This window comes from Kitasatospora sp. NBC_00374 (assembly GCF_041434935.1).
GTDB lineage: Bacteria > Actinomycetota > Actinomycetes > Streptomycetales > Streptomycetaceae > Kitasatospora.
The window spans coordinates 3,950,491-4,062,477 of record NZ_CP107964.1 but is presented as its reverse complement, the minus strand read 5'-3'; the positions used below and the strand labels follow the sequence as shown (position 1 = coordinate 4,062,477).

Here is a 111,987-nt window from a genome sequence, read left to right as displayed (position 1 = left end):
GCCGTCGCGGCCCTGCACGCGGAGAGCTGGCGGACGGCCTACGCGGGTCTGGTCCCGGACGAGGCGCTCGGCGACGGGATGCCGGCCGAGCGGCGCGAGCTCTGGCAAATCCGGCTCGGCGCCGACTACGGCGAGCCGGCCAACACCCCGACCCTGCTGGTCGCCGAGGGCCGGGGCGGCGACCTGCTCGGCTTCGCCTACCTGGTCCCGGAGGAGGACGGCCGGGCACTGCTCGACAACCTGCACGTCCGGCCCGGCCGCACGGGCGGCGGCATCGGCCGCAGGCTGCTGCGGGCGGCCCTGGACAGCACCCCCGCGCCGGTCCGGCTGGAGGTGCTGCGGGCCAACGTCCGGGCGGTCGCGTTCTACGAGCGCGAGGGCGGGGTGCGTACGGCGGAGGGCACGGCCGCGTTCCCGGGCGGGTACACGCTGCCCGAGTACGAGTACGGCTGGCCCGCCGCCAGGGTCAGTGGTCGTACACCGTGACCGGCACGCCCTGCTCGGTCAGCCGGGCCCGGACCAGCGGCTCCACCCGCTCCCAGCGCCCGCCGGCCAGCCCGCAGCCGATCCGCGGCATGTGGACGGACGCACCCAGCCGTGCGGCCTGCGGGCCGAGCCGGCCCAGCGCCGCATCGATCGCCTCGTAGCGGACCGGGACCCCCGTCGAGCGGCCGGTCCTGATCCCGCGCTGGCCGACCATGTTCGCCACCCACAGGGCGGGACCGACCTGGACCAGTTGCACCGCGCCCAGGCCGAAGTCGTTCCCGGCGCGCTCGCGGTGCCAGCGACGGTACGCCGCCTCCGGCTCCGGCCAGCGCCTGGACAGCGCGAGCACGAAGCCCTTGCCCCAGCCGCCGAGATCGTTGCAGACGTGCGCGATCACCTTGGGGCCCTTCGCCTGCGGCGCGGTGGCGTCACCGCGCAGGTACGTGATCGACGTGTCCATGGGCGGGAGGCTAGCGGACGCCGCCGACAGGCCGCCGGGGGGTTTTCCGGACTCGCACCCGGCCGTCGCAGCCCGAGCGACCGGGTGCTCAGGCCGTGCGTCGCAGCCGGCGGCGTCCGGCGGTGGCGATCAGCAGGGCCAGTGCGGCCCCGGTGACCGGCACCCAGTAGCCGGTGCCCGGGGCCGTCCGCTCGGCGACCGCGCCGCCGAGGGCGGCCCCGACGGAGATCCCGACCAGGATTCCGGCCACGGCGACCGCCATGCCCTCGTTGAGCTGCCGTCGCGGCAGCAGCTCCTGAACCAGCGTCATGCCGCTCACCATGGTCGGAGCCGTTCCGCACCCGGCCGCCAGCAGGGCCACCGCGAGCACGGCGAGGCCGGCCCCGGTCAGCGCGGCGGCGACCGGCAGGAGCAGCAGCGCGGCCATCGCGGCCACCCCGGCCAGCAGCCGGACGGCCGGCGAACGGCGCGGCCGGACCAGCCCGAACGCCAGCCCGCAGACGCAGGACCCCGCGGCCACCAGGGCCAGGAGCACCCCCGCCAGCGGCTTGTGGCCGAGTGCGTCGGTGTACGCCACGGTGGTGACCTCCAGGGAGCCGAAGACCACGCCGGTCGCCAGGAAGGTCAGGACCAGCACCCGCAGCCCGGCGGAGCGCAGCGGCGCCCGGCCGCCGGCCGGGGCCGGCCGGACCGGTGGTTCGGTGGAGCGCTGGGCGGCGAACAGCAGGACGCCGGTGGTGCACAGGGCGCCGGCGGTCAGCAGTCCGGCCTCGGGGGCTATCCCGGTGCTCAGCAGCATCGCCAGGACCGGGCCCGCCATGAAGCACAGCTCGTCCAGAGCCTGTTCGAGCGAGTTGGCGCGGTGCCGGGCGGTCTCGTCGTCCCGGTACAGGTGGGCCCAGCGGGCGCGGGCCATGCCGCCGATGTTGGGTGCCGTCGCGGCTGCCGCCCAGCAGGCGAAGAGCGTCCAGTCCGGCGCGCCGGTGCGGGCGCAGAACACCAGTCCGAGCAGCGGCGCGACCCCGGCCAGCACGGCCGGTACGGCGACCCGGGCCTGGCCGTGCCGGTCGACCAGCCGGCCGAGCAGCGGCATGCCCACCGCGGCGGCGATCACACCGGTGGCGGAGACGGCGCCGGCCAGCGCGTACGAGCCGCGGCGGTCGGCGATCAGCACCAGGGTGGCGACGCCGGTCATCGCGAACGCGAGCCGGGCGAGCAGTCCGGCCAGGGTGAAGGCGAGGCTGCCGGGGGCGGACAGGACACGGCGGTACGGGGCGAACACGGGGCGGGGCTCCTGATCGGTGCGTGCGGTGCGGTGCGGGGCTCCCAGCCTGTCCGGGGGAGCCGCGGGCGGTCCAACACCTGTTCGCAGCGATTCACGCAGTTCTGTTGTTAATCTCTGCCGCATGCCCCGTGACCTGCACCCCCGCCTGCTGCGCGGCTTCGTCGCGACCGCCGAGACGCTGCACTTCGGCCGGGCCGCCGAGCGACTGCACCTCGCCCAGCAGGCGCTCAGCCGGGACATCCGGAGTCTCGAACGGACGCTCGGGGACGCGCTCTTCCACCGTTCCACCCGCAGCGTCGAGCTGACCGACGCGGGGCGGTCGCTGCTGCCCAAGGCCCGGCGGCTGCTGGCCCTGCACGACGAGATCCTGACCGCTGCGGACACCCGGCCGCTGCTGATCGACGTCAACAGCGAACCGGCCGGCCCCGACCAGGCCGAGGGGCGGGTGCTCGAAGCGGCCCGCCGGGCGCTGCCCGAGCAGGAGCTGCTGGCCCGGTTCCACGGCGGGCTGGCGGCCGCGGCGCGGGATCTGGTGGATCATCGACTGGACGTCTCGTTCGGCCGGTTCGCCGGGCTTCCGGCCGTGCTGCGCGCCCAACTCGCGCATGTGCCCGTCCGGTTGGAACGGATGGCGGTGATCCTGCCGGAGGACCATCCGCTCGCCGCGCTGGCGGAGGTGCCGCTGCGTGCGCTGACGGGCCACCCGGTGGACATCTGCGCGGGCAACCCGGCGACCAGCGAGTGGACCGATCTCGGCCGCCGGCTCCTGGACGCGCACGGCCTGGTGGCCGCACCCGGGCGGGCGCCCGCGGTCGGCCTCCGGGAGTTCGGCCGCTACCTGGCCCGGCACCGCGAACCGGTGCTCTCCACCACCGGCGGCCCGCAGATCCCGGGCGGGGTCACCCGTCCGCTGGTCGAGCCGGTGCCGCTGAGCCTGCTGGGCCTGGTGCACCGGCCGGACCTGCGGCATCCGGGGCTGGCCGCGCTGTGTGCGGCGGTCGCCGAACTCGGTGCCGGGGAAGGCTGGTTGCATCGCCCGCCGGGCAGCTGGCTGCCGGCCGAGGACGCCGCCCTGCTGCCGGGCTGAGGTCCCGGGGGCGATGGCTGGCGGACGGCGGGGGCGGGGTCGCGGGTGTGGCGGCGCCCCCGCCGACGGGTGCGGCGGGGGCGGTGCCGGGACACGGGGCCGAGGTGGCCGGATCAGGCCGCCTTCACGGCGGAGATGTCCAGCGTCAGCTTGACCTTCTCGCCGATCAGCACGCCGCCGGTCTCCAGGGCCGCGTTGTAGGTCAGGCCCCAGGAGGTGCGGTCCACGGTGGTGCCGCCCTCGAAGCCGACCCGGTCGGCGCCGTAGACGTCGGTCGCGGAGCCGGTGAAGTCGAGGTCGAGCACGACCGGGCGGGTGGTGTCCTTGATGGTCAGGTCGCCGTGCATCCGGTACGTGTCGGCGTCGACCATCTCGGCGGCCGTGGAGCGGAACGTGATCTCCGGGTAGGTCTCGGCGGCGAAGAAGTCGCCGGTCCGCAGGTGCTCGTCGCGCTGGGCCTGGTTGGTGTTGACCGAGGCGACCTTGATCACCAGCTCGGCGGTCGAGTTGGCGGGGTGCGTGCCGTCGAGGTGCAGCTTGCCCTCGTACTCGGTGAACTCGCCGCGGACGTTGGTCACCATCGCGTGGCGGACGGCGAAGCCGATCCGGCTGTGCGTCGGGTCGATGCTGTAGTCGCCGGTCAGGTGCGCCAGGTCCGGGCCGGCGGGGGCCTCGGCGACGGCGACGGCGGAGTCGTTCCTGCGGTTGAAGATGCCCATGACTGCTCCTCGGGTCGGAAGCCTATTTTGTTGAGGCTTCAACTTGATGGCTCCACCATAGACCCGATTCGTTCAATGTTCAACCACTCGGTGGGCTCGGTGTCGGCGACTCGTCTCGACCGCTCGCTTCGACCGCTCGCTTCGACCGCTCGCTTCGGCCACTCGCGTGCCGGCCTTCCGGAACGCGGTGCCGCGCGCCGGCTGGCGGCCCTTCCCGGCAGGGCCGCCGGCCGGTCCCGTCAGGCCGCGGAGGTCTCGTCGACCAGCTCGAAAGCGGTCTTCCCGTCGATCGTCTCGCGGATGATGTCCGCGTGGCCGGCATGCCGGGCGCCCTCCTGGATCAGGTGCAGCAGCACCCAGCGGGCCGTGCGGCGGCTGTTCGGCGGGAACCAGGGCGCGACCGGCAGCGGGAAGTCCACCTCCAGGTCGGGCAGCGACCGGACGGCCTTCTCGGTCTCCGCCGCGACCTGCTCGTACGTCTCCAGCCAGGCCGCCAGCGTCTCGCCCTCGGCCAGTCGGTACTCGTCCGCCCAGTTGTTCTCGTCGCGGGCGTTGTCGGTGCCCAGCCCCATCAGGTTGTCGGCGATCCAGAACCGCTCGCAGCGCGCCGCGTGCTTGATCAGCACGGTCAGCGAGAGGGCGCTGACGGACGGGGTGCTCGCCGCCTGCTCCTCGGTCAGGCCGTGCACCGCGCGGCGCAGCCCGCCGCGCTGGGCGGCCAGGAAGGAGAGCAGGGCCTCGCGCTCGTCGGTCTCGGCGTTCACCAGGGTGGGCATGTCGATCGCCTTTCGTCGGCTCCGGAAATCACCGGTCGGCGGGCGGCCCGATCGGCCGCCCCTCGCTCTCGGTGGTACCGACGCTATCGGCGAATGCGGACAGCTTCGGTCCTCGATTCCCGGTCGATCGACGCCCTAAGGTGAAACGGACCGCCCCCGACGGAAGGCCCCGGATGTACGCCCTGCACGCGATCTGGCGCTTCGACGGCCGCCTCGCGCTGTGGGCCGAGGACGCGCACGCCTTCCGTACCGCCCGGGCCGAGTCCGGCAGCCGCGCCCACCCCTACGCCTGCCCCGCCGCCACCGTGGCTCAGCTGCTCGGCGGCATCGCCCCGAGCCTCGGCTGGCTCGCCGACCAGGGTGCCGAACGCTGGACCGGCCTGCGCCTGCCCACCCTCGGCGGCCGGCCCGCGCCCTCCCCGGACCTGCCCGTCGGCGTCACCACCGGCCCGGTCCCACTGGCCGCCTGGCGTGTCCCCGGCCTGCTCTTCGAACCCGCCGAGGCCGCCCAGCTGCTCGGCGGCCTCTACGACCCGCGCTGGGCCGGCGCCACCGCCGAACTGCCCGGCACCGGCCCGGTCGAGGTCGCCTACGGCGCTTCCCTGCGCTGGCTGACCGCCGTCCACGACCTCGCCTGGCGACTGCTCGGCCGGGGCCTGGTGCTGCCCGTGCTCCGGGAGGAGGACGGCGCCGCGTACGCCCGCTGGCAGGCCGCCCCGGACGCCGCCGCCCGCGAGGAGGCCGCCGCCCTCGCGGCCGGCTGCCCGCCGGTCTGCCGCGCCGAGGACCTCCCCGGGGGCGAACCCGGCGGCCGCGCCCTGCTCGACGCCCTGCTCGACACCCTGGTCGACCAGGAGGCCAGAGCCGCCCTCGCGGACACCGGCCCGCCCGCGGGCGAGGGGCCCACCGAGCAGTGGCTGGCCGCCCTCGCCACCACCGACGGACGCCTCGACACCGCCCCGGCCGGACTGCGCGAACGGCTCGCCGCCTGGTACGGCGAGCGCCCCGAGCACCGCCCGCTGCGGCTGTGCCTGCGCCTGTCCGAACCGCTCGGCCCCGCCGACGACGACCCCGACGGCCTGCCCGCGCTCGACGGCTGGCGACTCGACTTCCTGCTCCAACCGGTCGAACGCCCCTCCCTGGTGGTCACCGCCGCCGACCTGTGGACCAGCGGCCCGGCCGCCGCCGCGCTCACCGCCGCGCTCGCCGACCCCGCGCCGGCCACGGGCGGCGCGGCCGGCACCCCGGCGGCCGACCCCGCGGAGCTCTACCGCGCCGAACTCGAACGCGCCGCCCTGCACCGCCCCGAACTGCGGCCCGCCCTGCGCTCCTCCCGGCCGACCGGCCTCGACCTCGACCGCGCCGGAGCCCTCGACTTCCTGCGCGAGGCCGCCCCCGTCCTCGCCGACGCGGGCTTCGGCGTCCTGCTGCCCGCCTGGTGGCAGCGCCGCCCCCGGCTCGGCCTGCTGCTCACCGCCCGAACGCCGACACCCGGAGCCGTCCAGCACCGGGGAAAGATCGACCGGGACGACGTGCTGGACTTCCGGTGGCAGCTCGCCGTCGGCGAACTCGCCCTCACCCGGCAGGAACTCACCGAACTCGCGGCCGCCCAGCAGGGTCTGGTCCGACTCCGTGGCCAGTGGGTGGAGGTCGACGCCGGACAGATCGCCGCCGCCCTGGACTTCCTCACCCGCCACGGCGCCGGCGTCATCGACACCGCCGAACTGCTGCGCCTCGCCCTCGCCGACGCCACCCCGGTGCCCGGGCTGCCGGTGACCGCCGTGCACGCCGACGGCCCGATCGGCGACCTGCTGGCCGGGAAGGCGGCCGTCGCCGCCCCCGCGCCCGCGCTGCCCGCCGACTTCACCGCCGTCCTGCGCCCCTACCAGGAACGCGGACTGGCCTGGCTGGACGCCCTCGCCCGGCTCGGCCTCGGCGCCGTGCTCGCCGACGACATGGGCCTCGGCAAGACCGTGCAGACCCTCGCCCTGCTCGCCGTCGAGAAGGCCCGCGGCGCGACCGGTCCGACCCTGCTGGTCTGCCCGATGTCGCTGGTCGGGAACTGGCAGCGGGAGACCGCCCGGTTCGCCCCCGCGCTGCGGGTGCACGTCCACCACGGCGCGGACCGCGAACTGCCCGACACCACCGCCGACCTGGTCGTCACCACCTACGGGCTGGTCCAGCGCGACCTGGCCGCCCTCCGGCGCACCCACTGGCGGCGGATCGTCGCCGACGAGGCCCAGCACATCAAGAACAGCGGTGCCGGTCAGTCCCGGGCGATCCGTTCGCTGCGCTCCGGCCCGCGGATCGCCCTGACCGGTACCCCGGTGGAGAACCGGCTGGCCGAGCTGCACGCCATCCTGGACTTCGCCAACCCCGGCCTGTTCGGCAGCGCGGAGTCGTTCAAGGAGCGGTTCGCGATCCCGGTCGAGCAGTCCGGAAACCTCGACGCCGCCGCCCGGCTCCAGCGCCTCACCGGCCCCTTCGTGCTCCGCCGGCACAAGAGCGACCCGGCGGTGGCCGCGGACCTGCCCGCCAAGCAGGAGTTCACCGTGCGGTGCAGCCTCACCGCCGAACAGGCCGGCCTCTACCAGGCGGTGGTCGCCGACCTGCTGGCCAGGCTCCAGGGCATCCGCGGCGTCGAGCGCAAGGGCGCGGTCCTGGCCGCGATCGGCCGGCTGAAGCAGGTCTGCAACCACCCCGCCCACCTGCTGCGCGACGGCTCGGCGCTGGCCGGTCGCTCGGGCAAGCTGGAGCGGCTGGAGGCGCTGCTCACCGAGGCCCTCGCCGAGGGGGACCGGGCGCTGGTCTTCACCCAGTACGCCGAGTTCGGCGCCCGGCTGCAGCCCTACCTGGCGGGCCGGCTCGGCCGGGAGGTGCTGTACCTGCACGGCGGCGTCCCCAAGCGGCAGCGCGACGAGCTGGTCGCCCGCTTCCAGTCGCCCGACGGCCCGCCGGTGTTCCTGCTCTCCCTCAAGGCGGGCGGCACCGGGCTCAACCTCACCGCCGCCAACCAGGTGATCCACCTGGACCGCTGGTGGAACCCCGCCGTCGAGGACCAGGCCACCGACCGGGCGTTCCGGATCGGGCAGCACCGCGACGTCCAGGTCCGCCGGCTGGTCTGCGTCGGCACGGTCGAGGAACGGATCGCCGAACTCATCGAGACCAAGCGGACCCTGGCCCGTACGGTGGTCGGCGAGGGCGAGCAGTGGCTGACCGAACTCCCCGCCGAGCAGCTGCGCGACCTGCTGACCCTGTCGGCCGACGCGATCGGAGAGTGACCATGACCGCACCCCGGCCCGGGGACCGGCCGCTGGCCGACTGCCTGGACGACTTCTGGCGGGGCGACTTCGCCCTGCGGGCCCCGGACGACCCACCGGGTGACCGGCCCGGGGCCCAGGCCGGTTCGGCCCCGCACGGCTCGGCCCTCGACGGCTCGGCCCTGGACGGCCTCGGTCCGTCCGGCATCACGCTGCGCGGGCGCGACCTCGCCGACCTGCTCGCGCCCGCCTACCGCAGGTTCACCGGAAGCTGACGCGTCGTCACAGCGGTCGGTCGAGGAACCCCGCGACGATCGACCGGAACTCCTCCGGCTCCTCCACCCACGGGCGGTGGCCCGACTCCGCCATCACCTCGAGCCGGGCTCGCGGATGGCATGCCGCGACCAGCCGGGCCGGCGCCGTCCCGATCAGCCCGTCCCGACCGCCCGCTACGACCAGCACCGGCATCCCGACCGGACGCGGGGCGCCGGCGCTCGCGTAGAACGCCTCGCGCAGCCACGGCGGTGCGGGCGCGAGGCCGGGAGCGAGCGCCGCCCGCCTGGTCCGCTCGGTCCACCGGCCCCAGAAGAACGGGGTGATCCGCCGGGCCAGCTCCGCCGGATCGCCCCCGCCGAGCCGCAGTTCGGCCTCGGCGGCCGCCGCGTCCGGGTACCAGGGCTCGTCCGCCCGGGCCGCCCGCAGGGCCGCGAGCTCCTCCTCGTCCGGCTCCCGCGCGGCGCGCCCGACGGGGGTGACCAGGACCAGCCGCCCGACCCGGTCGGGGTGGTCGGCGGCGTACCGCTGCGCGGTCAGTGAGCCCGCCGAGTGGCCCAGCAGGTCCAGCGCGTCGAGGCCGAGGTGCCGGCGCAGCGCCTCGACGTCCCGGGCCTGCTCGGCGAACGAGCAGCCCGCCCGGTCGGCAGGCGTCTCGGAGCGCCCGGTGGCGCGGGGGTGGAGCAGGACCAGGGTCCGCTGCGCGTCCAGCCCGCCGAGGTCGCCGAGGTACCCGGCGTCCATGCCCGGGCCACCGGGCAGGGCGACCAGTGCGGGGCCGCTGCCGAGGGTGTCGTACCAGAGCCGGGTGCCGTCGTGGGAGCTGAAGATCGCCATGGCTCAGCAGTATTCGCCGGGCCGCTCGGTGCGATCAACCGGAAAAGTTGTCCCCAGGCTGTGGACGGAGCGGGCCGGCCGGACACGCTCACGAGGCCGTACGGCTTTCCGGGTCCTGCCGGTCATACCAGTCATACCGGTCGAGGAGCAGCCGCAGATACTCCTCCAGTCGGCCGGTCAGCAGGGGGCCGGCAAGGCCGGTCCGGCCGGGTTCGCGCCACGGGACGGCCACCTGCTCCGCGTCGGGGGCTAAAGCCGGTGCGTCCAGCAGCCGCCAGTACAGGTGCGCCGACGTCGACCACCCCGGTGATCCGCGGCCGTCCGGCTGGTCCGGCGAACAGCACGTCGCCAGGATGGAAGTCCCGGTGCAGGAGGCAGCCCCGGTGCGCGGGGGATTCGCGGCGGATCAACTCCACGGCGCGGCACCAGAGTTCCGGCCGCGGTGACCCGCTCACCGGTGCGTGCCGGTTCCGGGTCGACCGCGGGCTCGTCAGCCCAGCGGGTGGCCGGTGGTCGCGTCGACGTGGCCGGGCACCGGGTCGTGGCGGTCCCCGACCGTCGGGGTGCCGGTCGGCTCGAACATCAGGATCGAGGCGCCGCCGGCCGACGACGGCCGGTGCTCCACCCCGCGCGGGACCACGAACACCGACCCCGTGGGCAGCACCACCTCCCGCTCGCCGGCCGCCTCGCGCAGGCCGATCCGCAGCTCGCCGTCCAGGACCAGGAAGAACTCGTCGGTGTCGGTGTGGACGTGCCAGATGTGCTCGCCCGCCACCTTCGCGATCCGGACGTCGTAGTCGTTCACCCGGGTGGCGATGCGCGGGCTCCACAGGGCGTCGAAGGAGGCGAGTGCGGTCCGCAGGTCGATCGGTTCGTTCATGCCGTCATCCTGCGCGTGACCGCCCCCGGTCGCGAGTGCTAGAAATCGCACATGACGCAAGAATCCTCGCACCGGGTGGCCGTCATCGTCGACGAGGGCTCGAACCCCTTCGAGCTGGGCGTCGCCACCGAGCTGTTCGGTCTGCGGCGCCCCGAACTCGACCGGCCCTGGTACGGGTTCACCCTCTGTGCGGCCCGACCCGAGGTCGTCATGCACGGCGGGTTCTTCACCCTCTCCGCGGTGGCGGACCTGTCCGCCGTCGACGCCGCCGACACCGTGATCGTGCCCAACCGGCCCGACCCGCAGGTGCCGCCGTCCGCCGCCGTGCTCGATGCGGTCCGGCGCGCCGCCGGCCGCGGCGCCCGGCTGGTGAGCTTCTGCACCGGCACGTTCACCCTGGCCGCGGCCGGTGCGCTGGACGGCCGCCGCGCCACCACCCACTGGCGCTGGGCACAGCGGTTCGCCTCGATGTACCCGCGGGTGCGCCTGGAGCCGGACGTCCTCTTCGTCGACGACGGTGACGTCCTCACCGCCGCGGGCAGCGCGGCCGCCCTCGACCTCGGGCTGCACCTGATCCGGCGCGACCACGGCGCCGAGGTGGCCAACACGGTGAGCCGCCGGCTGGTGTTCGCCGCCCACCGGGACGGCGGGCAGCGTCAGTTCGTCGAACACCCCGTCCCGGCGGTGCCGGACACCTCGCTCGGGCCGCTGCTCGACTGGGCCCGGGAACGGCTCGACCGGCCGCTCACCGTCGCCGAACTCGCGGACCGGGCCGCCGTCAGCGCGGCCACCCTGCACCGCCGGTTCCGCACCGGGCTCGGCACCACACCGCTGGCCTGGCTCACCGCCGAACGGGTCGCCCTCGCCTGTCGGATGATCGAGCAGGGCGAACTGCGGCTGGAACGGGTGGCCCGGCTCAGCGGTCTGGGCAGCACCGCCAACCTGCGGGCCCAGCTCCGCCGCCGCACCGGCCTCAGCCCCAGCGGATACCGGCGCCGCTTCGGTCCGCCGGCCGAGGGGTGAACGGCGACAGGTGGGAACCGTGGAGCGGCCGCCGAGAGGTGGCGCGCCGTTGAGGCGCGTCAGCGGCGGCTGAGCTCCATGATCCAGTTGGTCAGCCAGGTCGCCCCGCCGTCGGTCGAGAAGGCCTGTTCCCAGCGGGCGGAGTCCTCGGTGACGCCCGACCAGACGAACCGGGCCCGGATCGGCCGGCCCGCGTAGGTGTCGTCGCCGTGGAACTCGCCCCGGCCGCCGGTGAACCGGCCCACGACCGGCGGGAACAGCGTGCCCGTGGTGCTGCTGGACCAGTACAGCGACCACTCCTCGCGCTCGCGGTCGTACAGCCGTACGGTGAGCCCGGCGAAGCCCCGGGTCGGGAACTCGATCTCGTCGAAGCTCGCGCCGCCGCCGAAGTGCCGGGAGGCGCGGGTGACGGCCGGGAACTCCTCCCAGCCGCTCGCCCCGTCGAGGAAGTCGGCCAGCCGGCGGTTGGTGACGTCCCAGGTGCCGACGAGGAAGTCGAAGTCGTTCACGCGCGGTCCCCCGTGGTGCCCTCGGGGAGCGAGTCGGCCAGGTATCCGGCCAGGTCAGGGCGGTCGGGCGCGAGCATGTGCCATACCCAGGCATCGCGTTCGTGCAGGATCGGCGGCAGCTCCCAGACGCACCCGATCAGCGAACGGTCAAGCCGTACGAAGCGGGTCGGGTCGCTGTCCGGGCAGCCCAGCACCGGCTGGCCGGCCGCCGCTCCCGCGAAGTGCAGCACGTTGTCCCAGGCCCAGCTGTACACGTTCAGGTACGCCCCGTCGTCCCCGCCGCGGTGCAGCACCACGAACGCGGCCGGCGGCGTGCCGTCCGGCTCGGGCAGCAGTGCGGGCAGCAGCGCGTACGCCGCCCGCTCCACCGCGGGATCGATCCCGGCCGGGTCGGCCGTGACGTGGTAGCGCTTGACGTGGCGGCCGGCCACCTCGATCGGGGAGGGCACCCGCAGCAGTTTCTCGGTGAAAGCCATGGCTGGACCGTAGGGCCGCTTCACTGACACCTTGTGTCAGTGAAGTCCAGCCGACTGCTGTCGATCCTGCTGCTGCTCCAGACCGGGGGGCGGACCACCGCCGCCCGGCTCGCCGAGGAGCTCGGGGTCTCCGTGCGGACCGTCTACCGCGACGTCGAGGCGCTGCACGCGGCCGGCGTCCCGCTCTACGGGGACGCCGGGCACCGGGGCGGCTACCAGCTGCTCGCCGGGTACCGCACCCGCCTCACCGGGCTCAGCGCCGGGGAGGCGGAGGCACTCTTCCTCTCCGGACTGCCCGGGCCCGCCGACGAGCTCGGCCTCGGCCGGGACCTCGCGGCCGCCCAGCTCAAGCTGCGCGCCGCACTCCCGCCCGAGCTGCGTTGCCATGCCGACCGGATGCGGGCCCGCTTCCACCTCGACGCGCCCGGCTGGTACGCGCAGGACGAGGACGTCCCGCACCTGCCCCAGGTCGCCGACGCGGTGTGGCGCGGCCGGGTGCTCGCCGTCCGCTACCGGCGGTGGAAGGAGCCCACCGATGTCGACCGCCGCCTGGAACCGTACGGCCTGGTGCTCAAGGCCGGCCGCTGGTACCTGGTCGCCGGACCGGGGCCGCGCACCTACCGGGTCGACCAGATTCTCGAACTCGCGCTGTGCGAGGAGGAGTCCGATCCCCCTGCCGACTTCGACCTGGCCGCGTACTGGCGGCGCTCGCAGTCCGAGTTCCACGCCGGGCTGCACCGGGGCGAGGCGGTCGTCCGGCTCTCCGAGCGAGGCGCGGCCGGCCTGACGGGCGCCCCGGCCCGGGCTCTGGCCGACACCGGCATCCGCGAACCGGACGGCTGGATCCGCGCGGTCCTCCCGATCGAGTCCCTCGACCACGCCCACGCGGCGTTCCTCGCCATGGGGGCGGACGTCGAGGTCCTCGGGCCGCCGGAACTCCGCGCCCGCCTGGCCGGGACCGTCCGCGCCCTGGCCACCCGCTACGCCGCCGCGCGCTGATTACCGCCGGGGCCCCGCGTTCGACAGGATGGGCGCATGACCGAAATCCACACCCCCCGACTCCTCCTCCGCCGCTGGAACGACTACGACCTCGCCCCGATGGCGGAGATCAACGCGGACCCGGAGGTCATGCGCTGGATCGGCGACGGCTCCGTGTACGACCTCGAACAGACGGCGGAGGCGATCGAGCGCTGGGAGGAGGAGTGGGACGAGGAGGGATTCGGCCTCTTCGCCGTCGAGCTGCTGGGCTCCGGCGAGCTGATCGGATTCGCGGGCCTGTCCGTCCCCGAGTTCCTGCCGGAGATCATGCCCGCCGTGGAGATCGGCTGGCGCCTCGGCCGGCAGTTCTGGGGCCAGGGGTACGCGTCCGAGGCCGCCCACGCCGCCCTGGAGTTCGCACTGGAGGACCGGGGCCTCGACCGGGTCGTCAGCATCACCCGCGCGGGCAACACCGCCGCCGAGAACGTGATGCACAAGCTCGGCATGGAGCTGGAGCTCGCGACCACCCACCCCGAGTACGGGTTCCCGCTCCGCGTCCACGCCATCGACCTCACCCAGTACGCCTGACGGCTGCGCGGCTCAGCCGGCGTACCCGAGCGCCAGGGCGCCGACCACCGGAGCCGCGTACAGCAGCGGGAACGGGATGTGGGCGTACCGGCGGGCGCGGACCACGGTGACGACGGCGCCGGTGAAGTACAGCACCAGGCCGACCCCCGCCACCGCCCCGACGGCCGGCACGAAAAGGCCGACCAGCAGACCCACCGCCCCCGCGGCCTTGGCCGCACCGAGCCGGGGACGCCGTAGTCGGCTATCGGCTGGACGACCCACGGGGCACGCAGGAAGACGGAGCCGGCCGAGAACCCCGCCATGACAGCGGCCAGGACGGTGACGGCGACATCGGTGGGTGACATCAGAAGTGCTCCTGTCGGGTGTTCGCCGGCGCGCTTGTGCCCCGGCCGCGGTCTCGTGTTGCTCACTCCTATGACCCTTGGCGGCGCCCCGATGTGACAGGTGGTCGAAGGCGATCTGCGGCACAGCGGCACCGGGCGACGAGACGTCGCCGCCGCCGCGGTTGCTGTTGCTAGCACCTTGCTTGCAATTGCAAGCGCTCGGGTGCAGACTTCGGACATGGCCTCACTCAACGTCGGCTCGCTCGGCGAGTACATCCGGGAGCAGCGGCGCAACGCGCAGTACTCGCTGCGGCAGCTCGCGGATGCCGCCGGCGTGTCCAACCCGTACCTCAGCCAGATCGAGCGCGGGCTGCGCAAGCCGAGTGCGGAGATCCTTCAGCAGATCGCGAAGGCGCTGCGGATCTCGGCCGAGACGCTGTACGTGCAGGCCGGGATTCTTGAGGAGCGGCACGGGGACGCCCCCGGGCTGCGGGTCGCGATCCTGGCGGACCCGCTGATCAGCGAGCGCCAGAAGCAGGCGCTGCTGGCGGTCTACGAGGCCTTCCTCAAGGAGAACCGCGAGAGTGCCGAGCCGGCCGCGGACAAAGCCGCCGAGACCGGCGGCTGACCGCGCCCGTCCCCACAGACTTTCCACCGGCCCCGCCGGGCCGTCCATGCACACAGGAGGACCGGACATGCCCATCACCGACGAGATCAAGAAGACCCTCACCGACCCGACCCCGCTCTACGCGCTGGCCGGCGCCGGTGACCTCGCCTACGAGAAGCTGCGCGAGGTGCCCGGCCGGGTCGAGGAGCTGGCCTCGGACCGCAAGGCCGCCCAGGAGAAGGCCGCCGCGCGGCTGCAGGAGGCCCAGGCCGCGCTGGCGGGCGCCCAGGCGAAGGTGACCGAGACCGTCAACACCCTGCCGACCGACCTCAAGGGTCTCCAGGAGAAGGCGCAGACCTTCGCGCTCCAGCAGGTCGGCCGGGCCGCCGAGCTCGCGGTCAAGGCCATGGAGGCCTACGAGGAGCTGGCCGTCCGCGGCAAGTCCGTCGTGGAGAAGGGCCGCGCCGGTGCGGCCGAGGCCGACGGCCGTCCGGCCGAGGTGACCGAGGTCGTGGTGGACATCGCGGCCGGTGCCACGGCCGAGGAGACCGTCGAGGGCGAGCTGGTGGACGAGGCGGCCGCCGAGCAGAACGCCACCCCGACGAAGAAGCCGGGCCGGGCCCGGAAGTCCGGCACCGACAAGTAGTCACGACCAAGTAGTCACGACCGGCCTGACCGGGTCCGCCCCGGGCCTGACCCGCCGGCCCCTGAGCCCGACCGGCCGATGTGCCTGACGTGCCCGGTGTGCCCGACGTGCCCGAGCGGGCACATCCGGCCGTCCCGGTCCGTTGACACCGGTGAGCCCGGCCCGTCGTGCCACGATGGAGGGGGCCGCCGGCGTCGGCCGTACCCGGGCGAGGCCCGAGCCGATCCGGCAGTGAGGAGACCCGCAGTGCAGCAGATTCTGCTCTTCGACGTCCTGAACCCGTTCTGGTGGCTTGCCGTCGCGATCATCGGCTTCAAGCTGTTCGCTCTGGTCGACGCCGCGACCAGGCGCGAGGACGCGTACCGGGCCGCAGGCAAGAAGACCAAGCCGTTCTGGCTGGTCGTGCTCGGCCTGTCGCTCGGTCTCGACCTGCTGCTCGGCGCCAACGTCATCACCGGCTTCCTCACCCTGATCGGGCTGGTGGCATCGATCGTGTACATGGTCGACGTCCGGCCCGCGATCAAGGAGCTGACGGACGGTCGGGGCGGTGGCCGACGGAACACCGGCCCGTACGGCCCCTGGTAACACCCCCGGTAGCACCCGAAAGGGGCGGGCCGAACACGGGACGGACGAGCGAGACGCCCGGACTCGGGACACCGGATCACGAGTCACACGGAGGGCGGCAGCCGACAGGCTGCCGCCCTCCGCGCCGTCCCGAGGCCCGAGTGAGGCGCGGGTTCGGCTCGGCCGCGGCAGTCGCGCTCAGCCCATGATCACCGGGATCGGGTTGCGTTCCAGCAGCAGCACCGCGACGTCGTCGGTCAGCGCCCCGCCATTGAGCTCCTCGACCTCGGCGATGGCGCTGTCGACCAGGCGGCCCCGGCTCAGACCGGCCGCCTGGTGGTCGGCGACCAGGTCGATCAGGCCGTCCTGACCGAGCCTGCGCGAGCCGGCGCCGACCCGACCCTCGACCAGGCCGTCGGTGTAGAGCAGCAGCCGCCAACCCGGCTGCAGCTCCAACTCCTGGGCGGGCCACACCGACTCGCCGTCGGTGCAGGGCAGGAGGCCGAGCGCCGGACCGGCCTGGTCGGCCGGAAGCAACGCGGGCCGCTGCCCCGGGCCGAGCAGCAGCGGCGCGGGGTGCCCGGCCAGGAACAGCCGGGCGCGGTCGCCGGGCTCCGGCCGCTCGGCCCGGTCCGGGTCGGCCTCGGCGTGTACCGGGGGAGACAGGACCAGCATGCAGAGGGTCGCGAAGATCTCGTCGCTGCGCCGCTCGTGTTCCAGGACGTGCTGCAGGGTGGTGAGCAGGGCCTGCCCCGTGAGACCGGCGAAGACCAGCGTCCGCCACGCTATCCGCAGCGCGACGCCCAGGGCGGCTTCGTCCGGGCCGTGGCCGCAGACGTCGCCGATCACCACGTGGACGGTGCCGTCGTCCGTCCGGACCGCGTCGTAGAAGTCCCCGCCGAGCAGGGCCCGCCGGCGGCCCGGCCGGTAGCGGCGGGTGAAGGCCAGCCCGGCGCCGTCGAGCAGCGGGGTGGGGAGCAGGTGACGCTGCAGGCGGGCGTTCTCCTGGCCTCGGAGTTCGGCCTCCACCAGACGGCGCTGGGACTCGTCGGCCCGCTTGCGTTCGACGGCGTAGCGCACGGCCCGCGCCAGCAGCGGCCCGTCGGTCTCGTGCTTGATCAGGAAGTCCTGGGCGCCCGCGGCCACCGCGGCGGCACCCAGTTCGGCGCCGGCCGCGTCGGTCAGCACCACCACGGCGGTGTGCGGGGCGCGGCGCAGCAGTTCGCGCAGCCCGTCCAGCCCGTCGGGGCCGCCGTCGGAGCCGCTGTCTGGGCCGCCGTCCCCTTCGGTGGGCGCCAGGTGACCCGGGCAGCCCGGGGCGGCCAGGTCGAGCAGGACGCAGGCGAACCCGCCGATGGGCAGCCGCTCGCCGCCCTGGCGCTGGGCTCCGCGGCGGGCTGCCGCGGGCGTCGAGGAGAGCAGCGCCGCGGCCTGCTCGACCCCACGGGCCCAGTGCAGTTGGACGTTGGCCCCGCTCTCGGCCACCAGCGTCCTGATCAGCTCGATGTCGGAGGGGCCGTCCTCGATCACCAGCAGGTGGGCGGGCGCCTCGGCGTTCGCCTCCGTGCGACGGTTCGCCGCGGGGGAGGCGGTGGGGCCACCGGGCGGACGGGAGGAATCCGCGCGGGCCCGGGGGTGCGGTATGGGCGTCCCGGTGCCAGGCTCGGGAACGTGGTCGCGGTACGTGTGCACGGCTGTCGTCCGCTTCCCGGAGCGGCCGATCGCGGGTGCGGTGCCGGCTGCGGAGCCCGGCCGGTGTACGGCGGTGGCGGCGGCGTCATCGGCAGTACCGGCGGCGCCGCCGGTAGCGGACGCCCGCCCGTCTCCCGTTGCGGGCATTGGTCGGTCCTCCCTTTCCCCGACTGGCCAACGGCTGAGGTCCGTGTGCAGTGCCCGCCTGGCACCGCCGGTCGGGGAGCTTCTCGCGACCATAACGTGATCTCCGGGGATTTCTCTGACCGAGCGCCGACGGTGTGGTTATTGCCACGCTCTGGGGTGGTGTCGGGGGTACGGTGTGGGCCCTCGTGTGGGGGCTGACGGGAGGTTCGGTGGGGTGATGCGGATCACGCTGGTGCAGGGTGACATCACGGAGCAGCAGGTGGACGTGGTCGTCAACGCGGCCAACTCCTCGCTGCTGGGCGGTGGTGGAGTGGACGGGGCGATCCACCGCAAGGGCGGACCGGAGATCCTGGCCGACTGCCGCAGGCTGCGTGACTCGCACTACGGCCGGGGCCTGGACGCCGGCCGGGCCGTGGTGACCGGGGCCGGCCGGCTGCCAGCCCGCTGGGTGGTGCACACCGTGGGACCGGTCTACTACCCGGCTGCCTACGAGCAGCGGGCCGAACTGCTGGCCTCCTGTTATCGGGAGTCGCTGCGGCTGGCAGCGGAACTGGGCGCGCGCACGGTGGCTTTTCCGGCGATCTCGACCGGGGTGTACCGGTGGCCGATGGAGGACGCGGCGCGTATCGCCCTCGCGGCGGTGGCTGAGTCTTCGGAGTCTGCTGAGGCGGCCGGGCTGGCCGAGGTGCGGTTCGTGCTCTTCGGTGTGGAGGCGTACGAGATCTTCGAGCGGGTGCAGCGTGAATCGGCGTGAATCGATGTGAATCGATGTGAAGCAGCGAGGAAGCAGAGCAGCGTGAGTCGGTAGCAGCAGAGGAGCCGGCCGCGGCCGACGGCATCTCGACGCCCTGTTCGGCGGCTCGTGCGACTGCCCCCATGGTGGCGTGACGGGGCGTCAACACGCCAGAGGAATTCGATAACTCGTTCGAGTGAATCGCGGACTCGGCACGGCGCCCGCACATCCGCCCACCTGCCCGGTCCCCGGGGTGCCGGGTCCCGGCCCGCTCACCCGGGCCCGCCGACCCCGGCCCGCCCCGGCGGGACCGCGGCCGCGCTACGGGGCCAGCGCCGACCACTCCACCGTGACCTCGCCCTGCCGCCAGCGCCCCCGGGCATCGACCAGCGGCCAGCTGCCGGCCAGGGCCCGGCACGCCGCCACCCACCGCTGGCGCGCGCCGAACGCGCCGTACGGCGCCGCGGCGGCCCACGCCCGGTCGAAGTCCGTCAGGAACGTATGCACGGGCCGCCCCGGCACGTTGTGGTGGATCAAGGCCTTGGGCAGCCGTTCGGCCAGGTCGGAGGGGTGGTCCAGGGTGGCCAGCCGGGCTGCGAAGGTCACCGTCCTGGGGCCCTCGGGGCCGAGCGCCACCCAGACGTGCCGCCGCCCGATCTCGTCGCAGGTGCCCTCGACCAGCAGTCCGTCCGGAGTCAGCCGCCCGCACAGCCGCTCCCAGACCGCGGCCACCTCCCACTCCTCGTACTGCCGTAGCACGTTGGCCGCCCGGATCAGCTCCGCGGAGCCGCCGTCCAGCGGCACCTCGAAGCCGCCGCGCCGGAAGGTGAGCAGCGGAGGATCGGCGTACGGCAGCGCCGCCGCCACGCGTTCGGGCTCGATCTCGATGCCCACCACCCGGGTGTCGGGGCGGACCGCCCGGAGTCGCGTGGACAGCTCGACGGCCGTCCAGGGGGCGGCGCCGTAGCCGAGGTCGACGGCCACCGGTGGCCGGTCGGCGCCGAGGAGCGTCCGGCCGAGGGTGTGGGCGATCCAGCGGTCCATCCGGCGGAGCCGGTTGGTGTTGGTGGTGCCGCGGGTGACCGTCCCGACCGGGCGGGCGGAGCGTGCCCCACGGGCGGCGGGCGAGTCGGACGAGGCGGCCATCCCCGCAGCCTACGCGGCGACCGCCGGGTCGCCGGACCCACCGCCCGCGGGCCCGTCCCCCGCCCGCCGACGGCCCGCGGCCCGCCCACGGGCCGTCGGCGGGGCCGCCTTCGCCACCCCACGGATCCACGGCCGTGCCCCGCCCCCGCCTGCCAAACCCCCGTGCGGCCCCGGCAGGACCCTGCGAAGGCCCGAGCGATCTCGGTGGCCCGGGCGGGAATAGCCGTCACCGATGCCACGGTTGTCACTCTGGACGTGTGCCCGCCCGGAGCCACCGGCCCCGGGCGTTCGCGTGCGACGGAACCGTGCAACGGAGCGCGGCCGCCGCCCACCGGCATGCGCGCCAGCCAGTACCGACCGGGGAGCACGAGGAGGCATCAGCCAGGTGACCCAGCACCCCGCACGGGCCGCGGCCCGACGCGACAGGCTCACGCTGCCGTCGACCCGAAACCGGCTCCAGTCGCTGGTGGGCGGCCGAGCCCGCCGCCCCCGGCGGATCGCGATGCTCAGTGTGCACACCTCCCCGCTGCACCAGCCCGGCACCGGCGACGCGGGCGGTATGAACGTCTACATCGTCGAGCTCGCCAAGCGCCTCGCCGAGCTGAACATCGAGGTCGAGGTCTTCACCCGGGCGGTCAGCTCCGAGGACGCGCCCACCGTCCAGCTCGCCCCCGGTGTGCTGGTCCGGCACGTCACCGCGGGCCCGTACGAGGGCCTGATCAAGGAGGACCTGCCCGCACAGCTGTGCGCCTTCACCCACGGCGTGCTGCGCACCGAGGCCGGCCACCGCCCGGGCCACTACGACCTGGTCCACTCGCACTACTGGCTGTCCGGACAGGTCGGCTGGCTGGCCGCCGAGCGCTGGGGCGTGCCGCTGGTGCACACCATGCACACCATGGCGAAGGTGAAGAACGCGGCGCTCGCCGAGGGCGACACCCCGGAGCCCCCGGCCCGGGTGATCGGTGAGACCCAGGTGGTCGAGGCCGCCGACCGGCTGATCGCCAACACGGCCGAGGAGGCCGCCGAGCTCTCCCACCACTACGGGGCCCGCCCGGCCCAGCTCGCCGTCGTCCACCCCGGGGTCAACCTCGACGTGTTCCGGCCCGCCGGCCCCGACCGGACCCCCGGCGCCCGGGGCCGGCACGAGGCCAGGGCGGCGCTGGGGCTGCCGCAGGACGCTTCGGTGCTGCTCTTCGCCGGCCGGATACAGCCGCTCAAGGCGCCCGACGTGCTGCTGCGCGCCGTCGGCGTGCTCCTGGAGCGCGAGCCGCAGCTGCGCGAGCGGCTGGTGGTGCCGGTCGTCGGCGGCCCCTCGGGCACCGGCCTCGCGCGTCCGGAGAGTCTGCACAAGCTCGCCGCCCAGCTGGGCATCTCGGACGTGGTCCGGTTCTGTCCGCCGGTCGGGCAGGCGCAGCTGGCGGACTGGTACCGGGCGGCCACCGCGCTGGTGATGCCCTCGTACAGCGAGTCCTTCGGCCTGGTCGCCCTAGAGGCGCAGGCCTGCGGCACCCCGGTGGTGGCGGCGGCCGTCGGCGGGCTCCCGGTCGCCGTCCGGGACGGCGTCACCGGCACGCTGGTGGACGGCCACGACCCGCAGGACTGGGCGCGGGCCCTGCGTCCGTACGTCACGGATCCCGAGCTCACGGCCCGGCAGGGGCAGGCCGCGGCCCGGCACGCGGCCGGCTTCGGCTGGGCCACGGCCGCCGCGGCCACGGCCGAGGTGTACTCGGGTGCGCTCGCCCGCCCGGACGTCCGTACCGGCGCGCGGCTGCGCTTCGCCTGACCGCGCGCGACGGCACCCGGGCGCCCGGGCCTGTCCGGCCCGCCCGGGCCTGTCCGGCTGCGCACCGCCTCTACCGCCGAGTAACGTCAGCCCCATGGCAATCCGCACCAAGGACGAGTCGCTCACTCTGCTGCGCACCGCGCTCGACGAGGCCGGCGTGGCCTGGGAACAGGCCGTCACCGACCCGTACACGCTGGTGGCCACCCTTCCGGGCAACCGGAAGCTGTCCACCACCTGCGCGCTGCGGGTCGGTGACCACACGCTGTCGGTCAACGCCTTCGTGGTCCGCCGGCCCGACGAGAACCACGAGGCCGTCTACCGGTGGCTGCTGGAGCGCAACGCCCGGCTGTACGGCGTCGCGTACGCCGTCGACGCGCTCGGCGACGTCTACCTGGCCGGCCGGCTGCCGCTGGAGGCGTTGACCCCGGACGCGGTGGACCGCCTGCTCGGCACCGTCCTGCAGAACGCCGACGAGCCCTTCAACACCCTGCTCGAACTCGGCTTCGCGACCGCGATCCGGCGCGAGTGGGAGTGGCGCACCAAGCGCGGCGAGTCCACCCGCAATCTGGAGGCCTTCGCGCACCTGGCCGCCCCGCCGCGGGCCGCCGACGCGGACGCGGACGCCGGCGACACCGACGCAGCAGCGCCCCGTCCGGAGTGACCCGGCCGGAGTGACGGGGCCCGAGTGACCCGGGCCGCGCCGGCCGGCTAGGACGCGACCGGGATCCTGGCGTCCGTGGGCTCCGCGACCGCCGCCGGCGCCGCCACGGGCTGCCGTCCGACCCGCAGGAACGCGGCGGCGGCCACCGTCCCGCACACGCCGCAGGCCGTCCAGACCACCGTGCTGCCCGCGTGCTGGAGCAGGTAGCCGCCGGCCGCCGGCCCGAGGAAGGACGCCAGCGACCAGGACAGCGAGTGGACGCCCTGGTAGCGTCCGCGGGCCCGGGCCGGGGAGAGCTCGGCGACCAGGCCCATCATGGTCGGCGCGGCCATGATCTCGCCGATCGTCCAGACCGCCACGGTGAAGGCGAAGAAGCCGGCGGACGAGCCGGCCAGCGCGGTCAGTCCGAAGCCCCAGCCGGTCAGCAGCGCACTCGCGACCAGCAGCGCCGTCCGGCTGCGGCCCTCCATGAGCTTGCCCATCGGCAGCTGGAGCAGCACGATCAGCAGCCCGTTCAGGCCGATGACCAGCCCGTACCGGGTGGTCGAGATGCCGGCTCGGCCCATGTCGACCGCCAGGGTGGTGCTGCCCTGCTGGGCGACCAGGGCCAGCAGCAGGTTGACCCCGACCAGAGCCATGAACCGGCCGTCCCGGAACACCGTGCCCAGTCCGATCCGCGGCTCCGCCGGGCCGGCGGCGGAGCCGCGGGCGGCGCCTGCGTGCCCGGCGGTCTCGGGCCGGGTCTCGGGGACACGGACGAACACCACCACGGCGCACATCAGCGTGGAGAGCGCGTCCAGCAGGAAGAGCGCGAGGTAGCCGTGGGTGGCGATCAGCCCGGCGACCGCGGCGGAGACGCCGAAGCCGATGTTGATCGCCCAGTAGTTCAACGAGTACGCCCGGACCCGGTCCTCGGCCGGCACCAGGTCGGCGATCATCGCCGAGACGGCGGGCCGCGAGGCGTTGCCGGCCAGGCCGACCAGGAAGGCGACCGCGGCGATCGCCGCCGGCCCGTCCGCGAAGCCGAGCGCCGCCGTGAAGAGCGCCGTCGCCACCTGTGCCACGACCAGGGTCGGACGCCGCCCGAGCCGGTCCGCGAGCACCCCGCCGCCGAGCGAGGAGATCGCCGAGCCGAGCCCGAACAGGCCCGCCACCATGCCCGCGTACGAGGCCGGGTAGCCGCGCTCGACGGTCAGGTAGAGCGCCAGGTAGGTGACCACGAAACCGCCGAGCCGGTTCACCAGGGTGGAGATCCACAGCCACCAGAAGGCCGGGGGCAGACCGCCCACGGCTTCCGCGAGGGTGGCGCGCAGGCGGGTGGGTGCGGGCAACGGGTACTCCCGGTCGGCAGGCTGCCGACCTGGCGGAACACGGTGAACCGCTCAGCGGGCAGAAGATGTGCAGTAAGTGGCTCTAGTGCAAAGCGCACATTACCCAGCGGCCCTCCGGCCCGACCAGCCGTTTTCGGCCTCCACTAAGCTGTGGGCCATGGCTGACACGACCTACCGACTGATCCTGCTCCGCCACGGCGAGAGCCAGTGGAACCAGAAGAACCTCTTCACCGGCTGGGTCGACGTCGACCTCAACGAGAAGGGTGAGAAGGAGGCCGCGCGCGGCGGCGAGCTGCTCACCGCCGAGGGATACTTCCCCGACGTGGTGCACACGTCCCTGCTCCGGCGCGCCATCCGCACCTCGCAGATCGCCCTGGACAAGGCCGACCGGCACTGGATCCCGGTCCGTCGCAGCTGGCGCCTCAACGAGCGCCACTACGGCGCGCTGCAGGGCAAGGACAAGGCCCAGACCCTGGCCGAGTTCGGCGAGGAGCAGTTCCAGCTCTGGCGCCGCTCGTACGACACCCCGCCGCCCGTGCTCGCCGACGACAACGAGTACTCGCAGGCCGGCGACGCCCGCTACGCCGACATCCCGAGCGAGCTGCGCCCGCGCACCGAGTGCCTCAAGGACGTCGTCGACCGGATGCTGCCCTACTGGTACGACGCGATCGTGCCGGACCTGGCCGCCGGCAAGACCGTGCTGGTCACCGCGCACGGCAACAGCCTGCGCGCGCTGGTCAAGCACCTGGACGGCATCTCGGACGAGGCCATCGCCGGTCTCAACATCCCGACCGGCATCCCGCTCGCCTACGAGCTGGACGCCGACTTCAAGCCGGTCACCCCCGGTGGCCGCTACCTCGACCCGGAGGCCGCCGCCGCCGCCATTGAGGCGGTCAAGAACCAGGGCAAGAAGTAGTAGGTTTTGTGATCATGCCCCCGACCTGCGCATACGGCGCGGGGCGGGGGCATTTTCATGACCTGGGCCCTGTGTGGGACCTTAACGCGGCGGGTCCTGCGGCGGCCGGAGTGCTTGCCCGAGAGCTTGCCGGGCCCGGTCGCGGCTGCTCGGCATGAGGTGCGCGTACACCTTCAGCGTTAGTCCCGGGTCGGAGTGCCCGAGGTACTCGCTGACTGCCTTGATGCTCTCTCCTGCGTCCAACAGAATCGACGCGTAGAAGTGCCTCAGGGCGTGCATGCCGTGCTCCCGCGCGGCGGTGTGCTCCCGGCTCCTGGCTTTCGGGATGACGCCCACGGACGCCAGCGCGGGCTTCCAGTGGTCCTCATTCAGCGAGGTACGCCAGACATGGCCACCGTTGGGCCCAGTGAAGATCAGGCGCTTGGTCACGGGCCGGCCGTTCGCCCGCATCCACGGCAGCGTGATCTCAATGGGCGGGAACCGCTTGATGTGCTCCTTGAGCGCTTCCGCCACAGGATCGGGCAGCGGTACGTCGCGGAGCTTGCCGCCCTTCGGGGGCGCGAAGACGGGCTTGCTCAGGCTGAGCTTGAGCTGCTGCACCACGTGCAGGGTCCCGCTGTCGAAGTCCAGCTCATCCACGGACAGCCCGAGGATCTCCCCTTGTCGCAGGCCGCAGCCGGCGCCCATGTCGACCATGGGTCGGAAGCGTTCGACCATGGCAGCCCGCATGGCGAAGACTCGGTCCGGCTGCCAGGGAACGACACGGCGAAGGCCCATCTCGGGGAGCGTCACCGTGCGCGAGGTGCACGGGTTCCGTCGAAGGTAGCCGTCCTCGACAGCCGCAGAAAGGACAGCGCGGACGTTGGAGAAGATCACACGGGCGTACGCGCCGGACATGCCGGACGCTTCGAGCTGCGTGACGAACTCTCGGATGTGGCTGGGCTGAAAGGACCCCAGGGGCCGTGACCCGATGCGCGGGAAGGCGTGCAGCTTGAGCTGAGACTGCATCGAGGCTCGGGTATTCGGGTCTCCGCTCTGGCTCGCGAGCCAGCCCTCCGCGAACTCCTGAAACGAGGTCCGGGACGCGTTCGGGTCGATGTAATCGCCTCGGGCCACGTCTGCCGTGACCTTGATCAGCCACTGCTCGGCGAGTCGCTTCTGTCCGTCGGGGAAGGACTTGCCCTTGCGCTTGCCGTCAGGGGCGATGTAGCGGGCCCGGTAGCGGAGCCCGGTCCCGTAGCGCTCCGTCTTGACTCGCACGGTCTTGCCGTTGGCGTCGGTGTCGGTCTTGTACCAGCGGTCTTGGATGCTGCCGGCCATCGGAGGTGGAGTCCTTTCTCAGCATGGATCAGGGGTGGCCGGTAAGCGGCCACCCCTGGCGGTGTGAGGAGCTTGGTCAGGCCGCGACGCGGTCGACGTTCTTGCGCTGGGTGACGTAGGCCCCTACTTCGGCGGGGTCGTAGCGCACGTGCTTGCCGACGCGGAAGCCGGGAGGGCCCGTGCGCTTCCTGCGCCACTGGTAGACGGTTTCGCGCGGGACACCGAAGATCTCGGCGATGTCGTCGGGAGTGAGGTACCGGTCAGGCAAGTCACTGCGGAGGGCAGCGCGAGCGTCGGACTGAGCAGGACGGGGTCGGCTCATAGGGGCCTCGGTGTTGAGTCGTGTTGTGTCCGGGGGCTTCTCGGGGTGCGTAGGTGTCCGAGGCGCGGATTTCTGCGTCATCGCGTCATCAGCGTCAATCGGGCCTCTGACCTGCGAATTTGGGCGCCTCGGCGGTTGGGGCGTGCGTCATGGGTGTGTCACGGGCCGTGCCACACCCCCATGACGCGGATGACGCGGGATGACGCAGCGTCCGGCGTCTGCGTCACGGCCGTCGGCGCAGGCCAGGGGCCGTTGCTCGGCCCGCGTGACGCGAGTGACGCAGCGTCTTCCTACTTAGGACAAAGGAAGGGTGTCTGTTGCAGTTGGGGTCGCCTTACAGCGAAAGAGGGAGCCGCTGCGCGGCACGACCCTTGGGCGGCTTCGCCGAACAGCAAGAGGAGCACCCGTGCGCGGGCGCCGGTGCTCCTCTTGCTGTTCGAACGGCGGTGCGGGTCAGAACAGCGGGGCCCGCTCCGGCGGGGGCGCGGGGGCGGGGCGGGTCATTTCGAGGTAGCGGCCCTGACTGGTGCGGCCGGTGTCGATGAGCAGGCCACGGGCGGCGAGGGTGGGTTGGAGGCGCTTGAGCCGGTCGGAGAGGACTTTCCCGGTGGTCGGCCAGCCCTTGGGCACGGACCGCAGTTCATCGCCGCTGTAGAGGCGGCTGAGGCAGTGCAGCCACTCGGTGGAGGTCATGCGCTGCGCCGTGCCCGGCTCGATGGTGTCGGCGTGCCGGAGGACGGTCTGCGCAAGGAGGTCGCCCTCGATCACGTCGTCGTTCAGGTCGTCCAGGCTGGCCCGGTACGCGGCGAGCGCCCCGAGACCGGTCGCCGCATCCAGCTGCGCGCACAGGTGCGCGAAGTCCGCCATCCGCAGATCAGTCGGGGTCTCCACCTCCACAGCCCGGACCTTGACCGTCAGATCGAGCAGCGACCCCAGCACGGCCGGCAGAGCCTCCGCGTACTCCGCCCACAACTGCGCCTCGGTGACCCGGACGCCGGGCCGCTCCAGCCGCAGCGGCAGAAGCCGCTCCGCCAGGTCCGGCCGGATGACGCCCACGTCGATGCCGGTCAGGAGCAGGGGCCGGCGGTAGCCGACGCGGAACACGTCCCCGTCGGTGAACAGGGCGCGCTTGACGCTCTCGGCTCCGGTCACGATGCAGCACATCGCGTCGGACAGGTCCGGGGTCATGTGGGAGAGGTTGTCCAGGGCCGTGACCCATCCGGCCGCCACCGCCGCGATCAGGTTCTCCTCGTCCTTCGGCGCCCGGCGCAGGTCACCGCTCATACCCTCGATGACCCTCACCAGCATCCGGCCCCCGCTGGACTTGCCCGCACCCTGCGGACCGGTGAGAAACGGCGCCGGCACCGGCACGGACGGCCCCAGGCAACCGATCAGCCACGCGATCGCCAGGCACTCGGTCGCCGCGGTGGCGAAGTTGCACAGCCCGAACAGCAGGTCGATGCCCTTGCCATCGGTGTCCTTGACGGGCAGGGGCAGTTCGCCGGTGAGCTGGGTGCGCCGCCAGCACACCTCACGCGGGTCCGGGACGGCGACGTCCCAGCCGGAGGGGTGGATGCGGACGGACTGCCCGTCGGCGCGGCCCAGGTCGAGCCACGTCGCCCCGTCGAACCCGGGGGCCACCCGGATGTGGACCGGCTGCACCTCCTCAGACAGGGCCAGCGCCTCGATCAGGTCCAGCGCCTCCTTCAACGCGGTGCCGTTGAACACGCCGATCCCGTCCTTGAACAGGCCGACCATGAGTTCCTGGCGGTGGCTGCCCGTCGTGCCCTGGGAGCGGATCGGACGGGCCACCGGGTGGCCGTTCTTCTGCGCGTACACGGTCCCGTCGGCGGTACGGAAGTACCGGAAGTGCGCTTGCGCGTAGTCCGCGATGACCTCGCGCGCCGGGGTCTTCTCGTCCTCAGCCACGGCTACAGCCCCAACCGGGTCAGGGCGTTGCTCCACGCGTCGGCACAGTGCCGCAGCGATTCGCCCTTGACCTGCGCGGCGGTGAACAGCCGCGCGGTGTGCGCCTCGGTCAGGCACCCGCACCGGCCATGCGTGGACAGCACCGCCAGGAACGCCCCGAACACGGTCGCGTGCACCGCACTGGACGCCTGGGTGATGCGCTGCTCCGCCATGGCGATGCCACGCTCCAGGTAAGCCGGGCTGCGGTGCGGGCACCTCCCGCCCCGGGCCGGGGCGGGCACGGTGACGGCTGCTGGCCGGACCGGGGCAGGCTCCTTCACAACCAGGGCGCGGATCACGTCCGGCAGGGCGGTGAGGGGGCCGGTGCCGAGACCGAGCCACCGGGCGTAGGCCATCGTGGACTTGATGTCCACGCCGGGCCGCACCGCGTTGGCGGACTGCATGACGCCCTGGTAGAGCCAGTGCTCACCCCTGGCGGTGCGCACGATCCGGGTGGCGGGCAGGTCAGTGTGGGCCCACGCGATGGCGTCCGTGTTGTCGAGGTCCACGACGGTCAGGCCCGCGCCGCCGGGGTGGTAGGCCACCGCCGCCGCCTCACGCCATGCCCGCGCCCACGCCGGGGCGCTGATGACGTGGGGGTCGGTGGTGGCGGCGGCCCAGCCGTGGCAGGGCGCCGGGCAGGTGCAGGGGCCGGGGGTCTTCATGTTCGGTCGGCCGCCGCACGCGTTGTTCGCGCAGGCGGGGCAGTTGCCGAACGGCACCTTCCCGGCTCGCAACGGCAGCACGGGCACGCCGTGCGGTGCCAAAGAGAGAGCGGTGGGCAGGTGCTCTCCCCGAATGTCCATCGGTTGGGTCATGCTGGATGTCTCCAGTTCTCTATGACGGTGCTGGATTGGCGGCGGCCCCGGTTCTTGGCGGAAGGGGGCCGCCGTTGTCGTTGCGAGGTCTTCCGTCCGGTCAGGCGGTGCGGCGGATGGGGAAGTCGATGACGGTGGCGAGCCGGACCGGCGGGGTGGCCTGCGGTGCGGGTGCGGGTGCGGGTGCGGGCTCGCGGGCCGGGGGCGGGGTGGGTCCGTCCTGGTGATCGGTGAGGGCGGCGCGTTCGGCGGCGGAGTCGGCGAGCACGGCCCGCACGCGGGCGGAGTCGGCACGCTGGCCGCGCATGCTGATCGCGTAGGCGGTGGCGCCCGCCGCGCCCGGGCCGAAGATCAGGGCAGCGGCGATCAGGTCGGTGGTGGCGCTCACGGGGTTCCTCCGGTTCGGGCGGCAAAGGCGAGGGCGTCCAGGACAGTGGTTCCGAGGGCGGCCATCCGGTGTTCGATCGCCTGCCAGGAGGCGGCGTCGATGTGCATGAGGGCGGCGAGGGCGGCCGGGCCGTCGTGGTCGGCGGCGGCCGAGAATGCCTCGCGCAGGTGGACGGCGGCGAGCGGCCGGATGTCGGGGGTGGTCACTTGGTGCTGCCGATGGCGGTGATGGCGGCGGCGATCAGGTCGTTGACGGGCCCGGCGAGTCCGGTTGAGGCGAGGGTGAAGCCGAACAGGAACACGGCGAGGGCGGCGCCGACCCCGACGCGCTTGGCGTGGATGAGGGCGCCGGTGATGACGGCGAACAGGAAGGCGGTGGAGACGGAGACGATCACTGCGGTTCTCCTTCGGGGCGTCAGGCCTGGTGGTCGGGGGAGGGGTTAGCGGGTGCCGTTGCGGTAGGTGCGTTGCCAGGCGTTGAGCAGGCGCCGACCGGTGCGGATTCGCAGTCCGGTGGTCTTGCAGCGGCGGCAGGGCTTGCCGCGCTTGGGGCGGCCGTTGCGGTCGGTGGTGAGCTGGTGGCCGATGCCGTGGCAGGTCCGGCAGGTGGCGAACGGCTGGGCCGCACACACCACGACATAACCGAGAGTGACGGCTATGAGGCAGGCGAAAGCGAGCAGCGCGGGGGTCATGAGGGGTCCTCCGGGGCTGTTTTTGGGGTTTTCGCAGGTGGGGCGCTTACCGCTTGTGTGCTGGTGAGCGCCCGGTTGGGGTGCTAGCGGGGGTGCTTGCGCAAGCGGGGTGTGGGTGCTTGCGCAAGCACCTGTGCTGGCTAGCTGGCGGACCGCTTCCGGTTACGATCCGCGATGGCGGTGGTGAGGTCGTCGCGGTCGAATCCGCGTCGGTTGACGACCTTGCCGTCGATGCGGCGGGAGATCTGGCCGGGTTCGATGCCGAGCGGCTTGAGGGCGGAGGTGAGCTGTTCGGGGGCCCATCCGCCGTAGGTGTCGGGCCGCAGGGCGGCGAGGGCGGTGGTGAGGGTTTCGGACCAGACGCGCGGTTCCTTGGGCGGCCAGATGGCGGAGAGGTCGTCCAGCAGCGTGGAGTTGGGCTCGGAGGTCTGCGGGCTCTGGCCGGTGGCGTGGCCGGTGAGGGTGCCGGCCGCCGTGCGCATGGCGTGCGCGCGGCGGGCGATCTTCTCGGTGGCGTCGGCGTCGAGGTAGGCGGTGCGCACCGCGGTCGCGGTGGAGGTGGCGCCGACCAGGTAGCCGAGTCCGGCGTCGGTCTCGGGGCGGAAGGTGGTGGCGCGGACGCCGTTCTTGTACGCGGAGGTGCCGAGGATCATGTCGTTCTCGATCTGACCGGCGACGCGCAGGCAGAACCGGATGGAGACGTTGCCGGAGATCCCGGTGGGCAGGGAGTCCTTGTCGGGGCGCTGGGTGGCGAGCAGCAGGATGACGCCGAACGCGCGGCCGATCTTGATGATGAACTCGGCGTCCTCACCGGCCTGCTTGCCGACGGCGGGGTCGGCGAACAGGTTCTGGCATTCGTCGATGATGCAGGCCAGGGGGTGCAGGCCGATGCCCATGTCGGCGATCTGCCGGGTGACGCGCTTGTCGGGGCACAGGTCGCGCGGGAGCTTCTTGAGCGCGCCGGTGCGGCGCATCACCTCCTTGCGCAGCAGCTTCAGTGACTCGGCGGCGTATTCGATGGACTCGGCGTCGATGCCGGAGACGAACCGGTGGGACACGGCCTCGAACGGGTCGAGGTCGCCGGATCCCTTCAGTTCGTGGGTCCACATCTCGGCGCTCGGGTCGAGCGCCACGCCGCTCGCCAGGACGCGGACGGCGCTGGTCTTGCCCTGGCCGGGCTGGGAGCCGAACAGGACGTTGTGCTGGACGAGCGGGACGTTGATCCAGCGGCCGCGCGGGTCGCGGCCGAACGGGATCGGGTTGAACAGGTCGTGGCGGCCGTCCTTGGCGAGCGGCCACACCACGTTGCCGGTCTTGGACAGGTCCTTGTCGCCGACCCACAGGACAAGGCGTCCCTCGTGCTCGTCGGCGTTGCCCTCCGGCCACACGGTGCCCAGCGGGCGCCGCAGGCCGGACGCGAGACGCTTGCGGCGCTCCATGATGTCCCCGGCCGTGACGCCGTGCGGCAGGTCGACATCCGCGCGCCACCCGGGCCCGTCCCGGGTGATCGGGGCGGGGAACGCGATGGCGCCCTTGCCCATCCCCGCGATGCCGAGCGACATCAGCGCGCGTTCCACGATGTCGCTGGTCAGACGGGGGGTCTTGTTCTTCACCACGGACCGGGAGATCAGCGGTTCGTCGGCCGGCGCCCCCAGCTTGCCGAACGCGGCGACGGCGGCGGCCAGCAGCGCCAGATGCGTCCAGCCCGGCGACATCACCCACAGCACCGACAGCGCCACGGCGCCGATGGCCCCGGCGACGGCGGCGATCAGCCCCCGCAGGCGGACCTTCGCGTCACGCTGCCGGGTGAGCTTCAGGTACAGCTCGGCGTCCTCACGTCGCACCGCGACCCCGCGCATTGGGGCGCCCTGCGCGTCCGACACCCACCGGCTCGCGCGGCCGACGGTGCGGGCGAGGCCGCGCGGCGCGCGCAGCGCCAGCTTGGCCCCGTACCAGGGCAGCCGGATGGCGTGGAACGCGGTGACGTACGCGGCCTGACCTGCGGCCCAGCGAGCCGCGGCTTTGAACTGGGCAGCGTTGGAGGCCCACTTGGGCAGCAGTGGCTCACGCCGCCGCTCGACCGGCACCTTCGACAGGCTCAGGGCGGGGTCGTCCACGTAGACGGACGGCCCGTCCTCGTCGTCGTGGTCGTCGTCGGTGGGCACCAGCTCCACCTGCTCGCCGCCGTCGCTGGGCGGGTCGGTGGGCTTGGGCTGGTGGGGCAGGTAACCGGGGCGAAGCGCCCGGACGTTGGCCAGGTCCGCGACGTCGCCGCCCTGGCTGTCGTTGTCGAGGTCGGCTTCCAGGGCGGCGAACAGGTCCTCGTTGCCGTCCGGGTCGGGGATGTTGGGTCCGTGGTTCACTGGGCGTCCTTCCGCACATCTCAGGTGGGTGGAGAGCCCGGGACGGCCGACATGCCGGCAAGCTGAGCGGCCGTCCCGGGATTGGTGCCAGTGGCGCTGTTCTTCTAGTGGTCAGGTGGTCAGGGCTGCTTCGAGGGCCTTGGCGGCCTCGGCGGGCGTGATGGGCGCGTCCAGGTGGCCGCCGTACAGGGCGCTGGTCCGGCGGATGACGTCGGCGGTGGTGGCGGCCGGGCGGTCGCCGTTCCACGGGCCGTAGGTGATCAGGTCGCTCGCGGCGTGGCGGGCCATCCGGTGACGGCTGGCGGCCCGCCAGGCGGCGCGCCGTGCCGCGTTGCGCTCGGTGCGGCGCTTGTTCGCCTCCCACCGGCCCTGCTGGGTGAGGAACTCGGCGTGGAGCGGGTCGCCGGTCGGGCACAGGCGGTCGTCCTGGCAGGGCGCGCAAGCGCCCGTGTGCTCGGCAGCCTTCTGGAACGCGGCCATGTAGGTGATGAACTGCTGGTCACTCACGGGGTCTCCCTCGGTGGTCGCGGGCGGTTCAGGCGGAGGCGATGACGGCGGCGGCGGTCTCGAAGGCGCATGGGATGCAGGTGCCGTAGCGGGCCGGGAGGACGTACCCGGCGTCGCGCCTGCAGTCGGGGCACATCCGCCGGGCGCGGTTCGCGGCGGCGAGGGCGGCGGCCTTGGCGGGGGTCATCGGGCGGACCGGGGCGGCGAGGTCGATTCGGTACAGGAACGCCAGCGCGTGGCCGCCGAAGCGGGAGCGCCATTGGAGCTGGGCGGCGACCGGCTGACCGCCCGGCCGCAGGCCCCGCTTGCGGAGCTGGCGGAGGGTCGCGTAACCGTCCGGGGCTTGGCGCCACTTGTAGGTCGGGATCGTCCCCGTGCTGCTGGCGGCGGCGGTCACGATGCCTGCTCGCCGTCGGTCTCGGTGCCGTCGACGTCCTCGGCCGGCGCCGTGGTCTCGGGGTCGGGGACGGCGTGCAGGTCCGGCCGGGCGTCCAGTTCGGCGCGTTCGGCCTTGAGAGCGTCGCGCAGCTTCCGGGCCTTGGCGGACGACGTGCGGACCGTTTCCCGGATCCGGTCGGCCACCAGCTCATCGTCCGGCCACCCGGCCGTGACGGTGCGGGCCTCGGTCATCAGCTCGGTCGCCGTCCGACTCGGCCTGGCCGCACGGGCCGACGGCGGCACGCTGCCGGTGGCCCGACGTGGCCGACTCGCCACCGCAGCGACGGCCTTGACCGGCCGGACCGGCTCCGCCACGGGCGCGGGGATGGTCGGCTCGGCGGCGGCGGCGGCGGCGGCGGGGGCCGGGGCGGGCGACTCGTAGACCGACCCGAGCGGGTCCGGGTCGGCAGGTTCGGGCAGGTCAGACACCGACCGATTTACGGCGATCTGGGTGTTTTCTGTCGTTTCGGGCTTGTGATGCAGCACCTTGGCCACCAGGTCCGACCCGAAGGCGATCGAGCCGACCGGCAGCGACGAGGCGAGCAGGACCAGGGCCCAGTGGGCGGGTGCCCAGTCGGCCAGCTTGGCCCGGCCGCCGCCGTGCAGGTCGGGCGCGAGACCGTGCACGTAGTTGAGGACCAGCGAGGCGACCGTGTAGCCGACCAGTACCCGCAGCGCGAACGTGCGGTCGGCCCCGGTGAGGATCAGCACGGCGATCAGGGCCAGCGCCATGAGGCCGTCGATCACCAGCGGGTAGACCGTGGCGGCGGTCGGGTCGGCGCCGATCGCGGTCGCCACGTCCCGCAGCGCGTTCCAGGAGACCCGGAACGCCAGAGCGACAACCGCCAGCAGCGCGGCGACCATCCAGAACTTCGCGGCTCGGCTCACGCCGCCACCCCCAGGACCCCACCGGGGCGGGCGGCGCGGCGGGTGTTGTGGAGCGGCACCGGGGCGGTGTTCATCAGGCGCTCGGCGTAGGCGGCCAGCTCCGGGTCCTCCCGGCGCAGGTCCGCCAGCACCGCCACCGCCACGTCCAAGCGGGCCTGGCGCTCGATCGCCGACTCACCGGGCACACCGGCGAACAGCTCCGAGTCCACGCCCAACGCCAGCTCCGCGAACTCCTCCGAGTTCACGGCATGCTGGCCTGCAACAATCGACTTCACGGGACTACCTCTTCCACACGGGGCGGTGGGCCCGAGGGCCGCCGCGCACTCCTTGGCCGGAGCGCGGCGGCCCGTTTTCATGGGCCCAGACCACTCGTCACGCACGAGTAGCCATGGATCCCGACCCGCCCAACACCGGCGCGGGTCGGTCACCAAAGTGACTCGTTCGTTGATCAGCACACTGTTGAATTCTCAAGGGACGGGCGCTTCCTTCGGGGGGCTTTCACCCCACCCCTCCGGGCGCATTTACGCAGGTCAGAGCAGCCTCAAGAAGGCCCCTCTTTGCCGCTCCCGCATCTCTCGGTCGCGACACACTCAACATAGACAACCTGCCTAGGCAGGTCAAGAGGGTTGGGTTTCTCGCGTGTGTTGGGCATCTGCCTTAGCATGGGTGCATGAGCCTCGACCCGGATGACTCCCGCCCGCCGTATCAGCAGGTCAGCAGCTCTTTGCGGGCCTCGATCCTCACGAAGAAGCCCGGCTTCGAAACCGGCGACAAGCTCCCGTCCGGCCCTGAACTTGCCAAGCACTTCGGCGTGGCACGCGGCACGATCGACAAGGCCCTCGACCTACTCCGGACCGAGGGGCTGATCGTGACCCGACAGGGCAGCGGGTCCTTCGTGCGGGAGCGCACGTCGCGCCCGGTCGGCCTTCGCCCTCACCTCGAAGCAGCCTTCGAGCAGCAGCAGGTGACCCTCGACTTCGCAGGCTTCTCCAGCGAGACGCTCCACAACGCCATGCAGGAACCGCTCGACAAGGTGCGCTCCGGGCGGCTGGCCCCGGAGTCCATCACTGTGCGGCTCCTCCTGCCGGACACGTCCGAGTCCATGGCCGTGCCCGTCCTGGTGGATGGCCTCAAGGACGAAGCCGCGCTCCGGGACCGCGCGCGCAACATCGCGCTGACCAACGCTGGCGGCATCGCCCACTCGGTCGAGATGCTGGCGGAGCTTGGTCTCGTCCAGTCGGCCACGGTTCAGGTGAAGGTGCACCGGGCGTCCAGCCTGTTCAAGCTGTACATCCTGAACCGCTCAGAGGCGTTCTTCGGCTTCTACCCGCTCCGGGAGCGAACGGTGGCCATCGACGGCAACGACTACACGTTCTACGACGTCACCGGCAAGGACACCACGCTCTTCCACCACGCATCCGGCCCGGACGATGCCTCGCTCGGATCGCAGTACGTGCAGCAGGCACAGATGTGGTTCGACAGCGTATGGTCCACGATCGCGTACGAGCGCCAGCCGTGACCGCCGTTCCCCCGTCGCTCGCCGACGTGCTTCGACCCGTGAAACACGTGCTACTCGACTTCGACGGCCCGGTCTGCTCGGTCTTCGCCGGGCTGCCCGCGCCGGAAGTCGCGAGACGCCTTCGTCTGGGCCTGTTCGCCTGCGACGAGCAGGCCCCAGCCGGGGGCGAGACAGAGGCTGACCCGCTCGCCCTGCTTCGCCTGATCGCAGATGCCCGCCCGGACCTGACAGCGGTGGCGGACAGCGTGCTTACGTTTCTTGAGACCGAGGCTGTCCGGGTCGGCCACCCGACCCCAGGCGGCGAATCGGTTCTGCGGGCCTGCGCCAGCTCCGTCCGCGCGGTCTCGGTAGTCAGCAACAACTCGGGCGCGGCGATCGAGGCGTACCTCACCGATCACGGGCTCAACAACTACGTAGCCGGCGTCTTCGGCCGGGCGCCGGGCGATCCGTGGTCCATGAAGCCGAACCCGCGTCTTCTCCTGGAGGCGATGGACGCGGCCGGCAGCAAGCCGGAAGAGTGCATCTTCATCGGCGATGCCGCCAGGGACGTTGAGGCCGGAGACGCGGCGGGAGTGGCCACCATCGGGTACGCCAACAAGCCGGGGAAGGATGCGAAGCTTGCAGCGGCCGGCGCGGTCGCGATTGTGCACTCAATGCAACTGATCGCTGACGCCCTAACCTGAGAAGCCGATGGCTCCCTTCAGGAGGAGCCATCGGCCAAGGTCACCGCCCCGCCAGCGAGCTACTGAAGCGTCGACTCCGGATCGGGCAACTGGAAGCCGCCCTCACGCTCCACGCCCTCCACCCCACTCACGGCTTCCAGCGTCGGGATCAAGTCCTCTGGCGCGGAGCCAGCGACAGCTTCGATGCCTCGCAGGACGGAGTCCACGGTCATACCGGCGCGACGGAGAGCCTCCACCGTCTCGTCGAGCCGACCGGCATCCACCACGACGATGATAGGAACGCGGTTTCTCGCGTTCTGTGCTGGATCCTTGACAGATCTCATCCTGCGCTCCTATCTACGGCGCCCCAGATTCTCATCCCAACGGCACCTGCGCCAGTCCAGCGCCCGCATCAGCGCTGGAAAGGGGCAGCACCCTCGCGTTGGCCCTCAACGCGCTCTTGATCTCTGCGACGGTGGCTTCCGGCCGCTGCTCCCACATTAGGGCCGCTACTCCAGCAACGTGCGGTGTCGCCATGCTTGTTCCATCGAGTCTCTTGTAGCCACCATCCCGCCACGCTGAGTAAACATTCACACCTGGCCCCACCAGGCTGACCTCACCCCCGTTGGGGTGCTGACCTCCGCACGAGAAATCGGCGATACCCAGGTACGGGTCCACGGCTCCCACTGCAACGATCGTGGGGCAGTTCGCTGGGCTGCTGACCGGAGCGGTGTACCCGGGCCGGGTGCTGTAGTTCCCAGCGGCGGCAACGATGAGCGTGCCCTTCTGCATGGCGCGCTGGGCGGCTCGCTCGTAGTGCGGCGAGTACCCCTGGCCGGGAGGAATCGCCCGCGTGAGCGACAGTGAGATAACCCGTACGTCCTTCTCGTTCATGGCCCACTCAATGCCGAAAAGGATCTCCGTATCGGTACCGCGGCCTCGATTGTTCAGCACCTTGCCCGCATATAGGTCGACCCCGGGCGCCACTCCGTACCGATAGGCGTTTGCGCCAGCACTCCCGCCGCAAACCGTTCCGCAGCAGTGGGTGCCGTGTCCGTGCCCGTCTTCGACCTCCTCGCCTGGTACGAAGGACCGTGTCGACCGAACCCGGCCCGAAAGGTCCGCATGGTTCGCTGCCACCCCCGTATCCAGAACCGCGATGCCTACACCGTGCCCTAGCTGCGTGGCCTCGGATGCCAGTACCGCACGAACACCCCAGGTCGATGCTGGTCCATCTTGAATCTGAACCACGTGAGCTGCGGACTCATGGGTAAGGGCCTCCTCGTCAATCGTCAGGCCGATGCCAGCCGCCATGCCGTCGCGGTACCCCCGCAGATAGTCCGTGGTTACCGTGCATGCGTACACCGCGCGCTCCGGTTCAATGGCCAGCCCACTGGTCGACGCAACGGTGCTCTCCAGCGCCACCTGTTGTTCCGGGTCGACGGTGATCACAGCCACGCCCAGATCGTCGAACACTAATGAGCCCTGGTGAGCCAGGACACCCGTGTCACCCGCGTCACCGCCGGTTACGTGTTCCACACCAGCCACGCCCGCTCCTTCTTCGAGCGCTCGCAGGCCTGCTGCCATCTCCTCTTGCTCCAACAGCACGAGGAACCTACCGGTGCGCTCGTCCCGCGGGGTTCTCTCGACCGGCCTCTCAGTCGCCGGCACCTCATATCCATTAGCCATGATCGGGCGCTCCTCTCGCAGCCATAAGCGCCACACCATCGAAGGCCCGCTGGAAGAGCCCCAGCTTGAGACGCACGTGAGAGGCTCCACCGCGTGGTTCCCAAATCAACCGTAGGCACGAACCAGTCCGGTCGCACGCCCGCATGCGGAGCCCGTGCCGTGGTCTCATCCATCACCGTTCAGCCAGGTGCGCCAAGGATCCGCAGGCCCTTCTCATCTGCGGCCGGAACGTCCGCGACCGTTGCTGAACGGTGGATCTCAGACCTCGAAAGCGAGTGTGGCGTAACCCGTTACCCAGGGTTTCAGCTGCCACTTCGGAACGACCCCGTCGAGGGACGCGGCCCTTCTTGCGCCACGGCGAGCGAAGGAGAGGCTGCTCCTCTTGTCTTGAGTGAAGTCCGGGGGCGACGTCGCCGGGCCCTCTCTGGGCCCTCCGAGGGCGACAAGCAACGGCCAACAACGACCGCTGATGACCGCCCGACCGCAGGTCAGCGGGAGTCTGTGTCCCTCTGACCTGGTCAAAAAAACGGGCCCTCCAGACCCAGGGCAAGAAGTAGGGCGAGAAGTAGGCGAAGAAACGATCAGGCCCCTCACCGGCGCGTATCCCGCCGGTGGGGGGCTTCGTCGTGCGCGGGCCGCCACAGGCCCGGCGGGCTCAGTGGCCGCAGCAGCCGCCGCTGACGCCGCCGCACTGGCAGGGGGCGCCGGACTGGCAGCCGCAGCCGCAGCCCGGGCCGCAGCCACAGCCGGCCGCGAGGACGGGCAGCAGGCCGGCGACGGGCGGCTCGGTGATGCTCTTGGGCGGGGTGGTCGGGGTGGCGGTTGCCTTCATGACGCTGGTGCCCTCCTCGTCAGGGCACGTGGCACGTGCCTGCCCTTCGAGTGAACCCGGGCCGTGACGGGGCGTCAACGGGCGCATGGAAGTGGGGGCACACCCATCATGTGCGCCCCCACGTCGGCCCGGTGGTCAGTCGACCTCGGCGGCCGCCTCGGTCGCCGCGACGAACTCGGTGACGTGCTCACCGGTCACCAGGAACACCACGCGCTTGGCCACCGACACCGCGTGGTCGGCGAACCGCTCGTAGTACCGGCCGACCAGGGTGACGTCGACGGCCGTCTCGATGCCGTGCTGCCAGCGGTCGTCCAGCAGGTGCGAGAAGAGCTCGCGGTGCAGCGCGTCGATGGCGTCGTCGTCCCGCTCCAGCTCCAGCGCCTTGTCGACGTCCTTGGTGGCGATGACCTGGCCGGCCTTGGCGACCAGGCGCTGGGCCAGCTGACCCATCTCCAGCACGATCGGGTGCAGGTCGGCGGGCACCGCGGTCTCGGGGTAGCGCAGCCGGGCCACCTTGGCGACGTGACGGGCGAGGTCGCCGCAGCGCTCCAGGTCGGCGCTCATCCGCAGCGAGGTGACCACGATCCGCAGATCGGTGGCGACGGGCTGCTGGCGGGCCAGCAGGTCGATCGCCCGGTTCTCCAGCTCGTGGTGCAGGTCGTTGACCTTGTCGTCGGCGGTGATCACACTCTCCGCCAGGGCCAGGTCCGCGTCGAGCAGCGCCGTGGTGGCCCGGCCCATGGCCGAGCCGACCAGCCGGGCCATCTCGACCAGGCCGTCGCTGATCGAGTCGAGTTCCTCGTGGTACGCGTCGCGCATGCTCTCTCCTCCTGGACGCCGACGCGGGGGTCGATCGGTCCATCAGTAGCTGTGTCGGTGGCGGTGCCGACCGGACGTTCCGGATCGCTCGTACCCTCGGACGGCCCGGAACGGCCGCTGCTGGTGGCGCGAATGGTAGCCGCGTCACCGCCCACACGGGCTTGCATCACCCAGACTGAGCCGTTCGGGCGACCACCCACGGCCGGTCCGGTGAATCGGCGGCAGCTTGAAGGTGAATTCTCGGCAACGTGAGGCCGATGCCTTGATCGCACCCGTACGGGACCCGGTCGGCATGCGCTTACGCTGGCCGTATGGACGTGAATGTGGCCGCCGCCGCAGCCTGCGCCATAGCCGGGCTCGGCGTCGGCCTCACGGCCGCCATCGCCTTCCGTTGGAGTGAGCGCGAGCAGGCGAAGGGCAGTAGGGGCGGCAGGACCAACAGCAGGACGGGCACCGCCGGGCCGCCGGTCCAGGAACCCGCACTACCGCCGGGCGTGGACACCGTGCTCTCGGTGCTCCGCTCGTGCGCGATCGTGCTCGGCGAGGGCGACGAGGTGGTCAAGGCCAGCTCCGCCGCCTATGCGATGGGACTGGTCCGAGGCGGCGCGATGGCCGTCGACCAGATGCTCTCGCTGGCCCGCGCCACCCGCCGGGACGGTGAGATCCGCCAGGTGGAACTGGAGGTGCCCCGCCCCGGCGCGGCCCGAGCGGCCGAGGCGCTGGCGGTCTCCGTCCGGGTCGCCCCGCTCGGCTCCCGGCTGGTCCTCGTGCTGGTCGAGGACCTCACCGAGCGCCGCCGGATCGAGGCGATCCGGCGGGACTTCGTCGCCAACGTCTCGCACGAGCTGAAGACCCCGGTGGGCGCGCTCTCGCTGCTCTCCGAGGCCGTCGCGGACGCCTCCGACGACCCGGAGGCCGTCCAGCGGTTCGCCGGCCGGATGCAGATCGAGGCGACCCGGCTGGCCAGCCTGGTCCAGGAGATCATCGACCTCTCCCGGGTCCAGGACGACCGGCTGCTGCCCGACCCCGAGCCGGTGCCGGTGGACGAGCTGATCGCCGAGGCGATCGACCGCTGCCGGCAGCCCGCCGCCGCCAAGCAGATCCTGATCGCGGCCGGCGGCATCGGCGACCTCTACCTGGACGGCAACCGCGGCCAGCTGGCCGCGGCCCTCGGCAACCTGGTCGAGAACGCCGTCAACTACAGCCCGCCGCGCACCCGCGTCGCCATCGCCACCCGCCGGATCTCCAGCGCCGCCGCGCTGGGCGAGGCGGACGGCGAGCTGATCGAGATCTCGGTGACCGACCAGGGCATCGGCATCTCGGAGAAGGACCGCGAGCGGATCTTCGAACGCTTCTACCGGGTCGACCCCGCCCGCTCCCGGGCCACCGGGGGAACCGGTCTAGGCCTCTCGATCGTCAAGCACGTGGCCGCCTCGCACCGCGGCACCGTGTCGGTCTGGAGCGTCGAGGGCCAGGGTTCGACCTTCACCCTGCGGCTCCCGGCCGGCCAGGCCCCGGACCGCCCGTCATCCATCACCCGTTCCGACGCGACCGCGTCGAACCCCCTTCCTGCCCCGGAGGCCCGATCGTGACCCGAGTACTGGTGGTCGAGGACGAGGAGTCGTTCAGCGACGCCCTCTCGTACATGCTCCGCAAAGAGGGCTTCGAGGTGGCCGTGGCCGCCACCGGCCCGGACGCGCTGGAGCAGTTCGAGCGCAACGGCGCCGACCTGGTGCTGCTCGACCTGATGCTCCCCGGCCTGCCCGGCACCGAGGTCTGCCGTCAGCTGCGGGTGCGCTCCAACGTCCCGGTGATCATGGTCACCGCCAAGGACAGCGAGATCGACAAGGTGGTCGGCCTGGAGATAGGGGCCGACGACTACGTGACCAAGCCGTACTCCACCCGCGAGCTGGTGGCCCGGATCCGGGCCGTGCTGCGCCGCCGCGGCGAGGACGGCAACGGAGACGGCGGCGGCGCCACACCCGGCGCGCTGGAGGCCGGCCCGGTCCGGATGGACGTCGACCGGCACGTGGTGACGGTGGACGGCGCCAAGGTCGACCTCCCGCTCAAGGAGTTCGACCTGCTGGAGATGCTGCTCCGCAACGCCGGCCGGGTGCTCACCCGGATGCAGCTGATCGACCGGGTCTGGGGCGCCGACTACGTCGGTGACACCAAGACCCTCGACGTCCACGTGAAGCGCCTGCGGGCGAAGATCGAGCCCGACCCGGGCGCGCCGCGCTACCTGGTCACCGTCCGCGGCCTGGGCTACAAGTTCGAGCCGTAGCCGAGCCGGCGGCCGCCCCGGCCGCACGCACACCGAGAGGGCCCCCGCTCAGCGGGGGCCCTCTCGGGCGTCACACGGGTCAGTGACCGGCGGCGGGGCTGCTCGACGCGGTGCCGGTCGGCGTGCCGGTCGCGGTCGCGGCGCCGGAGGCGGGCGCGGAGGCCGAGCCCGACGGCGGGACCGGAGCGGTCGCCGACGCGGAGGCCGTGGCGGACCCGCTGGCCGAGGGGGCCGGGGCGACCACCGGCGAGGCGGACGGCAGGACCTCGGCCTTGGGGCCGAAGCCCGCGTACAGGCCGACGGCCGGCTGGACGGCGGCCTCGGCGCCGACCTTCCCGGCCACCGCGAAGGTGAAGTTGGTGGTGGCGAACCCGCCGGTGCTCAGCTTGGCCGAGGCCACGCGGGCGTTGGGCTGCTCGGGGCCGCCGATCAGCACGGCGCCACCGGCCGGGATCACGATCTCGTTGACCGGGGCGCCCTTGGCGTCGGTGAAGGTGGCGGCGGCGTCGCCGACGGTGATCGACTTCAGCGACTCCGGCGCCTGGCCGGTGTTGCTGATGTTGACCGTGACGGTGGCGGGTACGGCGGCGGACTCGCCCGCGCCGGCCGCGGTGCGCGCCGGGGTCACCACCACGATGTTGTTCAGCCGCAGGTTGTCACCGAGCGAGGTCGCCGCGTTGTCCGGCTTGATCTCCAGGGTGTCCGGCGTGTTCCCGGCGGCACAGGCCGACAGCGGGACGATCGCGGCGAGGACGAGGGCGGCGATGGCGCCGCGTCGAAGGCTCCGGCTCACGGCGGCGACTTCTCCTTGGGTGAGATCACGGTGGATGTGGATCACGGATGTGGATCACGGTCTGTGGTCAGCGCTCAGACTACCCACCGCAGTTATCCGCTTCTCACGGGGTGGCCCCGTGTCGCGGGCCGGTCGCCGGGGAGCGCCGGTCCGGGCGGTTCGGACCGTGGTCGCAGGGCCGGTGTCCGCCACCGGCCGGGACGTGGCGCAGGTCACTGCCGGGGCGCGGCGCGAGTCGCGGCAAAAACTCAAGATCAAACCATGGTTTCGGGAGTGTTGCCAAGGGTTTCGTCGACCTCTCGGACCGCCTCCGACCTGCGGGAAGCTCTCCTCGAACACCGGTCGCAGCATGTGATGGGGGTGATTGTCAAGCCCCGAGACCCGCCCTGACCTGCGAAAACGCCCTTCGGGTCGGCAGAAAAGCGTGTTATTCTGGAAAGCCACGGAAGGGGTCCTGTCACATGACGTTCAAGGTTGGCGACACGGTGGTCTACCCCCATCACGGGGCTGCGCTGATCGAGGCCATCGAAACTCGCCAGATCAAAGGTGTGGACAAGACCTACCTGGTGCTGAAGGTGCAGCAGGGAGACCTGACACTGCGCGTGCCCGCCGAGAACGCAGAGTTCGTCGGTGTGCGTGACGTAGTCGGTCAGGAAGGTCTCGACCGGGTCTTCGAGGTGCTTCGTGCACCGTACACCGAGGAGCCCACGAACTGGTCCCGCCGCTACAAGGCGAACCTCGAGAAGCTCGCTTCGGGTGATGTCATCAAGGTCGCCGAGGTCGTGCGCGACCTGTGGCGCCGCGAGCGCGAGCGCGGCCTGTCGGCCGGCGAGAAGCGGATGCTCGCCAAGGCACGCCAGATCCTGGTCAGCGAGCTTGCGCTGGCCGAGAACACCAACGAGGACAAGGCGGAGACGCTGCTCGACGAGGTCCTCGCCTCGTAGTCACAGCCCTCTGCATGCCACGGCGCCCGATGCGGGTGCGCCACCCAGGACGCGCAGTCGTCCCCGGTGGTGCAACAGCACCTCGGGCGCTTCGGCATGTCCGAGGACGGCCGCCACTGCGGGTGGCCATCCACTAACGTGCAGCCGGAAGGGGGTCGTGCCGGGCGCCCGATGCGCACGGCAGGGCCATACCCACTGCGACTGAGGAGCGAAACCTGAACGCCACAGCACAACTCGCGGCGGCGGCGGTCGTCCCCGCCGCGGGCCGGGGGGAGAGGCTCGGCCCGGGGGCCCCGAAGGCCCTGCGGGAACTCGGCGGGGTGCCGCTGCTGGTCCACGCGGTACGGGCGCTGGCGCGCAGCCGGGCGGTCGGCCTGGTGGTGGTCGCCGCTCCGCCCGACGGCGTCGCCGAGGTGGCCGCGCTGCTGGACAGCCACGGTCTGGCCGGCAAGGACATCCGGGTGGTGGCCGGCGGCGCGACCCGGCAGGAGTCGGTCCGGCTCGGCCTGGCGGCCATCCCGGCCGAGGTCGGGATCGTGCTGGTGCACGACGCCGCCCGCCCGCTGGTACCCGTCGAGGTGGTGGACGCGGTGGCCGCGGCCGTCCGCGCCGGGGCCGGGGCGGTGGTGCCGGCCGTCCCGCTGGCCGACACCGTGAAGCGGGTGAGCCCGCAGCCCGACGGCGGGCCGGAGCCGGTACTGGAGACCCCGGACCGGGCCACCCTGCGCGCGGTGCAGACCCCACAGGGCTTCCTGCGCGCGACCCTGCACGAGGTGCACGAGAAGGCCCTCGCGGAGGAGGCCGAGGGCGGCCTGCCGCCGGTCACCGACGACGCCGGGCTCGTCGAGCGCTTCGGCGGCCGGGTGGTGGTGGTGCCCGGGCACGAGGAGGCCTTCAAGGTGACCCGTCCGCTGGACCTCGTGCTGGCCGAGGCCGTACTCGCCCGAAGGAGGGCCTCCGATGGCTTCTGAGCGGACCGCGCCCGTCATCCCGCTGGTCGGTATCGGCACCGACGTGCACGCCTTCGAGGCGGGCCGCCCGCTGCGGGTGGCCGGCCTGGAGTGGCCGGACTCCGAGTACGGCCTGGCCGGCCACTCGGACGCCGACGTCGCCGCGCACGCCGCCTGCGACGCGCTGTTCTCCGCGGCGGGCCTGGGGGACCTGGGCGCGCACTTCGGCACCGACCGGCCCGAGTGGGCGGGGGCGGCCGGGGTGACCCTGCTGGCCGAGGCCGCGCGGATCGTACGGGCGGCCGGCTTCGAGATCGGGAACGTGGCGATCCAGGTGGTCGGTGTCCGCCCGAAGATCGGCAAGCGGCGCGCGGAGGCGCAGGCCGTGCTCTCGGCCGCCGTCGGCGCGCCGGTGTCGGTCTCCGGCACCACCACCGACGGACTGGGTCTGACCGGCCGGGCCGAGGGCCTCGCGGCGCTGGCCACCGCCCTGGTGTACCGGCTGGGTTGACCCGATCCGGTCGTCGGCGAGTGTCCGGCGGACCGGCGGGGGGCGGGGTGGGTAGCTTGGCCCCGTACCAGTCCGTTCGTCCACTGAGAAGAGGTCCAGATGGGTGCCGTACTCCCCGACCGGCTGAAGGAACTGCTCGACGGCAAGACCTTCGCCGTGGTCGCCACCACCCAGCCCGACGGCAGCCCGCAGTCCTCGGTGGTCTGGGTCAAGCGGGACGGCGACGACGTCCTGTTCTCCACCGTCCAGGGCCGTCGCAAGCACCTCAACATGGCCAGGGACGCGCGGGTCAGCCTGGTGGTCAACCCGCCGGACCACCCGTACACCTACGCCGAGGTGCGCGGCGAGGTCCGGATGACGGCCGAGGGCGGCCGGGAGCTGATCGACGAGCTCTCCCGCAAGTACCGCGGCGAGGACTACGGGTTCGACGGCCCCGAGGACGTCCGGGTGGTCGTCCGGCTCGTCCCGAGGAAGGTCGTCGGCAACATCTGACGCGCGCTCGGCCCTCGGGGGCGCCGTGGCCGGAATCTCCCGGAGCGGCGCCCCCGAGGGCGTTCCGGGGCGGCGCCGGCGCGGGCGGCCGCCCGGCGCTGAGCCCGTACGGCCCGGCGCACCCGTGCTGACCTGCGTAATCGTCGGTGGAATCGGCAGGTCGACAAACCGGTTTGTATTCGTATCGCTACGCTAGGCTCCGCGGTGTCCCGCAGTGCGGGCATCGCGATGTGGCATGAACCGGTCCGCAGCGCGCCGGAAAGGTGGCGGGGCACCCCCCGCAGCCCACTACGCTTGACGCTGTGAGCCTTCGCCTGTACGACACCAGCACCCGCCAGGTACGCGACTTCGTCCCGCTTGTACCGGGCTGTGTCTCCATGTACCTGTGTGGCGCGACCGTCCAGGCTGCCCCGCACATCGGACACATCCGGTCCAACCTCAACTTCGACGTGATGCGCCGTTGGTTCGGCTACCGCGGCTACCAGGTCACGTTCGTGCGCAACGTCACCGACATCGACGACAAGGTGATCGCCAAGGAGCGCGAGCTCGGCACCCCGTGGTGGGAGGTCGCCTACACCAACGAGCGCGCCTTCAACGACGGTTACGCGGCGCTCGGCTGCCTGCCGCCGTCGGTGGAGCCGCGGGCGACCGGGCACGTCCCCGAGATGATCGAGATGATGCAGGAGCTCATCGCCCGGGGCCACGCCTACGAGTCCGGCGGCAACGTCTACTTCGCCGTCACCACCTACCCGGACTACCTGGCGCTCTCCAACCAGGAGCTGGAGAACCTCCGGCAGCCGTCCAGCGCGGGCGAGACCGGCAAGCGCGACCCGCGCGACTTCGCGATGTGGAAGCGCGCCAAGGAGGGTGAGCCCAGCTGGGCCACCCCCTGGGGCCGGGGCCGGCCGGGCTGGCACCTGGAGTGCTCCGCGATGGCGCACAAGTACCTGGGCCGGGCCTTCGACATCCACGGCGGCGGGCTGGACCTGATCTTCCCGCACCACGAGAACGAGATCGCCCAGTCCAAGGCCTTCGGCGACGACTTCGCCAACTTCTGGGTGCACAACGCCTGGGTCACCATGGCCGGCGAGAAGATGAGCAAGTCGCTCGGCAACTCGGTGCTGATCTCCGAGATGGTCCAGCGCTGGCGGCCGATCGTGCTCCGCTACTACCTGGCGGGCCCGCACTACCGCTCGATGATCGAGTACAGCGAGGAGTCGGTCCGGGAGGCCGAGACCGGGTTCGCCCGGATCGAGGGCTTCATCCAGCGGGTGATCGAGAGCTGCGGCCCGGTCGACGCCGCACCGGAGGTGCCGCTGTCCTTCGCCGAGGCGATGGACGACGACCTGGGCGTCCCGCAGGCCCTGGCCGTGGTGCACACCGCCGTCCGGCAGGGCAACAGCGCGCTCACCGCGGGCGACAAGGAGAGCGCGGTGGCGCGACTCGCCGAGGTCCGTGCGATGCTCGGTGTACTGGGTCTGGACCCGCTCGACGAGCAGTGGGCCGGTGCGGACCACGGCGACGACCTTCGCGGTGTGGTCGACTCGCTGGTCCAGCTGGTGCTGGAGCAGCGCCAGGCGGCCCGCGCCCGTAAGGACTTCGCCACCTCGGACGCCATCCGGGACCAGCTCGGCAAGGCCGGTCTGGTGATCGAGGACACTCCGTCCGGCTCGCGCTGGACCATCAACAACCAGTAACCCCGTACTCGTCGGGGTGAGGGTGGGCCGCACCGGCGCCGGTGCGGCCCCCCGTATGACGCAGAAGAGACAGGAAGTACAGCCATGGCCGGCAACAGCCAGCGCAGGAACCGCCGCAACCCCACTTCGAAGAAGGGCGCGAGTGTCGGTACCGGCGGCCACAGCCGGAAGGCACTCCAGGGCAAGGGCCCGACGCCGCCCGGTGAGGCCCGCAAGGGTCACCCGAAGCAGCGCGCCGCCAACGCGGCCCTCAAGCGCGAGCGTGACGCCAAGTCCCGGGCCGGCATGCGCCGGGCCGGTGCCGGTGCCCGCGGCGGGCGCGGCGGCGCCGGTGCGGCGGAGCTGGTGGTCGGCCGCAACTCGGTGGTCGAGGCGCTGAAGGGCGGGGTGCCCGCCACCGCGCTCTACGTGATGCAGTTCATCGAGACCGACGACCGGGTCCGTGAGGCCTTCCAGGCCGCCAACGACCGCGGTGTCCCGCTGATGGAGGCTCCGCGCCCGCAGCTGGACCAGATGACCGGCGGCCTCAACCACCAGGGCCTGGTGCTCCAGGTCCCGCCGTACGAGTACGCGCACCCGGACGACCTGCTCGCGGACGCCGCCGACAACGCCGAGCCGGCGCTGATCATGGCTCTGGACGGGGTCACCGACTCCCGCAACCTCGGCGCCGTGGTCCGCTCCGCCGCCGCCTTCGGCGCGCACGGCGTGGTCATTCCCGAGCGCCGCGCGGCCGGTATGACGGCCGGTGCCTGGAAGACCTCCTCCGGCGCCGCCGCCCGGCTGCCCGTCGCCCGCGCCACCAACCTGACCCGCGCGCTGGAGGCCTACCAGAAGGCCGGCCTGATGGTGGTCGGCCTGGCCGCCGACGGCGAGGCCGAGATCGGGGACCTGGAGCTGCTGTCCGGCCCCGTGGTGATCGTGGCCGGCTCCGAGGGCAAGGGCCTGTCCCGCCTGGTCGCGGAGACCTGCGACATCCGGGTGCGGATCCCGATGCCGGGCGCCACCGAGTCGCTGAACGCCGGTGTCGCGGCGGGGATCGTGCTCTACGAGGCCGCCCGACTGCGCGCCAAGAGCGCCTGACCCGGCTGCCCGGGCCCGCACCGGCTCCGCGAGGTGCGGTCCGGTGCGGTCCGGGACAGCCCTGTGCAGTACGGCCGGCTCTGCTGATCGCCTCCGTTGACCGTCTCTGACGGCTGTTCGGAACGGAACCGATCGGGTCCTTTCGGGCCCGGTCGGTTTTCTCATGATCACTTCAAATCCCGTCCCGGAATCCACCCGGGAGAGTGTCCTAAGGGGCCGTCACCCGGTTAGAGGGGTGTGGACACCAGAACACCTCGGCGCCCCGGGCAGGGCGGCACGGCGGGAATAGACTCCGGGCCCGCCCTCAACACGGTCAAGGTGCCGTCCGACCCGGCGAAGCTCAGCAGCACCCAGGCCAGCTTCCGGGTCAGACTGGTCACCCCGGTGGATCCGCTGATCGACGCCCCCGCCGGTGCGGCCTTCGGCGACCCGTACGGCATGCAGAGCGGCGGCAACCCGTACGCCAATCCCTACCGCGCGGCCGGTCTCGGTACCCGCCCCATGGTCACCCCCCAGGTCGTCCTGCCGAGCACCGAGGTGCCGGCGATGGCCGGTATCGGCGGCACCCCGCGACGCAAGGGCCGGGTCACCGCCGTCACCTGGAGCGGCCAGGCCGCCCCCGGCGACCTGGCGGCCACTCAGCTGCTCGAAGCCGTCCGGCTCAGCACCGTCCCGGCCCCCGCCGGGGAGCTCGCCGCCGACGACACCCAGCGGCTCCCGCCGATCCCGTCGTACGGGCGCGCGGTGCCCCGGCAGCCCGGCGCGCCCGGCGCCGGTGGGTACTCCGAGGCCGCGGCGGCCGCCGGGCGGGCCGGCAACGCTTCCTGGGCCCCGTACGGCGAGCTGCCGGAGGTGTCGGCCTCCAAGGCCGCCGAGGCCAAGCACCTGCGGGAGCCGGGCCGCCGGGTCGACCTCGGGCTGGTCCTGCTGCCGCTGCGTGCGGTGCTCGGCTCGCTGTCCGTCTACGCCGGGTTCAGCAAACTCTGCGACCCGGTGTACTTCGACGGCGGCGACCGCGGCTCGATGATGCGCTGGCTCTCCGCCCTGCACCCGTGGAAGGCCGCCTCGCCGCTGCTGGACTTCGCGATGGCGCACCCGGTCGGCTCGGGTCTCGCCGTGGCGTTCACCGAGATCGTGGTCGGCGTGCTGACCATCCTCGGCCTGTGGCAGCGGCTGGCGGCCGGCGCGGGGATGCTGCTCTCCGCGGCGCTGCTGTTCACCGTCAGCTGGCGGGCCGTCCCGGTCTACGACGCCCCCGACCTGATCTTCCTCGCCGCCTGGAGCCCGCTGCTGATCGCCGGGGCGCCGTTCGCCTCGCTGGACGGCCGGATCACCCTGAACGCCTGGCGCCGCTACGGCACCCGGGCGCCCGAGGCGCTGCGCCGCCGGGTACTGCGGCGCGGCGCGGTCGTCACCGCGGTGGTCGTCGGGCTCACCCTGCTGGTCGGCTCGATGCTCGGCGCGGCCGTCCGCACCGGCAAGCAGCAGACCCCGGTCAAGTCGCCGACCGACTTCGGCTCCCCGCTGTGGCCCGGCAACAGCGCCCCTGCCAAGCCCTCGCCCAGCCCCACCCCGTCCCCCGCGCCGTCCCGGCCGGCGAGCTCCCCGCCGTCCGCCTCGCCCTCCCCGGGCAAGAGCAGCGGCAAGGCCAAGCCCTCGCCGAGCACCGGCGGCGCCGGTCACGCGCCGACCGGCGCCGGCGGCACCGGTGGCGGCAGCTCCGGCCACGGCGGTTCCGGCACCGGCTCGGGCGGCACCACTCCGCGGAGCACCACGCCGACCGCGCCCGGGCTGATCGGCGGCGTGCTCGGCAGCGGGCCGGTGGAGCTGCCCAAGCTGGGGCTGGAGCGGCAGACGGAGCAGCAGGTGGTCTGACGGCCGGCCGGGCGCCGACCTGGTGTCAGACGGGAGGCCCCCTCCGGGACTTGGTCCGGAGGGGGCCTCCTGCGGTGCTGGGGGGCGTCCAGGAGGGTGCTCAGGAGTGGCTGCGGGCCGCGGCCAGCTCCTTGGCGGCCTCGGTGAGGTCCTTGGCGGTGTCGATGGCCCGCCAGTAGCAGCCCTGGGGGAGCTGGTAGCCGGCCAGCTGCTTGCTGCGGGCCAGCTGCGGGAAGGTGGTGCGCTCGTGGTCACCGACGTCCGGCAGCAGCTCGCGGAAGCCGGGCGCGAAGACGTACAGGCCCGCGTTGATCAGGAACGGCGAGGGCGGCGCCTCGATGAAGTCCAGCACGTTGCCGAACTGGTCGGTCTCCACCGCGCCCCACGGGATCCGCGGCCGGGCGAGCGCCAGGGTCGCCATCGCGTCCCGCTCGTGGTGGAAGGCGGCCATGTCACGCAGGCTGAACCGGGTCCAGATGTCGCCGTTGGTGGCGTACCAGGGCTGGTCGGGGCGGGGGAGCGCACGGGAGGCGTACTTCAGCCCGCCGCCGCGGCCCAGCGGTTCGGTCTCGACCACGGTCGTGACGTTGAGCGGCAGATCGGCCTTGTCCAGCCACTCCTGCAGCACCTCGGCGAGGTGGCCGCAGGAGATCACCGCGTCCGTCACGCCCTCCGAGGCCAGCCAGGCGAGCTGATGCCCGACGATCGGGGTGCCCGTGCCGGGGATCTCGACCAGCGGCTTCGGACGGTCGTCGGTGTACGGGCGGAGCCGGGAGCCCTGACCGCCGGCCAGGATCACGGCCTGGGTGACGGTGGGGGCGTGCGGGCTGGGGCGGGTCGAATCTGCGGTCATAGCGGACACAATAGGGTCCGCGCGGCGCGGACCCCACCGGCCGTCGCGGCCCGCCGGGGCGGACCGCGGTGGTGGTCGGTCAGCCCACCACGCCGGAGGCGAACGAGCCGTCGCAGACCGGACGGGCGAAGGAGCGCGCCCGCTGGACGTCGCCCTGGTACTTGCGGACGGCGGCCCGGCCGAGCTCGGCCGACAGGGTGCTGCAGTACGGCGTGAGCGAGGGCTTCTCGCGCATGGTGCGCTCCAGCAGGTCGAGCGCGGTGCCCGGGTTGTGGCTGCGGAGCTCCTCCATCAGGTCGGCGCGCAGCGCGTCCTGGGGGGCCATGCCCTGGGTGTTGGGGGAGGTGGCGGCGCGGCCGATGGTGCCGTCGCCGCTGGATGCCGCGACCACCTGCTGGTCGAGCCCGGTCGGGGGAGCCCACGGGACCCGGGTGACGGCGAGCGTGCCAGTGGTCACCAGGACCACCGGCAGCGTGAGGGCGACGGTCTGGCCGATGCGGCGAACGAGCTGTTTCACGCACAGGAGCGTAGCGGTGGGTGGCGGTGGAGATGCACTCCGTTACCCCAATGAGTGACACGTGTCCCGATTCGTTCCACCGTTGTGTTGACGCAAGGGGCGGCGGGTGGACGCCGGTTGACGTCCCGGGCGCGGCGGGCGGCGGGCGGCGCGGGCGGCCGGGGGCTGGACCGCGGGGGCGGCTTCGGACACGACCGCGGGGACGACCTCGGGGACGGCCGAGCCCCGGCCGGATGATCCGGTCGGGGCTCGGCCGGTGGGCCGGTGCCGCGGGCGGGTCAGGAGCTCAGACGGGCACCCGTGCTGGTCGAGAAGACGTGCGGCTCGCCGCCGTTCGGGACCACGTTGATGGTCGCGCCCTTCTCCGGGATCTGGCGGCCGTGCACGCGCACGACGATGTCCTTGTCCTCGCCGGCGACCTTGGTGGTGCCGTAGACGAAGCCGTCCGCGCCGAGCTCCTCGACCACGTTCACGGTGACCGCGACGCCCTCGATGCCGCCCGCGGGGACGATCTCGAAGTGCTCCGGGCGGATGCCGACGGTCACGGTCTTGTCGGTGCCGACGCCGGACAGGTCCTCGCGGGAGACGTTGATGACCGAGCCGCCGAACTTCACGCCGCCGTCGACCAGCGGGACCTCGATCAGGTTCATCGCGGGGGAGCCGATGAAGCCGGCCACGAAGAGGTTGGCGGGGCGGTCGTACATGTTGCGCGGGGTGTCGACCTGCTGCAGCAGACCGTCCTTGAGGACCGCCACACGGTCGCCCATGGTCATGGCCTCGGTCTGGTCGTGCGTCACGTAGACCGTGGTGATGCCGAGGCGGCGCTGCAGCCCGGCGATCTGGGTGCGGGTCGACACACGGAGCTTGGCGTCCAGGTTGGACAGCGGCTCGTCCATCAGGAAGACCTGCGGCTGGCGGACGATCGCACGGCCCATCGCGACACGCTGGCGCTGGCCGCCGGAGAGCGCCTTCGGCTTGCGGTCCAGGTAGTCGGTGAGGTCGAGGATCTTCGCGGCCTCTTCGACCTTGGTGCGGATCTCGGCCTTGTTGACGCCGGCGATCTTGAGCGCGAAGCCCATGTTGTCCGCGACGCTCATGTGCGGGTAGAGCGCGTAGTTCTGGAACACCATCGCGATGTCCCGGTCCTTGGGCGGCAGGTGCGTGACGTCGCGGTCACCGATCCGGATCGCGCCGCCGTTGACGTCCTCCAGGCCGGCGAGCATGCGGAGGCTGGTGGACTTGCCGCAGCCGGAGGGGCCGACCAGGACGAGGAACTCGCCGTCCTCGACGTGCAGGTCCAGCGCGTCCACCGCGGGCTTGTTGCCGCCCGGGTAGAGCCGGGTCGCCTTGTCGAACGTGACAGAAGCCATGACTGTGTCTCCTTCACCGGCAGGAACGTGCCGGACGATCCGAGTAAAGGTTGGATTGTCGCGCCGCCCGCCCACAGTGGTCTGGACCACTGATGTGAGACGACTCCTCGTGACGGTACCCGGCCGTTCATCCGCTTGTCAGCCCCACGGGTGGCCGATTTCGGCATCGGTCCGATCACAACCTGGACAGATCACCCAAACCCCCGCCGCACCCGATATCCAGCGGCACCGCCCAGCCCCGTCCCGGTACACTGCCCCTGGTGCCGCCGTGGTCCGCCGCGGACGGCTACCGTGCCTCCTTAGCTCAGCTGGCCAGAGCACCGCTCTTGTAAAGCGGGGGTCGTCGGTTCGAACCCGACAGGGGGCTCCGCGTTCGAAGCGTCGCGAGACGCGTAAAGGGCCAGCTCACGAGGGAGATCCTCGGAGACTGGCCCTTTGTTGTTGTTCGAGCGGAGCGGTCCCGCACCGGCGGTGCCACCGGCGGGCCGGAGGCCGCCGACGGATCGCCCTTCCCGAGCCCTTGCGGACTGCCTCGCCGTTCGGCCGGCGATGGCCCGGTCGTGGTTGCCGGGTTGACGAACCTCCACTCGCGTTCCGCTTCAGGAGTCGTTCGAACGGGGTGTCGACCGCGGGGGGCCCTCGGAGCGGGCGTTCCGCTGCACCGCGTGCAGGTGGACAGCAGCGGTGGCGCTCTGCCCCGGCCTGATCCGTCTGTACATAGCCAGGGCTCATGGAGCACGGCCTCCCCGCGGGTGGTGTCCACTTTCCAGGCCAGACAGGGGCGGTAGCCGTCCAGGGGAAGTCTCATGGAACGCCTGCTGTTTCCCGGTGACGCCCAGCTCTGGTACGAGGCCCTTCGCTCGTTCGGTCATATCGCCTACGGCGGCGCCGACTTCGGCAAGGCGGTCGCCACGAGCGGGCGTATCACCGGGGGCGACTACGGGAGTTGGCGCGACGAGTGGCTGGCCCCGGCCGACCGGGTGGCCGGCCCTGGACGCGGGCCACCCGGTGAGCGCCCGGGACGGCTTCCGGCGGGCCTCGAACTACTACCGGTCGGCCGGGCCCGGCTAGCTCCACCGGGCCGACAGCTCGGGGGAACCCCGCCCGACCGTGGTCATGCACAACGGCTTCGACGGCACCGCGGAGGAGGTGCACTTCTTCGGAGCGATGGCCGGCGTCGAGCGCGGCTGCACCGTGCTCGCCTTCGACGGTCCCGGCCAGCCAGGACCGCTGCACCGCGAGGGGCTGATCTTCCGCCCCGACTGGGAGAACGTGGTGGGGCCGGTGCTGGACTTCGCCATGAAGCTGCCCCAAGACCTTCCTGGAGTTCACGGCGGAGGAGGGCGCGGACGCCCACTGCCAGGCCGGCGCTCAGCGGCTGGCCCTGGCCCGGATATACGACTGGCTGGACGACACACTCGGGGGCAGGCGGGACACCGCGCGCGTACTGGCCGACTGAGACGGAAGCCGAGACGGACGGTCGAAGGCCGCTCTGCCCCGGTCAGGGCACTGCAGGCGGTACGGGACCGACGCCACGTCAGTCGCCCTGCGGGTGGTTGAAGCGTCTCGACCAGTTGGCGAGACTGCCGAGCTCACAGCGTCGGCGACGGCGTGACCTGGTCGTGGAGACTCCGCCACGCGCGGCAGGCTGCTGCCGATACCGGGGCTCAAGCTCTACCGTCGACGTAGTTCGGTTCCCACGACCCAACAAACGTCGGAGTCCGGTATGGCCAGCTACGAAGCACACGCCCAGGCCGCGAGCGACACCCTGGCGCGGATCAAGCTCACCGGGATGGGTGTCAGCGGCGAGCTACGCGCGCAGGTCGCACAGGTCGAAGCCCTGCTGGCGCTCGCCGCGGCCGTGGCCGGCCGTCGGACGGTGGCGTCGTCGCCGCAGTACCCGCCCCAGGGGATCACCGACTCCCGCTGACACGAGCGGCCGCCCTCCGGCGGCGGCGTGCGGCAGCACCCGCCGAGTGGTCACTCGAGGCGAGGGGGACCGCCTGGCCCGAAGCGCTGGGCGGGTACGGTGCGCGCGAACACGCCCCGGCCGGAAGCGGCACGGGGCGTCCTCGTCCCGTCCCTTCGTCCGTGCCATGACCAGGCGGGGTGGTTCAGTCGGACGCGGCGCTCGGGTGGGCTGTGCCGAGGATGACGGGGTCGTTGGCGAGGTCCTCCAGCAGGGCGTCCAGCTTGAAGCGGTCGACCGAGGACATCAGGAAGACGTGGACGTAGCTGCGGCGGGTGGTCTCGTCGCGGGGGTCGGGCAGCACGTCCTGGCAGGACAGGGACCACTTCGCCACCAGCTCGGGGCTGGGCTTGCGGAACCGTACCGTGATGGCGCCCGGGGTGCGGGCCGGCCAGAGCTCGATGCCCCGCTCCTGCTCCAGGAGGTGGAGCTGCCGGTCCAGGTAGGCGGCCAGGTCCTGGGCCTTGCGGATCCGGTCGACCTGGTCCTGGTAGGAGTGCCGGGACAGGTGGTCCCAGAGCACCAGCGGGGAGAAGCCGTTGCGCGATCCGGCGAAGGTGGTGTCGGGCGCGCCGATGTAGTCCGGCTGGGACGGCGGGGAGATCTGGTACTTGACCTTCGTCATGTAGATGCCGCACGGCCACGGTGCGCCGGGCCACTTGTGGCCGCTCATGGCGATCGAGGAGACCATGTCGAGGTCGCCGAACTCCCGGGTGGGCAGGGTGATGCCGAAGTCGAACTCCGGGAGGTCCGTGTCGGGGGTCCAGCCGAACCGTGCCGGGTCCTCGGCGGCCATCCGCAGGAACGGCGCGTACCCGGCCCCGAGGGCGCCGTCCACGTGGATCCAGAAGCGTCGCCGCAGGTCGACCAGCGGTTCGCCGGTGCTCGGGTCCTTGCCGTACGTCACCTCGCCCTGGATCAGCCGGTGCTTCTCGAAGATCGGCAGCAGGCGTTCGCAGACCTGCCGGACGTCGTCGTGGGCGCCCTTGAAGGTGCTGCCGAGGTTGAGGCTGATGAAGATCGGGTGCCCCTTGGCGGCGAAGAACTCCACCAGCGCGGCCAGCGCGTCGACGTCGATCTCGCCGGTGCCGTCCCAGGAGTGGCCCGAGGGGCCGCTGCGGGAGGGCACCTCGGTGGGCCATTCGTTCGGCTCCGCCCCGGCCGCGGGCAGCGGGCACTCGTCCGGGTACATCTCCGTGCCCACGGCGTGGAAGGTCTCGACGCCCAGGACGCGGACCGCCTTGGCGAAGGAGTAGTGGGTGTCCTCGGAGTAGAACGCCACCGGGCGGCGGGCGTTGGGGTTGTTCGGTTCGAGCGGGGCCTGGACGTACCGCAGGGCGCCGGACGGACCGGTCGGCGGCTGGATCAGCGCCTTGCCGCTCAGGTAGTCCCGGGCGTTCCAGAGCGCGTACATGTTGCCCTCGGTCGAACCCATGGACAGCACGTATCCCCAGTACGACTCGGGGTCGCCCGCGTCGTACGGCCGCTGGGCGTGCCACAGGGCGGCGTAGTAGTCGAGCACCGCGCGCTCGACGACCTTGGTGTTCGGCTTGTAGCCGCCGCTCTGGAACGGGTCGCCGAGGTTGTTGATGTTGTGCTGCATGAACCGGCCGAGGTCGAAGGCGCAGTCGCCCATCTCCTGGGTGGCCTGGTAGCCGAGCAGGGACCGGCGCTTCCTCGTGAGGTACCCGTCCATCACGTCGAGAGCGCGCAGGCGCCGCTCGTTGCCCAGGCCGTCGGCCGGCAGCGCGAAGTCGGCGGCGGACGGCTCCTCGGCCGGGCCCGGCGACCCGAGGAGGGCGGACACGTCCAGGGACGGTATGCGGACGTCGAGCTGCGCGGGGTCGTCGTGGCCCGCGGGCACGGTCAGGGTGTCGGTTCGGCTCATGGCGCAGCACTCCGGGTTCGCTGGGTCGGACGATCCGCCGGGCGAGTCCGGTGGGTTGGCGATGGCCGATCCGATCGACGGCCAGGATGGAACCTGTGACGCCCACAGGGGAAGCAATCCGAACAAAATTCGGAATTGACGGGCAAGGCCTTGCGAATCATCGGTACGGGGAGAGACCCTGGGCCTCGTGCCGAACATTCCTCAAGCGCGCCGGGCGCCCCTCGACGACGTGGACCGGGCGATCCTGCGCATCCTCGCCGACAACGCCCGTACGCCGAACAACGCGCTCGCGGAGGCGGTGGGCATCGCGCCTTCGACCTGTCTGGCCCGGGTCCGCGCGCTGCGCGAGGCCGGGGTCATCCGCGCGTTCCGGGCGGAGATCGCCCCTGCGGCGATCGGGCTGCCGCTGCAGGCGATGATCTCGGTCCGGCTCCGGGCGCACACCCGCGAGCAGAACGAGAGCTTCCGCGACGCCGCTCCCGACATGCCCGGTGTGGTGGCGGTGTTCCACATGGCCGGATCCGACGACTACCTGCTGCACGTCGCGCTGGCCCACCCCGGTGCCCTGCGCGACTTCGTGGTGGACCACCTCACCACCCACCCGGCGGTGGCGCAGACCCGGACCAACCTGATCTTCGAGCAGATCGCCGGCCGTCGGCAGCTGTCCCCCGGCCCGTGACGACGGGGGCGGTCCGGGTGGTCCGGTGGTCCGGGCGTTGCGGGTGGGTGCGGGCCGGTCCTGACTCGGCAGACTAGGACCGACGGCGGGGCTTGCCGCGGGTGGCGGCCTTGGGCTTGGCCCCGCCGGATCCGCCGCGTGAGCCGCGGCCGGCCGATGCCCCGCCCGACTTGCCGCCGGCCTTGGCCCCGCCCGACTTGGCCCCGCCGGACTTGCCGGCAGCGGGCTTGCGCTGTGCGCCGCCGCCGGTCTCGGGGCGCTTGCGCTGCTTCGGCTCGGCCGGGGGCGTCGGCTGGGTGCGGGAGCTGTTGACGGTCCGCCCGCGGACGATGCCGATGAACTGCTCGACCAGGTCCGTGGTCTCGTCCTGCGGCCACGACAGCGCGATCCGCGACTCGGGGGCGTCCGAGACCGGCCGGTAGGTGAGGTCCCGGCGGTGGTGCAGGCGGGCGAGGGACTGCGGGACGACGAGCACGCCCACTCCCGCCGCCACCAGTTCGATGGCGTCGGCCGTGGTGGCGGGGCGTTCGTTGGCGGGCCGTCCCGGCAGCCGCTCCCAGGCGAGGGTGTCGTCGAGGGGGTGCAGCACGAGCTCGTCGGCGAGGTCCTCGGTGGACACCTCGTCGACCGCGGCCACCACGTGGTCCTTGGGGACGACGACCACCGTCGTCTCGGTGTAGAGGGGGATGGCGCTGAGGTCCGCGTGGTCGACCGGCAGCCGGACGAAGCCCGCGTCGGCGTCGCCGCCGCGCAGCGCGCCGTACACCTCGGCGGCGGTGGCCGCCACGAGGTTCAGCGGGATCTCGGGCAGCCGCTCGTTCCAGATCCGCACCCACTTCGTGGGCGTCACCCCGGGGACGTACGCGAGGCGGAACGAAGGGGATGCATCCGAGCCAGTCACTCCGCCAGGTTACCCGCCGTGGTCGGAGGTAGCGCACGCGCTCGATACCCTTGCAGCATGACGTCGCACAAAACCCCCCAGACGATGAAGCCCGCAACTGCGGCGAAGAAGCTCGGCGTGTACCTCGAGGCCACCCCCGCCGAGTTCCAGGAGGGTGTCGTCTCGCGCACCGAGCTGACTGCGCTGCAGGCCGACCCGCCGGAGTGGCTGCTCGAACTGCGACGCAACGGCCCGCACCCCCGACCGGTGGTCGCGGCGAAGCTCGGTGTCTCCATTGCCGGTCTCGCCCGCGGTGGGGTCACGGACGCCCTCACCACCGAGCAGATCGACGCGCTGAAGGCGGACAGCCCCGAGTGGCTGCAGCGGGAGCGCGCCACCCAGGCCGATGTCCGCAAGGAAGCGGTGCGGATCAAGGAGAAGAACGCGGAGCGCGCCGAGCAGACCGGCCGGCCGCGTTCCTGACCACTCGGTCCGCGGCGCGGGCGGCCGATGGTGACGGCGACGGTGTCGGTGAACGGGTCGGCGTGCTGGTCCCAGACCTGTTCCCGCAGGTCCTCCTGCGCCGAGGAAATCCGGGCGAGAGGTCGAGCTGCCGGCCCTCGCGGATGACCGTGTGCCCTGGGGTGCTCGCCGGCCGGACCGCGGCCGCACTTCTCGCCGGAGGCCTGCTGCCGCGCCGCCGGGACGCGTAGCGCCGGGGGAGGGACGCCGCCGGTGGGCGGGCGGTCGGGGGCGGTCGTACGGTGGACCGGGGGCCCCTTAGGAGGAGGTCACGATGCCTGGTTCGGTCACGATCGGTCACGCCGAGGCACTGGTGGCGCTGAGCCACGTGGATGCCGAGCGGTTGGCGATGGTGCTGCGGGAGATGTCGTCGATGATGGAGAAGCCGGGCCCGGAGCAGCTCTCCGACGCGCAGGTGATGGCGCTCAGCGAGGGGCGGCCACAGCACCGGGGTGAGCTCACGGAGTGGTGCCGCAGCCTGTCGGAGTACCTCAAGACGCACCTGTGACGGCGGCGGGTGTCCGGCGAGTGGTCGGCCGGCCGGGGCAGCGGGCCCGCTGCCCCGGCCGCCGTCGTTCCTCCCGGGCATTCCTCCCGGGCATCCCCTCGGGGTGTCGGACCGGGGCGGTAGTTTGCGGGTATGGAGATCTCCTGGGTCGCGGTCGACACGCCGCTGCCGAGCGGCCCGATGCAGCTGGCGGTGACGCCGCTCGGGGTGGCCCTCTCCTCCTACGTGGGGGAGTCGTCGGCCGGGCTGCCGATCGGTGTGCCGCGCTGCACGGACGAGCGGAAGGTCGAGGCCGTGCGCAGCCGGCTGGCGGAGTACTTCGCCGGGCGGCGAAGGGAGTTGGGGCTGCCGATCGACTGGCGGTTCGCCTCCGGGCCGCACCGGGTCGTGCTGCAGCGGCTGCTGGCGGACACCGGCTACGGCCGGACCGTGACGTACGGCGAACTCGCCGCCAGCAGTGGGGTCTTCGAGGACGTGGTGGAGCCCGGGCTGGCGGCCAGGACGGTCGGCCAGATGATGGGTGCCAATCCGCTGCCGTTGCTCGTGCCGTGCCACCGGGTGGTGGCGGCGGACGGCATCGGCGGTTTCGGCGGCGGGCCGTCCGGGATCGAGGTCAAGCGCTGGCTGCTCACGCTGGAGGGCGTGCTGCCGCCGACTCTCGACTGGGACGGGCCGACCGGGGGCTGAGCGCCCGGCCGGTCCGTCGCCAGCGGGTCAGACCAGGCCGAGCACCGGGGCCCCGTGCTCGAACGCGGGCACCGGCGCGGCCGTCTGCTCGCGGGCGGGCGCGGGCGCCTGGCGGGGCAGCAGGGTCTGCCGCGGCAGCACCGGCTGGACGCCGGACACCAGGGTGTAGTCGGCGCCGAGGAACTCGACCTCGGGCAGTCGGACCGGGGCCTCGCCGAGGGCCAGCTGCACCGCCGCCCAGGGCAGGTTCAGGCCGCACAGCCGGAGCTGGTGCAGGCCGCCGGACGGCCGGGTGTTGACGTCCAGCACGACCGGGCGGCCGTGGTGGTGGCGGAACTGCACGTTGGAGAGGTACGAGACGCCGAAGGCCTCGATCAGCCGACGGGTCGGCTCCAGGTAGGCGGCGTCGGTGGTGAAGTGGCGCCGACGGCCCCGCTTGGCCCGGCCGACGGCGGTGAGCAGCCGGCCGTCCGCGGCGGCGAGGCAGTCGACCGAGACCTCGGGTCCGTCGAGGTACGGCATCACCAGCAGGTCGGCGGGCTCGTCCGAGGCGGCGAGTGCGGCCGCGACCTGGTCGAGCTGGACGGTGGCGTCCGGGGCGCCGGCCAGTCGGCGCAGGCCGAAGGGCTCGCGGGTCAGTATCCGGAAGCCTTCGCCGCCGGCGCCGGTGGCGGGCTTCAGGCAGGGGCGGCCGCCGTCGGCCTCGATCTCCTCGACGGCGGCGAGCAGGTCGTCGGCGGTACGGACGTGCCGCCACAGCGGGGTGGGCAGGCCGAGGGTGTCCATCGCCGCGTAGCCGTTGGTCTTGGACTCGAACACGGCGATGGCGGCGGCGGAGGGGCAGACCAGGGCGGTGCCGATGGCCTCGAACTCCCGGCGCCGCACGGCGACGGCGAGCTGGCCGAGCCGGGGGACGAAGACGTCGATCTGCCGGCGGGCGCAGAATTCCAGCGCGAATTCCACATAGGCTTCGGGGCTGAGGCGATCGGGTTCGAGCGAGCCGAAGTCGGCGGCGGCGAGCACCGGGGAGTCCGGGTCCGTATGCGTGGCATGGATCTCGACCGGGCGCGGGGCGGCGCGCAGCTGATCGATGAAGAAGACATTCTCGGAGTAGGTGCGGTTCAGCCAGACGCGTACGGGGGCGCTCACAGGGTCTCCCAGGACATGGGCACAGCAGTGGGGAGGGCGCAGTCGGGCCGCCGACCGGCCATCGCCTCTGCCGCGCCCTTGAGGTGGCACCTTAGCGGTCGCCGGGGCCCTGGTGAACGGTGGGTCGGCGGTTGTTCCGGGCCGCGGGCGCGGGCCGCGGCCGGGGGGCCGTCGGGCCGGCCGGAGCGAGCCCGGACGGATCCTCAACTTTCTGATGGCAGTTGGTTGTTGGGGAATTGTTTCGGCAGTGTTCCGGCGCGGCTCGAAGGTTGCGGCAGTGTGAACGTCGGGCGGCCTGCGCGGGGGCGGCGCGCGGGCGCCGGAGCGGGTAGCGGAGGGGGCGCCGTCGGGGCGCGTCGCGGGCGTCGCCGGGGTGCGGTGCGGCCCGTGGAGCCGAGCCGGAGAGGGATTCGAGCGAATGCTCGAATGACAATCGGCTGAATGTGCTTGTCGTCCTATTTATCCTGACCTATTGATCACTCGTATGAGTGATTGCGGATCTCACTCGAATGGCCCCAGCATGAGTGGTGCAACGGGATGCCTCATTGCGTCACGTGCTCCAAATGCTTTCACGGGGAGGGGCTCCTTTCGATGTCGACCGAGACCGATATCGGTATTCCCGCACAGGGCGGGCCGCCGTCGGCGCAGCAGCGGTCCAGCCTCGGCACCGCAGGCGCGCGGAACCTGGCGACCACCACCAAGTCCGAGCCGCAGATGCAGGGCATCAGCCCCCGCTGGCTGCTCCGGATGCTCCCGTGGACGCAGGTCTCCGGCGGTACCTACCGGGTCAACCGGCGGCTCAGCTACGCCGTGGGGCGCGGCCGGGTGAGCTTCGTGAAGACCGGGGCCGAGGTGCGGGTGGTCCCACCGACCCTGCGCGAGATCCCGGTGCTGCGCGGCTTCGAGGACGAGGCGTTGCTGGCCGAGCTGGCCGCCCGGTTCGCCCAGCGCGACTTCGCGCCGGGCGAGGTGCTGGTCGAGCAGGGCCGGCCGGTCGACGAGGTCTTCCTGATCGCGCACGGCAAGGTCGACAAGGTCGGCACCGGAAGCTACGGCGACGTGACCGTCCTCGGCGTGCTGGCCGACGGGGACCACGTGGGCGACGAGGCGCTGGTCCAGTCGGACGCCACCTGGCCGTACGCCGTCCGGAGCACGACGGCCGGCACACTGCTCGCCCTGCCCTGGCCCGCCTTCCAGGAGCTGGCCGACCGCTCGGAGGCGTTGCGCGACCAGATCCTGTCGCACCTCGCCGATGCCCGGCAGCCGCAGAACAGGCGCGGTGAGGCGGAGATCCCGATGTCGGCCGGCCACGCCGGCGAGTTCGAGCTGCCCGGCGCCTTCGTGGACTACGAGCTCAAGCCGCGCGAGTACGAGCTGAGCATCGCCCAGACGGTGCTGCGGGTGCACAGCCGGGTCGCCGACCTCTACAACCAGCCGATGAACCAGACCGAGCAGCAGTTGAAGCTCACCATCGAGGCCCTGCGCGAGCGCCAGGAGCACGAGCTGATCAACAACCGCGAGTTCGGCCTGCTGCACAACGCGGACTACGACCAGCGGATCCAGACCCACTCCGGCCCGCCCACCCCGGACGACATGGACGAGCTGCTGAGCCGCCGCCGGGGTACCAGGTTCTTCCTGGCCCATCCCAGGGCGATCGCGGCCTTCGGGCGGGAGTGCAACCGCCGCGGCCTCTACTCGGGCTCGGTCGAGGTCGAGGGCCGACAGGTGCCGACCTGGCGGGATGTGCCGATCTTCTCGTGCAACAAGCTGCCCATCACGGACGGCCAGACCAGTTCGATCCTCGCCCTCCGTACCGGTGAGGACAAGCAGGGTGTGATCGGCCTGCACCAGACCGGCATCCCGGACGAGTACCAGCCGGGCCTCTCCGTCCGGTTCATGGGCATCGACGAGAAGGCGGTCATCTCCTACCTGGTCAGTGCCTACTACTCGGCGGCGATCCTGGTGCCGGATGCCATCGGCGTCCTGGAGAACGTCGACATCGCCCGCCCGCGCGACTGACCCGGGGCCGGGCCGGTGCGCTCCGTCCGGCGCGCCGGCCCGGAGGACGCCGTGGAGCGGACGGCAAGCGGATTTGCCGGCGGGCGAGCGTCCCGACCGGAGCGGAGTCGGCCCGTGCCCGGGCCGACCGTACGGCGGCCCGGTGCGGCGGCTCGGCGGAGTCGCCGGCGCCCGACGCGCGGCCGACCAGAGTGGGGGAGGGACCAGATGGGGATCTTCGCGCTGGAGCGTGATCATCGGGAGGGCAACGAGGCCGCCGAGGTGCTGGCCCGGACGAAGGCCGCAGTGGATCCGGCCCTCAGGGCCGCCGTCGGCACCCTGCCGGAGTCGATGCGGCTGGTCGCCGGCTACCACTTCGGCTGGTGGGAGGCGGACGGCGCGCCGGCCGGCGCCTCCGGTTCGGGCAAGGCGATCAGGCCGGCCTTGGTGCTGGCCGCCACCCAGGCCGTCGGCGGCGGGCCGGGCCCGGCCGTCCGGGCCGCCGCGGCAGTGGAGCTGGTGCACAACTTCACCCTGCTGCACGACGACGTCATCGACCGGGACCAGACCCGCCGTCACCGCCCGACGGCCTGGCGGGTCTTCGGTACCACCGAGGCGATCCTGGCCGGCGACGCCATGCACTCGCTGGCCCTGCGGATCCTCGCCGAGGACGGACACCCGGCCGCGCCGGGCGCCGTCCGTCGACTCGCCGACTGCGTGGTCGAGCTCTGCGCGGGCCAGCAGGCCGACTGCGCCTTCGAGCAGCGCAGTGACGTTTCGCTGGCCGAGTGCCTGACGATGGCCGAGGCCAAGACCGGTGCACTGCTGGGCTGTGCCTGCGCGCTGGGCGCGCTCTACGCCGGCGCCGAGCCGTCCGCGGTCGAGGCGATGGACGCGTTCGGCCGGGAGATCGGTCTGGCCTTCCAGCTGATCGACGATCTGATCGGCATCTGGGGCGACCCTGCGGTCACCGGCAAGCCGGTCGGTGCCGATCTGGCCGCGCGGAAGAAGTCGCTGCCGGTGGTCTTCGCGCTCGGTTCCGGGACGGCGGCCGGTGCCGAGCTGGCCGAGCTCTACGCCCTCGACCGGCCGCTGAGCGCGCTGGAGCTGGAGCGGGCCGCCCAGGCGGTGGAGCGGGCCGGCGGCCGCAGCTGGGCGCAGGGCGAGTCCTGCGAGCGGATGGCCGCGGCGATCGCCCACCTGGCGGCGGCCGTGTCGGCGCCCTCGTCGGCCGACGAACTGCTCGCTCTGGCGGAACTGGTCACCCGCCGTACGCACTGACGGCGGGCGAGGCGAGACGAGGCGAGCCGACGGCCGGGTCCGGGCGGGCCTGCTCCCGCCAGGGCCCGGCCGGCCCGTGCCCGCCGCCCGCGCCCGCCTGCCCGCGTCCGCCACCCAGTGCCCGCCGCCCGCGCCCGCCGCCCGCGCCCGCCGCCCGCGCCCGCGGGCCGCGTCAGCCTGCTGTGACCGCAGGCCGCATGCACCGCCCCGTGCTCGCTCGCCGGTCCAGGTCAGGAGGCGTCCCGGTCGAGGATCCGGCGCTCCTTCTCCGGGTCGATGCCGAGCGGCAGGTCGCCCTGTGCCCACGGCCGGGTGGACGGGCCGCGTTCCTGCAGCCAGGCCCAGGTGTCCCGGACGGTGTCCGCGAGCGGGCGGTTGTGCAGCCCGGCCGCGACGGCGCGTGAGGTGTCGGGCCGCCAGGTGCCGTGCCAGTCCGGGAGGTCGGGGGCCCAGAGCGGCAGCTCGACCCAGGGCTGGACGCCGGCCGCGAGCAGGGTGGTGTCGTCCGTCCAGGCCAGCTCGGCGTCGGAGCCGGTGGCCCGGATGCAGTGCTCGAGGAACTCGCCGTAGGTGGTCCGGCCGGGCGGCGCGGTGGTGACGTACCGCCCGGTCTCCCGGCGTTCCAGCAGATCGAGGCCGAAGGCGGCGAAGTCCCGGGCGTCGATCAGCTGGACCGTGCGGCCCGGGTCACCGGGGGCGAGTACCCGTCCGCCGAGGGCTATCCGCTCCAGCCACCAGGGCAGCCGGCCGACCGGTTCGTGCGGGCCGATCAGCAGGCCGCAGTTGAGGATCAGTGACCGCTCGCCGAAGTTCTCCAGCAGGGCGCGTTCACAGCCTGCCTTGAGGGCGTTGCCGTGCGGCTGGTCGGGCGGGGTGTCGGCGGGGCAGGGGTGGGTGGGCGAGGACTCGTCGACGAGTGCGGCGGGCCAGTCGGTGAAGGCGTGGACGGAGGAGACGAAGGTGTAGTGGTCGGTGTGGTCGCGCAGCAGCCGGGCCGATCGGGCCACGTCGTGGGGCTGCTGGCCGGCCGAGTCGACGACGGCGTCCCAGTGGCGTCCCGCCACCAGGCGCGCCAGGTCGGCCGGGTCGGTCCGGTCGCCGTGCACGGCCTCGACGCCGGGCTGGTCGGCGCCGCTGATCCCGCGGTTGAAGGTGGTGACCTCGTGGCCGCGGGCCAGCGCCTGGGAGACGTAGGCCCGACCGAGGAACTTCGAGCCGCCGAGAATGAGGATCTTCATGCCTCCAGCCTCTCCGGGCCGGGGCCCCGCGATGCCTCCGTTCACTCGTGGCGGACCACGCGGAGAGCGAACTCACGGATCGTCAGACAGGTCGCGGGGGCGGCCCGGGGTCCGACATGCCGTACGGACGGGTGACGCACACCATCCCGTCTGTACTGGTATGTCTTGATTATCCGACTCGGCCCGCCATCCCAGAGGAGTCCTCGCCATGGGCAACCCGGCGCTCGTCGACCCGGAGACCGTACGGAGGACCGCCGCGGAGGCCTGGGTCTGGGGTCTCGCCCTGACCGAGAACTACCGGACGATGTACCCGCAGGCGATCGACGAGGCGGACCCGAGGTACGTCGGCGGGTTCGGGACCTTCCGCCACTACTCGCAGCCGTTCACCCCGGCCGACACCGACGTCGTCACCCCCAACAACGACACCCCCTACTCCTGGGCCTGGCTCGACCTGCGGGCCGAGCCGTGGGTGGTCGAGGTGCCCGGGGCCGACCGCTACTACGTCCTGCCCCTGCACGACCTGGACACCAGCTACGTCGGCTACCTCGGCTCGCGCACCACCGGCCAGGGCGCGGGCCGCTACCTGGTCACCGGGCCCGGTTTCACCGGCGCCGTCCCTCCGGGCTTCGACAAGGTGCTGCGGGCCGACACCCAGCTGGTCGGCATTCTCGGCCGGACGTACCTGGCGGGCCCCGAGGACGTCCCGGCGCTGCGGGAGATCCAGTCCGGGTACGTGCTGAAGCCGCTCAGTACGCACCTGGGCACGCCGGCCCCGGCCGCGCCGCCCGAGCCGGTCTGGCCGGTCTGGCGCGAGGAGGTCCGGGAGACCCTGGAGTTCTTCTCCTACCTGGACTTCCTGCTGGGCTTCTTCCCGGTGCTGCCCGCCGAGGCCGGGCTGCGCGGACGCCTGGCCGAACTCGGCGTGGGGCTCGGCGACTTCGAGCCCGCCGCGCTGCCCGCCCAGGTGCGCGAGGCGATGCAGCAGGGCATCGCGGACGGCCGGGCCACGCTGGACCGGGCGGCGGCCGACGCCCAGGACTCCACCGGCTGGTTCGGCACCAGGGCGGAGCACGGCAGCGACTACCTGACCCGGGCGATCGGCGTGCTGAAGGGTCTGTACGGGCTGCCGGCCGAGGAGGCCTGGTACGCGGGCTGGCTCGCCGACGACGAGGGCAACCGGCCGCCGGACGCCTCCCGGCACGACTTCACCCTCCGCTTCGCCCCCGGTGAGCTGCCGCCGGCCCGGTTCTTCTGGTCGGCCACCATCTACCGGCTGCCCGAGCGGCTGCTGGTGGCCAACCCGATCGACCGCTACTCGATCGGCGACCGTACGCCCGGCCTGGTCCGCGACCCGGACGGCGGACTGACCCTGCACGTCCGGCGCGAGCGGCCCACCGACCCGGTGGCCGCCGCCAACTGGCTGCCCGCGCCGGACGGGCCGTTCTCGGTGGCGATCCGGGTCTACGGCCCCGACGCCGCCGTCCTGGACGGCCGCTGGCAGCGCCCGCACCTGACCGTGCGGCACTGAGCCCGGGCCCGCCCGGGCCGTATCCACGCCGTACCGAACCCGAGGGAGCGACATGTCCCAGCCGGCCCTGGAGACCCTGGCAGCCGATGCCTACATCTACGGCTACCCGCTGGTGTACGACCTCAGCACGGTCGACGCCTTCCGGACCGAGGGCATGGGCTCCATGCCCGCCGCCGAGTTCAACCGGTTCGGGCACGCCGACCGGCTGGCGCAGGCCGGCACCGACTTCGTCTCGGTCAACAACGACACCGTCTACTCGGTGGCCCAGCTGGACCTCTCCGGCGGTCCGCTGCTGCTGCACGTGCCGGACACCGACGGCGCCTACTACGTGCTGCAGTTCGTCGACGCCTGGACCAACAACTTCGCCTACCTGGGCCGGCGGGCCACCGGCACCGCCGAGCAGAGCTGGCTGATCACACCGCCCGGGTGGCACGGCACGCCGCCGGACGGCGTCCGGGCCGTGGTCTCCCCGACCGTGGTCGCCACCGTGGTCGGGCGCAACGCCTGCGCCGGCCCGGCGGACCTGCCGCGGGTGCTCGACCTGCAGCGGCAGCTGACGCTCACCGCCCTGGAGCCCGGCGGCGTGTACGCGGGCCTCCCGGAGCCCGACCCGGCCGTTCCGGAGGAGATGCGCTTCTTCGAGCAGCTGCGGTTGTGGATGGCGGCCTTCCCGCCCGCCACCGCGGACGCCGAGTACCAGCGGCGGTTCGCACCGCTGGGGCTGCTGGACGAGGGCCGCTCCCCGTACCTGGGCGCCGCGCCGGACTGGACGGCGGCGCTGGTCAAGGGGCTGGCGGCGGGCAAGGAGCGGATCGAGGCGGCCAGCCGGCCGCCCGAGGGCCTGAACGCCGGCGAGTGGACCGGCAACCTGCACCTGTTCGACTACAACCTCGACCACTTCGGCCCCGGCACGCTCGACGACCCGCAGTGGCGGATCCCCGACCGGCGGGCCGCCTACCTCACCCGCGCCGTGGCGGCCCGGGTCGGCCTCTGGGGCAACCACGCCTACGAGGCCGCGTACTGCGGCGTCTACCACGACGCCGAGGGCCGGCTGCTGACCGGCGCCCGCTCGTACACCCTGCGCTTCGACGCACAGCCGCCGGTGGACGCGTTCTGGTCGATCACCATGTACGACGTTCCCGACTACTTCCTGGTGGCCAACCCGATCGACCGCTACTCGGTCGGCGACCGTACGAGCGGGCTGGTCCGCGGTGCGGACGGCTCGCTCACCCTGGTGCTCCAGCACGAGCGGCCCACCGACCCGGACGAGGCGGCGAACTGGCTGCCCACCCCGGCGGGGGAGTTCCGGCCGATGGTCCGGATGTACCAGCCGGGCGCCGGGGTGCTGGACGGCTCGTACCGGCTGCCGCCGATCCAGCCGAGGTAGGCCGCCGAACTGCGGGACCTGCCGGACCCTGCCGGGCCCGCCAGGTCGGCCGATGTACGGAGGGACGATCCATGGGTGACGCGATCGGACAGATGCTGGCCCCCGCGGTCGGTATCGCGATCAGTCCGGTGCCGCTGATCGCCGTCATCCTGATGCTGGCCACTCCCCGGGGACGGGTGAACGGCACGGCCTTCACGGTCGGCTGGGTGGTGGCGCTGGCGGCCGTCACCACCATCGTGGTGGTGGCCGTTTCGGGGCTGGACACCAGCGGCCCGGAGCCGGCCTGGTCCTGGTGGGTCAAGCTGGCGGTCGGCGTGCTGTTCCTGCTGATCGGGGCCAGGCAGTGGCGGGGCCGGCCGCGCGAGGGGCATGTCACCGCGCCGCCCGCGTGGATGCAGGCGATCGACCGCTTCACCCCGGCCAGGGCGGCCGGCCTGGCGACGGCGCTGGTGGCGGCCAGCCCGAAGAACCTGGTGCTGGCGGTCTCCGCCGGCGTGTCGATCGCCACCAGTGACGCGTCGCCGGGAGGGAAGACGGCGGCGGCCGTGCTGATGGTGCTGGTGGGTTCGCTGTGCGCGCTGATTCCGCTCGGCGTCTACCTCTTCGGGGGCGCCGGGGCCGCGAAGGTGCTCGGCGAGTGGAAGGCGTGGATGTCCACCCACAACAGCGCGATCACGACGGTGGTCCTGGTCGTCCTCGGCGCGAAGTACATCGGCGACGCCGTCTCCGGCCTGGCCACCTGACGGCCCGGGCAGCTCAGGCCCGCTCCCAGGCCCGCTCAGGGCCCGGGCGTCCCGCCGCCCGCGGCGGTGGCCGGGGCCGACTGCGGGGCCGGGTCGGCCGGGTGCGGGCTCGCCTGCCCGGCCGGTGCGGACGACGGGGAGGACGACGGTGCCGGGGACGGCGGGGTGGACGGTGGCGTGGACGGCGTACCGGAGGCGGGTGCCGGTGCCGGTGACGTCGGTGCGGGACCGTCCGTGGGGGTGACCGGCGGCGGTTCCACGGGGGTGGGCGCGCCGGTCGGCTCCTCGCCGCCGCGGTGGCGGGGGCCGCCCTCCAGGGTGACCACCGCCTCGGAGGGAGGCACCGCGATCCGCGCCGTCCACGCCCCGGGCGGGACCCGGTCCTCGTCGACCGTCACGGTGAGGGTGATCCGTTGCCCGGGCGCCAGCGTGCCGTAGTCCCGGCTGAGGCGGAGCCAGTCGGCGTCCACCACGGCGTGCCAGGCGATCGTGGTGCCGCCCGAGTTGGTCAGCGTGATCACGGTACGGCTGCCGTACTCCTGCGCCTCGACCGTCAGCCGCCCGGCCGGAGCGGTGCCATCGGCGCCGGGAACGGAGGTCCCGGGGGTGGGCACCCGAGGTGGGACGGGGACCGCCAGGACCGGGAGCATCACCCCGCGAACCGCCGGGAAAGACGTTTCTGCAGTCACGGCACCCACCAACTGCACGTCACCCGACACCGCAGACACCCCCGACACCGCCGGGACCACCGGCACCACCGGCACCACCGGCGCGGAGGCCGGCTGCGCCGGGCCCTTCGCGGGACCCTTCGCCGAGCCGGAGGCCACCCGGACCGAGGAGACCGCCGCCGACGCGTCGGAGCCACCACCGTCCCGGTCCGCCGCCCACAGTGCCACCACCGGGGCGGTCAGTACCGCAGCGAGCACCCCGGTGGTCACCACCCGCTGACGGACCACCAGCGACCGTCCCGCCGACGGTGCCCGGTGCCGAGGGAAGCCGCGCTGGTCGAAACGCGGCTCGGACGGCTCCCCGCCCGGCTCGGCGGTCGGTGTCGTCACCCGGCGCCCGGCCGCGGCCCCCGCCAGGAAGGCCGCCCCGGCGGCCCCGTCCGGCAGCTGCGCCGCGGTGCCGCCGAGCCGGACCGGCACCGGAGCCGTCAGCAGCGGCAGGCCCGGCAGCCCGGACAGGCCGGCGCCCAACCCGCCGCCCACCCGCTCGGCGGTACCCCGGCAGGTCGGACAGTCCACCACGTGCTGCACCAGCTCGCGCCGCAGCGCCGGCCCCAGCACCCATTCACGCCGGCTCTCCGCGCCGACCCCGCCGAGCCGGACCAGCACCGGACAGCTGCCCACCCCGAGCACCAGCAGTGCCGTCCTGGTCCGGCCCACCTCGGCACCGGCCGCGGACAGCAGCTCGTCCACCTCGCGGCCCGAGCGGCCGAGCACCGCGGCCACCTCGGCGGTCGACAGCCGGTGGCGGACCGCCAGCTCCAGTGCCTCACGCTGCTCCGGATCGGTGCCCGCGGCCTCGGGCCAGGCCAGCGAGGCCAGTTCCGCGCGCCGACGGCCGGCCAGCGCCGGGCCGGGCGGCGGGTCGGCGGGCGCGCCGGTGCCGCGTTCGAGCCGCTCCAGGCAGCAGTGCCGCGCCAGCGCGTACAGCCAGGCCCGCCCGAGCGCGGGGTCGGCCGGCCGGTCACCGTGCCGCAGCGCGAGATCGCGCACCTCGCAGACGGCCGCGACGGCGGCGTCGTGCTCGCACAGGACGGAGAGGCAGTAGGTGAAGAGCCCGTCGACGCAGCGGTCGTACGTCCGCAGGGCGGGGGAGCCGGCGGGGGCGGGGGAGGCAAGCCTGGTGGTCACCCTCCGACGGTAGGGAGCCGGGTCCTCGCACCCCCGGGATTCCCGGCGCTTGTCCTTCTTTCGGGTAACAGGACGGTGGTGTCCCGGACAGTCGGGGGCCGGCTCCGGGCGGCTGTCGTGCTCACGCCGCGGACGTTCGGCCGCCACTGTCGTACCCACCCGCTACGGTTGGCCGCATGGCAGCCCGCACCAAGACCACCGCCAAGCCCCGCCCGGCGTACCGCTGCACCGAGTGCGGCAACCAGCTCCCGAAATGGGTCGGCCGCTGCCCCGAGTGCAACGCCTGGGGCACCGTCGAGGAGTACGGCGCCGTCCCGATCAGGACCACGGCGGCCGGGCCGGTCAGCTCCCCGGCCAAGCCGATCGGCCAGGTGGACGGTCAGGTCGCCACCGCCCGCACCACCGGCGTGCCGGAGCTCGACCGGGTGCTCGGCGGCGGCATCGTCCCGGGCGCCGTCGTGCTGCTGGCCGGCGAGCCCGGGGTCGGCAAGTCCACGCTGTTGCTGGACGTGGCCGCCAAGGCGGCGACCGCGCAGCACCGCACCCTCTACGTCACGGGCGAGGAGTCGGCCGGCCAGGTCCGGCTGCGCGCCGACCGCATCGGCGCACTCTCCGACCACCTGTACCTGGCCGCCGAGTCCGACCTCGGCGCGGTGCTCGGCCACATCGAGGCGGTCAACCCCGGGCTGCTGATCCTGGACTCGGTGCAGACCATCGCGTCCGCCGAGCTGGACGGCGCCCCCGGCGGCCCGGCCCAGGTCCGCGAGGTGGCGGGCGCGCTGATCCGCGCCTCCAAGGAGCGCGGCATGGCCACCCTGCTGGTCGGCCACGTCACCAAGGACGGCCAGATCGCGGGCCCGCGGCTGCTGGAGCACCTGGTCGACGTGGTGCTCAGCTTCGAGGGTGACCGGCACGCTCGGCTGCGGATCATCCGCGGTATCAAGAACCGCTACGGCGCGACCGACGAGGTCGGGTGCTTCGAGCTGCACGACGAGGGCATCGCGGGCCTCGCCGACCCGTCCGGACTGTTTCTGACCAGGCGTGACAAGCCGGTGCCCGGCACCTGCCTGACCGTCACCCTGGAGGGCCGCCGCCCGCTGGTCGCCGAGGTGCAGGCGCTGATGGTCGACTCGCAGATCCCCTCGCCCCGCCGGACCACCTCCGGCCTGGAGTCGCCCCGGATCGCGATGATCCTGGCCGTGGTCGAGCGGCACGGCGGCGTCAAGCTCGGCAAGCAGGACATCTACACGGCGACGGTCGGCGGGGTGAAGCTCACCGAGCCGTCCGCCGACCTGGCCATCGCACTGGCGGTCGCCAGCTCCTCGTCCGACACCCCGCTGCCCAGCAACCTGGTGGCGATCGGCGAGGTCGGCCTGGCCGGCGAGGTCCGGCGGGTCACCGGCGTACAGCGCCGGCTCGCGGAGGCCCACCGGCTCGGCTTCACCCACGCCCTCGTCCCGCCGGACCCGGGCAAGGTGCCGGCGGGCATGACGGTGGTCGAGGTCGCCGACATCGGTGAGGCCCTGCGCGCCATCCCGGGCCGCCGCCGCGGCCCGGCCAAGCCCCGCGGCGAGGCAGCCGGAGCCCCGGTCGCAGGCGCCCGCGCGGCCCGTCCGGCGGCTGTCCCGGTGGCCGTTCCGGCCTTCCCGGAGGAGCTGATGGAGGGCTGGGAGCCGGTCGACTCCGACGAAGTGCGCTGACTCATGCCCCGTTAATGCCGCACGCAGTTAGACTTTGCCCTGTCTAATTGGCAATAAGTGCAGTACTGCGCCTATTTCCAGAATCACCGAGCGACACAGACAGACCAGCGAAGACCAAGCGACAGACCGTCGGGCGCCGTGCCACACGGTCCGGGGCGACCGGAGGAGTCACGTGGCAGGCAGCGACCGGGCGGACAAGTCCTCCCGCGAGGAGGCCCTGCTGCGGGCCTCCCTCAGTGCCATCGCGCCGGGCACGGCGCTACGGGACGGGCTGGAGCGGGTGCTGCGCGCCAACACCGGCGGGCTGGTCGTGCTCGGCTTCGACAAGAGCGTCGAATCCCTCAGCACCGGCGGCTTCGTGCTCGACGTCGAGTTCACCGCCACCCGGCTGCGCGAGCTGTGCAAGCTCGACGGGGCGGTGATCCTCGACAAGGACAGCACCAAGATCGTCCGGGCCGGGGTGCACCTGATGCCCGACGCGACCATCCCCACCGACGAGACCGGCACCCGCCACCGGACCGCCGAGCGGGTCAACCGCCAGACCGGGTACCCGGTGGTGGCCGTCTCGCACTCGATGCGGCTGATCGCCATGTACGTCAACGGCAGCCGCCGGGTGCTGGAGGACTCCACCACCGTGCTGTCCCGTGCCAACCAGGCGCTCGCCACCCTGGAGCGGTACAAGCTGCGCCTGGACGAGGTCGCCGGCACGCTCTCCGCACTGGAGATCGAGGACCTGGTCACCGTCCGGGACGTCTCCGCCGTCGTCCAGCGGCTGGAGATGGTCCGGCTGATCGCGGCCGAGATCGCCGGGTACGTCCTGGAGCTGGGCACCGACGGCCGACTGCTCTCGCTGCAGCTGGACGAGCTGATCGCCGGCGTCGAGCCGGAGCGCGAACTGGTCGCCCGGGACTACTTCCCGGAACGGGCCGCCAAGAAGGGCCGCACCGTCACCGAGGTGCTCTCCGACCTGGAGGCGCTCACCCACGCCGAGCTGCTCGACCTGCAGACGGTGGCCAAGGCGCTCGGGTACACCGGCACGCCGGAGTCGCTGGACTCGGCGGTCTCACCGCGCGGGTACCGGCTGCTGGCCAAGGTGCCGCGGCTTCCGAACACCGTCATCGAGCGGCTGGTCGAGCACTTCGGCGGCCTGCAGAAGCTGCTCGCGGCCAGCATCGACGACCTGCAGACCGTCGAGGGAGTCGGCGAGACCCGGGCCCGCTCGGTACGGGAGGGGCTGTCGCGGCTCGCAGAATCGTCCATCCTGGAGCGCTACGTCTGACTGGAGCGCTACGCCTGACCAGCGCTTGACGGCGCGTGGCGGTGCGCGAGGACGCCCGGGGCCCGGTGACGGTGGGGCTGCGGGCGCGGTCGGCGCGGCCGGTCCGGTGCCGGGGCCCGGCCGGTCCCGCGGGTGCCGTCAGACGCGGTCGGCGTGGGCGGACCGGTCGGCCGGGGGCGCGGACTTGGTCGCATAGAGCAGGGTGAACAGGGTGACGTCGATGGCGTCCTCGTCCGCGCTGTCGCCCTCCTCCGCCAGCTCGTCCAGGATCACGCCGAGCTGGTTGCGCAGCCGTACCACCCGCTCGGGGCGGAGCCGCATGGAGAAGTGGCTGAACTGGGAGGACGCGCGAGGCCTGCCGTCCGGCCCGGGGGGCAGCTCCAGCCGGTCGGTGAGGTACTTGAGCTCGAAGTCGGAGCGGACCAGGTCCATCGCGGCCAACAGGGCGCCCAGTACCTCCGGGCGCTTCGACGTCTCGTCGGCGAAGACCTCGGGGGCCAGGCGCAGTGACTTCTGCGCGTTGCGGTAGCGGCTCTCCACGATGCCCGAGACCAGGCGGGTCTCGGCGACCATGATCAAACCGACCTGCTCCAGCTGCTTGATGTGCCGGTACAGCTTGGTCGGGGTGTCGCCGAGCTCGGCCGCGATCTCCTTGACGGACAGCGGGGACGGCTCGCGCTTGTAGAGGGCGTTGAGGATCGCCAGCCGGACGGGGTCCGCGAGCGCCTTCAGGGTCGCAACGTCCTTGATCTCGCGCTCTTTCACCTGATCAGACACGTTCACACTTTCTCAGAACGTCAACGCTTGCGCAATCAATCACGCATCTGCAACCATTCACGCAAGCGTGAATGGTTGCAGATGCGTGAGCATCTACGTTTGAGTGAAAGGCGGGGGCATGGCCAGCACGGCAAGCGCGGCACGGTCGACGGACGCGAGCACCACAGAGACCGTCAGCACCACGGCAGATGCCGGCAACACCAGCGCCACCACCTGCACCACTGGACCCGTCACCACCAGCAACCTCGGCCCGGCGCCCGTCCCCACAGCCAGCCCCGCGCCCGTCCCCACGGCAGGCCCCACGGCCAACCCTGCGCCGCACTCCCCCACCGGGCCCGCTGCCGCACCGCCCGCCCTCGTCCCGCTGCGCCGCAACTGGCGGTTCCAGCTGCTCTGGGGCGGCGCCGCCTCGGCGATGCTCGGCACCTGCATCGCCGACACCGCCTACCCGCTCCTGCTCCTGGCGATGACCGGCTCGCCCTCGCTGGCCGGGGCCTTCGGCGCCGTCCAGTTCACCGTCTCCCTCCTGCTCGGCATCCACGGCGGCGCGGTCGCCGACCGCCACGACCGCCGCCGGATCCTCCTGATCGCAGACTCGGCCCGGCTGCTGGCCGCACTCAGCATCCCGGCCGCGCTCCACCTGCACCGCCTGACGGTCGCCCACACCCTGCTGGTCGGCGCGGTGCTCGGCGCCACCATGGCGTACTCGGGTCCGGTCCGGATGCTGGTGCTCCGCTCCGTCGTCCCGCCCGAGCAACTGCGCCAGGCGCTGGCCCAGGACGAGTTGAGGGTCAGCGGGGCGTCGCTGATCGGACCGCCGCTGGCCGGGATGCTGCTCGGCATGGGCCGGGCCGTCCCGTTCCTGGGCACGGTGGTGGCCTCGCTGCTGGCCGTCTGCGCGGCGTGGGCAGTTCGCTTCGAGAGCCGTCCGAACGCGACCGCCGGGGGAGGCGGCCGGTCCGGCGGGGCGATGGCGGGGCTGCGGTACCTGCTGGCCGACGCCCAGCTGCGGGTCACTCTGCTGGTGCCGTTCCTGCTCAACCTGGCCGGGGCCGCGATGCTGCTGCCGGTGATGGTGCTGCTGCGCAACGGGGGTACGTCCAGCGGTGGGATCGGCCTCGCCCTCGCGGGTGAGGCGGTCGGCGGGCTGCTCGGTGCGCTGGTGGTGCGCCGACTGCACCGGCTGATGCTCCCGGGCCGCCTGCTGGTCTCGGTCGCCTGGGTGAGCGTGCCGCTGTTCCTGGTACCGACGCTGGCGGGCGGTCCGGTGGTGGTCTTCGTGACGCTGGCGTCGATGATGCTGGGGGTGCCGGCGTTGCGCGTGATGGTGGACGTGCTGATCTTCCAGCAGGTCGCGGAGGAGCTCCGGGGCCGGGTGATCGCGGCGACCATGACGGTCTTCATGCTCGGCATGCCGGCGGGGACGTTCGGGGCCGGACTGCTGCTGGACCACCTCGCGCCCGAGACCACCCTGCGGCTGTTCGCCGCGCTGCTGGCCCTCGCCCTGGTGCCGCCGACCCTCAGCCGGGCGCTCCGCCGCGCGCAGTGGCCGGCCTGACGGCCCGCCCGGCCCGCCGGGCTACGGCTGACCCGACAGCCCGTCGCCGAGCACTCGGCCGCTCCCCGTCCCCGTCGACCGCGGCCCCCCTCGACCTGGCACCCTCGCGCCCGCCCCCGCCCTTGCCGTCGCCCCGGCCCGCCCTCCGCGTCGGGGCGTTGGTGCTCCAACTGCCCAGCAGTCGAAGCACGGTGTCGTCCGGGCTGCCGGATCGGCGATGAGGACCACGAGGGACCGGCCCTCGTCCCCGGGCAGTCCGATGGTCTCGTAGTGCAGCTCGAACTCGCCGACCACGCGGTGCCGGAACTGCTTGCTGCCCCAGGTCTTCTCGCGTACCTCACGGGCTGCTGCCCAGCGAGCAAGGAACTCGGCGCTGCCGACGGAGAGTTCGGCGATCAGGGCGGCGAATCCGGGCTGACCGCCGTACCGGTCGGCCGAGAACCGCAGGAAGCCCACAGTCTGCCGGGCCACGTCCGCCCACTGCGGGTAGAGCTCGCGGGCGGCGGGGCCGAGCAGGATGTGGCGGGCCGGGTTGAGGCCGTCGACGGTGCGCCGGCCGGGTCCAGGATCAGCGCGCAGGCCGGCCGGTTGGCTGCCAGGACCGCCATCCCTGATCTTCGCGGGGAATCCCGGCTTTCAGGCCGGGCGGGAATGCGATCCCTGGCACAGGCCCGCCACCCTTGGCGCGCACCGGTCCGTCCGATCGGGGCTCAGGCGTCCAGGCGGATGGAGGTGCGGGCGACCAGCGGTCCGCCGGCCGGGCCGGTCAGCTCGGCCTGGACGCGGTAGGTGTCCGGGGCGGCGGTGCTGCCGTCGGCGGACGCGCACTGCGGCTTGCTGCGGCTGCGGTCCCAGCTGAAGGTCTCGGTCAGGCCGCTGCCGGCGGAGACCTGGACCCAGGTGTTCTGACGGTCGGTCGGGCAGTCGCCGGATGACCAGAACCGTTCGCCGTTGCTGGCGGTCAGGGTGATGGTCGAGGCCGTCCGGCCGAGGTCGACCCGGCAGTTCGGGCCGGCCGTGTTGCGGACCGTCAGGGTGACCCGGGGCCTGTCCCTGGGCTGGTAGGCCGGCTGGGCGCTGGCGAGTTCCAGGGCGATCTGTGCGGCGGTGCAGATCGGCAGGGCGAGGATCTCGGGGGTGTTCACCTGCGGGCCGCCGGTCGAGCCGGTCGCACCGGAGGCGCCACCGCCCGTACCGCCGGAGCCCGTTCCCGTGCCTGCGCCCGCACCGGTGCCGCCACTGCCGCCCGTACCGCCGGCGCCGGTCGTCGAACCCGTGCCGTCCCCGCTGCCGGTGCCGCCGCCGGTGGTCAGGCTGACGTCGCCGCCACCGCCGCCGGAGACGCTGCCCGAACCGCCGGTGCCCGAACCGCCGGTACCGCCGGGGCGGGTGGTGATCGCGGAGCCGGTCGGGGAGGCCCCGGGGGTGATGGACTGGGCCGGTGCGGGCTGCGCGCCGTGCGGGGGTTTGCTGCCGCCGTCCGAACCGGACGTCAGCCAGACGATCAGCGCGAGCACGGCGATCAGTGCGGCGAACACGACAAGGCGCCGCCGCCAGTAGATCGAGGCCGGCAGCGGTCCCACGGGTTGACGCAGAGAGGGCACGGGCAAACTCTACGAGACTGTGTGCACCCGTTGATGCATCAACACTGCACCGGGGTCACTTCCTTCACATGATCCGCCATTTGCTCCGGTCGAGGGAACGCGAACGGTCGGCGAAAGGGGGCGGACGGCTGCCGGGTGCTCGCCCTATAGTCGCCCCATGGCCACGGACCAGCACCCCGTACTCGACCCGGCTCGCATGATCGCCGAGGCGCGACGCGCTTTCTTCGTGATGTTCGCCTTCCTGGTCGTGCTCTGGGCGGTCCAGATCGCCAACTGGGCAGGCGACGGCGCCCTGGTGCGCGAGTACGGCCTCGTCCCGCGCGACACCGGGCGGCTGGCGGGCATCCTCACCTCGGAGTTCCTGCATGTGAACTGGCAGCACCTGGAGGCCAATTCGGGTGCGCTCTTCATCTTCGGGTTCCTCGCCGCCTACCGGGGCGTCAAGAAGTTCCTCGGCCTGACCGCGCTGATCACCCTCACCGACGGCGGCGCGGTCTGGTTCTTCGAGCACGACCACACGGTGACCGTGGGCGCCAGCGGGCTGGTCTACGGCTACTTCGGCTACGTGGTGCTGCGCGGCTTCTTCGACCGCAACCTGATCGACAGCCTGATCGGCCTGGTGATGGGCGCCTCCTTCGCCTACCTGCTCACCAGCGCCGTTCCCGGTACCCCGGGCGTCAGTTGGCTCGGCCACCTCGGCGGGCTGGTCGGCGGCCTGGCCGGCGCGTGGATCTTCCGCGACCGCAGCGCCCGCGCGGCCGCCCGCGCGGCGGCGGGCGAAGGCCGGACCCCGGCCGTCCCCGCCTCCGTCGCCCCCGCATCCGCCGCCACCCCGCCCGCCCGGACGGCCCCCAGCCCCCGCGCGGAACTGCTCAAGGAGCTCGACGACCTCGGGCTCTGAACCGTCCCGCCCGCGGACGCGGGTCCGCCGGTCCCGGCCCGGCGCCCCTTCCCGCCGTGGGAGGATCGAAGGGCCATGGTTGCCATCACCGCCGTCATCCCGGCCCCGCTGCTCCACACCACCGTCATCGACTGGTACGAGGCGAACGCCCGCGACCTGCCCTGGCGGACCCCGCACGCCTCCCCGTGGGCCGTCATGGTCAGCGAGTTCATGCTCCAGCAGACCCCCGTCAAGCGGGTCCTGCCCGCGTACGCCGCCTGGCTGGAACGCTGGCCGACCCCCGCCGACCTGGCCGCCGACGCACCGGGCGAGGCCGTCCGGATGTGGGGCCGGCTCGGCTACCCGCGCCGGGCGCTGCGCCTGCACGCCGCCGCCGTCGCGATCACCGAGCAGCACGCCGGCCGGGTGCCCGAGGACCACGCCGCCCTGCTGGCGCTGCCCGGGGTGGGGGAGTACACCGCCGCCGCGGTGGCCTCGTTCGCGTTCCGGCAGCGGCACGCGGTGCTGGACACCAACGTCCGCCGGGTCCTCGCCCGGGCGGTGACCGGAGTCGAGTACCCGGCGCAGGCGACCACCGCGGCCGAGCGCCGGACGGCCACCGGGCTGCTGCCCGACACCGCCGAGACCGCCGCCACCTGGGGTGTCGCGGTGATGGAGCTCGGTGCGCTGGTCTGCACCGCGCGGAGCCCGGAGTGCACCGGCTGTCCGCTGCTGCGGCACTGCGCCTGGCAGCGGGCCGGCCGGCCGCCGTACCAGGGCCCGGCCCGGCGCGGGCAGACGTACGAGGGCACCGACCGCCAGGTCCGGGGCAAGCTGCTGGCCGTGCTGCGTGAGGCGCACGGGGAGGTGCCGCAGGCCCGGTTGGACGAGGTCTGGCCCGAGCCGGTGCAGCGGGCCCGGGCGCTGGACGGGCTGGTCGCGGACGGCCTGGTCGAGCCGGTGGCGCCCGGGGTATACCGGCTGCCGCAGTAGCCGTACCACCGCCGCGGCACGGTCACCCCAGCACCGCCCCACGATCGGTGCCTCGACGCCCGAAGGCGTCCGAGGACGCCCGAGGACGCCCGAAGGGCCCGTCCGGAGAAGATCCGGACGGGCCCTCGGCGTGCGGTGCCGGCGGTGGATCAGGCCGCTTCGAGCTGCGGCTCGGCCTTCTGCCCTGCGCCGCGCAGCGGGATCTCCCGGAGGAAGACCGCGGCGGCGACGGCGATCAGGCTGATCACGGCGCCCCACAGGAAGACGGTGTGCATGCCGTTGGAGACGGCGTGGTGCGCCAGGTCCTGGACGGCCGCGGGCGCCGTCTTCAGGCCGGTCGGGTCGAGGGCCTGCTGGCCGCCACCGGCGCCCTGGCCGCCTCCGGCGCTCAGGGTCTCCTTGACCTGGTTGTTGAACAGCGCGCCGAACAGGGCCACACCGAAGGAGCCGCCGATGGTGCGGAACAGGGTGGCGGAGGAGCTGGCCACGCCCATGTCCTTGAGCTCCACGCTGTTCTGGGCGACCAGCATGGTGATCTGCATCAGGAAGCCCATGCCGGCGCCGAGCACCACCATGTAGCAGGAGGAGGCGAAGCGGCCGGTGTCGGTGCCGAGGGTGGAGAGCAGCAGCGAGCCGCCCGCCATCACCGCGGTGCCGATGATCGGGAAGATCCGGTACTTGCCGGTCTTGGAGACGATCTGGCCGACCACCAGCGAGACGGCGAGCATGCCGAACATCATCGGCATCAGCAGCAGGCCGGAGTTGGTGGCCGAGGCGCCCTGCACGATCTGCTGGTACAGCGGCAGGTAGGCGACCGCGCCGAACATCGCGAAGCCGACGATGAAGCCGATGATCGAGACCATCGTGAAGTTGCGGATCTTGAACAGGCCGAGCGGGATCACCGGCTCCTCGGCGCGCTGCTCGACGTAGCAGAAACCGATCAGCGAGGCGACGCCCAGCGCGGCCAGCCCGAGGATCTGCTTCGAGCCCCAGGCGTACTCCTGACCGCCCCAGGTGGTGATCAGGACCATCGAGGTGATGCCGGCGGTGAGCAGCAGCGCGCCCAGGTAGTCGATCTTCGCGGTGGAGCGCATCTTCGGCAGGTGCAGGGTGACCACGATGAACGCCAGCGCCACCGCGCCGAGCGGCAGGTTGACGTAGAACGTCCAGCGCCAGCTGAGGTGGTCGGTGAGGAATCCACCGATCAGCGGGCCGCCGACGGTGGCCAGGGCCATCACGGCGGCGAACATGCCCTGGTACTTGGCGCGGTCGCGCGGCGGGACCAGCGCACCCATGATCGACATCACGCCGACCATCAGGCCGCCGGCGCCCAGGCCCTGGAGCGCCCGGAAGGCGATCAGCTGGGTCATCGAGTCGGACAGGCCGCACAGGGCCGAGCCGACCAGAAAGATCACGATGGAGATCAGGAAGACGCCCTTGCGGCCGTAGAGGTCGCCGAGCTTGCCCCAGATCGGGGTGGAGACGGCGGTGGCCAGCGTGTACGCGGTGACCACCCAGGCGATGTGCTCGGAGCCGTGCAGCTCGCCGACGATGGTCGGCATCGCGGTGCCGATGATCAGGTTGTCGAGCATCGCCAGCAGCATCGCGATGACCAGCCCGATCATCACCATGCGGATCTCGCGCGGCGACTTCGGCTCAGGCTCGGTCGGTCCGGTGGCCGGCGGTTGGTCCGCCGCGGCCTCGGCCTGCTGTTGTGACATGGTGCTTCTCCCCGGAAGAGCGGCTCGGCCGCGTCCTCCGCGGCTCACTTACTTGACGACCGGCTAGTGAATCGTCGGCTCGCACGGTAGGTTGTCTACTAGCCGGGCGTCAAGCCAGTTTCGGTGTGGGCCCCGTGGGCAGGGAGAATGCACCCCGAGGCGCGCTTCGAACAGCCGAGCGTGCCGCCCACCGTCGCCGTCACGAGGCAGGCCGCCAGTCATGAGCACGACCCAGAGCCCCCGCAGCGACACCCGCGCGCGGATCCTCGACGTGGCGTTGGAGCTCTTCGCGGCCCAGGGGTACGAGAAGACCTCGCTGCGGGAGATCGCCGACCGCCTCGGTGTCACCAAGGCCGCGCTCTACTACCACTTCAAGACCAAGGACGAGATCGTCCGCGGCATCGTGCGCAGCATGGCGGCACCGATCGACGAGGCCATCGCCTTCGGCGAGGGCAAGCCCTGGTCGCCCGAGCTGCGCGACGAGCTGGTCCGCCGGTTCGCCGCCGGGATGGCCGAGCGGGCGCCGCTGCTGCGGTTCTTCCACGAGAACCAGCCCGCCCTCCGGGAGTCGGAGGCCGGGCTGGAGTTCAAGGATCGGATGGTCGCGATGATCCGGCTGGTGCACGGCCCGGACGCGACCTTCCACGACCGGCTGCGCGCCACCATGGCGCTGTTCTCGATCAACTCGGCGTTGTTCCTGCTCAAGCACGACGACAGCGACACCTGCGGGCCGCACTCCGGCGGCCCGCGGGTCGGGACCTTGGAGGAGGCCATGGCGGCCGCGCTCGAAGTGGCCCTGGAGATCTCCGGCCGGATCACGCCGACGGCCGCCCAGGCCTGATCTCAGGCGTGGGCGGCCCCGGGTCGGGCGGTCCGGCGGAGGATCAGACCCCGGTGGCCCCGTGCGACTTCAGGTACGAGACCGGGTCGATCACGGCGCCGTACTTGTTCGCGGTGCGGATCTCGAAGTGCAGGTGCGGGCCGGTCGAGTTGCCGGTGTTGCCGGACAGACCGATCTGCTGGCCCGCGGACACCTTCTGGCCGGCGTGCACGCCGAGCTTGGACATGTGGGCGTACTGGGCGAACTTGCCGTCCGCCAGCTTCAGCACGATCTCGTTGCCGTAGGCGCCGTCGGGGCCGGCCGAGACGACGGTGGCGTTGCCGACCGCGAGCAGCGGCGTACCGACCTTGACGGCGTAGTCCTCGCCCGTGTGGTAGCCGGCCGCGTAGGAGTGGTTGACCGTGCCGAAGGGGTTGCTGTGCGCCGCGCCCGCGACGGGGGTGGACCACTCGGGGGCCGGGGCGGGCGCCGGGGCCGGGGCGGGAGCGGGAGCCGGGGCGGGAGCCGGAGCCGGAGCGGGAGCCGGAGCTGCCTCCGGGGCGGGAGCGGGTGCCGGGGCCGGTGCGGCCTCGGCCACGGGGGCCGGCGCCGGCTCGGCGGCCGGGGCGGGCGCCGGGGTGGCGTCGAGGTTGCTCGCCACCGCCACGGCGTCCTGGGAGGAGACCGACTTCGGCAGCTTGTAGGCGGCCGGGGCGGCGATCTGGACGACGGCGGCCGGGGCCGCCGGGGCCGCGGCGGTGAACGCCGAGCTGCCCGGGGTGGTCGGGTGCACGGTCTGCGCGTGGGCGGCCGAGGCGGGGATCAGCATGGCGCTGACGGCCAGCACGGCCGCGCCGCCCCAGGCGACGGTGGCGCGACGGTCCTGCAGTCGGCCCAGCACGGCGCTGCCGTTCGCACCCTGCAGGTGCGCCAGGGCGGGGATGCCGCGCAGGGCCGGGGAGGACCCGACCGCGGTGAGCAGCCTGCGGCCGGTGCGGGGGAGAGAAAGCATCGGTGACAACCTCGCGGTCGGGGGTCAGCGCTTCGTGGAGCCGCTCGGCTCGACGCACTGGGGGGACCACTCAGGTGTAACCGTCACCGTGGGCAACCCAAAACGGTGTGACGTACTACGGCGGCTAGTGCCCGGCGCCGGGAGAGCGTCGGCCGGCCGGAGCGACGATCTTCCGGTGGGGCCCGGGGATCCGCCGCCGATCCGCTCCGCGGGTTGGCCCGGCGGACGGGGCCGTCACCGGACGCTCACAGCCGCGCCGGTCCTACTATCCGCCCTCGTACCGGTGTCACGGCCTGTGACCAGTACCACCGGCGGGGCCCGCGCAAACCCCCGGATCTCATCCGAAAGCGACCTGCGACACCCCTCTCGGCGCGGTCCCGTCCCAGCCCGCAGCCCGCAGCCCGCAGCCCGCAGCCCGCAGCCCGCAGCCCGGCGCCCGGCGCCCGGAATCGGTCCGGGGCGGCCCGAACACTGCGTCGTCCCCGGCCGGAGCCGGCGGATCGGCGATGATCGGGGGATGACCGCAGCCGCACACCGCCCCGACGAGGTGCCCCCGCCCACGGATCCCGCCCGCCGGTTCGCCGCGCTAAGGGGCTGTGACCGGATCCTGTCCGGCGCGCCGCCGCGCACTCTCAGGGAGCGCCTCGCCGCGCTGGCCGAGGGCGCGGAGGAGCTGTACGACCTGGACGAGGGGCCGGACTTCTACGGCAACGGCATCGTCCGGGCGCTGGAGCGGCGGGTGGCCGGCCTGCTCGGCCTGCCGGAGGCGGTCTACTTCCCGACCGGCACGATGGCCCAGCAGGCCGCCCTGCAGTACTGGGCGGACGGTGCCGGCCGCACCGTCGCCATGCATCCGCTGGCCCACCCCGAGGTGCACGAGCACCGGGCCTACTCGGTGCTGAGCGGCCTGCGGACGGTCTGGCCCACCAGCGCGCCGCGGTTGCCGACCGCCGCCGAGCTGCGCTCGGTCGGCGAGCCCTTCATCACGCTGATGCTCGAACTCCCGCTCCGGGACGCCGGCTTCGTGCTGCCCACCTGGGTCGAGCTGACCGCGGTGGTCGAGGAGGCCCGTCGGCAGGGTGCGTTCGTGCACCTGGACGGTGCCCGGCTCTGGGAGTCCGGGCCGCACTTCGGACGGTCGCTGCCCGAGATCGTGGCGCTGGCCGACTCGGTCTACGTCTCCTGCTACAAGACGCTCGGCGGGACCAGCGGGGCGCTGGTCGCGGGTGACGGGGAGTTCGCCAAGGGGGTGCGGATCTGGCGGCACCGGTACGGTGGCCGGCTCTTCCAGCAGTGGCCTGCCGTGCTCACCGCGCTGGCCGGCCTGGAGAACGAACTGCCGCGCCTGGACTCGTACGTGGCCAACGCGAAGGCGGTGGCCGCGGCTCTGGCGGAGGTGCCCGGCGGCCGGGTCAACCCGGATCCGCCGCACACCCATCAGTTCCAGTTCTGGCTGCCGTACCCGGCCGAGGCGCTGAACCGGGCGAACGTGCGGCTCGCCGAGGAGCAGGGTGTCGGCCTGTTCGGTACCTGGGACGAGCCGGGCCCGCTGCCGGGGTTCTCGATGACCGAGGTGACCGCCTCCGCCGCCGCGCTGGACTGGACGCCCCGCGAGGTCACCGAGGCGGTGGCGCTGTTCCTGGAGTTCGCCCAGGTGTAGGACCTGCCCCGGGCAGCACCGCGGCCCCGGCGGGAGAACCCGCCGGGGCCGCAGCTGTTCAGTGCTTCAGCTGACCTGAGGTCACTTCACCGGGTGGACCCGGATGATGGTCTCCAGGTTGTTCCAGCTCTCCCACAGCACCTCGATGCTGGTGTGGGTGTCCGGAACCTTGACGCTGCTGTACTTGGTGGCCTCGTCCCAGTACTTGTTCGTGTGGTCGTTGAAGACCCGAACGTTCTTGGAGGACGGGATCTCGGTGAGCACGTCGGCCTTGTGGAGCTTCAGGCCGTCGGTGCGCTCGTAGCCGAAGGTGGAGTCGTAGCCCTGGATGCGCGGACGCATGTAGGTGCCGTCGGCCCACTTCAGCGGGGCCGGGTGGGCGTCGATCGGGATGATCAGACCCTGGCCCGGGTGGTTGGTGACGTTGTTGTCGGACTGCGACTCGTCCCACAGCCAGATCAGAACGCCGTTCTGGTTGGCGTAGTGCTCGACGGTGTTCGGCTTGGCGGCCGAGCCGAACACGTACGGGCCGGTCTTCAGCGTGGTGTCGTAGGACACGTACTGACGGTTCTCCACCAGGTAGTGCTGGGCGTAGTCCTTGGAGAACTTGCCCGAGATGCGGGAGAAGCCGGTCGCGGTCCAGCCGTTGTCGCCGCTCTCGGCACCGTCGGTGAAGACGGCCGCGTTGTCAGCGGTGACCTTGATGTCGTCGACGGCGAGGCCCTTGAGGTGCACGCCGCCGTCGGTGACGTTGTGGAAGCGGAACTGGATGCTCTTGCCCGCGTAGGCGTCGAGCGGGAAGACCAGGTCGCCCCAGGTGTTGTTGGTGGTGCCGTTGATCGCCGGGTGGTTCGCACCGTCGACCGGCAGCGCCGCGCCGTTGAAGGTACCGGCGACGGCGGTCCAGTTCTTGCCGCCGTCGGTCGAGACCTCGCCGTAGGCGTAGTCGTAGTCGGTCTCGAGCTCGTACCAGGCCTTGGCCGACAGGCTGGCCGAGGTCTTGCCGGTGAGGTCGATGGTGCGGGCCAGCGAGACGTTGAGGTCGTCCGCGCTACCGCTCCACCACTCGTTGGCGCCCGCGAACGGGGTGTTGATCTCGGTGGTGACGGTCTTCTTGGGGAGGTCCACCACGATGGCCTGCGGCCGCTTGGTGTTGTACTCCACCGGGCCGAGCCAGTGCAGCGAGTCCTTGCCGGCCTGCGCCTTGTCGAACTTGAGCCAGCCGAGCTGCAGCTTGCTCCAGACGTCGAGGTCGTTCGGCTTGTCGCCGATCTCGTTCTTGCCGGTGCCCAGCCAGGAACCGGACGACATCAGCGACCAGAAGCCGACCGAGTTGTCGTTGCCCGAGCCCGAGGTGTCGTAGAGGTCCGGCAGACCGAGGTCGTGGCCGTACTCGTGCGCGAAGACGCCCAGGCCGCCGTTCTCGGGCTGCATGGTGTAGTCGCCGACCCAGATGCCGCTGGTGCCGACCGGGGTGCCACCGAGCTTGTTGCCGTCGGGGCCGGCCTGGCCGGAGAGCGCACCGTAGGCGTAGGAGCGGTGGGCCCACAGCGCGTTGGTGCCCTGGGCACCGCCGCCGGCGGACTGGTCCTCACCGGCGTGCACGATCTGGAAGTGGTCGATGTAACCGTCGGGCTCGTTGAAGTTGCCGTCGTGGTCGAAGTCGTACCGGTCCCACTGGTCGTAGCCGGCGATCACGGCCTTGATCTGCGCGTCCGTCTGGCCCTTGGCCTTCTGGTCGGCGACCCAGGCGTTGATGCCGTCACGGATCAGGTCCTGCGCGTTGTTGCAGACGTGCTGGCCGCAGTAGTCCGAGCCGTAACGGGCCTCGTTCCACGGCACCTTGACCCAGTCGGTGACCTGGCCGTCGACCGAGTACCGGCCGGAGGACTGACGCTCGTAGAAGGTCTTCAGCGAGTCGCCGGTCTTCGAGAAGTACAGGTCCTGGTAGTGCTTCTGGTTGTAATCGGCCTGCCAGGCAGTGGAGTTGTTGGTGCTCCGGTCCGGCTGGGCGATCTGGTTGTGCGCGGGGCCCGGGTCGCCGCCGTACTTGACGGTGCCGTCGGGCAGCTTGGTGGTGTTGTCCACCTGGTCGCTGAAATCGACCAGAATCGTGAAAATCTTGTCCGTGCGCTCGCGGGCGAGCTCCACGTACTTGTCACGACCGAGCTTGATGCTGGTGCCGCCACCGTGCGACTCGATCTGCGCGGTGCCGTTCACCAGCTGGTCGACCGCGGCCTTCTGCTCGGCCTCGACCTTCCCGGAGAGCGGGCCCGGCAGCGAGTCGTCGAGCTTGGTGGTCAGAGCTGCGTCCGCCGGGTCACGCGGAGCCGCGGCCGGGGCGGCGACTGCCGTTCCCGGGAGCATCCCCGCACCGAGCGCGGCCACGGCCGCGACGGCAGCGGCGGCAGCGGCGGCCTTCCTGGATATCTTCAACGTGGTGACGTCCTCCCCTTACCGGCATAGCTCTTGGCCCGCCGGTGAACCAATGAAAGACAGGTGGACGACATTTGATCCAAGAGCTTGTAAAAAAGAAAGACCTTGACCATGACATGGTCACGGCGCTATCCTCCGGACCCCTCGGATCGGCTGATAGTCCGTCAAATCGGCTTCAATGCCCCATGGTTCAAGGGTCCATCGTGTCCGCACGAGTGCCCCGGAGGCGTCCCGGGGCCGGAAAGTCCGAATTTTCACAGCAATTGGAAACGTAAACAGTTTTGCAACTGAAAAGGCCGCGGTCCCGACGTGAAGTCGGGACCGCGGCCTTTTCTTGGTGCAGCTGTTACTTCGTGAGATCCGGACCGGCGGTGCTCACCGCGGCCGGGGTGTCCGCCACCGCGGACTTCTCCTCGCCGCGGAAGGTGAACTTGGCGTCCTTGCCCTCACCCTCCACGCCGACGACCACGATCTGGCCGGCCCGCAGCTCGCCGAAGAGGATCTTCTCGGACAGGTGGTCCTCGATCTCGCGCTGGATCGTACGACGCAGCGGACGGGCGCCCAGCAGCGGGTCGTAGCCGCGCTTGGCCAGCAGCTTCTTGGCCTCGACGCTGAGCTCCAGGCCCATGTCGCGGTCCTTCAGCCGGCCGTCCACCTTGTCGATCATCAGGTCGACGATCTGGATGATGTCTTCCTCGGACAGCTGGTGGAAGACCACGATGTCGTCGACACGGTTCAGGAACTCGGGACGGAAGTGCTGCTTGAGCTCCTCGCCGACCTTGGCCTTCATCCGCTCGTACCCGCTGGCGGCGTCACCCGTGGCCGCGAAGCCCAGGTTGAAGCCCTTGGAGATGTCCCGGGTGCCGAGGTTGGTGGTCATGATGATGACCGTGTTCTTGAAGTCGACCACGCGGCCCTGCGAGTCGGTCAGACGACCGTCCTCCAGGATCTGCAGCAGCGAGTTGAAGATGTCCGGGTGGGCCTTCTCGACCTCGTCGAACAGGACCACCGAGAACGGCTTGCGGCGGACCTTCTCGGTCAGCTGGCCGCCCTCCTCGTAGCCCACGTAGCCGGGCGGGGAGCCGAACAGCCGGGAGACCGTGTGCTTCTCGGAGAACTCGGACATGTCGAGCGCGATCAGCGCGTCCTCGTCGCCGAACAGGAACTCCGCCAGCGTCTTGGACAGCTCGGTCTTACCGACACCGGACGGGCCGGCGAAGATGAACGAGCCACCGGGGCGCTTCGGGTCCTTGAGGCCCGCACGGGTGCGCCGGATGGCCTGGGAGAGCGCCTTGATGGCGTCCTTCTGGCCGATGACGCGCTTGTGCAGCTCGTCCTCCATGCGCAGCAGCCGGGAGGACTCCTCCTCGGTGAGCTTGAAGACCGGGATGCCGGTGGCCGTCGCCAGCACCTCGGCGATCAGCTCCTCGTCCACCTCGGCGACGACATCCATGTCGCCGGCCTTCCACTCCTTCTCCCGCTTGGCCTTGGCCTGCAGGAGCTGCTTCTCGTTGTCGCGCAGGGACGCGGCCTTCTCGAAGTCCTGCGCGTCGATCGCGCTCTCCTTCTCGCGGCGCACGTCGGCGATCTTCTCGTCGAACTCGCGGAGGTCCGGCGGCGCGGTCATCCGGCGGATGCGCATCCGGGAGCCGGCCTCGTCGATCAGGTCGATCGCCTTGTCCGGAAGGAAGCGGTCCGAGATGTACCGGTCGGCCAGGGTCGCGGCGGCGACCAGCGCGGCGTCCGTGATGGACACCCGGTGGTGCGCCTCGTAGCGGTCCCGCAGGCCCTTGAGGATCTCGATGGTGTGCGGCAGCGACGGCTCCGCGACCTGGATCGGCTGGAAGCGGCGCTCCAGCGCGGCGTCCTTCTCCAGGTGCTTGCGGTACTCGTCGAGGGTGGTGGCACCGATGGTCTGCAGCTCACCGCGGGCCAGCATCGGCTTCAGGATCGAGGCCGCGTCGATCGCACCCTCGGCGGCGCCCGCGCCGACCAGGGTGTGCAGCTCGTCGATGAAGAGGATGATGTCGCCGCGGGTGCGGATCTCCTTGAGCACCTTCTTCAGGCGCTCCTCGAAGTCACCGCGGTACCGGGAGCCGGCCACCAGCGCGCCCAGGTCCAGCGTGTACAGCTGCTTGTCCTTGAGCGTCTCCGGGACCTCGCCCTTGACGATCGCCTGGGCCAGGCCCTCGACCACGGCGGTCTTGCCGACGCCGGGCTCGCCGATCAGCACGGGGTTGTTCTTGGTGCGGCGGGACAGCACCTGCATGACCCGCTCGATCTCCTTCTCGCGCCCGATGACCGGGTCGAGCTTGGCCTCGCGGGCGGCCTGGGTGAGGTTGCGCCCGAACTGGTCCAGGACCAGCGAGGTGGAGGGGGTGCCCTCGGCGGGGCCGCCGGCCGGGGCCGACTCCTTGCTGCCCTGGTAGCCCGAGAGCAGCTGGATGACCTGCTGGCGCACCCGGTTCAGATCGGCGCCCAGCTTCACCAGGACCTGGGCGGCGACGCCCTCGCCCTCGCGGATCAGGCCGAGCAGGATGTGCTCGGTGCCGATGTAGTTGTGGCCGAGCTGAAGGGCCTCGCGGAGCGACAGCTCCAGGACCTTCTTCGCCCGGGGGGTGAAGGGAATGTGACCGGACGGGGCCTGCTGGCCCTGGCCGATGATCTCCTCGACCTGCTGGCGGACCGCCTCGAGCGAGATCCCGAGGCTCTCCAGCGCCTTGGCGGCGACACCCTCGCCCTCGTGGATCAGGCCCAGGAGAATGTGCTCGGTGCCGATGTAGTTGTGGTTGAGCATCCGGGCTTCTTCCTGAGCCAGGACGACAACCCGCCGCGCGCGGTCGGTGAACCTCTCGAACATCGTTAATCGCTCCTCAGAGCGGTCGGTCAGTTCGGGGTCCGTCCCCGCCCTGTCCTTCCGCATGCTAGTCCCGCTCAGCGGCGCGGCCATGGGCCTCTCCCGCCCGTCGCCGGACGAGAAGAGTCAACCCCACTCGCGTGGGGAATCATGCAGCGCGACCAGCCGACACCAGTCCCAACCTGATGCTGGGAGACGGTGTTCCCACAGGTGGGCCTGATGCACCCGATACCGCTACGCCATCGGCGAACAAGCACTGCCGAGGACGGGGCGGCCGGTCTCGCGTCCTGCTCCGGTCGGGGCCGTTCGACCCCTCCCGCCTGCATTCATACCCGGTATTCCGACGAGTTTCGCGCAGTTTCCCGGGTGGCGGTGTTCGCCTGGCGAGAAGTCCGGTGGTCGATCCGCCCGGCCCGGCCACCGAGCTGACGATGACTCGACCGGGCCACGAGCCGCACCCGAGCCGCCGAGGGCCCGGGGCGGCGGCGCAGACACCCGATCAGGTGCCCCGCGCGTGACCGCTTCGCCCTTACAGCGTTGCACAGCCCATCGCCGTCCCGCCGCTCGTGGACGCGCCGCCGGCGGCCAGAGCGGCTGGAACCGCCCCGCGCAGCGGCGGCCGGGTACGGGCGGCTCGGCCCGCGCCCGCAGCGGGCGGCCCGGCCCCGGACCGGGGCCCGGCGGCCTGCTGTGCCCGCCCGACGGCCGGCGGGCGCCCGCGCACGCGACCTGACGGGCCCGGCGCCGGCGTCCCGGAGACCCGCGAGGTCAGGAGGCGTGTGCCTTCTCGTAGTCCTCGCGCACGTTGCTGGGCACCCGGCCGCGGTCGTTGACCTGGTAGCCGTTCTCCTTCGCCCAGTTCCGGATCTTGGCGGTGTCCGGCTGCCCGGCCGAGGCCCGGCCCGCGGCCCGGCCGGTGCTGCGGCGGGGCGCGCTCAGCCGGCCGCTCTGCTTGCGGCCCTTCTCGACGTACGGCGCCAGCAGACTGCGCAGCTTCTCCGCGTTGTCGCTCTTCAGATCGATCTCGTAGGCAACACCGTCCAGCGCGAACGTGACCGTCTCGTCCGCCGAGCCGCCGTCGAGATCGTCTTCCAGAATGACCTGAACCCTCTGTGCCACGGGCTTCCCTTTCCGTGTTAACGACTCATTGCCTGGAGAAAGGAAACCGCCTTTTCCCGGAAAACACAAACCCTCGCCCGCTCCTCAGGGGTGCCGACATGCGCCGGAAGGCAGTGCGGTGACCGTCTCCACTCAGTAGAGTCGCAGCAGCATCCGGGAGTTGCCCAGGGTGTTCGGCTTCACCCGCTCCAGGTCAAGGAACTCCGCGACACCTTCATCGTACGAGCGCAGGAGTTCTTCATAGACTTCCGTGGCGACGGCGGCCGGGTCTGACGTACGATCGTCGGTTTCGCCGATCTCGACGAAACCATGTTTCTCGAAGAAGTCGACCTCGAACGTCAAGCAGAAAATCCGACGGACTCCCAGCCAGCGCGCGGTCTGCAGCAGCTTGTCCAGGACGAGGTGCCCGAGGCCGTGGCCCCGGCAGGACGGGTCCACCGCCAGGGTGCGGACTTCGGCCAGGTCCTCCCACATCACGTGCAGCGCCCCGCAGGCGACCACCGCACCGGTGTCGTCGCGCTCGGCGACCCAGAACTCCTGTACCGATTCGAACAATGTGACGGTGGGCTTGTCCAGCAGAATGCCGTCCCGCGAGTACGCGTCGATGAGCCCTCGTACGGCCCGCACGTCGGTGGTCCGCGCCCGGCGGATGGTGACCTCCATGGCCGGACGTTATCGTGCGGACGGCTCCCCGGTCTCCCCCGTATCGGCCTGCGGAGCATCCGTGCGCACGGTATCGGAGTGCGGCGTTTCGGACTCGGCCGGGAACGGACCGGCCACCCGCAGGGCGTCGCGAAGGGCGTCCCGCTGCTCCGGCGACATCAGACCGAAGAAGTGCACCAGAGCGGCGGCCGGATTGTCGCTGGTCGCCCATGCGTCGTTCATCAGCGCCGCGGTGTATGCCTCGCGTGAGGAGACCGGCTCATATCGATACGCCCGGCCCGCCTGCTCCCGGCGCAGCCAGCCCTTTCGGTACAGCTTGTCGAGCACGGTCATCACCGTCGTGTACGCGATATCGCGTTCCGACTGCAGATCCAGCAGAACCTCGCGAACGGTGACCGGGCGGTTCCACTGCCACACCCTGGTCATGATGTCGTTCTCGAGTTCTCCGAGTTGCCGCACCATAGTCCGGCCAGGATAGGGCTGTTTCGGACAGAATCGCCGGTGCCGGAAACGCCACCGGCGCGCCGCCACCCGCAGGGGTGACGGCGCGCCGGCCGGTGTTGCTATTCGCCCGCCGCGGACCGGGCCGCCATGGCCTCGGCGGCGGCGTCCTCCTTGGCCCGCTGGGCCCCGCCCTGGCTGCGGATGATCGCCCGCACCAGGAATCCGAAGCCGATCGCCATGACGAGCGGCGGCACGATCGCGCTGACGTAGTCCATCAGGTCACTCCTGGGTCTGGTCGGCGTCGGCGCCGGCGGCCGGCTTGGCCTCCGCACCGCGCTGGTCGGGCTTCACGATCGGGAACAGCACCGTCTCCCGGATGTTCTTGCCGGTGAGCAGCATGATCAGGCGGTCCACACCGAGGCCGAGGCCGCCGGTGGGGGGCATCGCGTACTCCAGGGCGCGCAGGAAGTCCTCGTCCACCTGCATCGCCTCGACGTCGCCGCCGGCCGCCAGCAGCGACTGGGCGGTGAGGCGGGCCCGCTGCTCGACCGGGTCGACCAGCTCCGAGTAGGCGGTGCCGATCTCGGTACCGAAGATCACCAGGTCCCACTTCTCGGCCACCCCCGGGACCGAGCGGTGCTGGCGGGTCAGCGGGGAGACCTCGGTCGGGTAGTCCCGGATGAAGGTCGGCTTGATCGCGTTGTGCTCCAGCAGCCGCTCGATCATCTCCAGGACGATCTGGCCGTGGCCCCACTCCTTCTCGTAGGGCACGCCGGCCTCGTCGGCGAGCTTGCGCAGCTCCTCGACCGGGGTCTCGGGGGTGATCTCGGTGCCCAGGTGGGCCGAGATGCCGGGGTAGACGCTGACCTCGGCCCAGGGCTCGGCCAGGTCGATCTCGTGCTCCGCGCCGTCCGGGCCGATGCCGCGCACGACGGTGGTGCCCAGCGCGTCCCGGGCGGCGTTGACGATGGTGGCCCGGATCAGCTCGGCCTGGGTGTCGTAGTCGCCGTACGCCTCGTACGACTCCAGCGAGGTGAACTCGGGGTTGTGGGTCGAGTCCGCGCCCTCGTTGCGGAAGTTGCGGTTGATCTCGAAGACCTTCTCCGCGCCGCCGACCACCAGGCGCTTGAGGTACAGCTCCGGGGCGATCCGCAGGAAGAGGTCGATGTCGTAGGCGTTGATGTGGGTGGTGAACGGGCGGGCGTTGGCGCCGCCGTGCACCGGCTGCAGCATCGGGGTCTCGACCTCGATGTAGCCGCGCTCCTCGTAGGTGCGGCGGATCGAGCGGACCACCTTGCTGCGCAGGTAGAGGATCTCCCGCGCCTCGGGGTTCACGATCAGGTCCACGTACCGCTGGCGGACCCGGGCCTCCGGGTCGGTCAGGCCCTTGTGCTTGTCCGGCAGCGGGCGCAGGCACTTGGCGGTGAGCTCCCAGCGGTCGACCATCACGGACAGCTCGCCGCGCTTGGAGGTGATCACCTCGCCCTCCACACCCACCTGGTCGCCGAGGTCGATGTCGGACTTCCAGGCGGCCAGCCGCTCCGGGCCCAGCTTGTCCAGGGAGAACATCACCTGGAGGTCGCCCGAGCCGTCGCGCAGGGTGGCGAAGCAGAGCTTGCCGCCGGTGCGGGCCAGGATGACCCGGCCGGTCACGCCGGCCCGCTCGCCGGTCGCGGTGTCCGGCTCCAGGTCGGGGTGCTTGGCGCGCAGGTCGGCGATGGTGGTGGTCCGGGGGAAGCCGACCGGGTACGGGTCGACGCCGGCCGCCCGGAGCCGGTCCAGCTTCTCGCGCCGGACGCGCATCTGCTCGGGAAGGTCGTCGGTCGTGGGGACGGTGCTCTGATCGCTCACTCCACAAGGGTAGCCAGCCGAACAGCCCGGACCGCCGCGGGATACGGCGGCGGGCCCGGGGGAGTCGCGCGCGGGCCCGCCGGGGCCGCCGCGCGGTGGCGGCGGCCGGAGCGGTGCGGTTTCACGGCGGGCCGGTTCGGACGCGTACGAAGGTCAAATCCGGCTATTGTTCACAAAGAGTGCACCGTGGGCGAATGTTCACCGGGTCGCGGCCTGACGGAAAGGCCCCCGGATGCGCCGGGTCGGCGAATCCGGGGGCCTGGTGCGCGAATGGGGCCGTCGCCGCTGCGGGCCCGCCGTGCGGTGGCTCGCGGTACCGGGTCAGCCGGTGCCGGTGGCGAGTTCGGTCTCCTCCTCCGCGGTGCCCTGCGGGGCCGTGCGGGGGCGGCGGCCGAACAGCTCGGCCGGGGTGGGCATCCGGCGGGACTGCGACTGCTGCGGCTGCTGCGGCTGCTGCGACGACTGCGACGACTGCGACGGCTGAGGACGGGCGGGGGCGGGCGTCTTGGGGGTGCCTGCGGTGTTGCTCATCGGGATCCGTCCTCCAACTGGGGTGGCCGCGGTGTACGAGCTCGCGGTGAAGGTGGGTTCGGTGGCCGGGTCGGGCACCGCCGTCAGATGGCGTGTTCCGGATCCGAGCGAGAGCCGTTCGCGGACCTCGGCCTCGGCCAGCGCGTGGCAGCGCCCGGCCAGCCGGGAGCGGCGGGAGCGCTCGGCGGGGCCGCAGGGCCGGCGGATGAGCGAGCGCAGCGCGGCGAGGTCCTCGGCGGTCGGCAGGTAGCCGTCGGCGACGGCCTCCTCCAGCCGCTCCAGGTAGCCGGCCGCGCTCCCGGGCAGGGCGGCCCGGTAGCGGGCCAGGTCGGCCAGGAGGAAGGCGCGCAGCCTGCCGCCCTCCGAGACGGCCTCCTCGATCGCCTCGGTGAGCCGCAGGGACTCCTGGACGTCCTCGGCCCAGAGTTCGGGGATCGGCCCGGGCGGCCGGAGCCGGTCGGGCATGGCCGGGTGGAGAGCTTGGGCGAGGGCGCGGCGCAGCACGCGGACTTCGTCGGCGCTGAAAGCCATGCCGCCGCGCGATCCGTGAGGCGTAGGCATGGCTTGACAGTACGTGGCGTACGTCCGATTCATGGCGATTGTCGCCGCATTTGTGCCGATTGGCCGATGGTGGGTTGATCCGATCGGTGGGCGCGGGGCCCGTGGTGACGCCGGGTCAGGCCGCCGTGGCCGGGCGGTTGCGCTCGAAGATCAGGCGCAGACCGATCAGGGTGAGCCAGGGCTCGTGGACGTCGATGGTCTCGGCCTCGCCGAGCACCAGCGTGGCCAGCCCGCCGGTGGCGATCACCTGGACGTCGTCCGGGTCCTTGGACAGCTCCCGGGCCATCCGGTTGACCAGGCCGTCGACCTGCCCGGCGAAGCCGTACAGAATGCCCGACTGCATGCCCTCGACGGTGTTCTTGCCGATCACGTTGCGCGGTCGGGCCAGCTCGATCTTGCGCAGTTGGGCGCCGCGGACGCCGAGCGCCTCGACCGAGATCTCGATGCCGGGGGCGATCGCCCCGCCCACGTAGTCACCGCGCTCGTTGACCGCGTCGAAGGTGGTGGCGGTGCCGAAGTCGACCACGATGCACGGTCCGCCGTACAGGTGGTTGGCGGCCAGCGCGTTCACGATCCGGTCGGCGCCGACCTCCTTGGGGTTGTCCATCAGGACGTGTACCCCGGTCTTCACCCCCGGCTCCACGATCACCGCGGGGACGTCGCCGTAGTACCGGCGGGTCACCTCGCGGAGCTCGTGGAGCACGGCGGGCACCGAGGAGCAGATCGCCAGCCCGGCCACCCGGTCGTCGGCCGAGACGATCGGGTGGGAGCCCATCAGACCCTGGAGCAGCACCGCCAGTTCGTCCGCCGTGCGGCGCGGATCGGTGGAGATCCGCCAGTGCTCGACGATCTCCTCGCCGTCGAACAGGCCGAGCGTGGTCTGGGTGTTGCCGACGTCGATCGTGAGGAGCATGGGCTGCTTTCTGCGGGTGAGGTGGGCCCCTCCTGCGCGTTCGGGCCAGGAGGACGAGTCAGGCGCGAAGGTCCAGGCCGATGTCGAGGATCGGCGAGGAGTGGGTCAGGGCGCCGACGGCGAGGTAGTCCACACCAGTGTCGGCGACCTCGCGCGCGGTGGCCAGGGTCAGACCGCCCGAGGCCTCCAGCCGCGCCTTGCCGGCCACCAGCTCGACGGCCCGGACGAGCTGCGGCACGGTGAAGTTGTCCAGCAGGATGAGGTCCGCCCCGGCGTCCAGCACCGGCTGGATCTGCTCGACGGTGTCGACCTCGACCTCGACCGGCAGCTCCGGGTACAGCGCCTTGACGGCCTTGAAGGCCTCGGCGACGCCGCCGGCCGCGACCACGTGGTTGTCCTTCACCAGAGCGGCGTCGGACAGCGCCATCCGGTGGTTGGCGCCGCCGCCGCAGCGCACCGCGTACTTCTCCAGCGCGCGCAGGCCCGGCGTGGTCTTGCGGGTGTCCCGGACCACGGCCGAGGTGCCCTCCAGGGCGTCCGCCCAGGCCCGGGTCGCGGTGGCGATGCCGGAGAGGTGGCAGAGCAGGTTCAGCGCGGACCGCTCGGCGGTCAGCAGGTCGCGGGTACGGCTGCGCACCGACAGCAGCACCTGGCCGGCCTCGACCCGGGCGCCGTCCTCGACGTGCCGCTCGACCTCGAACTCCTCCTCGCAGACCAGCGAGACCACGGCCTCGGCGATCCGCAGGCCTGCCACGACGCCGGCCTGACGGGCCGTGAAGTCGGCGGTCGCGACGGCGTCGGCCGGGACGGTGGCGACCGAGGTGACGTCCTCGCCGCCGGCCAGGTCCTCGGCCAGCGCCAGCGAGGCGATGTCCTCCACCTCGACCGGGTCCAGGCCGGCCTGCTCCAGCAGCTCGGCGAGCGCCGGGTCCAGGCCGCTCTCGTACGCCTCGCCGTCGCCGCAGGCGCAGCCGTCGCCGCAGCCGTCCTGGTCGGCCAGCGGGAGTTCGTCGTGGTCGTGGCTCATGTAGCGCTCCTTGCGAGGGGGTCCCCGGCGGCGGCCGGGGGAGGCATCGGGGGGTTACTGGGGCTCGACGGCGCCGACCGGGGTGCCGTCCGCGGCCAGGGTGGTGACCACGTGGCGCTGCCAGTGGGCGTCGTCGCGCTCCGGGAAGTCCTCGCGCCAGTGGCAGCCGCGGGTCTCCGCGCGCAGGGCGGCGGCGGCCACCAGGGCGGTGGCGACCAGGTGCAGGTTGGTGGCCTCCCAGGTCTCCACCCGCGGGTCGGCGGGCTTCTCCTCGGCGGCGTGCGCGTGCGCGGCCTCGGCGAGGCCCGCCAGCCCGGCCGCGGCGGCCGCCATCGAGTCGGCCGAGCGCAGCACCCCGGCGCCCCGCGACATCAGCCGCTGGATGTCGGCGCGCGCCTCGGGGGCGAGCAGCGGTACGGCGTGGGCGGCGCGGGCCCCGGCCACGTCGACCGTGCGCTCGGGCAGCTCGCCGGCCCGGCTGCGGGCGGCCAGGTCGGCGGCGATCCGCTCGGCGAAGACCAGGCCCTCCAGCAGCGAGTTGGAGGCCAGCCGGTTGGCGCCGTGCACCCCGGTGCAGGCCACCTCCCCGCAGGCGTACAGGCCCGGGACGGTGGTGCGGCCGTGCAGGTCGGTGCGGATGCCGCCGGAGGCGTAGTGCGCGGCCGGGGCGACCGGGATCAGCTCGGTGACCGGGTCGATGCCGTGCGAGCGGCAGGAGGCGAGGATGGTGGGGAAGCGCTCGGCCCACATCTCGGCGCCGAAGTGCCGCCCGTCCAGGTACATGTGCTCGGTGCCGTTGAGCTCCATCCGCCGGGTGATCGCCTTGGCGACGATGTCCCGGGGCGCCAGCTCGGCCAGCTCGTGCTGCCCGATCATGAAGCGGACCCCGTCGGCGTCCACCAGGAACGCGCCCTCGCCGCGGACGGCCTCGGAGACCAGCGGCTGCTGGCCCTCGGCCTCCGGGCCCAGCCACAGGACCGTCGGGTGGAACTGGACGAACTCCAGGTCCGTCACCTCGGCCCCGGCGCGCAGCGCCAGCGCCACGCCGTCGCCGGTGGAGACCGCGGGGTTGGTGGTGGCGGAGAAGACCTGGCCCATGCCGCCGGTGGCGAGCACCACCGCGCGGGAGCGGATCGCGCCGACGCCGTCGCGCTGGCCCTCGCCCATCACGTGCAGGGTGAGGCCGGCCGCGTGGCCCTCGGCGTCGGTCAGCAGGTCGAGGACGAGCGCGTGCTCGATCAGCTCGATGCCCGGGTCGGAGCGGACCGCCTCGACCAGCGCCCGCGATATCTCGGCGCCGGTGGCGTCGCCGCCCGCGTGCGCGATCCGGCGCCGGTGGTGGCCGCCCTCGCGGGTCAGCAGGATCTCGCCGTCGGCGTCCTGGTCGAAGGCCGCGCCGGTGGCGATCAGGTGCCGGACGGCGTCCGGGCCCTCGGTGACCAGGGTGCGCACGGCCTCCTCGTCGCACAGCCCGGCCCCCGCGACCAGGGTGTCGGCGAGGTGCTGCTCGGGGGTGTCGCCGGGCCCCAGGGCGGCGGCGATGCCGCCCTGGGCCCAGCGGGTGGAGCCGTCGTCCAGCATCGCCTTGGTGACCACCATGGCCCGCAGGCCGGCCTGGCGGGCGTTGAGCGCGACGGTGAGGCCGGCCACGCCGGAGCCGACCACGACGACGTCGGTGGTCGTGGTCCAGCCGGGGGCGGGAGCGGTCAGGCGGTACGACGACATGGCTTCAGTTGCTCCTTCAGTGCGCGGCGGTCGGGGCCGCGCCGTCGGCATCACGGTACGCTCCCCGGTCCTGCGCGGAGGGTGCCACCTGGTCGCCGCGGAGCAGGCCGCTGCCCTCCGGGGCCTCGGCGGCGTCCGGGCCGATCGAGGTGATCCGGTTGGCGCCGTCGACGAAGACCACCTTCGGCAGGTACGCCTTGGCCTCGGCGGTGTCCATCTGCCCGTAGGCGATCAGGATCACCAGGTCGCCCGGGTGGACCAGCCGGGCGGCGGCGCCGTTGATACCGATCACGCCGGAGCCGCGCGGCCCGGCGATGGTGTAGGTCTCCAGGCGGGCGCCGTTGGTTATGTCGACGATGTGGACCAGCTCGCCGGGCAGCAGGTCGGCCGCGTCGAGCAGGTCCTCGTCCACCGTGACCGAGCCGACGTAGTGCAGGTCGGCCTGGGTCACGGTGGCCCGGTGGATCTTGGACTTGAGCATGGTGCGGAGCATCTGGTCACGCCTCCTGTGGTGAGTGCATGCCTACTTCGGCTTCGGGTGGGGTCTGAACGGACAGGTCCTACCGGACGATGATGCGGACGTTGTCGATCAGGCGGGTGGAGCCCACCTTCGCGGCCACGGCCAGCACCGCCTCGCCCTGGAAGTCGTCCGGCGCCTCGGTGAAGGAGTCCGGGTCGATCAGGGCGAGGTAGTCGGGGGTGACGCCGTCGGAGGCGTCGAGGGCGGCGGCCGCGGCCTCGCGGACGGCCTTCGGGCCCTGCGCACCGGCGTCCCGGCCGGCGAACAGCGCGCGCGACAGCGCCAGCGCCTGCTCCCGCTCCGGTTCGGACAGGAAGCGGTTGCGGGAGGACAGCGCCAGGCCGTCCTCCTCGCGGACGGTCGGAACGCCGACGATCTCCACGTCGAAGTCCAGGTCGGCGACCATCCGCTGGACGATCGCCAGCTGCTGGGCGTCCTTCTCACCGAAGAACGCGAAGTCCGGGTCGGTGATGTGGAGCAGCTTGGCGACCACCGTCAGCATGCCGTCGAAGTGCCCGGGACGGACGGTGCCCTCGAACCGCTCGCCCATCGGGCCCGCGCTCAGGCGCACCAGCGGCTCGCCGTTCGGGTACATCTCCTCGGTGGTCGGCGCGAACACCACGTCCGCGCCCGCCTCCTCGGCCAGGCGCAGGTCGGCGGCCAGGTTGCGCGGGTAGCGGTCCAGGTCCTCGCCGGTGCCGAACTGGAGCGGGTTGACGAAGACCGTCACCGCGACCCGGCCGTCCCGGCCGACCTGCTTGCGGGCGGCCCGGATCAGCGCGGCGTGGCCGGCGTGCAGGGCGCCCATGGTCATCACCACCGCGTTGTCCACGGGCTGCTCGTCCGGCCAGAAGGCCGCCTCGAAGTCCGCCACGGTGTGGGTGAGCTCGGCCTTGTGGACCTTGGCCGCCGCCTGCTTGCCGCCGCGCTGGTTCTTGCCCGCCATCAGGGGTTCTCCTCGTTCAGTACGTCCAGCAGGGCCGCCGCCGGCTCTGCCTTGAGCGATCCGCCCCGGACCGCCCGTTGCGCCGTGGCCCGGGCCATCGCGCGGTACGCCTGCCCGATGTCCGGGGCAACCGTAGCGAGCTGGTCCAGGTGCCTGTGCACCGTACCCACGTCTCCGCGGGCGACCGGGCCGGTCAGCGCGGCGTCGCCGGAGCGCAGGGTGTTGTCCAGGGCCGCGCCCAGCAGCGGGCCGAGCAGCTGCCCGGGCTCGGCCACACCGGCCGTCCGCAGCAGCTCCATCGCCTGTGCGACCAGGGTGACCAGGTGGTTCGCGCCGTGCGCCAGGGCCGTGTGGTAGAGCGCCCGGACGTCCTCCGGCACCCACTCCGGCTCGCCGCCCATCTCCACCACCAGGGCCTCGGCCACCGGCCGCAGCTCCTCGGGGGCCGTCACCCCGAACGGGCAGCCGGCCAGCCGGGCCACGTCCACCGAGGTGCCGGTGAAGGTCATCGCCGGGTGCAGGGCGAGCGGCAGGGCGCCGGCCCGGGCGGCCGGCTCCAGGACGGCCACCCCGTGGGCGCCGGAGGTGTGCACCAGGATCTGTCCGGGCCGCACCGCACCGGTCGCGGCGAGGCCGGCCACCAGGTCGGCCAGCGCGTCGTCCGGCACGGTCAGCAGGACCAGGTCGGCGGCGGCCAGCACCTGTGGCGGGGAGACCAGCCGCACCCCCGGCAGCAGGGCGTCGGCCCGCCGCCGTGAGGTCGCGGACACCCCGGAGGCGGCCACCACCCGGTGGCCCGCCAGCTGCAGTGCCGCCCCCAGCGCGGGGCCGACCCGGCCCGTCCCGACCACCCCGACACCGAGGCGGGCAGGCCGGTTCACCGGGTCCAGGGGGTCGCCGAAGGGGTCGGCCGGCGCGGAGAAGTCTGCGTGGTCGGACGTGCTCACGGCTCGGCCTTCGTCCTCACTTCCGTTCCGGTCCTCTGCAGGTACCGGACGTACCGCGCCATTCTACGGCCGGGCCGCCACCGGGTCGGCCGGGCCCGCGCGGCCGGCCTGGCCTCAGTCGCCGGCGCCCGCGCGGATCAGGCCGGCCTCGTAGGCGAGCACGACGGCCTGGACGCGGTCGCGCAGGTTGAGCTTGGCGAGGATACGGCCGACGTGGGTCTTCACGGTGGCCTCGGAGAGGACCAGCCGGGCGGCGATCTCGCCGTTGGACAGACCCTGGGCGACCAGCAGGAAGACCTCGCGCTCGCGCTCGGTCAGCGGGCTCAGGGTGGTGGGGCCGGGGGCGGAGGCCGGGGTCGGCAGCACCTCGGCGAAGCGGTCGATCATCCGGCGGGTGGTGGTCGGGGCGACCACGGCGTCGCCCGCGTGCACCGAGCGGATCGCGGCGACCAGCTCGGTCGGCGGGACGTCCTTGAGCAGGAACCCGCTGGCGCCGGCCTTGAGCGCCGCGAAGGCGTACTCGTCCAGGTCGAAGGTGGTCAGGATGAGCACGTGCGGGGCGCCCGGGAGCGGGGCGCCGTCGTCGCCGAGACAGATCCGGCGGGTGGCCTGCACGCCGTCCAGGCGGGGCATCCGGACGTCCATCAGGATCACGTCCACCTGGGTCGTCCGCAGCAGGTCGACGGCCTGCGCCCCGTCGCCCGCCTCGGCGGCGATCTCGATGTCGCCCTGGGACTGGAGAACCATCCGGAAGCCCGTACGCAGCAGCTCCTGATCGTCGACCAGCATCACCCGGATGGTCACGTGAGACTCCTTCTACTTCGCTGCTTTGAGGGGGAGTACCGCCCGGATCCGGAAACCGCCGCCGGGCCGGGGACCGATGTCGAGGCTGCCGCTGACCATGCCGACCCGCTCGCGCATGCCGATCAGACCATGGCCGTGCCCGTCCGCACCACCGACCAGCTGCTCGCTGGTGGAGCCGCGGCCGTCGTCCTCGACCAGCACCTCCAGGTCGCGCTCCCGGAAGTCGACCGCGACCCTGGCCCGGACCCCCGGTCCGCCGTGCTTGCGGACGTTGGTGAGCGCCTCCTGGACGATCCGGTAGACCGTCAGTTCCAGGCCGCGCGGCAGCTCCCGGGCGTCCCCGGTGGTGGCGAAGTCCACCGGCAGTCCGGCCACCCGGACCTGCTCCAGCAGCTCGGGGAGCTCCTCCACGCTGGGCTGCGGCACGTACTCCTCGGCGGTACCGGCGGTGCGCAGCACGCCCAGCAGGCGGCGCATCTCGACCAGCGCCTGCCGGCCGGTGGAGGCGATCGTGCCGAGCGCCTCCTTGGCCTGCTGGGGGGAGTTGTCCAGGACGTACGCGGCGCCGTCGGCCTGGACGATCATCACCGAGACGTTGTGGGCGACCACGTCGTGCAGCTCCCGGGCGATCCGGGCCCGCTCCGCCGCGACCGCGACCTTGGACTGGGCGTCCCGCTCCCGTTCCAGCCGGGCGGCCCGGTCCTCCAGCTCGATCAGGTACGCCCGGCGGACCCGGGTGAGCCGGCCCCACGCCCAGCACAGGATGAACGGTGTGGTCATCAGCACGGCCGAGAACATCATCCGCACCCAGTAGCCGTCCGAGGTGCTCTCGGGCGAGGTGGCGTTGGACTCGGTGCGCCAGAGCGTCAGCGGGCCGGCCACCAGCCCCGCCGCCACCACCAGCCGGGACACCCAGGGCGCCCCGAAGGCCGCGCCGGTGTAGGCGAAGACCAGGTAGCCGACGCTGGACACGTTCGGGTCCACGTTCAGCGCGAGCTGCCCGAGCCCGAGGGCCACGGCGGTGACCGTGGTCGCGTTCGGATTGCGCCGGCGGAACACCATCAGCGCCGGGATCGCGAGCGCGACCGCCAGCCCGCCCAGCCCGCCCTGCTCGACCGCCGCCAGCACGCCGAAGAAGAGGACCAGCAGTGCCCAGGCGGAGTCCACCACCATGGGGTGTCTGCGGAGCCAGGCGTTGAGTCGATGCACGATTCCAGCCTAGGGAGTCCCGGAGGGGCTCCAGGTCCGCCGGGAGGGCGATCCGCTCTACTCCGCAGGGTGGAGACGCCCCTGACTTCGATAATGTCCACCGCCATGGAGTGGATGCGCTGGCGGACCGCCATGGAACAGGCCCTGTACCGGGCGGACGGCGGCTTCTACCGCAGGCCGGAGGGACCGGCGGGCCACTTCAGGACCTCCGTGCACGCATCGCCCCGGTACGCGCGGGCGGTGGCCCGTCTGCTGTCGGAGGTGGACGAGGCGCTCGGCCGGCCGGAGGAGCTCGCCTTCGTCGACGTCGGCGCCGGTCGCGGTGAGCTGACCACCGGAGTGCTGGCCGCGGCCGACCCCGCTCTCGCGGCCCGGCTGCGCCCGTACGCGGTCGAGCTGGCGGACCGGCCGGAGGGCCTGGCGGAGCGGGTGGTGTGGACGGACCGGGTGCCCGAGGGCGTCCAGGGGCTGCTGTTCGCCAACGAGTGGCTGGACAACGTCCCGCTGGACGTCGCCGAGCGGGACGAGGACGGTGTCCTGCGCTACGTCGAGGTCGCGCCGGACGGGGAGGAGCGGCCGGGCGGGGAGCTGGCGGAGGCCGACGCGCGGTGGGCGGCCCGGTGGTGGCCCCGGGGCGAGCGGCTGGAGCTGGGCGGGCCGCGGGACGAGGCCTGGGCGCGGGCGGTCGCCGGGCTGGACCGGGGGCTCGCGGTGGCCGTCGACTACGCGCACTTCGCGGCCGGCCGGCCGCCGTTCGGCTCGCTGACCGGGTTCCGCGCGGGCCGCGAGGTGGCGCCGGTGCCCGACGGCAGCTGCGACATCACCGCGCACGTGGCGCTGGACTCGGTGGCGGTCCCCGGTGTCCACAGCCTGTGGACAACCCAGCGGGACGCACTCCACGCGCTGGGCGTGCACGGCGCGCGCCCCCCGCTCGCGCTGGCCTCCAGCGATCCGGCGGAGTACCTGCGCGCCCTCGGCGGCGCCGGCGAGGGCGCCGAGCTGACCGACCCGGCGGGGCTCGGCGGTTTCGGCTGGCTGCTGCAGGCTGTCCGCATGCCGGTACCGGCGGGCCTGGGCGCCCTGGCGGGGTGGCAGACTCTGTAGCCATGAGGGAGACCACGGTCGGCATCGGCGCAGGCGCGCAAGAGCTCACCAGCGAGCTGGGCACCAGCGACATGGTGCTCAACATCGGCCCGCAGCACCCGTCCACGCACGGCGTCCTGCGGCTGAAGCTGGTCCTGGACGGCGAGCGGATCGTCGCCGCCGAGCCGGTCATCGGGTACATGCACCGGGGCGCGGAGAAGCTCTTCGAGGCCCGGGACTACCGGCAGATCATCATGCTGGCCAACCGGCACGACTGGCTCTCCGCCTTCGCCAACGAGCTGGGTGTGGCGCTCGCCGTCGAGCGGATGCTCGGCATGGAGGTCCCCGAGCGCGCGGTCTGGATCCGGACCATGCTGGCCGAGCTGAACCGGGTGCTCAACCACCTGATGTTCCTCGGCTCGTACCCGCTGGAGCTGGGCGGCATCACCCCGGTCTTCCACGCCTTCCACAGCCGCGAGGAGCTCCAGCACGTGCTGGAGGAGGCCTCCGGCGGCCGGATGCACTACATGTTCAACCGGGTCGGCGGCCTCAAGGAGGACGTCCCGGCCGGCTGGCTCGGCCGGGTCAGGGCCGCCGTCGCCGCCGTCCGCTCGCAGCTGCCCGTCTTCGAGGACCTGGTCCTCGGCAACGAGATCTTCCGCGGCCGCACCGCCGGGGTCGGCGTGCTGTCGGCCGAGCACGTCCACGCGTACGGGGTCAGCGGCCCGATCGCGCGGGCCAGCGGCGTCGACTTCGACCTGCGGCGCGACGAGCCCTACCTCGCCTACGGAGAACTGCAGGACGTCCTGACGGTGGTCACCCGGGAGGAGGGCGACTGCCTGGCGCGGTTCGAGTGCCTGCTGGAGCAGACCGCCAACTCGCTCGACCTCGCCGACGCCTGCCTCGACCGGCTCGCCGGACTGCCGGCCGGCCCGGTCAACCTGCGGCTGCCCAAGGTGCTCAAGGCCCCCGAGGGCGAGACCTACGCGTGGACCGAGAACCCGCTCGGCATCAACGGCTACTACCTGGTCTCCCGCGGCGACAAGACCCCGTGGCGGCTGAAGCTCCGCTCCGCCTCGTACAACAACATCCAGGCGCTCACCGAGCTGCTGCCCGGCACGCTGGTGGCCGACATGGTGGCGATCCTGGGCTCGATGTTCTTCGTCGTCGGCGACATCGACAAGTAGCCCGGGGGGCCGCCACCGCGAGGGACGCGGGAACCGCGCCCCTCAGGTGCGGGCGGAGGCGGGAGCGGCCCGGCGGTCAGGCCTGCTCGTCCGCCGGGTGCGGGGCGAGGCTGCGGTCGGCGCCGCTGCCGATGCGCCGGGCACAGAGCTCGGCCAGCACGGCGTAGCCCTCGGGCCCCATCAGCTCGACGAGCTCGGGGCGGTAGCTGACGTAGACCGGGTCGGGGGCGTTGTGGGCCTCCGGGCTGCCGGTGCACCACCAGTGCAGGTCGTGGCCGCCCGGACCCCAGCCGCGGCGGTCGTACTCGCTGATGGTGACCTGGAGGTAGCGGGTGTCGTCCGGGCGGTCGATCCAGTCGTAGGTGCGGCGGACCGGAAGCTGCCAGCAGACGTCCGGCTTGGTCTCCAGCGGCTCCTTGCCCTCCTTGAGGGCCAGGGTGTGCAGGGCGCAGCCCGCGCCGCCGGGGAAACCGGGGCTGTTGAGGAACAGGCAGGCGCCGTTCACCCGGCGGGTCTGCCGGTCGCCGTCCTCGTCGAACATGGTGATGCCGCCGTCGATCCTGAGCCGGCCCTCGGCATCGGTGCCGTGCTCGAAGTTCTCCCAGGTCTCGGGGGTGAGCCGGGCGGCGTGGCCGATCACCCGCTGCTCGTCGTCCTCGTCGGAGTAGTGTGCGCCGAGCGTGCAGCAGCCGTCGGAGGCGCCGCGGCCGGGTCGGATGCCGTGGCAGCCCTTGCCGAAGATGCAGCCCCAGCGGGAGGTGAGCCAGGTCAGGTCGCAGCGGAAGACCTGCTCCTCGTCGGCGGGATCGGCGAACTCGACCCAGGCACGCGCGAAGTCGAGCGGTACCTCGGGCCGGACCGTCGGCGGGGCCAGATCGACCAGGACCGGGCCGGTCGGGGCCTTGTCCTTCTTCGCCTTCTTGGCCTTCTTGTCGGTCTTCTCGCTCTTCACCGTCTCAGCTGCCACGCTGCAAGGGTAGGCCCTCGAACAGGGCCGATCGGCCGCTGCGGCGACGGCATTTGCCGCGTTTCGACGTGGCCGGCCCGCCGGCCGGGCGCTCCCGGAGTCGTGAAACCGGTGTGAAAACGCCGCACCGGGCCTGCGGTGCCCCCGGATCCGGGGCCTAGGATGGCGCCGCCGGGGGAACGGCGCACGGGGACGGGGGAGACGGTCCGATGACGGACAGGGTGTTGATCAAGCCGTGGGAAGTACACGGCGAGGGGCGGGAGTTCGAGGCGATCTCGGGTGACTTCGCGCAGGCCGCGACGGAGCTGGAGAACAGCCTGGCCGGTCTCGGTACGCCGTGGGGCACCGACGAGCCGGGCAGTGGCTTCGCCGCCGCGTACGGCGAGGCGCGCGAGGGCGTGCTGGCCGGGCTGCAGGGCCTCGCGGAGCGGCTCGGCCGGATCGGCGGCGGGCTGCACGCCATGGCGGACAACGCCGACCGCAACGAGGCCGACGTCAAGGCGGACTTCACCGGCTCCGCAACCGCGCCCGGCCCACGCGCGGTCTGAGCCTGTACAGCCCAGCCGCCGACCGTAGAGACACGACCGCAGAGGGGGACCACGCGTGTCCAGGAAGCTCCCGGAGGAACTCGCCCCGGTACTGGCGAGGACCGGCCACCGCTGGCCCGAGGCCGACGAGGACGGGCTGCGCCGCGCGGCGGGCCTGTGGCGGGAATTCGGCACCGAGTCCGAGCGGCTCGGGCGCCGGGGCGCCGACTCGGTGCACCGGGTCACCGGCGAGAACGAGGGCACCGCGGTGGACGCCTTCGCCGAGCACTGGCGCGGGTTCAGCGGCGGTGGCCGCGGCCACCTGGACGACGCGCACGCGGCCGCCGAGGCGCTGGCCGGCGCGCTCGACCGGGCGGCCGGCGCCGCCGAGCACTGCAAGGCCGAGCTGATCGCCGTACTGACCGAGCTGGCCGCGCAGATCGAGCGGGCCGACGCGGCCGAGGCCAAGGCCGCCGAGGCGGTGGCGGAGGCCGGGCCCGGCCTGGTGGGTGTGGTCGGCAAGGTGGTCGGCGCGGTCAAGGGCGCGATCGCCGAGGCGGGCGAGGAAGCGGCGGTGGAGAGCGCGGGCCTGCGCGTCGCCGGGCTGCTCGAGGAGCTCGGCCGCGAGATGCGCGAAGGGCTGCAGGCGGCGCTCAAGGAGCCCGCGGTCACCGCGCTGGAGCGGATCGCCCAGGCGGACGGCCGCGGCCTGCACGGCGAGCGCCGCGAGCACAGCGCCGCCCGGGACGCGGGGCAGTTCACCGGCGCGGTCGGCGGGGCGGTGGGCGGCGCGGCGGCGGTCGCCGGGGTGCGCACGCTCTCCGCGGCGGTCGGCCCGGACGGGCAGGTGCTCACCGACAAGGCCGGCAACCCGGTGCTGGTGGACGCCGAGGGCCGTCCGGTCCGCGGGGTCGAGGGCGTGTCGGTGGCCGTGGATGCCAAGGGCCGCCCGGTGCTCGGCGAGGACGGCCGGCCGGTGCTGCTCGGCGCCGACGGCAAGCCGGTCACCGGCCTGGTCACCGGGGCGGACGGGCGTCCGCTGACCGACGCCGACGGCCGTCCGCTGACGGTGGCCGCCGACGGCAGCCTCGGCGCCAGCGGGCTGACCATGGCCGTGGACGCGCACGGCCGGCCGGTGCTGGACGCCGACGGGCACCCCGTGGTCGTCGGGCCCGACGGCAAGCCCGTCAGCTCGCTCGCCACCGACACCGACGGCCGGCTGCTCACCGACGCCGCGGGCCACACCGTGGCGGTCGACCAGGACGGCCGCACCCCGGACACCCGCGGCGGCCGCCTCGGCCCGGACGGCAGGCCGCTGACCACCGTGGACTCCGAAGGCGTCACCCTCGGCGCGGACGGCAAGCCCCTGCTCACGACCGACACCGGCCGTACGCCGCACGACCCGCTCAGCACGATGTCCGTCACCGACGGGTCCTCGCTCGCCGCCGGGACGGCGTCCGCCGGTGGCGCGGTGGCCGCGGCGGCCCGCGGGGACGAGCCGGTGTCGCTGCGCGGTGGCTCGTCCGGGCCGCGCCACCAGCCGTCCGTCGTGGTCGACCTCGACGAGCCCGACAGCTACGACCTGCCGGCGGCGTCGGCGGCGCCGGTGCACCACGGGCCGGCGTCCGTGCACACCGACTCGGTCGCGGTGGCTCCGCCACAGGTCGCGTCGGCGGGCGGGGACCCCTCGGCGCCGATCTCCGGCGGTGGCTGGCGCTCGGCCGAACCGCCGCAGGCCGCGTCCGCGCCGTCGCTCGGCGGCGGCTCGGCGGGCGGCTTCCAGCTCGGCCCGGTCGGCGGCGGTCCGGTCGGCGGTGGTCCGGTCGGTGGCGCGCCCGTCGGCGCGGCACCGGTGGCGGCTCCCGTCGGCGGCGCGATCGGAGCCGGAGTACCGGGCCCGGGCGGTGCCGGCGCTCCCGCCGCTCCCGCCGCGCCCGGTACTCCCGCTACTCCCGGTGCCCCGGGCACGCTCGGCGCCGCCCCGGCGGCCGGGCAGGCCGGTGCCGCCGGTCAGCCCGGTGCGGCGGCCGCGGTGGTCGGCGGCGGGCCGGTGCAGGGTGCGGCCGGCGCACGGTCGGCCGCCGGTGGCCCGCTGCCGGGCGCCGCGGTCGGCAGCGGCAGCGCATCCGGTGCTCCGGGTGCTTCAGGTACTCCGGCGCCCGGCGGCGCGGCGGGCCAGCCCGGTGCCTCGGCGCCGGTCCGGATCGGCCCGGAGGGCGGGTACGAGCTGCGCCGCCGGACCGAGGGCGGAGCGGAGGGCGGGCAGGACGCCCAGCCCTCGATGGCGCCGCTGCTGGTCGGTCAGGTCGGTGCCGCGTACCTGCTCTCGCAGTTCGCCCGGCGTCCGGCCGCCCAGGCCCCGGCGGCCCGGCCGGTCCACGATCGGACCATCGCCGACAGCCGTCCCTACGGGCTCGCCGGCGGGCTCGGCCCGGTCGACCCGGCCCACCAGGCGGAGGCCGTGCGGCGTACCGCGGTGCCCGAGGACGGTTCGCTCGATCCGGCCGGTGACTGGACGGAGATCCTCAACGCCGGCGGCCCGCGTGAGCCGGGCCGGGCCAACAACTGCGTGGACGTGGCGCTCTCCGCCGCCGACACCTATCTCGGCCGGCCGACCTGTGCCGCGCCCAGGCTGCCCGACGGGCCGGCCGGCGAGCGCGGCGGCCGGGACCGTGCGGAGCGCGAGCTCGGCACCCGCTTCCACGACCTCGGCGACGGGCCGGAGGCGGCGGCGAGGCTGGCGCAGAGCCTGCTCGGGTCGGGGCCGGGCGCCCAGGCCGTGCTGCTGACCCTGGACGAGTTCGGCCGCTCGCACACCTGGAACGCCGTCAACCACGGCGGCACGGTGCTCTACCTGGACCACCAGGAGGCCCGCCGGTCGGCGGAGCCGCTGCACCCGGTCGAGCACGGGCTGTGGGCGATCGCCCTGGACGCGCGGTGCCGGCCGATCGACCTGGCGGACGTCCAGCCGGTCGCCACCGTCGCCGTTCCGGCGGCCGCCCCGGCGCCGGTCCAGGAGCTCAAGCCGGTCCCCGAGCCCGCGCCCGCCCCCGAGCCCGTTCCCGCGCCCGAACCGGAGCCCGAGCCGGCGCCGGCCGCCGCGCCGCCGCGCTCGCGGCTCACCGCCCACCACCGCCCCGCCGCGGGCCCGAGGAGCAGCCGCCGATGATCACCCGTGAGCAGGCCGTCGACACGGCCCACCGCTGGATCAACGGCGAGCTCCCGCAGGAGGCCGCGCGCGGCGTCCGCTCGCACGAGTTCGAGCTCGGCTGGGTGGTCTGGCCGGAGCCCTCGCCCGTCCAGGTCGACCCGCTGACCGGAGCCCGCCGGGCCCCCGAGGAGATCGGTGCGGCCTGTGCGGTGGTCGACCGGGTGACCGGCGAGCTGACCGTCTGGCCGTCCGTCCCGGTGCCGACGGTGGTCCGGCGCTACCGGGACCGGCTCGGCGCGGGCAGCTACGACCCGGTCCTGCCGCCGGTCACCGGCCCCGGCGTCCGCGCGACGCTGGTGCACCGCGACGCCGAGGGCGCGCAGCACACCCTGGTCGTCGACTCCGCCCCCGGGCTGCCGCACCCGCTGCTGCGCGGCTGGCAGCAGCTCAGGAGCCAGGGCGTCCAACCGGCCGATCTGGTCACGCTCCACGCCGACCTGCGGCCCGGCATGCTCCCGGGCGGTTACTGGGCGTACGTCCTGCGGGCCCAGCTGCCGGACACCCCGATCGGCTGGGACCACGCCGACGGCCCCTGGTTCGACCACCGGGCGGACGCCGCGAGGGCGGTGGCCGCCGACCGCGCCCGGGCCGGCGGGCCGCGGCTGAACCGGGTGCCCTTTCCCGTCGCCGTGCCGCCGGCCCAGCCGGAGTCGGAACCGGAACTGGCGGCCCGGCTGGCGGCGCTGTTCGGGCCGGACGGTGTGCGGCGCTTCGACGCCGGGGCCGTGGCCGCCGCCGACCTGCCGGAGGCGCTGGCCCGTCCGCTGCGCGAGATCGGCCTGCCGCGGGTGGTCGAGGGCTTCTTCACCCTGCACCACCCCGAGTCGGACGGGATCGCCGACGGCGCCCCGGCCGGTCCCGTGCTGCCCGACCTGGCCGGCCACCTGGCCGGGCTCGGCCGCGGCGGGCGGGCCACCGCCGCGGCCCGGCAGGCGCTGCTCGGGCAGGTCCTGATCGGCACCGACGGCTGGGCACTGCTCACCGTCGACACCGCCCAGGGCCGGGTCCGGGCGGTCGACCCGGACCACGCCGAGGCCCGCTACTGCAACGCCGACCTGACGGCCTTCACCCGCTGCCTCGCGCTGCTCGCCGACCGCCTCCCGCGCCTGCGCGGGCTCGATCCGCAGAGTGCCGGGCCGGTCGTCGCCGAGTTCCAGTGGGCCCTGGCCACCCTCGACCGCACCGTCTTCAACGACCCCGAGAACTGGTGGGCCGTCATCGTCGAGCAGCTCTGGCACGGACAGCTCTGACGGCCGCGGGGCCGGCCGTGAGCCCTGCGACCGCCGCAGCACGGCCGCCTCCGAAGGCGCACTCCGGCTCCGCCTTCGGGCCGGGTCCGGGCGGTAGCCGTCCCGGTCGGCCC

General features: G+C 72.9%; 107 protein-coding genes, 1 tRNA gene and 1 pseudogene (1 of these 109 only partly in view). 48 read left to right on the top strand and 61 right to left on the bottom strand.

From position 1 onward, the window contains the following. Positions 1–486 carry the 3' portion of a GNAT family N-acetyltransferase gene (locus tag OG871_RS18240; RefSeq protein WP_371497885.1) on the top strand. 48 nt of this gene lie to the left of the window's left edge, so only the last 486 of its 534 coding nucleotides appear in the window; its start codon lies beyond the left edge, outside the window; its stop codon occupies positions 484–486. On the opposite strand, the gene OG871_RS18235 is transcribed toward OG871_RS18240, so the two are convergent. Continuing rightward, complete coding sequence (locus tag OG871_RS18235; RefSeq protein ID WP_371497884.1) at positions 467–946, bottom strand: macro domain-containing protein; 480 nt, start codon at positions 944–946, stop codon at positions 467–469. The two genes, OG871_RS18240 and OG871_RS18235, sit on opposite strands and share 20 nt — an antisense overlap. Before the next feature lie 88 nt (positions 947–1,034). Beyond that, positions 1,035–2,228, bottom strand: a complete 1,194-nt coding sequence (locus OG871_RS18230; protein ID WP_371497883.1) for an MFS transporter — start codon at positions 2,226–2,228, stop codon at positions 1,035–1,037. Between the two features lie 124 nt (positions 2,229–2,352). On the opposite strand from OG871_RS18230, the gene OG871_RS18225 reads away from it, so the two are divergent. Then, positions 2,353–3,318: a LysR family transcriptional regulator gene (locus tag OG871_RS18225; protein ID WP_371497882.1), complete on the top strand. Its 966-nt coding sequence runs from the start codon at positions 2,353–2,355 to the stop codon at positions 3,316–3,318. A 113-nt stretch (positions 3,319–3,431) separates the two neighbouring features. Here the strand turns inward: OG871_RS18225 and OG871_RS18220 are convergent, their stop codons facing one another. Both OG871_RS18220 and OG871_RS18215 read right to left on the bottom strand, forming a co-directional pair. Then, positions 3,432–4,037, bottom strand: a complete 606-nt coding sequence (locus OG871_RS18220; protein WP_371497881.1) for a YceI family protein — start codon at positions 4,035–4,037, stop codon at positions 3,432–3,434. A 239-nt stretch (positions 4,038–4,276) separates the two neighbouring features. Further along, positions 4,277–4,813 (bottom strand): DinB family protein, encoded by a 537-nt coding sequence (locus OG871_RS18215; RefSeq protein WP_371497880.1) that lies wholly within the window; start codon positions 4,811–4,813, stop codon positions 4,277–4,279. Positions 4,814–4,986: 173 nt separating this feature from the next. Between OG871_RS18215 and OG871_RS18210 the strand changes: the two genes are divergently transcribed. Both OG871_RS18210 and OG871_RS18205 read left to right on the top strand, forming a co-directional pair. Further along, the gene (locus tag OG871_RS18210; RefSeq protein WP_371497879.1) at positions 4,987–8,094 is read left to right on the top strand and encodes a DEAD/DEAH box helicase; all 3,108 of its coding nucleotides are present in this window, start codon (positions 4,987–4,989) and stop codon (positions 8,092–8,094) included. 2 nt (positions 8,095–8,096) lie between these two features. Beyond that, the gene (locus OG871_RS18205; RefSeq protein ID WP_371497878.1) at positions 8,097–8,348 is read left to right on the top strand and encodes a hypothetical protein; all 252 of its coding nucleotides are present in this window, start codon (positions 8,097–8,099) and stop codon (positions 8,346–8,348) included. A gap of 7 nt (positions 8,349–8,355) precedes the next feature. On the opposite strand, the gene OG871_RS18200 is transcribed toward OG871_RS18205, so the two are convergent. From OG871_RS18200 to OG871_RS18190, 3 genes are all read right to left on the bottom strand, one after another. Beyond that, a complete protein-coding gene (locus OG871_RS18200; protein ID WP_371497877.1) occupies positions 8,356–9,183 on the bottom strand; it encodes an alpha/beta fold hydrolase in 828 nt (275 codons plus the stop codon). 131 nt (positions 9,184–9,314) lie between these two features. Beyond that, the gene (locus OG871_RS18195) at positions 9,315–9,677 is read right to left on the bottom strand and encodes a phosphotransferase (RefSeq protein WP_371503351.1); all 363 of its coding nucleotides are present in this window, start codon (positions 9,675–9,677) and stop codon (positions 9,315–9,317) included. Next, positions 9,674–10,063, bottom strand: coding sequence for a cupin domain-containing protein (locus OG871_RS18190; protein ID WP_371497876.1), 390 nt, complete (start codon positions 10,061–10,063; stop codon positions 9,674–9,676). The genes OG871_RS18195 and OG871_RS18190 overlap by 4 nt, the downstream gene beginning before the upstream one ends. Positions 10,064–10,114: 51 nt before the next feature. Between OG871_RS18190 and OG871_RS18185 the strand changes: the two genes are divergently transcribed. After that, positions 10,115–11,086, top strand: a complete 972-nt coding sequence (locus tag OG871_RS18185) for a helix-turn-helix domain-containing protein (RefSeq protein WP_371497875.1) — start codon at positions 10,115–10,117, stop codon at positions 11,084–11,086. 59 nt (positions 11,087–11,145) lie between these two features. Here OG871_RS18185 and OG871_RS18180 read toward each other — a convergent pair whose 3' ends face one another. Both OG871_RS18180 and OG871_RS18175 read right to left on the bottom strand, forming a co-directional pair. Beyond that, a complete protein-coding gene (locus tag OG871_RS18180) occupies positions 11,146–11,595 on the bottom strand; it encodes a hypothetical protein (RefSeq protein ID WP_371497874.1) in 450 nt (149 codons plus the stop codon). Then, a complete protein-coding gene (locus OG871_RS18175) occupies positions 11,592–12,071 on the bottom strand; it encodes a hypothetical protein (RefSeq protein WP_371497873.1) in 480 nt (159 codons plus the stop codon). Before OG871_RS18175 ends, OG871_RS18180 begins: the two co-directional genes overlap by 4 nt. Positions 12,072–12,110: 39 nt before the next feature. Here OG871_RS18175 and OG871_RS18170 point away from each other — a divergent pair, with 39 nt between their 5' ends. Both OG871_RS18170 and OG871_RS18165 read left to right on the top strand, forming a co-directional pair. Beyond that, positions 12,111–13,070 carry a helix-turn-helix transcriptional regulator gene (locus OG871_RS18170; protein ID WP_371497872.1) on the top strand — a complete coding sequence of 320 codons (960 nt, stop codon included), beginning with the start codon at positions 12,111–12,113 and terminating at the stop codon, positions 13,068–13,070. 36 nt (positions 13,071–13,106) lie between these two features. After that, positions 13,107–13,637 (top strand): GNAT family N-acetyltransferase, encoded by a 531-nt coding sequence (locus OG871_RS18165; RefSeq protein ID WP_371497871.1) that lies wholly within the window; start codon positions 13,107–13,109, stop codon positions 13,635–13,637. A gap of 12 nt (positions 13,638–13,649) precedes the next feature. Here the strand turns inward: OG871_RS18165 and OG871_RS18160 are convergent. After that, positions 13,650–13,981 (bottom strand): annotated as a pseudogene (locus tag OG871_RS18160) (DoxX family protein). A gap of 217 nt (positions 13,982–14,198) precedes the next feature. On the opposite strand from OG871_RS18160, the gene OG871_RS18155 reads away from it, so the two are divergent. From OG871_RS18155 to OG871_RS18145, 3 genes are all read left to right on the top strand, one after another. Continuing rightward, positions 14,199–14,588, top strand: a complete 390-nt coding sequence (locus OG871_RS18155; RefSeq protein WP_371497870.1) for a helix-turn-helix domain-containing protein — start codon at positions 14,199–14,201, stop codon at positions 14,586–14,588. Positions 14,589–14,655: 67 nt separating this feature from the next. Further along, on the top strand, positions 14,656–15,213 hold the full coding sequence (locus OG871_RS18150) for a hypothetical protein (protein ID WP_371497869.1): 558 nt from the start codon (positions 14,656–14,658) through the stop codon (positions 15,211–15,213). 255 nt (positions 15,214–15,468) lie between these two features. Next, positions 15,469–15,798: a DUF2516 family protein gene (locus OG871_RS18145; RefSeq protein WP_371503350.1), complete on the top strand. Its 330-nt coding sequence runs from the start codon at positions 15,469–15,471 to the stop codon at positions 15,796–15,798. A gap of 177 nt (positions 15,799–15,975) precedes the next feature. Here the strand turns inward: OG871_RS18145 and OG871_RS18140 are convergent, their stop codons facing one another. Further along, positions 15,976–17,616 carry a PP2C family protein-serine/threonine phosphatase gene (locus OG871_RS18140; protein ID WP_371497868.1) on the bottom strand — a complete coding sequence of 547 codons (1,641 nt, stop codon included), beginning with the start codon at positions 17,614–17,616 and terminating at the stop codon, positions 15,976–15,978. 214 nt (positions 17,617–17,830) lie between these two features. Between OG871_RS18140 and OG871_RS18135 the strand changes: the two genes are divergently transcribed. Beyond that, positions 17,831–18,370, top strand: coding sequence for an O-acetyl-ADP-ribose deacetylase (locus tag OG871_RS18135; RefSeq protein WP_371497867.1), 540 nt, complete (start codon positions 17,831–17,833; stop codon positions 18,368–18,370). Between the two features lie 300 nt (positions 18,371–18,670). Here the strand turns inward: OG871_RS18135 and OG871_RS18130 are convergent, their stop codons facing one another. Then, positions 18,671–19,495, bottom strand: a complete 825-nt coding sequence (locus OG871_RS18130) for a class I SAM-dependent methyltransferase (RefSeq protein ID WP_371497866.1) — start codon at positions 19,493–19,495, stop codon at positions 18,671–18,673. Positions 19,496–19,928: 433 nt separating this feature from the next. On the opposite strand from OG871_RS18130, the gene mshA reads away from it, so the two are divergent. Both mshA and OG871_RS18120 read left to right on the top strand, forming a co-directional pair. Beyond that, on the top strand, positions 19,929–21,278 hold the full coding sequence (mshA, locus tag OG871_RS18125; RefSeq protein WP_371503349.1) for a D-inositol-3-phosphate glycosyltransferase: 1,350 nt from the start codon (positions 19,929–19,931) through the stop codon (positions 21,276–21,278). Positions 21,279–21,372: 94 nt separating this feature from the next. Then, positions 21,373–21,939: a YbjN domain-containing protein gene (locus OG871_RS18120; protein WP_371497865.1), complete on the top strand. Its 567-nt coding sequence runs from the start codon at positions 21,373–21,375 to the stop codon at positions 21,937–21,939. A 47-nt stretch (positions 21,940–21,986) separates the two neighbouring features. Here the strand turns inward: OG871_RS18120 and OG871_RS18115 are convergent, their stop codons facing one another. Beyond that, a complete protein-coding gene (locus tag OG871_RS18115) occupies positions 21,987–23,270 on the bottom strand; it encodes an MDR family MFS transporter (protein WP_371497864.1) in 1,284 nt (427 codons plus the stop codon). 157 nt (positions 23,271–23,427) lie between these two features. Here OG871_RS18115 and OG871_RS18110 point away from each other — a divergent pair, with 157 nt between their 5' ends. Then, positions 23,428–24,186 carry a phosphoglyceromutase gene (locus tag OG871_RS18110; protein ID WP_371497862.1) on the top strand — a complete coding sequence of 253 codons (759 nt, stop codon included), beginning with the start codon at positions 23,428–23,430 and terminating at the stop codon, positions 24,184–24,186. Between the two features lie 81 nt (positions 24,187–24,267). Here OG871_RS18110 and OG871_RS18105 read toward each other — a convergent pair whose 3' ends face one another. The 13 genes from OG871_RS18105 to OG871_RS18045 form a co-directional block, all read right to left on the bottom strand. Further along, positions 24,268–25,506, bottom strand: a complete 1,239-nt coding sequence (locus OG871_RS18105) for a tyrosine-type recombinase/integrase (RefSeq protein ID WP_371497860.1) — start codon at positions 25,504–25,506, stop codon at positions 24,268–24,270. Between the two features lie 76 nt (positions 25,507–25,582). Then, the gene (locus OG871_RS18100) at positions 25,583–25,828 is read right to left on the bottom strand and encodes a helix-turn-helix domain-containing protein (protein WP_371497859.1); all 246 of its coding nucleotides are present in this window, start codon (positions 25,826–25,828) and stop codon (positions 25,583–25,585) included. 453 nt (positions 25,829–26,281) lie between these two features. Further along, positions 26,282–27,757: an ATP-binding protein gene (locus OG871_RS18095; RefSeq protein WP_371497858.1), complete on the bottom strand. Its 1,476-nt coding sequence runs from the start codon at positions 27,755–27,757 to the stop codon at positions 26,282–26,284. A 2-nt stretch (positions 27,758–27,759) separates the two neighbouring features. After that, the gene (locus tag OG871_RS18090) at positions 27,760–28,614 is read right to left on the bottom strand and encodes a DNA primase (protein WP_371497857.1); all 855 of its coding nucleotides are present in this window, start codon (positions 28,612–28,614) and stop codon (positions 27,760–27,762) included. Positions 28,615–28,714: 100 nt separating this feature from the next. Continuing rightward, positions 28,715–29,002, bottom strand: coding sequence for a hypothetical protein (locus OG871_RS18085; RefSeq protein ID WP_371497856.1), 288 nt, complete (start codon positions 29,000–29,002; stop codon positions 28,715–28,717). Further along, on the bottom strand, positions 28,999–29,208 hold the full coding sequence (locus OG871_RS18080; RefSeq protein ID WP_371497855.1) for a hypothetical protein: 210 nt from the start codon (positions 29,206–29,208) through the stop codon (positions 28,999–29,001). Before OG871_RS18080 ends, OG871_RS18085 begins: the two co-directional genes overlap by 4 nt. Next, positions 29,205–29,396, bottom strand: a complete 192-nt coding sequence (locus OG871_RS18075) for a hypothetical protein (RefSeq protein ID WP_371497854.1) — start codon at positions 29,394–29,396, stop codon at positions 29,205–29,207. Before OG871_RS18075 ends, OG871_RS18080 begins: the two co-directional genes overlap by 4 nt. A 45-nt stretch (positions 29,397–29,441) precedes the next feature. Further along, complete coding sequence (locus tag OG871_RS18070) at positions 29,442–29,693, bottom strand: hypothetical protein (protein WP_371497852.1); 252 nt, start codon at positions 29,691–29,693, stop codon at positions 29,442–29,444. 140 nt (positions 29,694–29,833) lie between these two features. Then, complete coding sequence (locus OG871_RS18065; RefSeq protein WP_371497851.1) at positions 29,834–32,056, bottom strand: cell division protein FtsK; 2,223 nt, start codon at positions 32,054–32,056, stop codon at positions 29,834–29,836. A gap of 111 nt (positions 32,057–32,167) precedes the next feature. After that, positions 32,168–32,563, bottom strand: a complete 396-nt coding sequence (locus OG871_RS18060) for a hypothetical protein (RefSeq protein ID WP_371497850.1) — start codon at positions 32,561–32,563, stop codon at positions 32,168–32,170. A 28-nt stretch (positions 32,564–32,591) separates the two neighbouring features. Next, positions 32,592–32,960: an RRQRL motif-containing zinc-binding protein gene (locus tag OG871_RS18055; protein ID WP_371497849.1), complete on the bottom strand. Its 369-nt coding sequence runs from the start codon at positions 32,958–32,960 to the stop codon at positions 32,592–32,594. After that, entirely contained in the window at positions 32,957–33,889 is a 933-nt protein-coding gene (locus OG871_RS18050; protein ID WP_371497848.1) for a DUF2637 domain-containing protein, read from the bottom strand. The genes OG871_RS18055 and OG871_RS18050 overlap by 4 nt, the downstream gene beginning before the upstream one ends. Continuing rightward, positions 33,886–34,164, bottom strand: a complete 279-nt coding sequence (locus tag OG871_RS18045; protein ID WP_371497847.1) for a hypothetical protein — start codon at positions 34,162–34,164, stop codon at positions 33,886–33,888. Before OG871_RS18045 ends, OG871_RS18050 begins: the two co-directional genes overlap by 4 nt. 395 nt (positions 34,165–34,559) lie before the next feature. Between OG871_RS18045 and OG871_RS18040 the strand changes: the two genes are divergently transcribed. Together OG871_RS18040 and OG871_RS18035 are read left to right on the top strand one after the other, a co-directional pair. Beyond that, entirely contained in the window at positions 34,560–35,408 is an 849-nt protein-coding gene (locus OG871_RS18040) for a GntR family transcriptional regulator (RefSeq protein ID WP_371497846.1), read from the top strand. Continuing rightward, positions 35,405–36,091, top strand: a complete 687-nt coding sequence (locus OG871_RS18035) for an HAD family hydrolase (RefSeq protein WP_371497845.1) — start codon at positions 35,405–35,407, stop codon at positions 36,089–36,091. The genes OG871_RS18040 and OG871_RS18035 overlap by 4 nt, the downstream gene beginning before the upstream one ends. A 59-nt stretch (positions 36,092–36,150) precedes the next feature. On the opposite strand, the gene OG871_RS18030 is transcribed toward OG871_RS18035, so the two are convergent. From OG871_RS18030 to phoU, 4 genes are all read right to left on the bottom strand, one after another. Next, on the bottom strand, positions 36,151–36,414 hold the full coding sequence (locus OG871_RS18030; RefSeq protein ID WP_371497844.1) for a hypothetical protein: 264 nt from the start codon (positions 36,412–36,414) through the stop codon (positions 36,151–36,153). Between the two features lie 31 nt (positions 36,415–36,445). Next, positions 36,446–37,759, bottom strand: a complete 1,314-nt coding sequence (locus tag OG871_RS18025) for a S8 family serine peptidase (protein WP_371497843.1) — start codon at positions 37,757–37,759, stop codon at positions 36,446–36,448. Positions 37,760–38,414: 655 nt separating this feature from the next. Next, positions 38,415–38,591: a hypothetical protein gene (locus tag OG871_RS18020; RefSeq protein ID WP_371497841.1), complete on the bottom strand. Its 177-nt coding sequence runs from the start codon at positions 38,589–38,591 to the stop codon at positions 38,415–38,417. A 135-nt stretch (positions 38,592–38,726) separates the two neighbouring features. Next, complete coding sequence (gene phoU / locus OG871_RS18015) at positions 38,727–39,410, bottom strand: phosphate signaling complex protein PhoU (protein WP_371497840.1); 684 nt, start codon at positions 39,408–39,410, stop codon at positions 38,727–38,729. A gap of 311 nt (positions 39,411–39,721) precedes the next feature. Here phoU and OG871_RS18010 point away from each other — a divergent pair, with 311 nt between their 5' ends. Beyond that, positions 39,722–41,002, top strand: coding sequence for a sensor histidine kinase (locus OG871_RS18010; protein ID WP_371497839.1), 1,281 nt, complete (start codon positions 39,722–39,724; stop codon positions 41,000–41,002). Further along, positions 40,999–41,694: a response regulator transcription factor gene (locus OG871_RS18005; protein WP_033825386.1), complete on the top strand. Its 696-nt coding sequence runs from the start codon at positions 40,999–41,001 to the stop codon at positions 41,692–41,694. Before OG871_RS18010 ends, OG871_RS18005 begins: the two co-directional genes overlap by 4 nt. A 79-nt stretch (positions 41,695–41,773) precedes the next feature. On the opposite strand, the gene OG871_RS18000 is transcribed toward OG871_RS18005, so the two are convergent. Next, entirely contained in the window at positions 41,774–42,487 is a 714-nt protein-coding gene (locus OG871_RS18000; RefSeq protein ID WP_371497838.1) for a DUF461 domain-containing protein, read from the bottom strand. A gap of 461 nt (positions 42,488–42,948) precedes the next feature. Here OG871_RS18000 and OG871_RS17995 point away from each other — a divergent pair, with 461 nt between their 5' ends. From OG871_RS17995 to OG871_RS17965, 7 genes are all read left to right on the top strand, one after another. Next, positions 42,949–43,431 carry a CarD family transcriptional regulator gene (locus OG871_RS17995; protein ID WP_014136563.1) on the top strand — a complete coding sequence of 161 codons (483 nt, stop codon included), beginning with the start codon at positions 42,949–42,951 and terminating at the stop codon, positions 43,429–43,431. Between the two features lie 188 nt (positions 43,432–43,619). Continuing rightward, positions 43,620–44,402: a 2-C-methyl-D-erythritol 4-phosphate cytidylyltransferase gene (ispD, locus tag OG871_RS17990; protein ID WP_371503348.1), complete on the top strand. Its 783-nt coding sequence runs from the start codon at positions 43,620–43,622 to the stop codon at positions 44,400–44,402. Continuing rightward, positions 44,392–44,892, top strand: coding sequence for a 2-C-methyl-D-erythritol 2,4-cyclodiphosphate synthase (gene ispF, locus OG871_RS17985; protein ID WP_371497837.1), 501 nt, complete (start codon positions 44,392–44,394; stop codon positions 44,890–44,892). The genes ispD and ispF overlap by 11 nt, the downstream gene beginning before the upstream one ends. Positions 44,893–44,991: 99 nt before the next feature. Continuing rightward, the gene (locus OG871_RS17980) at positions 44,992–45,384 is read left to right on the top strand and encodes a PPOX class F420-dependent oxidoreductase (protein WP_371497836.1); all 393 of its coding nucleotides are present in this window, start codon (positions 44,992–44,994) and stop codon (positions 45,382–45,384) included. Between the two features lie 302 nt (positions 45,385–45,686). Continuing rightward, a complete protein-coding gene (cysS, locus tag OG871_RS17975; RefSeq protein ID WP_371497835.1) occupies positions 45,687–47,081 on the top strand; it encodes a cysteine--tRNA ligase in 1,395 nt (464 codons plus the stop codon). A gap of 84 nt (positions 47,082–47,165) precedes the next feature. Then, positions 47,166–48,161 (top strand): 23S rRNA (guanosine(2251)-2'-O)-methyltransferase RlmB, encoded by a 996-nt coding sequence (gene rlmB, locus OG871_RS17970; RefSeq protein ID WP_371497834.1) that lies wholly within the window; start codon positions 47,166–47,168, stop codon positions 48,159–48,161. 237 nt (positions 48,162–48,398) lie between these two features. Further along, on the top strand, positions 48,399–50,036 hold the full coding sequence (locus tag OG871_RS17965) for a DoxX family protein (protein ID WP_371497833.1): 1,638 nt from the start codon (positions 48,399–48,401) through the stop codon (positions 50,034–50,036). Between the two features lie 100 nt (positions 50,037–50,136). On the opposite strand, the gene OG871_RS17960 is transcribed toward OG871_RS17965, so the two are convergent. The 3 genes from OG871_RS17960 to OG871_RS17950 all read right to left on the bottom strand — a co-directional run bounded on the left by OG871_RS17960 (position 50,137) and on the right by OG871_RS17950 (position 52,776). After that, entirely contained in the window at positions 50,137–50,889 is a 753-nt protein-coding gene (locus OG871_RS17960) for an NDP-sugar synthase (RefSeq protein WP_371497832.1), read from the bottom strand. Between the two features lie 79 nt (positions 50,890–50,968). Beyond that, on the bottom strand, positions 50,969–51,406 hold the full coding sequence (locus tag OG871_RS17955; protein WP_371497831.1) for a hypothetical protein: 438 nt from the start codon (positions 51,404–51,406) through the stop codon (positions 50,969–50,971). A gap of 278 nt (positions 51,407–51,684) precedes the next feature. Further along, positions 51,685–52,776 carry an ABC transporter ATP-binding protein gene (locus OG871_RS17950; protein ID WP_371497830.1) on the bottom strand — a complete coding sequence of 364 codons (1,092 nt, stop codon included), beginning with the start codon at positions 52,774–52,776 and terminating at the stop codon, positions 51,685–51,687. Positions 52,777–53,069: 293 nt separating this feature from the next. Here OG871_RS17950 and OG871_RS17945 point away from each other — a divergent pair. Together OG871_RS17945 and OG871_RS17940 are read left to right on the top strand one after the other, a co-directional pair. Beyond that, positions 53,070–53,143 (top strand) — tRNA-Thr (locus OG871_RS17945). 1,359 nt (positions 53,144–54,502) lie between these two features. Beyond that, positions 54,503–54,706: a hypothetical protein gene (locus OG871_RS17940; protein WP_371497829.1), complete on the top strand. Its 204-nt coding sequence runs from the start codon at positions 54,503–54,505 to the stop codon at positions 54,704–54,706. Between the two features lie 184 nt (positions 54,707–54,890). Here the strand turns inward: OG871_RS17940 and OG871_RS17935 are convergent, their stop codons facing one another. Next, positions 54,891–56,633: a histidine decarboxylase gene (locus OG871_RS17935; protein ID WP_371497828.1), complete on the bottom strand. Its 1,743-nt coding sequence runs from the start codon at positions 56,631–56,633 to the stop codon at positions 54,891–54,893. A 187-nt stretch (positions 56,634–56,820) separates the two neighbouring features. Between OG871_RS17935 and OG871_RS17930 the strand changes: the two genes are divergently transcribed. Further along, positions 56,821–57,312, top strand: coding sequence for an Lrp/AsnC family transcriptional regulator (locus OG871_RS17930; protein WP_371497827.1), 492 nt, complete (start codon positions 56,821–56,823; stop codon positions 57,310–57,312). 73 nt (positions 57,313–57,385) lie between these two features. Here the strand turns inward: OG871_RS17930 and OG871_RS17925 are convergent, their stop codons facing one another. After that, entirely contained in the window at positions 57,386–58,213 is an 828-nt protein-coding gene (locus OG871_RS17925) for a LysR substrate-binding domain-containing protein (RefSeq protein WP_371497826.1), read from the bottom strand. Between the two features lie 57 nt (positions 58,214–58,270). Between OG871_RS17925 and OG871_RS17920 the strand changes: the two genes are divergently transcribed. From OG871_RS17920 to OG871_RS17910, 3 genes are all read left to right on the top strand, one after another. Further along, entirely contained in the window at positions 58,271–58,675 is a 405-nt protein-coding gene (locus tag OG871_RS17920; protein ID WP_371497825.1) for a DUF5997 family protein, read from the top strand. Positions 58,676–58,988: 313 nt separating this feature from the next. Beyond that, the gene (locus tag OG871_RS17915; RefSeq protein ID WP_371497824.1) at positions 58,989–59,222 is read left to right on the top strand and encodes a hypothetical protein; all 234 of its coding nucleotides are present in this window, start codon (positions 58,989–58,991) and stop codon (positions 59,220–59,222) included. A 132-nt stretch (positions 59,223–59,354) separates the two neighbouring features. Beyond that, positions 59,355–59,909, top strand: a complete 555-nt coding sequence (locus tag OG871_RS17910) for a methylated-DNA--[protein]-cysteine S-methyltransferase (protein ID WP_371497823.1) — start codon at positions 59,355–59,357, stop codon at positions 59,907–59,909. 27 nt (positions 59,910–59,936) lie between these two features. On the opposite strand, the gene OG871_RS17905 is transcribed toward OG871_RS17910, so the two are convergent. Next, complete coding sequence (locus OG871_RS17905; protein ID WP_371497822.1) at positions 59,937–61,058, bottom strand: ATP-grasp domain-containing protein; 1,122 nt, start codon at positions 61,056–61,058, stop codon at positions 59,937–59,939. Between the two features lie 591 nt (positions 61,059–61,649). On the opposite strand from OG871_RS17905, the gene OG871_RS17900 reads away from it, so the two are divergent. Next, positions 61,650–63,077: a family 2B encapsulin nanocompartment shell protein gene (locus OG871_RS17900; RefSeq protein WP_371497821.1), complete on the top strand. Its 1,428-nt coding sequence runs from the start codon at positions 61,650–61,652 to the stop codon at positions 63,075–63,077. A gap of 207 nt (positions 63,078–63,284) precedes the next feature. Further along, positions 63,285–64,337: a family 2 encapsulin nanocompartment cargo protein polyprenyl transferase gene (locus tag OG871_RS17895; RefSeq protein ID WP_371497820.1), complete on the top strand. Its 1,053-nt coding sequence runs from the start codon at positions 63,285–63,287 to the stop codon at positions 64,335–64,337. 230 nt (positions 64,338–64,567) lie between these two features. Here OG871_RS17895 and OG871_RS17890 read toward each other — a convergent pair whose 3' ends face one another. Further along, positions 64,568–65,575 carry an NAD-dependent epimerase/dehydratase family protein gene (locus tag OG871_RS17890; RefSeq protein WP_371497819.1) on the bottom strand — a complete coding sequence of 336 codons (1,008 nt, stop codon included), beginning with the start codon at positions 65,573–65,575 and terminating at the stop codon, positions 64,568–64,570. A 208-nt stretch (positions 65,576–65,783) separates the two neighbouring features. On the opposite strand from OG871_RS17890, the gene OG871_RS17885 reads away from it, so the two are divergent. The 3 genes from OG871_RS17885 (at position 65,784) to OG871_RS17875 (ending at position 69,233) form a co-directional block, all read left to right on the top strand. Further along, positions 65,784–67,103, top strand: coding sequence for a DUF1254 domain-containing protein (locus tag OG871_RS17885; protein ID WP_371497818.1), 1,320 nt, complete (start codon positions 65,784–65,786; stop codon positions 67,101–67,103). A gap of 52 nt (positions 67,104–67,155) precedes the next feature. Beyond that, on the top strand, positions 67,156–68,490 hold the full coding sequence (locus OG871_RS17880) for a DUF1254 domain-containing protein (protein WP_371497817.1): 1,335 nt from the start codon (positions 67,156–67,158) through the stop codon (positions 68,488–68,490). Between the two features lie 71 nt (positions 68,491–68,561). After that, positions 68,562–69,233: a GAP family protein gene (locus OG871_RS17875; RefSeq protein WP_371497816.1), complete on the top strand. Its 672-nt coding sequence runs from the start codon at positions 68,562–68,564 to the stop codon at positions 69,231–69,233. Positions 69,234–69,268: 35 nt separating this feature from the next. Here OG871_RS17875 and OG871_RS17870 read toward each other — a convergent pair whose 3' ends face one another. After that, on the bottom strand, positions 69,269–71,092 hold the full coding sequence (locus OG871_RS17870) for a sigma-70 family RNA polymerase sigma factor (protein ID WP_371497815.1): 1,824 nt from the start codon (positions 71,090–71,092) through the stop codon (positions 69,269–69,271). Between the two features lie 176 nt (positions 71,093–71,268). Between OG871_RS17870 and radA the strand changes: the two genes are divergently transcribed. Both radA and disA read left to right on the top strand, forming a co-directional pair. Beyond that, positions 71,269–72,792, top strand: a complete 1,524-nt coding sequence (gene radA / locus OG871_RS17865) for a DNA repair protein RadA (protein ID WP_371497814.1) — start codon at positions 71,269–71,271, stop codon at positions 72,790–72,792. 220 nt (positions 72,793–73,012) lie between these two features. Further along, positions 73,013–74,071, top strand: a complete 1,059-nt coding sequence (gene disA / locus OG871_RS17860) for a DNA integrity scanning diadenylate cyclase DisA (protein WP_371503347.1) — start codon at positions 73,013–73,015, stop codon at positions 74,069–74,071. Between the two features lie 138 nt (positions 74,072–74,209). Here disA and OG871_RS17855 read toward each other — a convergent pair whose 3' ends face one another. After that, a complete protein-coding gene (locus tag OG871_RS17855) occupies positions 74,210–74,848 on the bottom strand; it encodes an ArsR/SmtB family transcription factor (RefSeq protein WP_371497813.1) in 639 nt (212 codons plus the stop codon). Positions 74,849–74,966: 118 nt separating this feature from the next. Between OG871_RS17855 and OG871_RS17850 the strand changes: the two genes are divergently transcribed. Next, the gene (locus tag OG871_RS17850; protein ID WP_371497811.1) at positions 74,967–76,406 is read left to right on the top strand and encodes an MFS transporter; all 1,440 of its coding nucleotides are present in this window, start codon (positions 74,967–74,969) and stop codon (positions 76,404–76,406) included. Between the two features lie 21 nt (positions 76,407–76,427). Here the strand turns inward: OG871_RS17850 and OG871_RS17845 are convergent, their stop codons facing one another. Together OG871_RS17845 and OG871_RS17840 are read right to left on the bottom strand one after the other, a co-directional pair. After that, entirely contained in the window at positions 76,428–76,985 is a 558-nt protein-coding gene (locus OG871_RS17845; RefSeq protein WP_371503346.1) for a hypothetical protein, read from the bottom strand. A 131-nt stretch (positions 76,986–77,116) separates the two neighbouring features. Continuing rightward, positions 77,117–78,010: a hypothetical protein gene (locus OG871_RS17840; protein ID WP_371497810.1), complete on the bottom strand. Its 894-nt coding sequence runs from the start codon at positions 78,008–78,010 to the stop codon at positions 77,117–77,119. A 157-nt stretch (positions 78,011–78,167) separates the two neighbouring features. Here OG871_RS17840 and OG871_RS17835 point away from each other — a divergent pair, with 157 nt between their 5' ends. Both OG871_RS17835 and OG871_RS17830 read left to right on the top strand, forming a co-directional pair. Beyond that, positions 78,168–78,911, top strand: coding sequence for a rhomboid family intramembrane serine protease (locus OG871_RS17835; RefSeq protein WP_371497809.1), 744 nt, complete (start codon positions 78,168–78,170; stop codon positions 78,909–78,911). A gap of 75 nt (positions 78,912–78,986) precedes the next feature. Continuing rightward, positions 78,987–79,883, top strand: a complete 897-nt coding sequence (locus tag OG871_RS17830) for an A/G-specific adenine glycosylase (protein ID WP_371497808.1) — start codon at positions 78,987–78,989, stop codon at positions 79,881–79,883. Positions 79,884–80,032: 149 nt separating this feature from the next. On the opposite strand, the gene OG871_RS17825 is transcribed toward OG871_RS17830, so the two are convergent. Beyond that, complete coding sequence (locus OG871_RS17825) at positions 80,033–81,604, bottom strand: MDR family MFS transporter (RefSeq protein ID WP_371497807.1); 1,572 nt, start codon at positions 81,602–81,604, stop codon at positions 80,033–80,035. A gap of 220 nt (positions 81,605–81,824) precedes the next feature. Between OG871_RS17825 and OG871_RS17820 the strand changes: the two genes are divergently transcribed. Next, positions 81,825–82,445 (top strand): TetR/AcrR family transcriptional regulator, encoded by a 621-nt coding sequence (locus OG871_RS17820; RefSeq protein ID WP_371497805.1) that lies wholly within the window; start codon positions 81,825–81,827, stop codon positions 82,443–82,445. Between the two features lie 43 nt (positions 82,446–82,488). Here OG871_RS17820 and OG871_RS17815 read toward each other — a convergent pair whose 3' ends face one another. Further along, a complete protein-coding gene (locus OG871_RS17815; protein WP_371497804.1) occupies positions 82,489–83,436 on the bottom strand; it encodes a M23 family metallopeptidase in 948 nt (315 codons plus the stop codon). A 517-nt stretch (positions 83,437–83,953) separates the two neighbouring features. Here OG871_RS17815 and OG871_RS17810 point away from each other — a divergent pair. After that, positions 83,954–85,096 carry a low specificity L-threonine aldolase gene (locus OG871_RS17810; RefSeq protein WP_371497803.1) on the top strand — a complete coding sequence of 381 codons (1,143 nt, stop codon included), beginning with the start codon at positions 83,954–83,956 and terminating at the stop codon, positions 85,094–85,096. An 81-nt stretch (positions 85,097–85,177) separates the two neighbouring features. Here OG871_RS17810 and OG871_RS17805 read toward each other — a convergent pair whose 3' ends face one another. The 16 genes from OG871_RS17805 to OG871_RS17730 all read right to left on the bottom strand — a co-directional run bounded on the left by OG871_RS17805 (position 85,178) and on the right by OG871_RS17730 (position 103,649). Beyond that, the gene (locus tag OG871_RS17805; RefSeq protein WP_371503345.1) at positions 85,178–87,463 is read right to left on the bottom strand and encodes an immune inhibitor A domain-containing protein; all 2,286 of its coding nucleotides are present in this window, start codon (positions 87,461–87,463) and stop codon (positions 85,178–85,180) included. Between the two features lie 415 nt (positions 87,464–87,878). Then, positions 87,879–90,392 carry an ATP-dependent Clp protease ATP-binding subunit gene (locus OG871_RS17800; protein WP_371497802.1) on the bottom strand — a complete coding sequence of 838 codons (2,514 nt, stop codon included), beginning with the start codon at positions 90,390–90,392 and terminating at the stop codon, positions 87,879–87,881. A gap of 765 nt (positions 90,393–91,157) precedes the next feature. Beyond that, a complete protein-coding gene (locus tag OG871_RS17795; RefSeq protein WP_371497801.1) occupies positions 91,158–91,508 on the bottom strand; it encodes an Lsr2 family protein in 351 nt (116 codons plus the stop codon). Positions 91,509–91,640: 132 nt separating this feature from the next. Further along, a complete protein-coding gene (locus OG871_RS17790) occupies positions 91,641–92,171 on the bottom strand; it encodes an amino-acid N-acetyltransferase (protein WP_371497800.1) in 531 nt (176 codons plus the stop codon). Between the two features lie 9 nt (positions 92,172–92,180). After that, positions 92,181–92,633 carry a BlaI/MecI/CopY family transcriptional regulator gene (locus OG871_RS17785; RefSeq protein WP_371497799.1) on the bottom strand — a complete coding sequence of 151 codons (453 nt, stop codon included), beginning with the start codon at positions 92,631–92,633 and terminating at the stop codon, positions 92,181–92,183. A 101-nt stretch (positions 92,634–92,734) separates the two neighbouring features. Then, positions 92,735–92,890, bottom strand: coding sequence for a hypothetical protein (locus tag OG871_RS17780; RefSeq protein ID WP_371497798.1), 156 nt, complete (start codon positions 92,888–92,890; stop codon positions 92,735–92,737). A 4-nt stretch (positions 92,891–92,894) separates the two neighbouring features. Continuing rightward, complete coding sequence (gene lysX, locus OG871_RS17775; protein WP_371497797.1) at positions 92,895–94,466, bottom strand: bifunctional lysylphosphatidylglycerol synthetase/lysine--tRNA ligase LysX; 1,572 nt, start codon at positions 94,464–94,466, stop codon at positions 92,895–92,897. A gap of 321 nt (positions 94,467–94,787) precedes the next feature. Then, the gene (locus OG871_RS17770) at positions 94,788–95,558 is read right to left on the bottom strand and encodes a hypothetical protein (protein WP_371497796.1); all 771 of its coding nucleotides are present in this window, start codon (positions 95,556–95,558) and stop codon (positions 94,788–94,790) included. Between the two features lie 115 nt (positions 95,559–95,673). After that, positions 95,674–96,471 carry a type III pantothenate kinase gene (locus OG871_RS17765; RefSeq protein ID WP_371497794.1) on the bottom strand — a complete coding sequence of 266 codons (798 nt, stop codon included), beginning with the start codon at positions 96,469–96,471 and terminating at the stop codon, positions 95,674–95,676. A gap of 58 nt (positions 96,472–96,529) precedes the next feature. After that, entirely contained in the window at positions 96,530–97,498 is a 969-nt protein-coding gene (gene nadC / locus OG871_RS17760) for a carboxylating nicotinate-nucleotide diphosphorylase (RefSeq protein ID WP_371497793.1), read from the bottom strand. Between the two features lie 54 nt (positions 97,499–97,552). After that, positions 97,553–99,223: an L-aspartate oxidase gene (locus OG871_RS17755; RefSeq protein ID WP_371497792.1), complete on the bottom strand. Its 1,671-nt coding sequence runs from the start codon at positions 99,221–99,223 to the stop codon at positions 97,553–97,555. Between the two features lie 16 nt (positions 99,224–99,239). Then, positions 99,240–99,716: an aspartate 1-decarboxylase gene (panD, locus tag OG871_RS17750; RefSeq protein ID WP_371497791.1), complete on the bottom strand. Its 477-nt coding sequence runs from the start codon at positions 99,714–99,716 to the stop codon at positions 99,240–99,242. Positions 99,717–99,783: 67 nt separating this feature from the next. Then, the gene (gene panC, locus OG871_RS17745; RefSeq protein ID WP_371497790.1) at positions 99,784–100,689 is read right to left on the bottom strand and encodes a pantoate--beta-alanine ligase; all 906 of its coding nucleotides are present in this window, start codon (positions 100,687–100,689) and stop codon (positions 99,784–99,786) included. Next, a complete protein-coding gene (locus OG871_RS17740) occupies positions 100,689–101,636 on the bottom strand; it encodes a Rossmann-like and DUF2520 domain-containing protein (protein ID WP_371497789.1) in 948 nt (315 codons plus the stop codon). The genes panC and OG871_RS17740 overlap by 1 nt, the downstream gene beginning before the upstream one ends. Positions 101,637–101,750: 114 nt before the next feature. Then, entirely contained in the window at positions 101,751–102,440 is a 690-nt protein-coding gene (locus OG871_RS17735) for a response regulator (protein ID WP_371497787.1), read from the bottom strand. 12 nt (positions 102,441–102,452) lie between these two features. Then, positions 102,453–103,649 carry a sensor histidine kinase gene (locus OG871_RS17730; RefSeq protein WP_371497785.1) on the bottom strand — a complete coding sequence of 399 codons (1,197 nt, stop codon included), beginning with the start codon at positions 103,647–103,649 and terminating at the stop codon, positions 102,453–102,455. 93 nt (positions 103,650–103,742) lie between these two features. Here OG871_RS17730 and OG871_RS17725 point away from each other — a divergent pair, with 93 nt between their 5' ends. Both OG871_RS17725 and OG871_RS17720 read left to right on the top strand, forming a co-directional pair. Continuing rightward, the gene (locus OG871_RS17725) at positions 103,743–104,753 is read left to right on the top strand and encodes an SAM-dependent methyltransferase (RefSeq protein WP_371497784.1); all 1,011 of its coding nucleotides are present in this window, start codon (positions 103,743–103,745) and stop codon (positions 104,751–104,753) included. A gap of 2 nt (positions 104,754–104,755) precedes the next feature. After that, positions 104,756–105,919 carry an NADH-quinone oxidoreductase subunit D gene (locus OG871_RS17720; protein WP_371497783.1) on the top strand — a complete coding sequence of 388 codons (1,164 nt, stop codon included), beginning with the start codon at positions 104,756–104,758 and terminating at the stop codon, positions 105,917–105,919. A gap of 76 nt (positions 105,920–105,995) precedes the next feature. Here OG871_RS17720 and OG871_RS17715 read toward each other — a convergent pair whose 3' ends face one another. Beyond that, positions 105,996–106,886 carry a hypothetical protein gene (locus OG871_RS17715; RefSeq protein ID WP_371497782.1) on the bottom strand — a complete coding sequence of 297 codons (891 nt, stop codon included), beginning with the start codon at positions 106,884–106,886 and terminating at the stop codon, positions 105,996–105,998. 209 nt (positions 106,887–107,095) lie between these two features. On the opposite strand from OG871_RS17715, the gene OG871_RS17710 reads away from it, so the two are divergent. From OG871_RS17710 to OG871_RS17700, 3 genes are read left to right on the top strand one after another with little or no spacing between them, the layout of a single operon-like run. Then, positions 107,096–107,434: a WXG100 family type VII secretion target gene (locus OG871_RS17710; RefSeq protein WP_371497781.1), complete on the top strand. Its 339-nt coding sequence runs from the start codon at positions 107,096–107,098 to the stop codon at positions 107,432–107,434. Positions 107,435–107,489: 55 nt separating this feature from the next. Then, positions 107,490–110,582, top strand: coding sequence for a toxin glutamine deamidase domain-containing protein (locus OG871_RS17705; RefSeq protein ID WP_371497780.1), 3,093 nt, complete (start codon positions 107,490–107,492; stop codon positions 110,580–110,582). After that, positions 110,579–111,874: an SUKH-4 family immunity protein gene (locus tag OG871_RS17700; RefSeq protein WP_371497779.1), complete on the top strand. Its 1,296-nt coding sequence runs from the start codon at positions 110,579–110,581 to the stop codon at positions 111,872–111,874. The genes OG871_RS17705 and OG871_RS17700 overlap by 4 nt, the downstream gene beginning before the upstream one ends. The last annotated feature ends 113 nt before the right edge of the window (positions 111,875–111,987 follow it).

Coding starts and splice junctions, on each gene's coding strand:
- OG871_RS17875 (WP_371497816.1), top strand. CDS start 68,562: ATGGGTGACGCGATCGGACAGATGCTGGCCCCCGCGGTCGGTATCGCG.
- OG871_RS18070 (WP_371497852.1), bottom strand. CDS start 29,693: ATGACCCCCGCGCTGCTCGCTTTCGCCTGCCTCATAGCCGTCACTCTC.
- OG871_RS17940 (WP_371497829.1), top strand. CDS start 54,503: ATGGCCAGCTACGAAGCACACGCCCAGGCCGCGAGCGACACCCTGGCG.
- OG871_RS17820 (WP_371497805.1), top strand. CDS start 81,825: ATGAGCACGACCCAGAGCCCCCGCAGCGACACCCGCGCGCGGATCCTC.
- OG871_RS17785 (WP_371497799.1), bottom strand. CDS start 92,633: ATGGTGCGGCAACTCGGAGAACTCGAGAACGACATCATGACCAGGGTG.
- OG871_RS18200 (WP_371497877.1), bottom strand. CDS start 9,183: ATGGCGATCTTCAGCTCCCACGACGGCACCCGGCTCTGGTACGACACC.
- OG871_RS18100 (WP_371497859.1), bottom strand. CDS start 25,828: ATGAGCCGACCCCGTCCTGCTCAGTCCGACGCTCGCGCTGCCCTCCGC.
- OG871_RS18215 (WP_371497880.1), bottom strand. CDS start 4,813: ATGCCCACCCTGGTGAACGCCGAGACCGACGAGCGCGAGGCCCTGCTC.
- OG871_RS18105 (WP_371497860.1), bottom strand. CDS start 25,506: ATGGCCGGCAGCATCCAAGACCGCTGGTACAAGACCGACACCGACGCC.
- OG871_RS18185 (WP_371497875.1), top strand. CDS start 10,115: ATGACGCAAGAATCCTCGCACCGGGTGGCCGTCATCGTCGACGAGGGC.
- OG871_RS17790 (WP_371497800.1), bottom strand. CDS start 92,171: ATGGAGGTCACCATCCGCCGGGCGCGGACCACCGACGTGCGGGCCGTA.
- OG871_RS17835 (WP_371497809.1), top strand. CDS start 78,168: ATGGCCACGGACCAGCACCCCGTACTCGACCCGGCTCGCATGATCGCC.
- OG871_RS17890 (WP_371497819.1), bottom strand. CDS start 65,575: ATGAAGATCCTCATTCTCGGCGGCTCGAAGTTCCTCGGTCGGGCCTAC.
- panD (WP_371497791.1), bottom strand. CDS start 99,716: ATGCTCCGCACCATGCTCAAGTCCAAGATCCACCGGGCCACCGTGACC.
- OG871_RS18225 (WP_371497882.1), top strand. CDS start 2,353: ATGCCCCGTGACCTGCACCCCCGCCTGCTGCGCGGCTTCGTCGCGACC.
- OG871_RS17770 (WP_371497796.1), bottom strand. CDS start 95,558: ATGCCTACGCCTCACGGATCGCGCGGCGGCATGGCTTTCAGCGCCGAC.
- OG871_RS17915 (WP_371497824.1), top strand. CDS start 58,989: ATGCCTGGTTCGGTCACGATCGGTCACGCCGAGGCACTGGTGGCGCTG.
- OG871_RS17720 (WP_371497783.1), top strand. CDS start 104,756: ATGAGGGAGACCACGGTCGGCATCGGCGCAGGCGCGCAAGAGCTCACC.
- OG871_RS18175 (WP_371497873.1), bottom strand. CDS start 12,071: ATGGCTTTCACCGAGAAACTGCTGCGGGTGCCCTCCCCGATCGAGGTG.
- OG871_RS18205 (WP_371497878.1), top strand. CDS start 8,097: ATGACCGCACCCCGGCCCGGGGACCGGCCGCTGGCCGACTGCCTGGAC.
- OG871_RS17815 (WP_371497804.1), bottom strand. CDS start 83,436: ATGCTTTCTCTCCCCCGCACCGGCCGCAGGCTGCTCACCGCGGTCGGG.
- OG871_RS17995 (WP_014136563.1), top strand. CDS start 42,949: ATGACGTTCAAGGTTGGCGACACGGTGGTCTACCCCCATCACGGGGCT.
- OG871_RS18155 (WP_371497870.1), top strand. CDS start 14,199: ATGGCCTCACTCAACGTCGGCTCGCTCGGCGAGTACATCCGGGAGCAG.
- OG871_RS18010 (WP_371497839.1), top strand. CDS start 39,722: ATGGACGTGAATGTGGCCGCCGCCGCAGCCTGCGCCATAGCCGGGCTC.
- OG871_RS17895 (WP_371497820.1), top strand. CDS start 63,285: ATGGGGATCTTCGCGCTGGAGCGTGATCATCGGGAGGGCAACGAGGCC.
- rlmB (WP_371497834.1), top strand. CDS start 47,166: ATGGCCGGCAACAGCCAGCGCAGGAACCGCCGCAACCCCACTTCGAAG.
- OG871_RS17810 (WP_371497803.1), top strand. CDS start 83,954: ATGACCGCAGCCGCACACCGCCCCGACGAGGTGCCCCCGCCCACGGAT.
- OG871_RS17900 (WP_371497821.1), top strand. CDS start 61,650: ATGTCGACCGAGACCGATATCGGTATTCCCGCACAGGGCGGGCCGCCG.
- OG871_RS18040 (WP_371497846.1), top strand. CDS start 34,560: ATGAGCCTCGACCCGGATGACTCCCGCCCGCCGTATCAGCAGGTCAGC.
- OG871_RS18020 (WP_371497841.1), bottom strand. CDS start 38,591: ATGAAGGCAACCGCCACCCCGACCACCCCGCCCAAGAGCATCACCGAG.
- panC (WP_371497790.1), bottom strand. CDS start 100,689: ATGGCGGGCAAGAACCAGCGCGGCGGCAAGCAGGCGGCGGCCAAGGTC.
- OG871_RS18150 (WP_371497869.1), top strand. CDS start 14,656: ATGCCCATCACCGACGAGATCAAGAAGACCCTCACCGACCCGACCCCG.
- OG871_RS18130 (WP_371497866.1), bottom strand. CDS start 19,495: ATGGCCGCCTCGTCCGACTCGCCCGCCGCCCGTGGGGCACGCTCCGCC.
- OG871_RS17880 (WP_371497817.1), top strand. CDS start 67,156: ATGTCCCAGCCGGCCCTGGAGACCCTGGCAGCCGATGCCTACATCTAC.
- OG871_RS17800 (WP_371497802.1), bottom strand. CDS start 90,392: ATGTTCGAGAGGTTCACCGACCGCGCGCGGCGGGTTGTCGTCCTGGCT.
- OG871_RS18210 (WP_371497879.1), top strand. CDS start 4,987: ATGTACGCCCTGCACGCGATCTGGCGCTTCGACGGCCGCCTCGCGCTG.
- OG871_RS18235 (WP_371497884.1), bottom strand. CDS start 946: ATGGACACGTCGATCACGTACCTGCGCGGTGACGCCACCGCGCCGCAG.
- OG871_RS17755 (WP_371497792.1), bottom strand. CDS start 99,223: ATGTCGTCGTACCGCCTGACCGCTCCCGCCCCCGGCTGGACCACGACC.
- phoU (WP_371497840.1), bottom strand. CDS start 39,410: ATGCGCGACGCGTACCACGAGGAACTCGACTCGATCAGCGACGGCCTG.
- OG871_RS17950 (WP_371497830.1), bottom strand. CDS start 52,776: ATGGCTTCTGTCACGTTCGACAAGGCGACCCGGCTCTACCCGGGCGGC.
- OG871_RS18030 (WP_371497844.1), bottom strand. CDS start 36,414: ATGAGATCTGTCAAGGATCCAGCACAGAACGCGAGAAACCGCGTTCCT.
- ispF (WP_371497837.1), top strand. CDS start 44,392: ATGGCTTCTGAGCGGACCGCGCCCGTCATCCCGCTGGTCGGTATCGGC.
- OG871_RS17710 (WP_371497781.1), top strand. CDS start 107,096: ATGACGGACAGGGTGTTGATCAAGCCGTGGGAAGTACACGGCGAGGGG.
- OG871_RS17935 (WP_371497828.1), bottom strand. CDS start 56,633: ATGAGCCGAACCGACACCCTGACCGTGCCCGCGGGCCACGACGACCCC.
- OG871_RS17830 (WP_371497808.1), top strand. CDS start 78,987: ATGGTTGCCATCACCGCCGTCATCCCGGCCCCGCTGCTCCACACCACC.
- OG871_RS17885 (WP_371497818.1), top strand. CDS start 65,784: ATGGGCAACCCGGCGCTCGTCGACCCGGAGACCGTACGGAGGACCGCC.
- OG871_RS18220 (WP_371497881.1), bottom strand. CDS start 4,037: ATGGGCATCTTCAACCGCAGGAACGACTCCGCCGTCGCCGTCGCCGAG.
- OG871_RS17910 (WP_371497823.1), top strand. CDS start 59,355: ATGGAGATCTCCTGGGTCGCGGTCGACACGCCGCTGCCGAGCGGCCCG.
- OG871_RS18110 (WP_371497862.1), top strand. CDS start 23,428: ATGGCTGACACGACCTACCGACTGATCCTGCTCCGCCACGGCGAGAGC.
- nadC (WP_371497793.1), bottom strand. CDS start 97,498: ATGAGCCACGACCACGACGAACTCCCGCTGGCCGACCAGGACGGCTGC.
- OG871_RS18140 (WP_371497868.1), bottom strand. CDS start 17,616: ATGCCCGCAACGGGAGACGGGCGGGCGTCCGCTACCGGCGGCGCCGCC.
- OG871_RS17725 (WP_371497784.1), top strand. CDS start 103,743: ATGTCCACCGCCATGGAGTGGATGCGCTGGCGGACCGCCATGGAACAG.
- OG871_RS18120 (WP_371497865.1), top strand. CDS start 21,373: ATGGCAATCCGCACCAAGGACGAGTCGCTCACTCTGCTGCGCACCGCG.
- OG871_RS17850 (WP_371497811.1), top strand. CDS start 74,967: ATGGCCAGCACGGCAAGCGCGGCACGGTCGACGGACGCGAGCACCACA.
- OG871_RS17825 (WP_371497807.1), bottom strand. CDS start 81,604: ATGTCACAACAGCAGGCCGAGGCCGCGGCGGACCAACCGCCGGCCACC.
- OG871_RS18090 (WP_371497857.1), bottom strand. CDS start 28,614: ATGACCCAACCGATGGACATTCGGGGAGAGCACCTGCCCACCGCTCTC.
- OG871_RS17980 (WP_371497836.1), top strand. CDS start 44,992: ATGGGTGCCGTACTCCCCGACCGGCTGAAGGAACTGCTCGACGGCAAG.
- OG871_RS17765 (WP_371497794.1), bottom strand. CDS start 96,471: ATGCTCCTCACGATCGACGTCGGCAACACCCAGACCACGCTCGGCCTG.
- OG871_RS18165 (WP_371497871.1), top strand. CDS start 13,107: ATGACCGAAATCCACACCCCCCGACTCCTCCTCCGCCGCTGGAACGAC.
- OG871_RS17805 (WP_371503345.1), bottom strand. CDS start 87,463: ATGCTCCCGGGAACGGCAGTCGCCGCCCCGGCCGCGGCTCCGCGTGAC.
- radA (WP_371497814.1), top strand. CDS start 71,269: ATGGCAGCCCGCACCAAGACCACCGCCAAGCCCCGCCCGGCGTACCGC.
- OG871_RS17920 (WP_371497825.1), top strand. CDS start 58,271: ATGACGTCGCACAAAACCCCCCAGACGATGAAGCCCGCAACTGCGGCG.
- OG871_RS18190 (WP_371497876.1), bottom strand. CDS start 10,063: ATGAACGAACCGATCGACCTGCGGACCGCACTCGCCTCCTTCGACGCC.
- OG871_RS17780 (WP_371497798.1), bottom strand. CDS start 92,890: ATGGACTACGTCAGCGCGATCGTGCCGCCGCTCGTCATGGCGATCGGC.
- OG871_RS17700 (WP_371497779.1), top strand. CDS start 110,579: ATGATCACCCGTGAGCAGGCCGTCGACACGGCCCACCGCTGGATCAAC.
- OG871_RS18025 (WP_371497843.1), bottom strand. CDS start 37,759: ATGGCTAATGGATATGAGGTGCCGGCGACTGAGAGGCCGGTCGAGAGA.
- OG871_RS17960 (WP_371497832.1), bottom strand. CDS start 50,889: ATGACCGCAGATTCGACCCGCCCCAGCCCGCACGCCCCCACCGTCACC.